Source organism: Pseudomonas fluorescens (genome assembly GCF_002837185.1).
Classification (GTDB): Bacteria; Pseudomonadota; Gammaproteobacteria; order Pseudomonadales; family Pseudomonadaceae; genus Aquipseudomonas; species Aquipseudomonas fluorescens_AM.
This window is the reverse complement of the sequence record NZ_KZ477991.1, coordinates 115,344-228,179: the sequence shown is the minus strand read 5'-3', so window position 1 is coordinate 228,179 and position 112,836 is coordinate 115,344. Positions and strand designations below refer to the sequence as shown.

107 protein-coding genes (2 of these 107 running past the window's edge) are annotated in these 112,836 nt (G+C 61.8%); 65 read left to right on the top strand and 42 right to left on the bottom strand.

Translation table 11 applies throughout. The annotated features are described in order from the left end of the window. From CIB54_RS09485 to CIB54_RS09475, 3 genes are all read left to right on the top strand, one after another. Positions 1 to 210 carry the final stretch of an LrgB family protein gene (locus tag CIB54_RS09485; RefSeq protein ID WP_065952049.1) on the top strand. The gene continues 507 nt to the left of window position 1, outside the view, so only the last 210 of its 717 coding nucleotides appear in the window; its start codon lies off the left edge, out of view; its stop codon occupies positions 208 to 210. 21 nt (positions 211 to 231) lie between these two features. Then, positions 232 to 822, top strand: a complete 591-nt coding sequence (locus CIB54_RS09480) for an LON peptidase substrate-binding domain-containing protein (RefSeq protein ID WP_065952050.1) — start codon at positions 232 to 234, stop codon at positions 820 to 822. Positions 823 to 924: 102 nt separating this feature from the next. Continuing rightward, positions 925 to 1,140, top strand: coding sequence for a hypothetical protein (locus CIB54_RS09475; RefSeq protein ID WP_065952214.1), 216 nt, complete (start codon positions 925 to 927; stop codon positions 1,138 to 1,140). Here CIB54_RS09475 and CIB54_RS09470 read toward each other — a convergent pair. Then, a complete protein-coding gene (locus CIB54_RS09470; RefSeq protein WP_101219643.1) occupies positions 1,134 to 2,450 on the bottom strand; it encodes a bifunctional DedA family/phosphatase PAP2 family protein in 1,317 nt (438 codons plus the stop codon). The two genes, CIB54_RS09475 and CIB54_RS09470, sit on opposite strands and share 7 nt — an antisense overlap. A gap of 95 nt (positions 2,451 to 2,545) precedes the next feature. Beyond that, on the bottom strand, positions 2,546 to 3,229 hold the full coding sequence (locus CIB54_RS09465) for a DNA-3-methyladenine glycosylase (RefSeq protein WP_065952052.1): 684 nt from the start codon (positions 3,227 to 3,229) through the stop codon (positions 2,546 to 2,548). Between the two features lie 175 nt (positions 3,230 to 3,404). On the opposite strand from CIB54_RS09465, the gene CIB54_RS09460 reads away from it, so the two are divergent. From CIB54_RS09460 to CIB54_RS09400, 13 genes are all read left to right on the top strand, one after another. Further along, positions 3,405 to 4,670, top strand: a complete 1,266-nt coding sequence (locus CIB54_RS09460) for a glutamate-5-semialdehyde dehydrogenase (protein ID WP_101219641.1) — start codon at positions 3,405 to 3,407, stop codon at positions 4,668 to 4,670. Then, entirely contained in the window at positions 4,670 to 5,314 is a 645-nt protein-coding gene (gene nadD / locus CIB54_RS09455; protein WP_065952054.1) for a nicotinate-nucleotide adenylyltransferase, read from the top strand. The genes CIB54_RS09460 and nadD overlap by 1 nt, the downstream gene beginning before the upstream one ends. A gap of 69 nt (positions 5,315 to 5,383) precedes the next feature. Next, on the top strand, positions 5,384 to 5,878 hold the full coding sequence (gene rsfS, locus CIB54_RS09450; RefSeq protein WP_003237041.1) for a ribosome silencing factor: 495 nt from the start codon (positions 5,384 to 5,386) through the stop codon (positions 5,876 to 5,878). Between the two features lie 9 nt (positions 5,879 to 5,887). Further along, entirely contained in the window at positions 5,888 to 6,355 is a 468-nt protein-coding gene (rlmH, locus tag CIB54_RS09445) for a 23S rRNA (pseudouridine(1915)-N(3))-methyltransferase RlmH (protein WP_003176297.1), read from the top strand. 15 nt (positions 6,356 to 6,370) lie between these two features. After that, positions 6,371 to 8,269: a penicillin-binding protein 2 gene (mrdA, locus tag CIB54_RS09440; protein WP_065952055.1), complete on the top strand. Its 1,899-nt coding sequence runs from the start codon at positions 6,371 to 6,373 to the stop codon at positions 8,267 to 8,269. Positions 8,270 to 8,300: 31 nt separating this feature from the next. Then, positions 8,301 to 9,404 (top strand): rod shape-determining protein RodA, encoded by a 1,104-nt coding sequence (gene rodA, locus CIB54_RS09435; protein WP_065952056.1) that lies wholly within the window; start codon positions 8,301 to 8,303, stop codon positions 9,402 to 9,404. 17 nt (positions 9,405 to 9,421) lie between these two features. After that, on the top strand, positions 9,422 to 10,432 hold the full coding sequence (gene mltB / locus CIB54_RS09430; protein ID WP_065952057.1) for a lytic murein transglycosylase B: 1,011 nt from the start codon (positions 9,422 to 9,424) through the stop codon (positions 10,430 to 10,432). After that, a complete protein-coding gene (locus CIB54_RS09425) occupies positions 10,432 to 11,436 on the top strand; it encodes a septal ring lytic transglycosylase RlpA family protein (protein WP_065952058.1) in 1,005 nt (334 codons plus the stop codon). Before mltB ends, CIB54_RS09425 begins: the two co-directional genes overlap by 1 nt. 184 nt (positions 11,437 to 11,620) lie before the next feature. Next, on the top strand, positions 11,621 to 12,778 hold the full coding sequence (locus CIB54_RS09420) for a D-alanyl-D-alanine carboxypeptidase family protein (protein WP_065952059.1): 1,158 nt from the start codon (positions 11,621 to 11,623) through the stop codon (positions 12,776 to 12,778). Positions 12,779 to 12,862: 84 nt separating this feature from the next. Next, entirely contained in the window at positions 12,863 to 13,138 is a 276-nt protein-coding gene (locus tag CIB54_RS09415) for a DUF493 domain-containing protein (RefSeq protein ID WP_065886843.1), read from the top strand. Beyond that, the gene (gene lipB / locus CIB54_RS09410; RefSeq protein WP_065952060.1) at positions 13,138 to 13,785 is read left to right on the top strand and encodes a lipoyl(octanoyl) transferase LipB; all 648 of its coding nucleotides are present in this window, start codon (positions 13,138 to 13,140) and stop codon (positions 13,783 to 13,785) included. The genes CIB54_RS09415 and lipB overlap by 1 nt, the downstream gene beginning before the upstream one ends. Before the next feature lie 25 nt (positions 13,786 to 13,810). Beyond that, positions 13,811 to 14,812 (top strand): lipoyl synthase, encoded by a 1,002-nt coding sequence (lipA, locus tag CIB54_RS09405; RefSeq protein WP_162276339.1) that lies wholly within the window; start codon positions 13,811 to 13,813, stop codon positions 14,810 to 14,812. A gap of 151 nt (positions 14,813 to 14,963) precedes the next feature. After that, entirely contained in the window at positions 14,964 to 15,884 is a 921-nt protein-coding gene (locus CIB54_RS09400) for a S66 peptidase family protein (RefSeq protein ID WP_101219639.1), read from the top strand. 131 nt (positions 15,885 to 16,015) lie between these two features. On the opposite strand, the gene CIB54_RS09395 is transcribed toward CIB54_RS09400, so the two are convergent. From CIB54_RS09395 to leuS, 5 genes are all read right to left on the bottom strand, one after another. Next, positions 16,016 to 17,341, bottom strand: coding sequence for a lytic murein transglycosylase (locus tag CIB54_RS09395; protein ID WP_101219637.1), 1,326 nt, complete (start codon positions 17,339 to 17,341; stop codon positions 16,016 to 16,018). Positions 17,342 to 17,403: 62 nt separating this feature from the next. Then, positions 17,404 to 17,568, bottom strand: a complete 165-nt coding sequence (arfA, locus tag CIB54_RS09390; RefSeq protein ID WP_065952063.1) for an alternative ribosome rescue factor ArfA — start codon at positions 17,566 to 17,568, stop codon at positions 17,404 to 17,406. 209 nt (positions 17,569 to 17,777) lie between these two features. Next, positions 17,778 to 18,815: a DNA polymerase III subunit delta gene (gene holA / locus CIB54_RS09385; protein WP_101219635.1), complete on the bottom strand. Its 1,038-nt coding sequence runs from the start codon at positions 18,813 to 18,815 to the stop codon at positions 17,778 to 17,780. A 39-nt stretch (positions 18,816 to 18,854) separates the two neighbouring features. After that, complete coding sequence (lptE, locus tag CIB54_RS09380; RefSeq protein WP_065952065.1) at positions 18,855 to 19,460, bottom strand: LPS-assembly lipoprotein LptE; 606 nt, start codon at positions 19,458 to 19,460, stop codon at positions 18,855 to 18,857. A gap of 89 nt (positions 19,461 to 19,549) precedes the next feature. Next, positions 19,550 to 22,156, bottom strand: a complete 2,607-nt coding sequence (gene leuS / locus CIB54_RS09375; RefSeq protein WP_065952066.1) for a leucine--tRNA ligase — start codon at positions 22,154 to 22,156, stop codon at positions 19,550 to 19,552. A 260-nt stretch (positions 22,157 to 22,416) separates the two neighbouring features. On the opposite strand from leuS, the gene CIB54_RS09370 reads away from it, so the two are divergent. Further along, complete coding sequence (locus tag CIB54_RS09370) at positions 22,417 to 22,734, top strand: hypothetical protein (protein WP_065952067.1); 318 nt, start codon at positions 22,417 to 22,419, stop codon at positions 22,732 to 22,734. A gap of 95 nt (positions 22,735 to 22,829) precedes the next feature. Next, complete coding sequence (locus CIB54_RS09365; RefSeq protein WP_065952068.1) at positions 22,830 to 23,591, top strand: YdcF family protein; 762 nt, start codon at positions 22,830 to 22,832, stop codon at positions 23,589 to 23,591. 120 nt (positions 23,592 to 23,711) lie between these two features. Here the strand turns inward: CIB54_RS09365 and lnt are convergent, their stop codons facing one another. From lnt to miaB, 5 genes are all read right to left on the bottom strand, one after another. Further along, the gene (gene lnt, locus CIB54_RS09360) at positions 23,712 to 25,235 is read right to left on the bottom strand and encodes an apolipoprotein N-acyltransferase (protein ID WP_101219633.1); all 1,524 of its coding nucleotides are present in this window, start codon (positions 25,233 to 25,235) and stop codon (positions 23,712 to 23,714) included. An 8-nt stretch (positions 25,236 to 25,243) separates the two neighbouring features. Further along, complete coding sequence (locus tag CIB54_RS09355; protein WP_065952070.1) at positions 25,244 to 26,083, bottom strand: HlyC/CorC family transporter; 840 nt, start codon at positions 26,081 to 26,083, stop codon at positions 25,244 to 25,246. Between the two features lie 42 nt (positions 26,084 to 26,125). After that, positions 26,126 to 26,584 carry an rRNA maturation RNase YbeY gene (gene ybeY, locus CIB54_RS09350; RefSeq protein ID WP_101219631.1) on the bottom strand — a complete coding sequence of 153 codons (459 nt, stop codon included), beginning with the start codon at positions 26,582 to 26,584 and terminating at the stop codon, positions 26,126 to 26,128. After that, positions 26,577 to 27,581 (bottom strand): PhoH family protein, encoded by a 1,005-nt coding sequence (locus tag CIB54_RS09345; RefSeq protein ID WP_065952072.1) that lies wholly within the window; start codon positions 27,579 to 27,581, stop codon positions 26,577 to 26,579. Before CIB54_RS09345 ends, ybeY begins: the two co-directional genes overlap by 8 nt. A gap of 225 nt (positions 27,582 to 27,806) precedes the next feature. Then, positions 27,807 to 29,135, bottom strand: coding sequence for a tRNA (N6-isopentenyl adenosine(37)-C2)-methylthiotransferase MiaB (gene miaB / locus CIB54_RS09340; protein ID WP_101219629.1), 1,329 nt, complete (start codon positions 29,133 to 29,135; stop codon positions 27,807 to 27,809). 131 nt (positions 29,136 to 29,266) lie between these two features. On the opposite strand from miaB, the gene CIB54_RS09335 reads away from it, so the two are divergent. The 6 genes from CIB54_RS09335 to CIB54_RS09310 all read left to right on the top strand — a co-directional run bounded on the left by CIB54_RS09335 (position 29,267) and on the right by CIB54_RS09310 (position 35,253). Beyond that, positions 29,267 to 29,593 (top strand): DUF1820 family protein, encoded by a 327-nt coding sequence (locus tag CIB54_RS09335; RefSeq protein WP_003194436.1) that lies wholly within the window; start codon positions 29,267 to 29,269, stop codon positions 29,591 to 29,593. Between the two features lie 235 nt (positions 29,594 to 29,828). Further along, positions 29,829 to 31,886 (top strand): oxidoreductase, encoded by a 2,058-nt coding sequence (locus tag CIB54_RS09330; protein ID WP_101219627.1) that lies wholly within the window; start codon positions 29,829 to 29,831, stop codon positions 31,884 to 31,886. Between the two features lie 35 nt (positions 31,887 to 31,921). Then, the gene (locus CIB54_RS09325) at positions 31,922 to 32,680 is read left to right on the top strand and encodes a transporter substrate-binding domain-containing protein (RefSeq protein ID WP_101219625.1); all 759 of its coding nucleotides are present in this window, start codon (positions 31,922 to 31,924) and stop codon (positions 32,678 to 32,680) included. A gap of 28 nt (positions 32,681 to 32,708) precedes the next feature. Next, the gene (locus CIB54_RS09320; RefSeq protein ID WP_101219623.1) at positions 32,709 to 33,425 is read left to right on the top strand and encodes an ABC transporter permease; all 717 of its coding nucleotides are present in this window, start codon (positions 32,709 to 32,711) and stop codon (positions 33,423 to 33,425) included. Further along, a complete protein-coding gene (gene hisM / locus CIB54_RS09315) occupies positions 33,422 to 34,132 on the top strand; it encodes a histidine ABC transporter permease HisM (protein WP_101219622.1) in 711 nt (236 codons plus the stop codon). The genes CIB54_RS09320 and hisM overlap by 4 nt, the downstream gene beginning before the upstream one ends. A gap of 8 nt (positions 34,133 to 34,140) precedes the next feature. Next, entirely contained in the window at positions 34,141 to 35,253 is a 1,113-nt protein-coding gene (locus tag CIB54_RS09310) for a succinylglutamate desuccinylase/aspartoacylase family protein (protein WP_101219620.1), read from the top strand. Here CIB54_RS09310 and CIB54_RS09305 read toward each other — a convergent pair whose 3' ends face one another. The 4 genes from CIB54_RS09305 to CIB54_RS09290 form a co-directional block, all read right to left on the bottom strand. Further along, a complete protein-coding gene (locus CIB54_RS09305; RefSeq protein ID WP_065886862.1) occupies positions 35,254 to 35,808 on the bottom strand; it encodes a tetratricopeptide repeat protein in 555 nt (184 codons plus the stop codon). 227 nt (positions 35,809 to 36,035) lie between these two features. After that, complete coding sequence (gene hemL, locus CIB54_RS09300) at positions 36,036 to 37,319, bottom strand: glutamate-1-semialdehyde 2,1-aminomutase (protein ID WP_065952074.1); 1,284 nt, start codon at positions 37,317 to 37,319, stop codon at positions 36,036 to 36,038. A 19-nt stretch (positions 37,320 to 37,338) separates the two neighbouring features. Continuing rightward, positions 37,339 to 37,962 (bottom strand): thiamine phosphate synthase, encoded by a 624-nt coding sequence (gene thiE, locus CIB54_RS09295; protein ID WP_065952075.1) that lies wholly within the window; start codon positions 37,960 to 37,962, stop codon positions 37,339 to 37,341. 18 nt (positions 37,963 to 37,980) lie between these two features. Further along, positions 37,981 to 38,778 carry a hydroxymethylpyrimidine/phosphomethylpyrimidine kinase gene (locus CIB54_RS09290; protein ID WP_065952076.1) on the bottom strand — a complete coding sequence of 266 codons (798 nt, stop codon included), beginning with the start codon at positions 38,776 to 38,778 and terminating at the stop codon, positions 37,981 to 37,983. Between the two features lie 277 nt (positions 38,779 to 39,055). On the opposite strand from CIB54_RS09290, the gene CIB54_RS09285 reads away from it, so the two are divergent. The 4 genes from CIB54_RS09285 to CIB54_RS09270 all read left to right on the top strand — a co-directional run bounded on the left by CIB54_RS09285 (position 39,056) and on the right by CIB54_RS09270 (position 45,541). Further along, on the top strand, positions 39,056 to 41,455 hold the full coding sequence (locus tag CIB54_RS09285) for a hybrid sensor histidine kinase/response regulator (RefSeq protein WP_065952077.1): 2,400 nt from the start codon (positions 39,056 to 39,058) through the stop codon (positions 41,453 to 41,455). A 67-nt stretch (positions 41,456 to 41,522) separates the two neighbouring features. Next, positions 41,523 to 43,175 carry an acyl-CoA dehydrogenase family protein gene (locus CIB54_RS09280; protein ID WP_101219618.1) on the top strand — a complete coding sequence of 551 codons (1,653 nt, stop codon included), beginning with the start codon at positions 41,523 to 41,525 and terminating at the stop codon, positions 43,173 to 43,175. Positions 43,176 to 43,361: 186 nt separating this feature from the next. After that, positions 43,362 to 44,834 carry an AMP nucleosidase gene (gene amn, locus CIB54_RS09275; RefSeq protein ID WP_162515428.1) on the top strand — a complete coding sequence of 491 codons (1,473 nt, stop codon included), beginning with the start codon at positions 43,362 to 43,364 and terminating at the stop codon, positions 44,832 to 44,834. 71 nt (positions 44,835 to 44,905) lie between these two features. After that, positions 44,906 to 45,541 carry a pseudouridine synthase gene (locus tag CIB54_RS09270; RefSeq protein ID WP_065952079.1) on the top strand — a complete coding sequence of 212 codons (636 nt, stop codon included), beginning with the start codon at positions 44,906 to 44,908 and terminating at the stop codon, positions 45,539 to 45,541. Here CIB54_RS09270 and CIB54_RS09265 read toward each other — a convergent pair. Beyond that, positions 45,536 to 45,745, bottom strand: a complete 210-nt coding sequence (locus tag CIB54_RS09265) for a DUF2788 domain-containing protein (protein WP_032884769.1) — start codon at positions 45,743 to 45,745, stop codon at positions 45,536 to 45,538. The genes CIB54_RS09270 and CIB54_RS09265 overlap by 6 nt on opposite strands. A gap of 197 nt (positions 45,746 to 45,942) precedes the next feature. Continuing rightward, positions 45,943 to 46,422: an Lrp/AsnC family transcriptional regulator gene (locus tag CIB54_RS09260; RefSeq protein WP_003194418.1), complete on the bottom strand. Its 480-nt coding sequence runs from the start codon at positions 46,420 to 46,422 to the stop codon at positions 45,943 to 45,945. A 417-nt stretch (positions 46,423 to 46,839) separates the two neighbouring features. Here CIB54_RS09260 and CIB54_RS09255 point away from each other — a divergent pair, with 417 nt between their 5' ends. Then, complete coding sequence (locus CIB54_RS09255) at positions 46,840 to 47,856, top strand: DUF6515 family protein (protein WP_065952080.1); 1,017 nt, start codon at positions 46,840 to 46,842, stop codon at positions 47,854 to 47,856. A 139-nt stretch (positions 47,857 to 47,995) separates the two neighbouring features. On the opposite strand, the gene CIB54_RS09250 is transcribed toward CIB54_RS09255, so the two are convergent. Together CIB54_RS09250 and CIB54_RS09245 are read right to left on the bottom strand one after the other, a co-directional pair. Next, positions 47,996 to 48,874 carry a cation diffusion facilitator family transporter gene (locus tag CIB54_RS09250; protein WP_101219617.1) on the bottom strand — a complete coding sequence of 293 codons (879 nt, stop codon included), beginning with the start codon at positions 48,872 to 48,874 and terminating at the stop codon, positions 47,996 to 47,998. 9 nt (positions 48,875 to 48,883) lie between these two features. Beyond that, positions 48,884 to 49,303 carry a polyribonucleotide nucleotidyltransferase gene (locus tag CIB54_RS09245; protein ID WP_065952082.1) on the bottom strand — a complete coding sequence of 140 codons (420 nt, stop codon included), beginning with the start codon at positions 49,301 to 49,303 and terminating at the stop codon, positions 48,884 to 48,886. A gap of 166 nt (positions 49,304 to 49,469) precedes the next feature. On the opposite strand from CIB54_RS09245, the gene hrpB reads away from it, so the two are divergent. Then, complete coding sequence (gene hrpB, locus CIB54_RS09240; protein WP_101219615.1) at positions 49,470 to 51,977, top strand: ATP-dependent helicase HrpB; 2,508 nt, start codon at positions 49,470 to 49,472, stop codon at positions 51,975 to 51,977. 108 nt (positions 51,978 to 52,085) lie between these two features. Here the strand turns inward: hrpB and CIB54_RS09235 are convergent, their stop codons facing one another. Then, entirely contained in the window at positions 52,086 to 53,174 is a 1,089-nt protein-coding gene (locus CIB54_RS09235) for an endonuclease/exonuclease/phosphatase family protein (protein ID WP_101219613.1), read from the bottom strand. A gap of 41 nt (positions 53,175 to 53,215) precedes the next feature. Continuing rightward, positions 53,216 to 53,875, bottom strand: coding sequence for a YciC family protein (locus CIB54_RS09230; protein WP_101219611.1), 660 nt, complete (start codon positions 53,873 to 53,875; stop codon positions 53,216 to 53,218). A gap of 179 nt (positions 53,876 to 54,054) precedes the next feature. Here CIB54_RS09230 and CIB54_RS09225 point away from each other — a divergent pair, with 179 nt between their 5' ends. From CIB54_RS09225 to CIB54_RS09215, 3 genes are all read left to right on the top strand, one after another. Further along, entirely contained in the window at positions 54,055 to 54,786 is a 732-nt protein-coding gene (locus CIB54_RS09225) for a DUF2076 domain-containing protein (RefSeq protein ID WP_101219609.1), read from the top strand. Positions 54,787 to 54,905: 119 nt separating this feature from the next. Then, positions 54,906 to 55,382: a LabA-like NYN domain-containing protein gene (locus tag CIB54_RS09220; RefSeq protein ID WP_057724933.1), complete on the top strand. Its 477-nt coding sequence runs from the start codon at positions 54,906 to 54,908 to the stop codon at positions 55,380 to 55,382. A gap of 42 nt (positions 55,383 to 55,424) precedes the next feature. Continuing rightward, the gene (locus tag CIB54_RS09215; protein WP_057724934.1) at positions 55,425 to 56,036 is read left to right on the top strand and encodes a 3'-5' exonuclease; all 612 of its coding nucleotides are present in this window, start codon (positions 55,425 to 55,427) and stop codon (positions 56,034 to 56,036) included. Between the two features lie 140 nt (positions 56,037 to 56,176). On the opposite strand, the gene CIB54_RS09210 is transcribed toward CIB54_RS09215, so the two are convergent. Further along, entirely contained in the window at positions 56,177 to 56,485 is a 309-nt protein-coding gene (locus CIB54_RS09210) for a DUF6124 family protein (protein ID WP_065952087.1), read from the bottom strand. 501 nt (positions 56,486 to 56,986) lie between these two features. Between CIB54_RS09210 and CIB54_RS09205 the strand changes: the two genes are divergently transcribed. Beyond that, positions 56,987 to 57,553 (top strand): hypothetical protein, encoded by a 567-nt coding sequence (locus CIB54_RS09205; protein ID WP_101219607.1) that lies wholly within the window; start codon positions 56,987 to 56,989, stop codon positions 57,551 to 57,553. After that, on the top strand, positions 57,543 to 57,833 hold the full coding sequence (locus CIB54_RS09200; protein ID WP_101219606.1) for an acyl carrier protein: 291 nt from the start codon (positions 57,543 to 57,545) through the stop codon (positions 57,831 to 57,833). The genes CIB54_RS09205 and CIB54_RS09200 overlap by 11 nt, the downstream gene beginning before the upstream one ends. Before the next feature lie 52 nt (positions 57,834 to 57,885). On the opposite strand, the gene CIB54_RS09195 is transcribed toward CIB54_RS09200, so the two are convergent. Continuing rightward, positions 57,886 to 58,347 (bottom strand): Lrp/AsnC family transcriptional regulator, encoded by a 462-nt coding sequence (locus tag CIB54_RS09195; RefSeq protein ID WP_065952090.1) that lies wholly within the window; start codon positions 58,345 to 58,347, stop codon positions 57,886 to 57,888. Positions 58,348 to 58,507: 160 nt separating this feature from the next. Here CIB54_RS09195 and yedA point away from each other — a divergent pair, with 160 nt between their 5' ends. Both yedA and CIB54_RS09185 read left to right on the top strand, forming a co-directional pair. Next, positions 58,508 to 59,404 carry a drug/metabolite exporter YedA gene (yedA, locus tag CIB54_RS09190; protein ID WP_065952091.1) on the top strand — a complete coding sequence of 299 codons (897 nt, stop codon included), beginning with the start codon at positions 58,508 to 58,510 and terminating at the stop codon, positions 59,402 to 59,404. Positions 59,405 to 59,453: 49 nt separating this feature from the next. Next, entirely contained in the window at positions 59,454 to 60,788 is a 1,335-nt protein-coding gene (locus CIB54_RS09185) for an RNA helicase RhlE1 (protein WP_065952092.1), read from the top strand. A 122-nt stretch (positions 60,789 to 60,910) separates the two neighbouring features. Here the strand turns inward: CIB54_RS09185 and CIB54_RS09180 are convergent, their stop codons facing one another. Both CIB54_RS09180 and CIB54_RS09175 read right to left on the bottom strand, forming a co-directional pair. After that, positions 60,911 to 62,137 (bottom strand): TIGR03862 family flavoprotein, encoded by a 1,227-nt coding sequence (locus tag CIB54_RS09180; RefSeq protein WP_101219604.1) that lies wholly within the window; start codon positions 62,135 to 62,137, stop codon positions 60,911 to 60,913. Between the two features lie 171 nt (positions 62,138 to 62,308). Beyond that, complete coding sequence (locus tag CIB54_RS09175; protein WP_101219602.1) at positions 62,309 to 63,229, bottom strand: histone deacetylase family protein; 921 nt, start codon at positions 63,227 to 63,229, stop codon at positions 62,309 to 62,311. A gap of 76 nt (positions 63,230 to 63,305) precedes the next feature. Here CIB54_RS09175 and CIB54_RS09170 point away from each other — a divergent pair, with 76 nt between their 5' ends. From CIB54_RS09170 to CIB54_RS09160, 3 genes are all read left to right on the top strand, one after another. Further along, a complete protein-coding gene (locus CIB54_RS09170; RefSeq protein WP_065952094.1) occupies positions 63,306 to 63,875 on the top strand; it encodes a GNAT family N-acetyltransferase in 570 nt (189 codons plus the stop codon). Positions 63,876 to 64,034: 159 nt separating this feature from the next. Continuing rightward, positions 64,035 to 64,904, top strand: coding sequence for an acyl-CoA thioesterase II (gene tesB / locus CIB54_RS09165; protein ID WP_065895199.1), 870 nt, complete (start codon positions 64,035 to 64,037; stop codon positions 64,902 to 64,904). Further along, positions 64,901 to 65,488, top strand: a complete 588-nt coding sequence (locus CIB54_RS09160) for an HAD family hydrolase (RefSeq protein WP_101219601.1) — start codon at positions 64,901 to 64,903, stop codon at positions 65,486 to 65,488. The genes tesB and CIB54_RS09160 overlap by 4 nt, the downstream gene beginning before the upstream one ends. Before the next feature lie 960 nt (positions 65,489 to 66,448). On the opposite strand, the gene CIB54_RS09155 is transcribed toward CIB54_RS09160, so the two are convergent. From CIB54_RS09155 to CIB54_RS09145, 3 genes are read right to left on the bottom strand one after another with little or no spacing between them, the layout of a single operon-like run. Then, on the bottom strand, positions 66,449 to 67,423 hold the full coding sequence (locus CIB54_RS09155) for a hypothetical protein (RefSeq protein WP_101219599.1): 975 nt from the start codon (positions 67,421 to 67,423) through the stop codon (positions 66,449 to 66,451). Next, positions 67,424 to 68,311 carry a KPN_02809 family neutral zinc metallopeptidase gene (locus CIB54_RS09150; RefSeq protein ID WP_101219597.1) on the bottom strand — a complete coding sequence of 296 codons (888 nt, stop codon included), beginning with the start codon at positions 68,309 to 68,311 and terminating at the stop codon, positions 67,424 to 67,426. 55 nt (positions 68,312 to 68,366) lie between these two features. Beyond that, positions 68,367 to 68,780: a lipoprotein gene (locus CIB54_RS09145; RefSeq protein ID WP_065952098.1), complete on the bottom strand. Its 414-nt coding sequence runs from the start codon at positions 68,778 to 68,780 to the stop codon at positions 68,367 to 68,369. A 185-nt stretch (positions 68,781 to 68,965) separates the two neighbouring features. On the opposite strand from CIB54_RS09145, the gene CIB54_RS09140 reads away from it, so the two are divergent. Next, the gene (locus CIB54_RS09140) at positions 68,966 to 69,844 is read left to right on the top strand and encodes a DMT family transporter (RefSeq protein ID WP_101219595.1); all 879 of its coding nucleotides are present in this window, start codon (positions 68,966 to 68,968) and stop codon (positions 69,842 to 69,844) included. 1 nt (position 69,845) lies between these two features. On the opposite strand, the gene CIB54_RS09135 is transcribed toward CIB54_RS09140, so the two are convergent. Beyond that, positions 69,846 to 71,180 carry an MFS transporter gene (locus CIB54_RS09135; RefSeq protein WP_065952100.1) on the bottom strand — a complete coding sequence of 445 codons (1,335 nt, stop codon included), beginning with the start codon at positions 71,178 to 71,180 and terminating at the stop codon, positions 69,846 to 69,848. Between the two features lie 210 nt (positions 71,181 to 71,390). Between CIB54_RS09135 and quiC the strand changes: the two genes are divergently transcribed. After that, on the top strand, positions 71,391 to 73,292 hold the full coding sequence (quiC, locus tag CIB54_RS09130; protein WP_065952101.1) for a 3-dehydroshikimate dehydratase QuiC: 1,902 nt from the start codon (positions 71,391 to 71,393) through the stop codon (positions 73,290 to 73,292). Between the two features lie 75 nt (positions 73,293 to 73,367). Next, positions 73,368 to 74,033 carry a TetR/AcrR family transcriptional regulator gene (locus CIB54_RS09125; RefSeq protein ID WP_101219593.1) on the top strand — a complete coding sequence of 222 codons (666 nt, stop codon included), beginning with the start codon at positions 73,368 to 73,370 and terminating at the stop codon, positions 74,031 to 74,033. 135 nt (positions 74,034 to 74,168) lie between these two features. On the opposite strand, the gene CIB54_RS09120 is transcribed toward CIB54_RS09125, so the two are convergent. Beyond that, the gene (locus CIB54_RS09120) at positions 74,169 to 75,023 is read right to left on the bottom strand and encodes a shikimate dehydrogenase (RefSeq protein ID WP_101219661.1); all 855 of its coding nucleotides are present in this window, start codon (positions 75,021 to 75,023) and stop codon (positions 74,169 to 74,171) included. Beyond that, a complete protein-coding gene (gene aroQ, locus CIB54_RS09115; protein ID WP_065895204.1) occupies positions 75,023 to 75,469 on the bottom strand; it encodes a type II 3-dehydroquinate dehydratase in 447 nt (148 codons plus the stop codon). The genes CIB54_RS09120 and aroQ overlap by 1 nt, the downstream gene beginning before the upstream one ends. 330 nt (positions 75,470 to 75,799) lie before the next feature. Between aroQ and CIB54_RS09110 the strand changes: the two genes are divergently transcribed. Together CIB54_RS09110 and CIB54_RS09105 are read left to right on the top strand one after the other, a co-directional pair. Then, a complete protein-coding gene (locus tag CIB54_RS09110; protein WP_065952102.1) occupies positions 75,800 to 76,228 on the top strand; it encodes a DUF4160 domain-containing protein in 429 nt (142 codons plus the stop codon). Next, on the top strand, positions 76,225 to 76,692 hold the full coding sequence (locus CIB54_RS09105) for a DUF2442 domain-containing protein (RefSeq protein WP_101219591.1): 468 nt from the start codon (positions 76,225 to 76,227) through the stop codon (positions 76,690 to 76,692). Before CIB54_RS09110 ends, CIB54_RS09105 begins: the two co-directional genes overlap by 4 nt. A gap of 34 nt (positions 76,693 to 76,726) precedes the next feature. On the opposite strand, the gene trmA is transcribed toward CIB54_RS09105, so the two are convergent. Next, positions 76,727 to 77,806 (bottom strand): tRNA (uridine(54)-C5)-methyltransferase TrmA, encoded by a 1,080-nt coding sequence (trmA, locus tag CIB54_RS09100; protein ID WP_101219589.1) that lies wholly within the window; start codon positions 77,804 to 77,806, stop codon positions 76,727 to 76,729. Continuing rightward, positions 77,803 to 79,098, bottom strand: coding sequence for an NCS2 family permease (locus CIB54_RS09095; RefSeq protein ID WP_065952105.1), 1,296 nt, complete (start codon positions 79,096 to 79,098; stop codon positions 77,803 to 77,805). Before CIB54_RS09095 ends, trmA begins: the two co-directional genes overlap by 4 nt. Before the next feature lie 188 nt (positions 79,099 to 79,286). On the opposite strand from CIB54_RS09095, the gene CIB54_RS09090 reads away from it, so the two are divergent. The 4 genes from CIB54_RS09090 to CIB54_RS09075 all read left to right on the top strand — a co-directional run bounded on the left by CIB54_RS09090 (position 79,287) and on the right by CIB54_RS09075 (position 83,520). Continuing rightward, positions 79,287 to 79,733, top strand: a complete 447-nt coding sequence (locus tag CIB54_RS09090; protein ID WP_065952217.1) for a DUF4879 domain-containing protein — start codon at positions 79,287 to 79,289, stop codon at positions 79,731 to 79,733. Positions 79,734 to 79,829: 96 nt separating this feature from the next. Then, positions 79,830 to 80,354, top strand: coding sequence for a (2Fe-2S)-binding protein (locus CIB54_RS09085; protein WP_065952106.1), 525 nt, complete (start codon positions 79,830 to 79,832; stop codon positions 80,352 to 80,354). Then, complete coding sequence (locus tag CIB54_RS09080; protein WP_101219587.1) at positions 80,351 to 81,340, top strand: FAD binding domain-containing protein; 990 nt, start codon at positions 80,351 to 80,353, stop codon at positions 81,338 to 81,340. Before CIB54_RS09085 ends, CIB54_RS09080 begins: the two co-directional genes overlap by 4 nt. Continuing rightward, positions 81,337 to 83,520: a xanthine dehydrogenase family protein molybdopterin-binding subunit gene (locus tag CIB54_RS09075; RefSeq protein ID WP_101219585.1), complete on the top strand. Its 2,184-nt coding sequence runs from the start codon at positions 81,337 to 81,339 to the stop codon at positions 83,518 to 83,520. The genes CIB54_RS09080 and CIB54_RS09075 overlap by 4 nt, the downstream gene beginning before the upstream one ends. 130 nt (positions 83,521 to 83,650) lie before the next feature. Here the strand turns inward: CIB54_RS09075 and CIB54_RS09070 are convergent, their stop codons facing one another. Beyond that, positions 83,651 to 84,901, bottom strand: coding sequence for an MFS transporter (locus CIB54_RS09070; RefSeq protein ID WP_065952109.1), 1,251 nt, complete (start codon positions 84,899 to 84,901; stop codon positions 83,651 to 83,653). 318 nt (positions 84,902 to 85,219) lie between these two features. Here CIB54_RS09070 and CIB54_RS09065 point away from each other — a divergent pair, with 318 nt between their 5' ends. From CIB54_RS09065 to CIB54_RS09055, 3 genes are read left to right on the top strand one after another with little or no spacing between them, the layout of a single operon-like run. Continuing rightward, positions 85,220 to 86,659 (top strand): cytochrome ubiquinol oxidase subunit I, encoded by a 1,440-nt coding sequence (locus CIB54_RS09065; RefSeq protein ID WP_065952110.1) that lies wholly within the window; start codon positions 85,220 to 85,222, stop codon positions 86,657 to 86,659. 1 nt (position 86,660) lies between these two features. Beyond that, complete coding sequence (gene cydB / locus CIB54_RS09060) at positions 86,661 to 87,668, top strand: cytochrome d ubiquinol oxidase subunit II (protein ID WP_065952111.1); 1,008 nt, start codon at positions 86,661 to 86,663, stop codon at positions 87,666 to 87,668. A gap of 12 nt (positions 87,669 to 87,680) precedes the next feature. Beyond that, complete coding sequence (locus CIB54_RS09055) at positions 87,681 to 87,848, top strand: DUF2474 domain-containing protein (RefSeq protein ID WP_065886906.1); 168 nt, start codon at positions 87,681 to 87,683, stop codon at positions 87,846 to 87,848. A gap of 72 nt (positions 87,849 to 87,920) precedes the next feature. Here CIB54_RS09055 and CIB54_RS09050 read toward each other — a convergent pair whose 3' ends face one another. Further along, positions 87,921 to 89,045 (bottom strand): methyltransferase, encoded by a 1,125-nt coding sequence (locus tag CIB54_RS09050; RefSeq protein WP_101219583.1) that lies wholly within the window; start codon positions 89,043 to 89,045, stop codon positions 87,921 to 87,923. 142 nt (positions 89,046 to 89,187) lie between these two features. Then, positions 89,188 to 89,898, bottom strand: a complete 711-nt coding sequence (locus tag CIB54_RS09045; RefSeq protein ID WP_101219581.1) for a helix-turn-helix transcriptional regulator — start codon at positions 89,896 to 89,898, stop codon at positions 89,188 to 89,190. A 427-nt stretch (positions 89,899 to 90,325) separates the two neighbouring features. Between CIB54_RS09045 and CIB54_RS09040 the strand changes: the two genes are divergently transcribed. Next, positions 90,326 to 91,102 carry a ferredoxin--NADP reductase gene (locus tag CIB54_RS09040; protein WP_101219579.1) on the top strand — a complete coding sequence of 259 codons (777 nt, stop codon included), beginning with the start codon at positions 90,326 to 90,328 and terminating at the stop codon, positions 91,100 to 91,102. A gap of 40 nt (positions 91,103 to 91,142) precedes the next feature. Here CIB54_RS09040 and mscL read toward each other — a convergent pair whose 3' ends face one another. Next, entirely contained in the window at positions 91,143 to 91,559 is a 417-nt protein-coding gene (gene mscL, locus CIB54_RS09035) for a large-conductance mechanosensitive channel protein MscL (RefSeq protein ID WP_065952115.1), read from the bottom strand. A 287-nt stretch (positions 91,560 to 91,846) separates the two neighbouring features. Between mscL and katB the strand changes: the two genes are divergently transcribed. The 3 genes from katB (at position 91,847) to radA (ending at position 95,477) form a co-directional block, all read left to right on the top strand. Further along, on the top strand, positions 91,847 to 93,388 hold the full coding sequence (gene katB, locus CIB54_RS09030; protein ID WP_101219577.1) for a catalase KatB: 1,542 nt from the start codon (positions 91,847 to 91,849) through the stop codon (positions 93,386 to 93,388). 137 nt (positions 93,389 to 93,525) lie between these two features. Then, a complete protein-coding gene (locus CIB54_RS09025) occupies positions 93,526 to 94,074 on the top strand; it encodes an ankyrin repeat domain-containing protein (RefSeq protein ID WP_065952117.1) in 549 nt (182 codons plus the stop codon). Positions 94,075 to 94,109: 35 nt separating this feature from the next. Continuing rightward, positions 94,110 to 95,477, top strand: a complete 1,368-nt coding sequence (radA, locus tag CIB54_RS09020; protein WP_032884669.1) for a DNA repair protein RadA — start codon at positions 94,110 to 94,112, stop codon at positions 95,475 to 95,477. A gap of 129 nt (positions 95,478 to 95,606) precedes the next feature. Here radA and CIB54_RS09015 read toward each other — a convergent pair whose 3' ends face one another. Continuing rightward, positions 95,607 to 95,975: a PilZ domain-containing protein gene (locus CIB54_RS09015; RefSeq protein WP_065952118.1), complete on the bottom strand. Its 369-nt coding sequence runs from the start codon at positions 95,973 to 95,975 to the stop codon at positions 95,607 to 95,609. Between the two features lie 174 nt (positions 95,976 to 96,149). Between CIB54_RS09015 and CIB54_RS09010 the strand changes: the two genes are divergently transcribed. The 3 genes from CIB54_RS09010 (at position 96,150) to yjiA (ending at position 99,546) form a co-directional block, all read left to right on the top strand. Next, a complete protein-coding gene (locus CIB54_RS09010) occupies positions 96,150 to 98,216 on the top strand; it encodes a carbon starvation CstA family protein (RefSeq protein WP_065952119.1) in 2,067 nt (688 codons plus the stop codon). A gap of 15 nt (positions 98,217 to 98,231) precedes the next feature. Continuing rightward, entirely contained in the window at positions 98,232 to 98,429 is a 198-nt protein-coding gene (locus tag CIB54_RS09005) for a YbdD/YjiX family protein (protein WP_003176208.1), read from the top strand. 154 nt (positions 98,430 to 98,583) lie between these two features. Next, complete coding sequence (gene yjiA / locus CIB54_RS09000) at positions 98,584 to 99,546, top strand: GTPase (protein ID WP_101219575.1); 963 nt, start codon at positions 98,584 to 98,586, stop codon at positions 99,544 to 99,546. A 177-nt stretch (positions 99,547 to 99,723) separates the two neighbouring features. On the opposite strand, the gene glyA is transcribed toward yjiA, so the two are convergent. Both glyA and CIB54_RS08990 read right to left on the bottom strand, forming a co-directional pair. Continuing rightward, positions 99,724 to 100,977, bottom strand: coding sequence for a serine hydroxymethyltransferase (gene glyA / locus CIB54_RS08995; protein WP_065952121.1), 1,254 nt, complete (start codon positions 100,975 to 100,977; stop codon positions 99,724 to 99,726). Positions 100,978 to 101,198: 221 nt separating this feature from the next. Then, positions 101,199 to 105,050: a sensor domain-containing protein gene (locus tag CIB54_RS08990; protein ID WP_065952122.1), complete on the bottom strand. Its 3,852-nt coding sequence runs from the start codon at positions 105,048 to 105,050 to the stop codon at positions 101,199 to 101,201. 286 nt (positions 105,051 to 105,336) lie between these two features. Here CIB54_RS08990 and ettA point away from each other — a divergent pair, with 286 nt between their 5' ends. Continuing rightward, positions 105,337 to 107,001: an energy-dependent translational throttle protein EttA gene (ettA, locus tag CIB54_RS08985; RefSeq protein WP_065952123.1), complete on the top strand. Its 1,665-nt coding sequence runs from the start codon at positions 105,337 to 105,339 to the stop codon at positions 106,999 to 107,001. 87 nt (positions 107,002 to 107,088) lie between these two features. Here ettA and CIB54_RS08980 read toward each other — a convergent pair whose 3' ends face one another. Beyond that, positions 107,089 to 108,009 carry a LysR family transcriptional regulator gene (locus CIB54_RS08980; RefSeq protein WP_101219573.1) on the bottom strand — a complete coding sequence of 307 codons (921 nt, stop codon included), beginning with the start codon at positions 108,007 to 108,009 and terminating at the stop codon, positions 107,089 to 107,091. A 95-nt stretch (positions 108,010 to 108,104) separates the two neighbouring features. Here CIB54_RS08980 and CIB54_RS08975 point away from each other — a divergent pair, with 95 nt between their 5' ends. The 5 genes in view from CIB54_RS08975 to CIB54_RS08955 are tightly spaced (at most 39 nt apart) and all read left to right on the top strand, a layout consistent with a single transcriptional unit that may run on beyond the window. Then, positions 108,105 to 109,298, top strand: a complete 1,194-nt coding sequence (locus CIB54_RS08975) for an MFS transporter (RefSeq protein WP_101219572.1) — start codon at positions 108,105 to 108,107, stop codon at positions 109,296 to 109,298. A gap of 35 nt (positions 109,299 to 109,333) precedes the next feature. Further along, positions 109,334 to 110,158 (top strand): hypothetical protein, encoded by an 825-nt coding sequence (locus CIB54_RS08970; RefSeq protein WP_065952126.1) that lies wholly within the window; start codon positions 109,334 to 109,336, stop codon positions 110,156 to 110,158. A gap of 33 nt (positions 110,159 to 110,191) precedes the next feature. Further along, positions 110,192 to 111,409 (top strand): MFS transporter, encoded by a 1,218-nt coding sequence (locus CIB54_RS08965; RefSeq protein ID WP_101219570.1) that lies wholly within the window; start codon positions 110,192 to 110,194, stop codon positions 111,407 to 111,409. 39 nt (positions 111,410 to 111,448) lie between these two features. Beyond that, a complete protein-coding gene (locus CIB54_RS08960; protein ID WP_101219569.1) occupies positions 111,449 to 112,678 on the top strand; it encodes an aminotransferase class I/II-fold pyridoxal phosphate-dependent enzyme in 1,230 nt (409 codons plus the stop codon). A gap of 23 nt (positions 112,679 to 112,701) precedes the next feature. Further along, positions 112,702 to 112,836, top strand: partial view of a hypothetical protein gene (locus CIB54_RS08955; RefSeq protein ID WP_101219567.1) — the start only. It continues 711 nt past the right edge of the window; the window shows 135 of its 846 coding nt (coding positions 1–135); the start codon lies at positions 112,702 to 112,704; the stop codon falls past the right edge of the window.

Below are 112,836 nucleotides of genomic sequence, written 5' to 3'. Positions count from 1 at the left end.
GCGATGATCGGCCCGGCGTTCCTGTCGCGCCTGGGTGTCTACAGCCCCGAGGCGCGCGGCATGGCCCTGGGCATGACGGCCCACGCTGTCGGCACCTCGGTGGCCCTGCAGGAAAGCGAAGAATGCGGCGCCTTTGCGGCGCTGGCCATGAGTTTGATGGGCGTGGCCACGGCAGTGTTCCTGCCGCTGGCTGTGTCGGTGATCGTTTAAACCGGGTTTAAGGAAACCTTTATGAGTCTGGCGCTGTTTCCACTCAACACCGTGCTGTTCCCTGGTTGCACCCTCGATTTGCAACTGTTCGAGGCGCGTTACCTGGACATGATCAGTCGCTGCATGAAAAAGGGCGAAAGCTTCGGTGTGGTGTGCATTCTCGATGGCAAGGAAGTCGGCCTGGCCCCGGATGGCTATGCGCTGATCGGCTGCGAAGCGCTGATCCGCGACTTTAAACAACAGGATAACGGCCTGCTGGGGATTCGCGTCGAGGGCGGGCGGCGTTTTCGCGTGCGCGATGCCCAGGTGCAGAAGGACCAGTTGCTGGTGGCCGAGGTGCAATGGCTGGAAGAGCTGCCGGACCAGCCGCTGGAAGAAGAAGATGCCGACCTGCTGGCGCTGCTGCAGGCATTGGCCGAGCACCCGATGGTCGCTGCGCTGGATATGGACGCCCATGCCGAGGGCCAGCAGGCCCTGAGTCATCAGTTGGCGTATCTGCTGCCGTTCACCGAGGCGGATAAAGTCGACCTGTTGCAACTCGACGATCCGCAGCAGCGGCTGGATGCGATCCAGATGTTGCTGGATGAATTGCAAGGTGAATTGTTCACCTGAACTTCGGACTTTCCTGGCGGGGTTTTCAGACTTTGTTTGGTCGCTTCCTGGGCCCCCGACCCGCACTATTTTCCGATCACACCCCAATGATCGGAGATGACCATGCTTCAGCTGACACCCTCGGAACAAGTCGCCTGGGACGCGTATTTTGTCAGCGTGACCACCCACCTGCTCCAGCACGATCCCACGCGGGGCGCGCAATACATCGCCGAGCACGCCGCCGACATTGCCGATGAAATGCTGCTGGAACGACGCGAGCGTTGTGTTGAACGTCGCAGCGCGTCGGTGGACTGGATTGGCCCGGCCAAAGGTCAGTAGGCGTACCTGAGCAGCGCGTGGGACGTACCGGTAAACGCGATAAAGCCGAGCACCGCCACCACCACGGGCAAGACCAGCCACCAGGCTTTTTGCGTCATCGGCGGCAACGGGCTGCGGTATTGGATAAGGGTGAGGCTCAATGCGCACACGCTCATGGCCAAGAGCGTACCGGCCAGGATATCCGTAGGCCAGTGAGCGCCCAGGTAGACCCGCGACAACGCGATGAACGCGGCAGGTATGCAGCCCAGCAGCAGCCAGGTCAGGCGCAGTCGCGTGGGTTGGCCTCGGCCGGCCAGTACCGCCAGGGCCAGGAAGAACGCAAACGCGCCGGAGGCATGGCCGCTGGGCATGCTGAAACTGGTGAGGGGGTCGGTCAGGATCTCCGGGCGCCCGCGGGCGAAGAAGAGCTTGGTGCCGGTATTGATCACGGCGGCGCCCGCCAGCGTGGCGCCGACGAATATGGCATGACGCCACTGTCGCGCCAGCAACAACAGGCCGGTAAACACCGCGCTGGCGACGAACATTTTCTTGAATTCGCCCAACTGGGTGATCCGCACCATCACCTCGTCGAGCCACGGGCTGCGATGCTCCTGCACCAATGCGCTCAGGCCCTGGTCGAAATCGTTGAGATGCGAGTAGCCGATAAACAGCGCGACCAGCAACGTCAGGCTGGCGCAGCCGGTCCACAGGGTGGCTCGACGATGGCCGCGCAAGCTGCTGTTCAAGCTCAGCCCCAGCAGTGCTGCCAGGCAGGCCGCGACAATCGCCGCTTCCGGCCAGAAACCTTCGGGCAGGGGCAGGCGGAACGCAGCACCGGCAGCCCAGCCCGGCAACAGATAAGCCACCGACCAACCCGCCGCCGCGATAACGCTCACGATCGCGAAGCGCGGGAACGGCATGTCGCACATGCCGGCGACCATTGGCAGCATGGGGCGCAACGGGCCGATGAAGCGCCCGACCAGCAGGCTGGCGATGCCGTACTTATGGAAGTAGGTTTGCGCGCCATCCATCCACTCCGGATGGTGACGCAGGCCGGGCAGACGCCGGATATTCTGATGGAAATGTCGGCCCAGGTAGTAGGAAACCCCGTCGCCCAATAAACCGCCAAGGAAGCCCAGCAGCAGGGTGTCACTCAACGACAGCGCGCCGCTGCCGGCGAGCGCGGCAATCGCAAACAGCAGCACCGTGCCCGGCACGATCAGCCCGGCGATGGCCAGGCATTCCACGCACGCGACGATAAACACCGCCGCCGCCAGCCATTGTGGGTTGAGGGTCAGCCAGCCGGTAATGCTATCGAGCCATTGGCCCATACAATCCACTCCATCAAGTGTGGGAGGGGGCGCTTGCCCCCTCCCACATTAAAATCTCTGTGCGACAGGTATCGATTCCAGCCGGTTCAGTCTGTTCAGATCAAAAAATAATCGCGGCCTTCGACCTGCCCGCGCCGCAGCGGGTTCCGTGTGCAATAAGGCGCATAGCCAGCATCGACGAAGCGGTACATCAAATGCTCATCGCGTCCACTGGGAATGCCCAGCCGTGTGGTCTGGATAATCTGCGTGGGCACCTGGCCCACGTCCTCGACATACAACTGTTCCTGATCGAAGCGCTTGGCATCCCACATCGGCACCTTCAGGCCCAGCGCCTTGCACAGCAGCGTCTGGCCCGCACAGAGTTTCTGCGAGGAGCGCGGGCTACCGTCGGGGTTGGGGTTGTTCAACAGCATTTGCGCCAGGCTCGCCGGCCCGGACACCTCATCGACCCAGGGATAGGCCGATTTGATCAGCACGGCATTGCCCGGGCCATGGGCGCTGAAGTTCAGCGAATCACCGCCACGGGCGTAGTACATGTAGATATGCCCACCATCCAGAAACAAAGCCTTACGCTTTTCTGTGTAGCCGAGTGAAGCGTGACTGCCTTTTTCGGCCACGTAATAGGCTTCGGTTTCGATAATGCGCGCGCAAAGCCAGGTTTCGCCGACACGATGGCGAATGACTTTTCCCAGCAGTTCTTGCGCGAGCAACTGGGCGTCACGGTCGAAGAAGCTGTCGGGGAGGGCGCGGGTGGGGCGTTCGGGCGTCATTGTGGGCATAACGTTCAGGGTTATTACGGCTAAATGTGACGGAATCATAACAACTCTCACCTTAATTACCGCTGAACCCCAGGTTTTTACAGTTCATTTCGACCATCCGCCCCTCACCGCTGTCAGTCAGGCGGCGTCACAGCTATAATCTGCCGCTTTCCTCTTTGCCAAGACTTCCTGACCCATGACTGAGTCCGTTCTTGACTACATGACCCGCCTGGGTCGCGCTGCCCGTCAGGCCTCGCGGTTGATCGCCCGTGCGAGCACTGCGCAGAAGAACCGTGCCCTGCTGGCCGCCGCCGATGCTCTGGATGCTGCGCGCTCCGAGTTGGCCGCCGCCAACGACCAGGACCTGGCCAACGGCCGCGCCAATGGCCTGGAACCGGCCCTGCTGGATCGTCTGGCACTGACCCCGGCGCGTATCGACGACATGATCGAAGGCTTGCGTCAGGTGGCCAAGTTGCCTGACCCCATCGGTGAAATTCGCGATATGCGTTACCTGCCGTCCGGCATTCAGGTCGGCAAGATGCGCGTCCCCCTGGGTGTGATCGGCATCATCTACGAGTCGCGTCCGAACGTGACCATCGACGCCGCGAGCCTGTGTCTGAAGTCGGGCAACGCCACCATCCTGCGCGGCGGTTCCGAGGCGATCCATTCCAACCGTGCCATCGCGGCCTGCATCCAGCAGGGCCTGGCCGTGGCCGAGTTGCCCGCCGAGGTGGTGCAAGTGGTGGAAACCACCGACCGCGCAGCGGTTGGCGCGCTGATTACCATGCCCGAGTTCGTTGACGTGATCGTGCCCCGTGGCGGCAAGAGCCTGATCGAGCGCGTCAGCCGCGACGCCAAGGTGCCGGTGATCAAGCACCTGGACGGCGTGTGCCACGTCTTTATCGACATCGCCGCCGACCTCGACAAGGCGATCCGCATCGCCGACAACGCCAAGACCCATCGCTACGCACCGTGCAACACCATGGAAACCCTGCTGGTGCACGCCGGCATTGCCGATCGCGTGCTGCCGCCGCTGGCCGCCATTTACCGCGACAAGGGCGTGGAGTTGCGCGGTTGCGAGCGTACCCGTGCGCTGCTGGGCGCGGACGTGATCGAGGCAACCGAGCAGGACTGGTACACCGAATACACGGCGCCGATCCTGTCGATCCGCATTGTCGACGACCTGGACCAGGCCATCGAACACATCAATACCTACGGCTCCAAGCACACCGACGCCATCGTCTCCGAGCATTTCAGCGATGCCCGGCGTTTCCTCAATGAAGTGGATTCCGCTTCGGTGATGATCAATGCCTCGACGCGCTTTGCCGATGGTTTCGAGTACGGCCTGGGGGCGGAAATCGGCATTTCCACCGACAAGCTCCACGCACGCGGCCCGGTCGGCCTGGAAGGCCTGACCAGCGAGAAGTACGTGGTGTTCGGCGACGGTCACGTGCGCACTTGATGGCTAAACGCATCGGGCTGCTCGGCGGTACTTTCGACCCCGTGCACATCGGCCATTTGCGCAGTGCCCTGGAAGTCGCGGATGCCCTGGCGTTGGATGAATTGCGCCTGATGCCCAATTTTCGGCCGCCCCACCGCGATACGCCGCAGGTGTCCGCGCAGCAGCGCCTGGAAATGGTGCGCGTTGCGGTGGAGGGCATAGCACCACTGGTGATGGATGATCGCGAGCTCAAGCGCGATAAACCGTCCTACACTGTCGATACCCTGGAGCTGATGCGCGCCGAGTTGGCCGCCGATGACCAGTTGTTTCTGCTTTTGGGCTGGGACGCATTTTGCGGCCTGCCCTCTTGGCACCGCTGGGAGGAACTCCTCCAGCATTGCCACATCCTGGTTCTGCAACGCCCGGATGCCGACAGCGAACCGCCGGATGCCTTGCGCAACCTGCTGGCTGCGCGGTCGGTAAGTGACCCCTTGGCCCTGACCGGGCCGAACGGGAATATTGCATTCGTCTGGCAGACCCCGCTTGCGGTGTCCGCCACCCAGATCCGTCAACTGCTGGCCAGCGGTAAGTCGGTACGTTTCCTGGTGCCTGACGCGGTCCTGGCCTACATCGATGCGCACGGGCTTTACCGTGCGTCGAACTGAAAAGGCGCGCTTGTCGCTACGTACCATCGTGCAGCGAGCGCCCGAACATACGAGCAAAACGAGTTTTATATGACGAACAAAGACGTAAGCAAAGTTAAGCGCAAAGGCACCTTCAAAAGCGCACCGCTGCCGGTAGAAGCCCACGTTGGCCCGGAACTGGCTGGCGAAGAGCTGGTAAAAGTCGCCGTGGCGGCCCTGGAAGACGTGAAAGCCCAGGACATCCAGGTGCTGGACGTACGCGACAAGCAGAGCATCACCGACTACATGATCATCGCCACCGGTACCTCCAACCGCCAGATCGGCGCGATGCTGGACAAGGTGCGCGAAGCCGTCAAAGCCCAGGGCGTGAAGCCGCTGGGTGAAGAAGGCAAGGGCGACAGCGACTGGGTGCTGCTGGACATGGACGACGTGATCGTGCACATGATGACCTCCAACGCCCGTCAGTTCTACGACCTGGAGCGTCTGTGGAAAGGCGCCGAGCAGAGCCGTGCCGCCGATGGCAAGCACCACAGCCCGGAAGTGGGCCATGCGCACTTCGACAAGCTCAACAAAGACCAGGAATAAGGAACGGCTGTGCGCCTGCGTCTGATCGCTGTCGGTTCACGCATGCCCAAGTGGGTGGAAGAGGGCTGGCACGAGTATGCCAAGCGCCTGCCTGCCGAGCTTTCGCTTGAGCTGGTGGAAATACCGCTCAATACCCGGGGCAAGAACGCCGACGTGGCGCGCTTTATCCGTCAGGAAGGCGAAGCCATGTTGGCCAAGGTCGGCCCCAACGAGCGCATCGTCACTCTTGAAGTGCACGGCAAGCCCTGGAGCACCGAGCAGTTGGCGGTGGAACTGGACCGCTGGCGCCTGGATTCGCGCACCGTCAACTTCATGGTCGGCGGTCCCGAAGGGCTGGCGCCGGAAGTCTGTGCGCGGGCCGATCAGCGCTGGTCGCTGTCGGCGCTCACGCTGCCGCACCCGTTGGTAAGGATCCTGATCGGTGAACAGCTGTATCGCGCCTGGACAGTTCTGTCCGGGCACCCTTATCACAAATAATCTGCGCCATTGTCGATGACCCAGCCAATCCGCATCAAGGACCACGAGAAGGACGCACGTCTTGTACGCGCGCGCGTGGTGTTTGGCGCGATCATGGTGGTGGCGTTGATTGGTGTGCTGATCGCCCGTCTGTATTACCTGCAGGTGATCCAGTACGAGTATCACTCCACCTTGTCGGAAAACAATCGGGTGCATGTGCAGCCGATCCCGCCGACCCGTGGGCTGATTTTCGACCGCAATGGCGTGGTGGTGGCGGATAACCGGCCCAGCTTCAGCCTGAGCATGACCCGCGAGCGTTCCGGTGACTGGCAGCAAGTGCTCGATGTGATTGTCGAAGTGCTGCAGCTGACGCCGGAAGACCGGGGGATTTTCGAGAAACGCATGAAGCAGGGGCGCCGGCCTTTCGAGCCGGTGCCGATCCTGTTCGAGCTCAACGAAGAGCAGATCGCGCGGATCGCAGTGAACCAGTTCCGCCTGCCCGGCGTGGAAGTGGTGGCGCAGTTGGTGCGGCATTACCCGCAGGGGCCGCACTTTGCCCACTCGGTCGGCTATATGGGGCGCATCAACGAGAAAGAGCTGAAAAGCCTCGATCCGGTCAATTACAGCGGCACCCATCACATCGGCAAAACCGGCATCGAGCGTTTCTACGAGCCCGAACTGCACGGCCAGGTGGGTTACGAAGAGGTCGAGACCAACGCCCGTGGCCGCGTGCTGCGCGTGCTCAAGCGCACTGACCCATTGCCGGGCAAGGACATCGTGCTGAGCCTGGACATCAAGTTGCAGGAAGCCGCCGAAATGGCGCTGGGCGGTCGTCGCGGTGCGGTGGTGGCGCTGGACCCGAAGACTGGCGAAGTCCTGGCCATGGTCAGCCAGCCGAGTTTCGACCCCAACCTGTTCGTGACCGGTATCAGCTTCAAGGCCTACGCCGAGTTGCGCGACTCCATCGACCGGCCGCTGTTCAACCGGGTGCTGCGCGGCCTGTATCCGCCGGGGTCGACCATCAAGCCGGCGGTGGCGATTGCCGGCCTGGATTCGGGGGTGGTCACCGCGTCGAGCCGGGTCTATGACCCCGGCTATTACATGCTGCCCAACTACGATCACAAATACCGTAACTGGAACCGCTCCGGTGACGGCTATGTCGACCTGGACACCGCCATCATGCGCTCCAACGACACCTACTTTTATGACCTGGCCCACAAGCTGGGGATCGATCGCCTGGCGGCCTACATGGGCAAGTTCGGCCTCGGTCAGAAGGTCTCCCTGGACATGTTCGAAGAGTCTCCCGGCCTGATGCCGTCGCGCGAATGGAAGCGCGCGACGCGCCGCCAGGCGTGGTTCCCCGGCGAAACCCTGATCCTCGGCATTGGCCAGGGCTATATGCAGGCCACCCCGCTGCAACTGGCCCAGGCAACGGCGCTGGTGGCGAACAAGGGCGTGTGGAACCGGCCGCACCTGGCCAGGACCATCGAAGGTGAGAAACCGGTGGATGAGAACCCGATCCCCGACATCGTGCTGCGCGACCCGTCCGACTGGGCCAAGGTCAATCACGGCATGCAGCAGGTGATGCATGGCGCTCGCGGCACCGCACGCAAGGCGGCGCTCGGCGCGCAATACCGCATCGCCGGCAAGAGCGGTACCGCTCAGGTGGTCGCGATCAAGCAGGGTGAAAAATATGACCGCTCCAAGGTGCAGGAGCGCCACCGCGACCACGCCTTGTTTGTCGGCTTTGCCCCTGCCGATGACCCGAAAATCGTGGTGGCGGTGATGGTGGAGAACGGCGAGTCCGGCTCCGGTGTGGCCGCGCCTGTGGTGCGCCAGATCATGGATGCCTGGCTGCTGGCCCCCGACGGCAAGCTCAAGCCCGAATATGGCGGCCCCCCTTCAAGCCCCGAGGTTACGGCCCGTGAAGAGTAATTTTGACCGCATCCTCTCCAGTGAAGATGTGATGCGTCGCCGTGCGACGTTGCTGCAACGCATGCACATTGATGGCCCGTTGCTGGTGCTGCTGCTGATACTGGCGGCTGGCAGTCTGTTCGTGCTGTATTCGGCCAGCGGCAAGAACTGGGACCTGCTGATCAAGCAAGCGTCGTCATTCGGCCTGGGCCTGTTGTCGATGGTGGTGATCGCCCAGCTCGAGCCGCGTTTCATGGCGCGCTGGGTGCCGCTGGGTTATGTCGCCGGAGTGTTGCTGCTGGTGGTGGTGGACGTGATGGGTCACAACGCCATGGGCGCGACCCGCTGGATCAACATTCCGGGGGTGATTCGCTTCCAGCCGTCGGAATTCATGAAAATCCTGATGCCGGCCACCATCGCCTGGTACCTGTCCAAGCGCACCTTGCCGCCACAGCTCAAGCATGTGGGGATCAGCCTGGTCCTGATCGGCGTGCCGTTCATTCTTATCGTGCGCCAGCCGGACCTCGGCACTTCGTTGCTGATCCTGGCGGGCGGCGCGTTCGTGCTGTTCATGGGCGGCCTGCGCTGGCGCTGGATTCTCAGCGTGCTGGCCGCTGCCGTGCCGGTGGCGGTGGCCATGTGGTTCTTCTTTATGCACGACTACCAGAAGCAGCGGATCCTGACGTTCCTCGACCCCGAAAGCGACCCGCTGGGTACGGGCTGGAACATCATCCAGTCCAAGGCCGCCATCGGCTCCGGCGGCGTGTTCGGCAAGGGCTGGCTGCTGGGTACCCAATCGCACCTGGACTTTTTGCCCGAAAGCCACACCGACTTCATTATCGCGGTGATGGGCGAAGAGTTCGGCCTGGTAGGCATTTGTGCGCTGCTGCTGATCTATTTGCTGTTGATCGGGCGCGGGCTGGTGATTACCGCACAGGCGCAGACGCTGTTCGGCAAGTTGCTGGCCGGCAGTCTGACCATGACGTTTTTTGTTTATGTTTTCGTCAACATCGGTATGGTCAGTGGCCTGCTGCCGGTGGTTGGGGTGCCGTTGCCATTCATTAGCTACGGCGGAACTTCGCTGGTGACATTGCTGTCAGCGTTTGGGGTTTTGATGTCGATTCATACGCATCGCAAATGGATCGCTCAGGTTTGAATAAGGTGAAGATGTCAATGCAAGTAATGCGCGGCTGGGCCACTCGGCATGCGTCCTGGATGGGCCTGATTGGGCTGCTGGGCGCCACGCAGGAGGCGCAGGCCGGTGACTACGATGGCTCACCTCAGGTCGCCGAATTCGTCGGTGAGATGACCCGCGACTACGGTTTCGCCGGTGAACAGCTGATGGGCGTGTTTCGCGAAGCCCGCAAGAAGCAGGCGATCCTCGACGCCATCTCGCGCCCGGCCGAGCGGGTCAAGCAGTGGAAGGAATATCGCCCGATGTTCCTCACCGACGCCCGCGTGGCCCGGGGCGTGGACTTCTGGCGCCAGCACGAGGCGGTATTGGCCCGCGCCGAGCAGGAATACGGCGTGCCGGCCCAGGTCATCGTCGCGATCATCGGCATTGAAACCTTCTACGGGCGCAACACCGGCAGTTACCGGGTGATCGACGCGTTGTCGACCCTGGGCTTCGATTACCCGCCGCGCGCCGAGTTCTTCCGCAAGGAGCTGCGCGAATTCCTGCTGCTGGCCCGCGAAGAACAGGTCGACCCGATGACCCTCAAGGGCTCGTACGCCGGGGCGATGGGCTTGCCGCAGTTCATGCCGAGCAGCTTTCGCGCCTACGCGGTGGATTTCGACGGCGACGGGCATATCAATATCTGGAGCAACCCCGACGATGCCATCGGCAGCGTGGCCAGCTACTTCAAGCGTCACGGCTGGGTGGGCGGAGAACCGGTGGTGGTCCGCGCCGATGTGACGGGCGAGCGCGCCGATGAAGGCCTGACCCAGGGTATCGACCCGGTGAAGACCGTCGGGGAGTTGCGAGCGCTGGGCTGGTCGAGTCAGAATGCGCCACGTGATGATATGCCGGTGACGGCGTTCCGCCTCGAAGGTGAAAATGGCCCGGAATACTGGATGGGCCTGAAGAATTTCTACGCAATCACGCGTTATAACCGCAGTGTGATGTACGCCATGGCCGTGCATCAGCTGTCAGACGAGCTGGTTCAAGCACGGGGCAACAAGTAATGCGGGTATCGCCGTTCAAAAAACCGCTCAAGCTGGTGGCGTTCGCCGCGTTGTCCCTGCTGGTCGCCAGTTGCTCCACGACGCCGAATCGAGCGCCAGCCAAGAAGGCCGGCGGCGCGGTGGTTCGCGCCCAGCCGGGCCTGGACATCAACCGTGCGCACAAGGACGGCGCGCCGTGGTGGGATGTGGATGTGTCCAAGATCCCGGATGCCACGCCAACCCTGCACTCCGGCCCCTACAAGGCCAACCCCTATACCGTGCTGGGCAAGAATTACTTCCCGCTGCAGGAATCCAGGACCTACGTGCAGTCGGGCACGGCGTCCTGGTACGGCACCAAGTTCCACGGCCAGAACACCGCCAACGGCGAAGTGTATGACCTGTACGGCATGAGTGCGGCGCACAAGACCCTGCCGCTGCCCAGCTACGTGCGCGTGACCAACCTGGACAACAACCGCACCGTGATCCTGCGGGTCAACGACCGTGGGCCGTTCTATTCGGACCGGATCATCGACCTCTCCTATGCCGCTGCGAAGAAACTCGGTTACGCCGAAATCGGTACCGCACGGGTGAAAGTCGAAGGCATCGACCCGGCGCAGTACTGGGCCCAGCGTGGCAAGCCGGCGCCGTTGATGCTCAACGAGCCGCAAACCCCGCAACCGCAAGTGACGGCGTCGACCGGCAAGATCGAACAATGGACACCGCCGCCGGCGCAGCATGCTCCGGACACCGTGGTCGTGCCCCATGCGGCGCCCGGTGCCTCCAAGGTGGGCGGGCAGTACCTGCAGGTGGGCGCTTTCGCCAACCCGGATGCGGCAGAACTGTTAAGGTCCAAGCTCAGCGGCATGGTCAGCGCGCCGGTGTTCATCAGCTCCATCGTGCGTAACCAGCAGACCCTGCACCGTGTGCGCATGGGGCCGATCGGCTCGCCGAGCGAGGTTGCGCAAGTGCAGAACAGCGTGCGCCTGGCTAACCTGGGGCAACCCAGCGTAGTGACCGCGGAATAAAGCAATACAGGATTGAAGGTTCAGGCGCGTGCGCGTGCCCGGGCCCTGGTTGTTGGCTCGTTGAACAATAAAAACCCAGGGGCAAGGGGTGAGCGGGCAACCGAACACGTGACAGTCTGGAAGCGGGCTGTCTGAATAGTTTTGCCCGCGAGGGCAAGTTTCCATAAGCAATTTCGAGAGACGGATGAACATCACCACCTTAGCCAAACGTACGTGCCTGCTTATCTCGCTGATCATCACCCCGGCCGCCTGGGCGGTTGAGATGGTGCCGGCTTCCCCGCAACTGGCCGCCAAGGCCTGGGTCCTCATGGATGCCGCCAGTGGCAACGTGCTGGTCGAAAACGGTGGTGACGTGCGTCTGCCGCCTGCCAGCCTGACCAAGCTGATGACCGCCTACATCGCGACCCTGGAAATCCGTCGCGGCCAGATCGGCGAGAACGATCCGGTGACCGTCAGCGAAAACGCCTGGCGTACCGGTGGTTCGCGGATGTTCATCAAGGTCGGCTCGCAGGTCACTGTCAGCGACCTGCTGCACGGCATCATCATCCAGTCCGGCAACGACGCCAGCGTAGCCCTGGCCGAACACATCGCCGGCAGCGAAGATGCGTTCGCCGACATGATGAACAAGACGGCCGGCGACCTGGGCATGACCAACAGCCACTTCATGAACCCGACCGGCCTGCCGAACCCGGAGCATTATTCGTCGGCTCACGACATGGCAATCCTGGCCCGCGCGATCATCCGTGTCGACCCGGTGCACTACGCGATCTACTCCCAGAAGGAGTTCTTCTGGAACAACATCAAGCAGCCTAACCGCAACCTGTTGCTGTGGCGCGACAAGACCGTCGACGGCCTGAAAACCGGTCACACCGACGAAGCCGGCTACTGCATGGTGTCGTCCGCCGTACGTGATGGCCAGCGCCTGATCGCCGTGGTCTTCGGCACCAACAGCGAGCAGGCCCGTGCGGCCGAGACGCAAAAACTGCTGACCTACGGCTTCCGCTTCTTCGAAACCCAGACCTTCTACCAGAAGGGCACCGAGCTTGCGACCGCACCGGTATGGAAGGGCGCGACCTCCCAGGTCAAGGCCGGCCTGGCCGATGACCTGACCCTGACCATGCCTAAAGGCCAGCTGAAAAAGCTCGCTGCCAGCATGACCCTGAACCCGCAACTGGTTGCGCCAATCGCCAAGGGTGATGTGATCGGTAAGGTTGAAGTCAAGCTGGACGACAAGGTGGTGCACAGCGCCGACCTGATCGCACTGGACGCCGTCGACGAAGGTGGTATCTTCCGCCGCGTGTGGGATAGCATCCGTCTATTCTTCTACGGCTTGTTCAACTGATTGTGTGCACCTGCAAAGCCCCGCGTTGATCCGGCGCGGGGCTTTGCCGTCGCCACGGCTTACCGCTTACGAGGCCGTTCTGCCATGACCGATAAAGAAGTAAAGGCGCCAAAGATCGAATTCCCGGTGACGGATTATCCCATCAAGGTGATCAGCGATACCGGCGTAGGTCGCAAAGACACAATTCTTGAGATTGTGCGCAAACACGCGACGATCAACGACAACCGTGTGGACGAACGTTCCAGCTCCACGGGTAAGTACACGACGATCCAGTTGCACATCGTTGCGACGGATCAGGACCAGCTCTACAACATCAACAGCGAACTGCGGGCTACCGGCTTCGTGCACATGGTGCTGTGATGTCGCACGTCCTGGGCGTTCGCGAGCTCGGCCGGATGGACTACGAGCCCGTCTGGCACGCCATGCAGCGCTTCACCAACGAGCGCGGCAGCGCGGCAGCGGATGAAATCTGGCTGGTCGAGCACCCGCCGGTGTTCACCCAGGGCCAGGCCGGCAAGGCTGAGCATCTGCTGCTGCCGGGTGATATTCCGGTGGTGCAGGTCGACCGAGGGGGTCAAGTGACTTACCATGGGCCTGGCCAACTGGTTGCCTACCTGTTGCTGGATGTGCGCAAGTTGGGGTTTGGTGTACGTGATCTGGTCAGCCGCATGGAGGCTTGCCTGATCGAGCTGCTGGCCAGTTACGGCGTGACCGCCGCGGCCAAGCCCGATGCACCAGGTGTGTATGTGGATGGCGCGAAAATCGCCTCCCTCGGATTGCGTATCCGGCACGGTTGTTCCTTTCATGGCCTGGCCCTGAATGTGGACATGGACCTGGCCCCGTTCCGACGGATCAACCCGTGCGGTTATGCGGGGCTGGCGATGACCCAGTTGAGCGACCATGCAACACCCATAGAATTTGCCGAGGTAAGTGCCCGGCTGCGCGCGCAGCTCGTCAAACACCTCGACTATGCTGAGCAGACGACCCTGACGGGCGGAATCGATTGATATGACTACTGATGTTGTGCAAACCATGATCCCGACGCTGGACATCACCGAGCGTCCAGCCCCGGCCCCGCGTGCCAAGGTGGAAGCCGGCGTCAAGCTGCGCGGCGCCGAGAAGGTTGCACGCATCCCGGTGAAGATCATTCCGACCACCGAACTGCCGAAAAAGCCTGACTGGATTCGCGTGCGTATTCCGGTCTCGCCGGAAGTCGACCGTATCAAGGCGCTGCTGCGCAAACACAAGCTGCACAGCGTGTGCGAAGAAGCGTCGTGCCCGAACCTGGGTGAATGCTTCTCCGGCGGTACTGCCACCTTCATGATCATGGGTGACATCTGCACCCGTCGTTGCCCGTTCTGCGACGTGGGCCACGGCCGGCCGAAGCCGCTGGACGTCAACGAGCCGCAAAGCCTGGCCATCGCCATCGCCGACCTGAAACTCAAATACGTGGTGATCACCTCGGTCGACCGTGACGACTTGCGTGACGGCGGCGCCCAGCACTTTGCCGACTGCATTCGCGAAATCCGCAAGCTGTCGCCCAACGTGATGCTCGAAACCCTGGTGCCCGACTACCGCGGTCGCATGGACGTGGCGCTGGAAATCACCGCCGCCGAGCCGCCGGATGTGTTCAACCACAACCTGGAAACCGTGCCGCGCCTGTACAAGGCTGCGCGTCCGGGTTCGGATTACCAGTGGTCGCTGACCCTGCTGCAGAAGTTCAAGCAGATGATGCCGCACATTCCGACCAAGTCCGGCCTGATGCTGGGCCTGGGCGAAACCGACGAAGAAGTCATCGAAGTCATGAAGCGCATGCGCGAGCATGACATTGACATGCTGACCCTGGGCCAATACCTGCAACCGTCCCGCAGCCACTTGCCGGTGCAACGTTTCGTGCACCCGGACACCTTCGCCTGGTTCGCCGAGGAAGGTTACAAGATGGGCTTCAAGAACGTCGCATCGGGCCCGCTGGTACGGTCTTCGTATCACGCCGATGAGCAGGCCAAGCTGGTCAAGGCGAGCCTGGTTTCGTAACACTGGCCTGTGCAACACCGCAGGTCCGATGTGGGAGGGGGCTTGCCCCCGATTGCGGTGTGACAGTCAATACATGAGTGACTGATACATCGCCATCGGGGGCAAGCCCCCTCCCACATTTCGTTATGCGTCATATTAGGGAGAATTGTGCATGACTGCCGCCGTACCTGCATTGCGCCTCGAAGGCACCATTGGCCTGATCGCCCCCGCCGGTCCTGCTGCGCTGGACGTCGAAAAAGCCGGGCAATGGATGCGCACCCGTGGCTATGAACTGCGAATTTTCCCCGGTGTGTATGAACGCGACGGCTACCTGGCCGGCAGCGATCAAGTGCGTCTGAACGACCTTCACGCCGCCTTCGCCGACCCCGAAATCGATGCCATCTTCTGCCTGCGCGGCGGCTACGGTTCGCCACGTTTACTTGATGCACTGGACTTCGACCTGCTGCGCGCCAACCCCAAGCCTTTCGTCGGCTACAGCGATATCACCGCCTTGCACCTGGCCATCAACCGCTATGCCGGCTTCGTCACATTCCACGGGCCGATGCTCAATGCAGACCTGCTCGGTGACAAGCAACCCCCTACCGAGTCCTCGCTGTTCAGCCTGTTGCGTGGCCAGTTGGGCGCCGGCAGTGTGCTCGCGCACCCGGTGGCCTACCCCTTGACCACGATCGAGCCAGGCATCGCCTGCGGGCGCTTGCTGGGCGGTAACTTATCGATGATTGCGGCGGTGATGGGCACCGCTTATGAAGTTGACGCTGAAGGCATCATCCTGTTTATCGAGGACGTCAACGAGCCGCTCTATCGCATCGACCGCTTGCTGACGCATCTGCGCCTGGCGGGCAAACTGGATCAGATTGCGGGAGTGTTGGTGGGGGATGTGGCCGGTGTGGATCAGGTGGCGCTTGAACGACTGTTGAAACAGACCTTCGAACCGCTGTGCGTTCCGGTGCTGGCTGGTTGGCGCAGCGGGCACTGCGACCCGAACCTGACGCTGCCGATGGGCGCGCTGGTGCGGTTGGATGCGGGGGAACAGCGGGTGGTGTTGGAGCAGGATGTGGTGTTCAACCCTTGAAATAATCGTCGACTGCTAAACCGCTATCGGGGGCAAGCCCCCTCCCACATTTGACTGCATTCCAAAGGGTGTACAGGGTCCAATTGTGGGAGGGGGCTTGCCCCCGATGACGGTAGTCGCCATACGCCAATCTATAGGCCCTGCACCGCCTCCAGCAACTTCACCGTCGGATACCCATCCGCCGGCCAGCCCAACGCTTGCTGCGCCGCCCGAATCGCCTTGCGTGTGTTGGCGCCGATGATCCCGTCGGCATTGCCCGCGTCATAGCCTTTGGCGCTGAGCGCCGTCTGCAGGTCGATACGTTGCGAGCGGCTCAGCGGCAGCTCATCCTTTGGCCAGCTCCCGCGAATCACTCCACCGCCACCAAAGCGCTCCGACAGCAGGCCAACGGCCAGCGCATAGGACGACGAATTGTTGTACTTGAGGATCGCACGGAAGTTATCCAGCACCAGGAATGCCGGGCCACGGTAGCCGGCCGGCAGCAGCAGGGCGGCGGACAGCTGCTCGACGTTGGCCGGCAGGCTCACGCCGGGCGGCAGTTGGATGCCCAGTTTGAGCCATTCGGCGACGGTCTTGCGGATGCCACCATCGGCCAGGGAATAGTCGAAGCCCGAGGGCAGTTGCTGCACCTCGACGCCCCACGGCTGGCCTTTCTGCCACCCGGAGCTTTGCAGGTAATGGGCGGTGGAGGCGAGGGCGTCACCCGGGCTGTTCCAGATATCGCGGCGACCGTCACCGTCGAAATCCACCGCGTGGGTGTTGTAGGTGGTGGGGATGAATTGGGTCTGGCCCATCGCACCGGCCCAGGAGCCTTTCATCTGGTCGGCCGGGATATCGCCGTGCTGGATGATCTGCAACGCCGCCAGCAGTTGCGCCTGTGCAAACGCCGGGCGGCGGCCTTCATAGGCCAGGGTCGCGAGGGAGCGGATCACCGAGTTATTGCCCTGGAACTGGCCGAAGTTGCTTTCCATGCCCCACACCGAGACCAGTGCCTGGCGATCAACGCCGTAACGCTCCTCGATGCGCTGCAGGATATCGGCGTATTTGACCAGCAACGCCTGGCCGTTGCGCACGCGCAGCGGCGACAGCGCGCCATCGATGTATTCCCACACCGGACGGGAAAACTCCGGCTGGCTGCGGTCGGCGCGAATCACGGCCATGTCCGGGCTGACGCCGGCGAAGGCGTTATCGAAGACTTGCGCCGTGATCCCGGCTTGCAGGGCCTGTGCACGGAACCCGGCCTGCCATTCGGCGAAGGTCTGGGTCGGTTGGATGTTCAGGTTGTCCACCGCCAGCGGCGCCACGACGGCAGGCGCGACGGCCGGTGCGGTCTTGAGCGCGGGCAGGGGTTGAGCGTCCGCGGCGGTGGGTTTTTCCGCGCAGGCGACTAGCAGAATGAGGCTGGAGGCAGCAATCAACTGGCGAAGGTGCCAGCGACGGGAAAGACTAGAGGGCATGCACAGGTCCAGGGGGTTACAAATCCAGTGCAGACCTTATCATGCCAGAGGGGCGCTTGCCTTCAGGCAGCCACAAAGTAAGAAGCCTCCCAGCTGTCAGACTGGAAGGCTTCGCGGCGGTAGCTGCCTTTGCCCTTGCCGGCGCGTTCCTGACGGCTGCGGAACAGTGGCTGGGCGATGATGGATTTGGCCTTGTTCGGGCCATGCTTGGATGGCTTTTTGCTCATGGTCGGTCTCTCGCTGGATGGATGGAGCGGGGAAAATAATCTGCCTAAGTAGCGGTGCTGTAAAGCCCGAAAATTGTAAACGCAATCAAAATGTGGGAGGGGGCTTGCCCCCGATTGCGGTGTGTCAGTCACCTGATGAATTGACTGGTCCACCGCTATCGGGGGCAAGCCCCCTCCCACATTGTTGCGCGGTGTTACTGATGGACAGGTTACTCGGCAGGCAACGCCAGGCGCTGGCCGGCCATCAGCAGCGACAAGCGGCTCAGGCTCATCCAGGGCGAACCGGCCGCCTGGCCCTTGATCTGTGCATCGATGCGCTGCGCTTCCAGCAACAGTTGCGCCCAGCGTTGCGCCGAGTGCCGTTGCAGGGCCTTGCTCATCAGGGGCTTGCGCTTGTCCCACACCGGCGGCCGGGCCTGGCTGAAGCATTTGTCCAGCGGCGTGCCCTGGCTGTATTGCAAGGCAATGTTGGCCAGTACCCGCAGTTCCCGGGCCAGGGCCCAGAGAATCACCGGCGGTTCCACACCCTCGCCACGCAGCCCCTCGAGCATGCGCAGGGCGTGAGCGGGTTCACCGTTGAGTATCGCGTCCACCAGCCCGAAAACATCAAAGCGCGCACTGTCAGCCACCGCGCCCTGCACGGTTTCGACGGTGATCTGCCCCTCTTCGGCCATCAGCTTGAGCTTTTCGATCTCCTGGGCGGCGGCAAGCAGGTTGCCTTCGACCCTGGCGGCGATCAGCTCGACGGCCTCTTGCGTGGCCGCCATCCCCGCCTGTGACAGGCGTTGGCGAATCCACTGCGGCAGCTGGCTGCTGTCCACCGGCCAGATCTGAACGAACTGGGTCTGCGGGCCTTCCACCAGCGCCTTGCCCCATTTGGTTTTCTGCGCACTGCCATCCAGCTTGGGCAGGCTGATCAGCAACACCGTATCTTCAGCAGGGCGCGAGCAATATTCGATCAACGCTGCCGCGCCTTTATCGCCCGGCTTGCCCGAGGGCAGGCGCAGTTCCAGCAGGCGTTTTTCGGCAAACAGCGACATGCTCGCGCCGGCTTGCAGCAACGTTCCCCAGTCGAAACTGGCGTCGGCACTGAACACCTGGCGTTCATCGAAACCTTGCTGGCGCGCCGCCGAGCGAATGGCGTCGGCTGCTTCCTGACACAGCAACGGGTCATCGCCGCTGACGATATAGACAGGCGCGAGGCCACCTTGCAGGTGTTTGGCGAGTTGGGCGGGGGCGAGCTTCATAGGCAGGGCGAACGGGGCGCCAGCAGCGCCCCGTTTGGCTTACTCGACAGGTACTTCAACAGGCGACTGTTTCGGCGTGTTGTCTTCATACTCTTGCGCAGCCTTCAGGGCATCGGCGTCAGCCTTGGCCTTGTTGTCGGCGATCTGCTGCAACTCCGCCAGTTTTTCCGGGGTGAGCAGTTGCAGGCGAGTCATCATGCGCTGAACCAGCTCACGACGCATTTCCTTGCGGACCTGGAGGGTCTCGGAGTCCGAACCCACCAGGTTGTTGCCGTCGTGGCTCACAACTTTCTGCACCTGGATCTTGTCGCCCATCAGCGGCAAGTTATCGCGGCCCTGTACTTCGAAGCTGACGGTGGTGGCCAACTCGATGTCGGACGCGCGGCCGGCACTGGCGTAGCTGATGTTGCGCTGGGTTTCGCGCTCATCGACCAGGTTCAGCTTGTAGGTAGCGCCGGTATAGACATGCACGCCGGCGTTTTCCAGGCTCTGGCGCAGCTGAGTCACGGTTTCGCCATAGGCGTTACGCGCGCTGACGTCGAGTTCCTTGAGCGACAATTCATTGGTGCCGGTGCCGCGCAGCTGGAAGCCGCAAGCGCTCAACAGAACGGCCAGGCCCATTACCAGCAGATTGCGTTTGATCATGTTGTTGCTCCCCTTGAAACCAGGCGGGCCTTATCGAGGCCCTGAAGGTTTAGTTCGGCGCAGGGCTCAAGCCCTGCGCCCGATCCGATTTAGCTGGCGACGATATTGACCAGTTTTCCGGGCACTACGATCACTTTGCGGATCGTCAGGCCTTCGGTAAAGCGCAGCACGTTCTCGTTGCAGCGTGCAGCCGCTTCGACTTCTTCACGGCTGGCGCTGGCCGGCATGTCGATCTGGCCGCGCAGTTTGCCATTGACCTGGATCACCAACTGCAGCGTGTCCTGTACCAGCGCGCTGTCATCCTGCACCGGCCAGCGGGCGTCGATGACGGCACCGCTGTGGCCCAGGCGGCTCCACAGTTCGTGGCTGATGTGCGGCGTGATCGGCGCCAGCAGCAGGGTAACCGTTTCCAGGCCTTCCTGGATCAATGCGCGGTCCTGTGCCGTGGCCTGCGGGGCTTTTTCCAGCACGTTCATCAGCGTCATCACTTGGGCGATGGCGGTGTTGAACTTGTGGTTCTGCCCTACGTCCTGACTGGCCTGGCGGATAGCCAGGTGGGTGCTGCGACGAATGGCTTTCTGTTCATCATTCAAGGTCGCGACGTCCAGCTTGCCCGGCAAGCCCTGGCTGACGTGGGCATGGGCCAGACGCCAGACGCGCTTGAGGAAGCGGTGCGAGCCCTCGACGCCGGAGTCGGACCATTCGGCGCTCATGTCGGGCGGCGAGGCGAACATCATGAACAGGCGGCAAGTGTCGGCGCCGAACTGATCGATCATCGATTGCGGGTCGACGCCGTTGTTTTTCGACTTGGCCATCTTTTCGGTGCCGCCGATTTCCACCGGCAGGCCGTCGGATTTGAGCTTGGCGCTGATGACCTTGGCTTTGCTGTCACGCTCGAGCTCGACGTCCGCCGGGTTGAACCAGGTGTAGGCGCCATTGGCTTCGCGGCGGTAGTAGGTCTCGGCGATCACCATGCCTTGGGTCAGCAGGTTCTTGAACGGCTCGTCGGAGCTGACCAGGCCTTCGTCACGCATCAGCTTGTGGAAGAAACGTGCGTACAGCAGGTGCAGGATGGCGTGTTCGATACCGCCGATGTACTGGTCCACCGGCAACCAGTGGTCGGCTGCGGATTTCTCGACCAGGCCACCTTCATAGTGCGGCGAGGCGTAGCGGGCGTAGTACCACGAGGACTCCACGAAGGTGTCCATGGTGTCGGTTTCACGCTTGGCAGGCTGGCCGCATTTCGGGCAGCTGCATTCGTAGAACTCGGGCATGCGCGCCAATGGCGAACCGGCGCCGTCCGGTACGACGTCTTCGGGCAGGACGACCGGCAATTGGTCTTCCGGTACTGGCACGTCGCCACAGCTTTCGCAGTGGATGATCGGGATCGGGCAGCCCCAGTAGCGTTGACGACTGATGCCCCAGTCGCGCAGGCGGAACTGGGTGCGCGAGGCACCGAGATTTTTCTTGATCAGGGCGACTTCGATGGCGTCGAAAGCGCCCTGGAAGTCCAGGCCGTCGAATTCGCCGGAGTTGATCAGCTCACCGTGCTCGCCATAGGCGTCCTGCCACGGGGCCGGGCTGGTGTCGCCCGCGCTGGTGCGTACCACCGACTTGATCGGCAGGCTGTACTTGGTGGCGAATTCGAAGTCGCGCTCGTCGTGAGCGGGGACTGCCATTACAGCGCCATCGCCGTAATGCATCAGCACGTAGTTGGCGACCCAGACCGGCAATTTCTCGCCCGTCAGCGGGTGCTCGACGAACAGCCCGGTCGGCAGGCCTTTTTTCTCCTGGGTGGCGACGTCGGCTTCGGCCACGCTGCCGCCCTTGCATTCGGCGATGAACGCCTGCAGCTCGGGGTTGTTCTGTGCGGCCTGGGTAGCCAGCGGGTGTTCGGCGGCCACGGCAACGTAGGTCGCGCCCATCAGGGTATCGGGACGGGTCGTGAAGACCTTGAGTGCGCCCGCTTCGCCGATCGAGTCGACGTTGTACGGGAACTGCACTTCCATGCCCTTGGATTTGCCGATCCAGTTGCGCTGCATGGTCTTGACCTGTTCAGGCCAGCCCGGCAAGTCGTCCAGACTCGACAAGAGTTCATCCGCGTAAGCGGTGATCTTGAAGTAGTACATCGGGATTTCGCGCTTTTCGATCAGCGCGCCGGAGCGCCAGCCGCGACCGTCGATGACCTGTTCGTTGGCCAGTACGGTCTGGTCGATCGGGTCCCAGTTCACGGTGCCGCTTTTTTTGTAGATCACGCCTTTTTCGAACAGGCGAGTGAACAGCCATTGTTCCCAGCGGTAGTAGTCCGGCTTGCAGGTGGTCACTTCGCGGGACCAGTCCACCGCCAGGCCCAGGCTGCGCAGCTGGGTCTTCATGTAGGCGATGTTTTCGTAGGTCCACTTGGCGGGCGCCACGTTGTTTTTCATCGCGGCGTTTTCCGCCGGCATGCCGAAAGCGTCCCAACCCATGGGTTGCAGAACGTTCTTGCCGAGCATGCGCTGGTAGCGGGAAATCACGTCGCCGATGGTGTAGTTACGCACGTGCCCCATGTGTAGCTTGCCGCTGGGGTAAGGGAACATCGATAGGCAATAGAACGTCTCCTTGCCTGGCTGTTCGCTGACTTCAAAGGACTTTTGCTCGTCCCAGAAGGTTTGTGCGGCATTTTCTATTTCGCGGGGCTGATATTGTTCGTGCATGGCTACTTTTGAACTGGATAAGGGTGGCCTAATCCTCTTCGGTGCAACGTTCGGGTTGATCGACACCAAAAGCGGCGCGTCCATGCCCAAACCCTGCGGGAAGTGGAGTTACAGGAAGCGCCGTAGCATACATGACCCCACTCTATCGAGGGAAACCCTGATTGCGCAGGCCAGGCCGTCTGTCGCGGCACCGGGCAGGTGCAGCCACGGGGGCTACGCTGTTTATTGGGGAGCAAGTATTTCTTCAATGAGGTGAGGGGATGGCTGAATCGCAGCGAACTTTGACGAAACCGCAGTTATATGAAGGACTGATCGACCGTTTGGGTCGGGCATTGGATGCCGCAAGAACCGCAGGCCGATTGCGTGATGAACGGCCTCTGGAACTGGAGTTGCGAGGCTTGAGCCAGGCAGAGCTTGAACTGATCAAGCGCTATCTGGAATTGCACCACCAGCGCGCCGCTCATGGGCCGGCATCCCCGCCGGCCCACGAGTCGCCTCGTTCGGCCAAGGTAGTGTGGCTGAAGGATCTGGCGGCCGGTCGCAGCCCGGAAAATGTCCGGTCGATACGGTGCAAGTGACCCCGCGTTATCCGTTGATGTTTACAAAATATGCTCGTAAGGATTGTTGCTGAACCCCGTTGCATCTAGGCTTCGGGCATCTTTGGAGATGCCCGATGCCTTTTCGTTATTTCATTAAACAATTGTTGTTGCCGCCCGGTATTTTCCTGCTGTTGCTGGCGCTTGCCTGGTGGTTTCGCCGCAGTCGCCCGCGCCTGGCCGGGTGTTGCTTTGCCTTGGGATTGGGCGGGATGTGGTTGATCAGCCTGCCGGTGATGGTGCAGTGGGGCGCACATGCCCTGGAGACAGCGCCGCCGTTGGCCCGCGAAGACTGGGCAAACCTGGCCCAGCGCGCCGATGCGATTGTGGTGCTGGGCTCCGGTCGTGAGCGCGGCGACCTTGCGTGGGGCTCTGACCAGCCCACCGGTATCGGCCTGGAGCGTGAGCGTTACGCGGCGCGTCTGGCCAAGGCATCCGGGTTGCCGGTGTTGACCACCGGCGGCCTGCACTACGGCACACCGCCCAGCGAGGCGGAGCTGATGGCGGTGTCGATGCAGGATGACTTCGGCGTGACGGTGCGCTGGAAGGAAGAGCGCAGCCGCACCACCTGGGAAAATGCGCAGATGAGCGCCGAGATTCTGTTGCCTCAAGGCATCAAGCGCGTGGTGGTGGTGACCCAGGCGTGGCACATGCCGCGTTCGGTGTGGAGCTTTGAGAAGGCCGGCTTCACCGTAGTGCCCGGGCCGGTGGGGTTTCTAGGCGTGGATCACGGTCGACCGCTTGGCGGGTGGATGCCGGAGGTCAAGTCGGTGTGGCAGAGCGGGCAGTTGATCAATGAGGCGGTGGGGCAGGTGGGGTATAGGTTGTTCTACAGATAACACCGCAGGACAAATGTGGGAGGGGGCTTGCCCCCGATAGCAGTGTGTCAGTCAGTACATTTGATACTGATACACCGCAATCGGGGCAAGCCCCCTCCCACATTGGTTATGTGTTGGCCGTCAGACGGTTTTGGCCATGCGGGCGGCCAGCAGCGCCCAGCCAAACAGCAGCAGGCACACAATGATCAACGGCCACGAGCGCCATTGCAGGTAAGGCGTCAGGTTGTGCATCGGCACCACTTCCCCATAAAGAATGCCGCGCTCGAATTGCGGGATCTGGGCGGTGATCTGCCCAAACGGGTTGATCAGGCCTGTCACGCCGTTGTTGGTGGCGCGGATCATCCAGCGTCCGGCTTCAAGTGCACGCATCTGCGCCATTTGCAGATGCTGCAGCGGGCCGATCGAGCGGCCGAACCAGGTATCGTTGCTGATCGTCAGCAGCAGGTCGCTCTGGGCCGACAGGCCGGCAGCGAACTCCGGGTACACCACTTCATAACAGATGAACGGCGCAATCTGATAACCCTTGGCCTGGAGCATGGGTTGGTCGGATGGGCCGCGGGCGAAGTCCGACATAGGCAGGTCGAAGAAGGCGATCAACCCGCGCAGCATATCCTGCAGCGGCACGTACTCACCGAAAGGCACCAGCTTCTGCTTGAGGTAGGTGCCGTCACCTTCGCCGACCACCGTGATGCCGTTGAAGTAGCGCTTCTCGTGGCGCACCTCCTCGCGAATCGGTACCCCGGTGATCAGTGCGGTATTACGCTCGGCGGCAAACTTGCCCATCATGCCCAGGTAGCCTTCGACCGACTCCTTGAGTACCGGTACGGCGGTTTCCGGCCACACCAGCAGATCGACGCGTTTGGAGCTCAAGCTCATGTCGCGGTACAGCGCCAGTTGCGCGTTGAGCTGCTCGGGGTCCCACTTCATGCTTTGTTCGACGTTGCCCTGAATGGCGGCCACGCTCAGGGGCGGGCCGGAGGGCGAGGTCCAGGCGTGATGCTTGAGCGCCAGGCCGATGGCCCACGGCGCGACGAGCAGCACCAGGCCGGCCGCGATAAAGCTGTTGCGCTGGCCCGCCAGCAGGCGCGGCAGGTTGCACAGCAGGGCGGCGGTCAACGCCAGTGCGAACGAAATCAGCCACATTCCGCCCAATGGCGCGAGGCCGGTCAGCGGGCCATCGAGTTGACTGTAGCCCGAATACAGCCACGGGAAACCGGTGAGGAACCAGCCGCGAAAGGCTTCCTGGCCGACCCACAAGGCCGCGAACGTCAGTGCATCGGCCAATGGCGCTTCATTGCGGCGCAGCCAGCGCGCCCACAACCAGGCGGGCAGGGCGAAGAACCAGGCGATGGCGGCGGTGAACAGCAGCATCAGGAACCCCGCCAGCAGCACCGAAGCGCCGCCGAAGTGGTGGATGCTGTAGTAGATCCAGCTGGTGCCGGCGCCAAACAGGCCAAAACCGAAACACCAGCCGCGGCCCAGGGCCTGCCGGGGTGTGAGCTCACGCAGGCCGATATAGAACAGACCGACCGCTACCAGCGCCAGCGGCCATATATCGAACGGCGCCAGCGCCAGGGTAGTGATGGCGCCAGCCACCACGGCCAGCAAATTACCGGGCCAGCCGGGGCGGGTCAGACGGCGCATATCAATCCTTAGCGGGAAACAGGTGTCAGGCGAATCAAGTGAATCCGGCGGCTATCGGCATTCAAAATGCGGAAGCGATAGGCGCCGATCTCAGTGGTCTCGTTACGCTTGGGCAGGTGCCCGAACGCACTCATCACCAGGCCGCCGACGGTGTCGAACTCATCGTCGGAAAATTCGCTGTCGAAGAACTCATTGAAGTTCTCGATGGGCGTCAATGCCTTGATCAGGAAGTCGCCGCTGGGCAGTGGCTTGATGTAGCTGTCTTCTTCGACGTCGTGCTCGTCTTCGATGTCGCCGACGATCTGCTCCAGTACGTCTTCGATGGTCACCAGGCCGGCCACGCCGCCGTATTCGTCGATCACAATGGCCATGTGATTGTGGTTGGCGCGAAATTCACGCAGCAGCACATTCAGGCGCTTGGATTCAGGCACGAAGGTGGCCGGGCGCAGCAGGTCCTTGATGTTGAAGTTGTCGCCGTTCTCCTTGAGGATCAGCGGCAACAGGTCCTTGGCCAACAGGACGCCCATGACGTCGTCATGGCTTTCGCCGATCACCGGGTAGCGCGAGTGCGCCGAGTCGATCACGGCCGGGAGGAATTCCCGTGGGGTCTGGGTCGCCTTGATGCTGATCATCTGCGAGCGCGGCACCATGATGTCGCGTACTTGCAGGTCAGCCACCTGGATGGCGCCTTCGACGATGGCCAGCGCTTCGCTGTCCAGCAACTTGTTCTGGTGGGCCTCGCGCAGCAGCTCCAGCAGCTCCTGGCGGTTTTTCGGCTCGTGGGCAAAAGCCTGGGTCAGTTTACCCAGCCATGACTTTTGCCCGTTGCTCGATCGGTCTTCGCTCATAGCGATTACTCTAAATCCTTTGATATGACAGTTGAGTGTTGATCAGTTTTCGTCGTCTGCGTAGGGGTCGCGATGCCCCAGTTCTGCAAGCAACGTTCGTTCCAGTGCTTCCATTTCCTCGGCTTCGTCATCGTCTATATGGTCGTAACCCAAGAGATGCAAGCAGCCGTGGATGACTAGATGGGCCCAGTGGGCCTCAAGTTCCTTGCCTTGTTCGCGCGCTTCGCGTTCCACCACGTCGACGCAGATCACCAGGTCGCCCAGCAGCGGGATATCCAGGAATTCGTCGGGTACGTCGGCGGGGAAGGACAACACGTTGGTCGCGTAGTCCTTTTGACGCCAGGTGTGGTTCAGTGCTCGACCTTCCGGCTCATCCACCAGACGGATGGTCAGTTCCGAGTCGGCAGTGCGCTGGCGCAGGGCCAGGGCGCACCATTGACGAAACTGTGCTTCGCTGGGGGCGGGCGCTTCGCTGGCCAGTTGCAGGTCAAGCTCAAGCATCGCGGCGCGTGTCCTGGGTCGGTACGTCGTCCTTGTGGTCGAAACGCTCGTAGGCTTCTACGATGCGCTGCACCAGTGGATGGCGCACCACGTCCTTGGGCATGAAATGCGTGAAGCTGATGCCCGGTACATCCTTGAGCACCTCGATCACCTGCGCCAGCCCCGACTTGGTGCCCTTGGGCAGGTCGACCTGGGTGACGTCACCGGTAATCACGGCCGTGGAGCCGAAACCGATACGGGTGAGGAACATCTTCATCTGCTCGACCGTGGTGTTCTGGCTTTCGTCGAGGATGATGAAGCTGTTGTTCAAGGTGCGACCGCGCATGTAGGCCAACGGGGCGATTTCGATCACCTGACGCTCGATCAGCTTGGCCACGTATTCAAAGCCGAGCATCTCGTACAGCGCGTCGTAGAGCGGGCGCAGGTACGGGTCGATCTTCTGGGCCAGGTCGCCGGGCAGGAAGCCGAGTTTTTCACCCGCTTCGACCGCCGGGCGCACCAGCAGGATGCGGCGAACCTGTTCGCGCTCCAGGGCATCCACCGCGCACGCCACGGCCAGGTAGGTCTTGCCGGTACCGGCCGGGCCGATGCCGAAGTTGATGTCGTTGCCGAGGATTTCCTTGACGTACTTCTGCTGATTCAAGCCGCGCGGGCGAATCATGCCTTTTTTGGTACGCAAGGCCACGCTGGCTTCGGCCACCGGGTTGTTGGCCAGGTCTTGCACGGCGGATTCCTGCAGGTACAGGTGCACCGTTTCCGGCGACAGCTCACTGCCCTTGGTTTCGCGGTAGAGGCGACGCAGCAGGTTTTCCGCAGACGTGGTGTGTTGGGGTTCACCAATAAGCTCGAACTGATTGCCGCGGTTGCGGATCTCGATGCTCAGGCGTTGTTCGATCAGGCGCAGGTGCTCGTCGAACTGTCCGCACAGGTTGGCGAAACGGCGAGCCTCAAACGGCTCGAGGAGAAAACGATGGGGTTCTACTGTAGGTGCGTTCAAGGTCGCTTTTAGCCGCCCTTTGGCTGTTGAGGTGAAACAGAGAATAACGCCAGTGGCGCGGGTACGAAAGCACTTACGTCATCGGAATGTTGCATGGATTCAATGTGGGAGGGGGCTTGCCCCCGATGGCGGAGTGTCAGCCGGCACATTTGGTACTCAGACACCCCAATCGGTGGCAAGCCCCCTCCCACACCAGTTCTGCACTTGCCTTGGCCGCCGGGGTCGTCAGTTGATCAGCGAACCGCGCAACGAGTGCGGTTGCGCCGCATCGATGTGTACATCGGCAAACTGGCCGATCAAGGTCGGGTTGTCGCAGCGGAAGTTGACGATGCGGTTGTTCTCGGTGCGACCCTGCAATTCGCCGGGGTCCTTTTTCGAGTAATCGGTCACCAGGATGCGCTGGATCGAACCGACCATTTGTCGGCTGATCTCGAAACCCTGCTGATTCAGCCGATGTTGCAGCGCATTCAAGCGTTCTTTTTTCAAGGCTTCCGGGGTGTCGTCCGGCAGGTCGGCCGCTGGGGTGCCCGGGCGCTGGCTGTAGACGAACGAGTAGGAGAAGTCGAAGCCGACGTCCTCGATCAGCTTCATGGTCTGCTCGAAGTCTTTCTCGGTTTCGCCAGGGAAACCGACGATAAAGTCCGAGCTGATGCAGATGCCTGGCACTGCGGCGCGCAATTTGCGCAGCTTGGATTTGTATTCCAGGGCCGTGTGGTTGCGTTTCATGGCCGCCAGGATGCGGTCCGAGCCCGACTGCACGGGCAGATGCAGGTGTTTGACCAGCTCCGGCACGTCGGCATGGGCCTGGATCAGGCTGTCGGAAAACTCCAGCGGGTGCGAAGTGGTGTAGCGGATGCGCTCGATGCCATCGACGGCGGCAACCACGCGGATCAACTCCGCCAGGTCAGCCAGGCGCCCATCGTCGGTCTGGCCACGGTAACCGTTGACGTTCTGGCCCAGCAGGGTGACTTCACGCACGCCGTTTTCGGCCAAATGGATGATTTCCGACAGCACATCGTCAAACGGCCGGCTGACTTCTTCGCCACGGGTGTAGGGCACTACACAGAAGGTGCAGTACTTGCTGCAGCCTTCCATCACCGACACGTAGGCACTTGGCCCGTCGATGCGCGGCTCGGGCAAATGGTCGAATTTCTCGATTTCGGGAAACGACACGTCCACTTGCGGCAGCTTGGTGAGGCGCGCGGCGTCGATCATTTCCGGCAGGCGGTGCAGGGTTTGCGGGCCGAAGACCACGTCGACATAGGGTGCGCGGTCGCGGATCGCGGCGCCTTCCTGGCTGGCCACGCAACCGCCGACGGCGATCACCATGTCCGGGTTGGCCAGCTTCAATTCGCGCCAGCGGCCCAGCTGCGAGTACACACGGTCCTGGGCCCGCTCGCGGATCGAGCAGGTATTGAGCAGGATCACGTCGGCATCTTCGGCGCGGGCGGTGACTTCCAGGGCCTGGTGTTCGCCCAGCAGATCGACCATGCGCGAGCTGTCGTACTCGTTCATCTGGCAACCGTGGGTTTCGATGTAAAGCTTCTTGGCCATGGGTATCGTCAACTGGTGGTAAAGAACCGCGCATTATAGGGGGCATGCCCATTGGTTCCTAGCGCTGTGCATCGGGTGCCATGCTATAGTTCGCGCCCTCTTTTATATCCGCGATGTGTTGCTCGCCCGCCATGACCAAACGTGAAGCTCCAATCTACAAGGTGATTTTCCTCAACCAGGGCCAGGTGTTCGAAATGTACGCCAAGCAGATCTATCAAAGTGATCTGTGGGGCTTTCTGGAGGTGGAAGAGTTCGTCTTTGGCGAGCGGACTCAATTGGTCGTCGACCCGGGCGAAGAAAAGCTCAAGGCCCAGTTCGAAGGCGTGGTGCGCAGCTTTGTGCCGATGCATTCGATCGTGCGCATCGATGAAGTCGAGCGCCTGGGCACGCCGAAGATCAGCGAGGCGCGGGGCACCAGCAATGTGATGCCGTTTCCGATGCCGATGCCGGAGAAGTGACCCTCAATTAATTTGTAGGGCGTTTCCGAAATTGCCCTCTTGCGGATAGACATTTTGTTTGAAAGATAGCAAATTTTGTTTATTCGGAGAGGGCGCCATGAATCTATTAATAATAAGAAGAACTTTAAATAAACCTCGAAGTTCCCCCGTTTCAATTCCCTTGAATCACGCCATTCATTAGCGCCAAGTTTTATCACGCCGTCATTAACGAACTTATTGGTTCGGGAGTAGCCCTGTGCGCGATCCTCGCTATGACATTCTGTTTGAACCGGTACAAATAGGCCCGGTTCGCACCCGTAATCGCTTTTATCAAGTTCCCCACTGCAATGGGATGGGCCATGTGCACCCCTCGGCCATGGCTCGCATGCGTGGAATAAAGGCCGAAGGCGGCTGGGGGGTGGTGTGCACCGAAGAGTGTGAAATCAGCTCGCTGAGCGAGTTCTCGCCTTATATCGAGGCGCGGTTATGGGATGAACGCGATATCCCGGCGCTGGCGAAAATGTGTGAGGCGGTGCATCAGCACGGTTCGTTGGCCGGCGTCGAGTTGGCGTTCAACGGTTACTCCGCGCCTAACCGCTACAGCCGCGAAATTCCCTGGGCGCCGTCCAATACGCCAGTGCGCAGTTATGACCCGGTGCAGGCTCGAGCCATGAGCCGTGCCGATATCCAGCAATTGCGGGCCTTGCACCGGGCGGCGGCTCTGCGCGCGCGGGAGGCCGGCTTTGACATCATTTATGTGTATGCCGGGCACGACCTGAGCGTACCGTTCCATTTCCTCACGCCGCGTAATAACCGGCGCACGGATGAGTACGGCGGAGTGCTGGAAAATCGCGTGCGACTGCTGCGCGAACTGATCGAGGACACCCGCGATGCAGTGGGCGATCGCTGCGCCGTGGCGGTCCGCCTGGCGGTGGATGAGCAGATGGCCGGCGGCCTCAGCCGCGAGGGCGAAGGGGCCGAGGTGTTCTCGATGCTGGCGGACCTGCCGGACCTGTGGGACGTCAATGTCGCCGACTGGTCGAACGACAGCGTGACCGCGCGCTTTGCCGGCGAAGGCTATCAGGAGGCTTTCCTGTTGGGGCTCAAGGCGCTGACCTGCAAGCCGGTGGTCGGCGTCGGGCGCTTCACTTCGCCGGACACCATGGTGTCCTTGGTACGCCGTGGCGTGCTCGACCTGATCGGCGCCGCGCGCCCTTCGATTGCCGATCCGTTCCTGCCGAAGAAGATTGAAACAGGGCGCGCCGAGGAAATTCGCGAATGTATCGGCTGCAATGTGTGCGTCAGCGGCGACCACACCAGTACGCCGTTGCGGTGCACGCAGAACCCCACCATGGGCGAGGAGTGGCGGCGGGGCTGGCATCCCGAGTCGGTCGACCGTGCGCACCGGCCCGGCAGGGCGCTGGTGGTCGGCGCCGGGCCCGCAGGGCTTGAATGCGCGCGGATACTCGGCACGCGCGGGATGGACGTGGCGCTGGTCGACAGCCTGCGCAGCCTGGGCGGACGGGTGGCGCTGGAAGCTCGGCTGCCTGGGTTGGCGAGTTGGGCGCGGGTCGTCGATTATCGGCTGGATGCCCTGAGCCGCCTGCCCTCGGTGGAGATTTATCGGGAAAGTCAGCTGCAGGCCGAGGATGTGCTGGATTTCGCCGCGGAGCATGTCTTTATCGCCACCGGCTCACATTGGCGACGGGACGGCCTGGGGCGCGCCCTACGCCAGGCATTACCGGGCCTTGAGTGCCTGCCAGTATTGACGCCGGACGAGGTGATGGCGGGTGTGCTGCCGGCTTCGCCGGTACTGCTGTTCGATGATGACCACTACTACATGGGCAGCGTGCTGGCCGAGCACTTGGTGGCGCGAGGCGTGGAGGTGATCTTCGTCACCCCGGCGGCGGATGTGGCGGCCTGGACGCATAACACCCTTGAGCAGCATCGCATTCAGCGGCGTCTGATGGAGTTGAATGTCACCCTCATCCCCTCCCATACGCTGGTCCGGGCGATGCCGGAGGGGGTGATGGCGGGGTGTGTCTACACCGAGCGCACACGGTTCATCGGCGCCGCATCCTTGCTGCTGGTGACCTCCCGAGCGCCTGAGCAGGCGTTGTATCAGGCATTGAATAACACCCCCGAACGGTTGCAGGCGGCGGGTATCGGCACGCTGGCGCTGGTCGGCGATTGCGTGGCGCCCGGCACGATTGCAGCAGCGGTGTATTCAGGGCATCGAAGCGCCCGCGAGTTCGACGCGCCGGCTGGGTCATTAGTGGTTAAGCGAGAAATTCCATTTATTGAGGTGCAGTAAGTTCAGCTGTTTCATCTATAACGAGGAATACAATAATGAAAAAAATACTCCTGCTGTTAATCACCACGTTTTTATTCAATACATCGCTTCTGGCCAAAGACTATGAAGTGATCCGTTTCGCTGCCGATCCCAACTACGCGCCCTTTGCTTATAAAGACAGTAAGGGAATGTTGACCGGCTTTGAAATTGATATCGGTCATGCTATCTGCGCGCATTTGAATGTGCGCTGCCAATGGGTCGAGAGCGACTTCGACGCAATGATCCCCAGCCTGAGCGCTGGCAAGATTGACGCAATCCTGGCTTCAATGACCATCACTGCCGCGCGGCAAAAGGTTATCGATTTTTCCTCGGAAGTCTTTTCCAGCCCTACCGCCATGGTGTTCCGTCCTGGTACCGAGCTTTCCACGGGCACGGCCGTCGGCTATCTGCAGGGCAGCACCCAGGAAGTGTATGCCCTTAAAGTGCTCGCCGGCCAAGGCATCAAGGTGGTGGCTTACGCCGATCAGGAACAGGTGTATGCCGACCTGCAGACAGGCCGTTTGCAGGCTTCGCTGCAAGATGCGCAGCAAGCACAAAGCGGGTTCTTGCATTCCCCCCAGGGCGCCGGGTTCATGCTGGGGCCGATCATCGAGAGCGAGCTGATGCCGTCCAAGAGCGGCATTGGCATCGCCAAGGGCAACCATAAACTCAAAGCGCTGCTGGATAAGGCGCTGGCGGCCCTCCACGCCGATGGCACCTACGCCCGCCTGCAAGCGCAGTATTTTCCCGGCGTGAACATGTTCAGCGGTCAATAACCGCCCTCAAGGCCAACGAGGGCAAAACATGCTACCGACCTTCTCCCAATTCGTCGCGACCCTGGGCGCCTTTGCGCCGATGTTACTGCACGGCGTGTGGATCACCCTGCAACTGGCGCTGTTGTCGTTGTTGCTGGGGCTTGTCCTCGGCCTGCTCGGTGCCGGCGCCAAGCTGTCCGGGGTGCGCACGTGGCGTTTGTGCGCGCAGCTTTACACCACGTTGATACGCGGTGTGCCGGACCTGTTGCTGATGTTGTTGATTTTCTACGGACTGCAAACCGGCTTGAGCCGTCTGACCGCCTGGCTGGGCTGGGCGTACATCGACATTGACCCTTTCAGCGCGGGCGTGCTGACGCTGGGGTTTATCTACGGCGCCTATTTCACCGAAACCTTTCGCGGCGCCTTGCTGGCTGTACCGCGCGGCCAGTTCCAGGCGGCCAAGGCCCTTGGTTTGACCTTCCGCCAGAGCTTCGTGCATGTGATTTTCCCGCAAATGATGCGGTTCGCCTTGCCGGGGTTGGGCAATAACTGGATGGTCCTGCTCAAGGCCACCGCGCTGGTGTCGATCATCGGCTTGGCGGACCTGGTAAAAGTCGCCCAGGTGGCGGGCAAAAGCAGCCAACAGTTGCTAACTTTCCTGCTGCTGGCGGCGCTCGTGTACCTGCTGCTCAGCAGTGTTTCAAACCTGGTACTGGGTTGGCTGGAGCGTCGTTACGCCGGCGGCGTGCAGGAGCAGTCACGATGATGGAGCTCATCCAGGAGTACTGGCGACCGTTGATTTATTCCGACGGTTACCAGATCACCGGCCTGGCCATGACCTTGTGGCTGACCAGCGCGTCGTTAGGCCTGGGCCTGCTGCTGGCGTTGCCGTTGTCCATCGCCAGGACATCTGCCCGGCGCTGGCTGCGGTGGCCGGTGCAAGGCTATACCTACCTGTTTCGTGGCACACCGCTGTATATCCAGTTGCTGATCTTCTACACCGGCATCTACAGCCTGGCCGCCGTGCGCGAACAGCCGTTGCTCGATGCGTTTTTCCGCGACGCACTCAACTGCACCCTGCTCGCATTCGCGCTGAATACCGCCGCCTACACCACAGAGATCCTGGCGGGCGCCATTCGCGCAATGCCTCGCGGGGAAATCGAGGCCGCGCGGTCCCTGGGTTTTGACGGTTGGAAACTGTACGTGCACCTGATCATGCCTTCGGCCCTGCGCCGATCATTGCCGTACTACAGCAATGAAGTGATTTTCATGCTGCATTCCACCACGCTGGCGTTCACGGCCACGGTGCCGGATATCCTCAAAGTGGCGCGAGATGCCAACGCCGCCACCTTTCTTACCTTCCAATCCTTCGGCCTGGCCGCCGTCCTTTACCTCAGCACTACGTTTGCCCTGGTCGGTCTGTTTCGCCTGGCTGAACGGCGTTGGCTAAGTTTTCTCGATGCGGGCCGATAGGGGGCGCCATGCACACTCAAAATCACAGGTTGTTGAGCGCTGTACCCGGCACGGCACGGCAGATCCATAGTTTTCATTACGGCCCTGCCGATGCGCCGGGCAAGGTGTATATCCAGGCGTCCCTGCATGCCGATGAACTGCCGGGGATGCTGGTGTGCTGGCATCTGAAACAGCGACTGGCGCATCTGGACGCGGCCGGGGCGCTGCGCTGGGAGGTGGTGCTGGTGCCGGTGGCCAATCCGCTGGGGCTGGAACAGGTGTTGATGGACGTGCCGCAGGGACGCTTCGATAACGACAGTCGGGAAAACTTCAATCGCTTCTTCATCGATGTCAGCCAGCAGGTCGCGGATCAGGTGCAGGACGTGCTGACCACAGATCCTGCGCATAATCTGCAACTGATCCGTTCGGCCCTGCGGCAAACCCTTGCCGACGAGGTGCCGGCGACGCAACTGCAGTCGATGCGCTTGATCCTGCAAGCATTGGCGTGTGATGCCGATGTGGTGCTGGACCTGCACTGTGATTTCGAGGCGGTCCAGCATCTGTACCTGGCGCCGCACGCCTGGCCGCAGGTGGAGCCGCTGGCGCGGTACCTCGGCGCGCAAGCCTGCTTTATGAGCGAAGACGCGGGCGGGCACTCGTTCGACGATTGCTACACCCTGTTCTGGGCGCAGATGCAGGCGCGTTTCCCGGGGCGATTGGCCGCGTCGGGATTTGCCGCCACCGTGGAGCTGCGTGGTGTGGCCGATGTGGAGGACGGGCTGGCTCGCCAGGACTGTCAGGCATTGATCAACTACCTGACGCTGCGCGGCGCCATCGATGGCCAGGCGCCACTGCCGCCGCCGTTGTTGAACCCACCGACACCGTTGGCCGGCGTTGAGCCGGTGGTGAGTCCGGTGGGAGGCTTGATTGTATTTTGCGCGCAGGTGGGCGACTACCTGAAAGCAGGACAGACGCTGGCGCACATCGTCGATCCGATCACTGATCGGGTAACGCCGGTGGCGTGTGCACGTGAAGGACTGTTGTATGTGCGCTCAGTGCGCCGAATGGCGAGCGCCGGTATGACCATCGCCCATGTGGCGGGGCCTGCGGCGTATCGGCAGGGCTATCTGTTATCGCCGTGATCAGGGCAGGGGTGAAAAGGGCGAACGCCCATCGGCGCTCTGCAATTCCTGCAGGTAATTGCGGAAGATCTGCCCCAGCACTTGAGTTGCCACTTCCAGTTCATCGCGCTGCATGTGCTCGGCCACTTCGTCGGCAGTGTCCAGCGCGTCTTCGGCGCCATTGACTGCCGCCATTTTCAACACGATGTAGGCCTGAACGTTATTGGCCGGCACACCTTCGCCACGGAAGAACATGTTGCCGAGCTGGAATTGCGCCTGGGCGTGGCCCTGCAGCGAAGCTTTTTCGAAGTAGCTCAACGCTTTGTTGAGGTCGACGGCGGGGTTTTTACTGTCGTGGAAGTACTCGCCCAACTCGTATTGCGCTTGCGCATCCCCTTCGTCAGCCTGTTTCTGGCACGCGCTCAGGGCCTCGGCCTGGGTGTCGGGCTGGGTATTAAGGGTGCAACGACCCATCGCTGGGATTAACAACGAGTTGCCGCCTGCTTGTGCATGCGCCAGCAGCGGCTGAAGGAGCAACAGGCAGCCCAGAACCAGGGTGCGGCCGGTGCGTTTCATGGGAATCGACTTACCTCTGACGGGGCGCGCGGACCCTCGGGGGAGTCCAATAAGCGCGCATTATGAAATAAGCAGGCCTCTGCTTACAAAGTCTTTACTCGTTTTTCTGCTGCTTGGGCAAGTTATCTGCCGGATTGCAGGGAAATTCTCGAAAAAACCGGGAAATCTCTGTAGGCAAAGTAGCAAATCTGACGCCGACACGGGCAGCGTCAGATGATTGCCATCCCTTATTTCAGGGCCGCGAAGGCGCGCTCGGCCGCATCCAGGGTCAGCTTCAGCTCGGCTTCGCCATGGGCGATCGACGTGAAGCCGGCTTCGAAGGCACTCGGTGCCAGGTACACGCCGCCTTCGAGCATCAGGTGGAAGAAGCGCTTGAACAGGTCGGCATCGCTGCCCATGACGTCATCAAAGGTAACGATGTCGTCGGCGCCGCTGAAGTACAGGCCGAACATGCCGCCGGCTTGCGTGGTGACGAACGGGATACCGGCGGCATCGGCGCGCACCTGCAGGCCGTCCAGCAGGCGGGTGGTGTAGTCGGTCAGCTCGGCATGGAAGCCCGGACGGCTGATCAGGCGCAGGGTGGTCAGGCCGGCCGCCATCGCCAGCGGGTTACCCGACAGCGTGCCGGCCTGGTAGACCGGGCCCAGCGGGGCGATGTGCTGCATGATCTCGCGCTTGCCGCCGAAGCAGCCCACCGGCATGCCGCCGCCGATGATCTTGCCGAAGGTGCTCAGGTCCGGCGTGACGCCGTAGTGCGCCTGGGCGCCACCGAGGGCGACGCGGAAACCGGTCATCACCTCGTCAAAAATCAGCACCACGCCGTGCTTGTCGCACTGCTCGCGCAGACCTTCGAGAAAGCCTGGGGCCGGCGGGACGCAATTCATGTTGCCGGCGACCGGCTCGACGATGATGCAGGCCACGTCCTGGCCGACGTCAGCGAGCATCTGCTCGACGGCAGCGATGTCGTTGAACGGCAGGGTCAGGGTGTGTTTGGCGAAGGCCGCCGGCACGCCGGCCGAACTCGGTACGCCCTGGGTCAGCGCGCCGGAACCGGCTTTTACCAACAGGCTGTCGGAGTGGCCGTGGTAGCAACCTTCGAACTTGATGATGCTGTCGCGACCGGTGAAGCCTCGGGCCAGGCGGATTGCGCTCATGGTGGCTTCGGTGCCGGAGCTGACCATGCGCACCATTTCCATCGACGGCACGATCGAGCAGACCAGGTCGGCCATCTCGGTTTCCATCGCGGTGGGGGCACCGTAGGACAAACCGTGCTGCAGTTGCTGGCGAACGGCGTCCAGCACGTCCGGGTGGCTGTGACCGAGGATCATCGGGCCCCAGGAGCCGACGTAGTCGACGTAGCGCTTGTCATCTTCGTCGGTGACATAGGCGCCTTCGGCATGTTTGAAGAACAACGGCGTGCCGCCCACGCTCTTGAACGCACGCACGGGGGAGTTCACACCGCCGGGGATGTGTTTCTGGGCATTGGCAAACAGGGTTTCGGAACGGGACATGGTGGAAGTCTCTCTGAAATCAAATCTTGAGAAGGGCATTGAAAGCACGGGCACGGCGCGTGACTTCCTGGGGGCTGTCGGCGCCGAACAGGCCGTGCACCACGGCGAGCAGGTCGGCCCCGTGGGCCACCAGCGGTTCGGCGTTTTCCAGGGTGACGCCGCCGATCACGCAGATGGGCAGGTGCAGGCGTTTGCGCGCCTCGGCCAGCATGTCAACGGTGGCGGCCGGGGCGCCGGGTTTGGTCGTGGAATTGAAGAAGCGACCGAAGGCGACGTAACTGGCGCCTTCCTTCGCGGCCTGTTCGGCCAGTTCGATCTGGCTATGGCAGGTGGCGCCGATGATCGCTTTGGAACCGAGCAGCGCCCGGGCCGGGGTCAGCGGGCCGTCGGTCTGCCCCAGGTGCACGCCCACGCCCAGGCGCGCGGCCAGTTCGGCGTCATCGTTGATGATCAATTGGGTCTTGTAGCGCGAGCACAGCTCCCGCAGCTTTTCCGCCTCTCGCAGGCGGCGCGCTTCGTCGCTGCTTTTGTCGCGGTACTGCAACAACGTCACGCCGCCGTCCAACGCCGCTTCGACGTAGACGAGGAATTTGCCGGCCAACAGTTGGCTGTCGGTAATGGCGTAAAGGCCACGTAGTTTCATCGGGCAGGCCTCTCGGTATTAAGAGCAGAAATCCAGCGGCAGACGGCGAGGCACGAACTGGCCCTGACCGAGTCGTTCGGCGTCACGCAGGGTGCGCCAGGTGTAGTCGAGTGCCGACTGCACGGCGCTCACCAACCCTTCACCCTGGGCGATTCGCCCGGCAAGGGTGCTGGCCAGCGTGCATCCCGAGCCGTGATAGCTGCCGGGCAAACGCTGGCACGTATAGGTATGACGGCTGCCGTCGCGGCTGTACAGGCGATTGTGCACTTCGTGCTCATCGCCGTGGCCGCCGGTGATCAGCAGGTGCTTGATGTAGGGCAGCAGCTTCTCGGCGCATTCGTCGGCGCTGCCGTCAGGCAGTTCGGCGAGCATGCGTGCCTCGGGCAGGTTGGGCGTGGCGATCAGCGCCAGGGGCAACAGCCGCTCGCGCATCGCATAGCCGACCTCATCCTTGCCCAGGCTGCCACCGCCGCCGGCACGCAGCACCGGGTCGCACACCACCGGCAGGTGCGGGTGCGCCTGCAGCAGTTCGACCACGGTGTCGACCATGGCGGTGGAACCCAGCATGCCCAGCTTGACCGCCGCGACTTCGGAGTCGCCGAGCACGGCGTTGGCCTGGGCCAGCACCCACTCGCGGTCGAGCACACGAAAGTCACTGACATTGACGGTGTTCTGCACGGTCAGCGCGGTGACGGCCGTAGCGGCGTGGCAGCCCTGGGCGAGCAGGGCTTCGATATCCGCCTGCAAGCCGGCGCCACCACTGGGATCATGGCCGGAGAGACAGAGAACAACGGGGCGAGAGCTGTAGATATTCATGGTGCGCGAGCTTACCACCAAACGCTTTTTGCGTGGCTGTCCGGCGATAGCTGAATGTTGCGCTGCGCCGAGACGTTTCGTGTGGCTGACAATTGTCATCAAATGCGCTGAAAGCCTCGTCCCAGGGCCATCCGAAAAATAGTTCCAATGGTGTCCAATGGCCTTTACCGGCTATGCTAGAGTGGATCCAGACAACTTACTGTATTGCCGGTGTACGTCTTCTCAAAAGGAATGGGGGAGCTTTTTGCCATAACCGGTCAGGCCACGCTGGGGCTCTATGCGCTATTTGCTGATTTTATTATTGTGCGGGCTGCCGCTGCTGGCGGGCGCCGTCGAGTTCAATCAGAGCACCCGAAGCCTGCCATTGGGCCGGGTCATGCAAGTGCTCGAAGACCCAACCGGCGCCCTCACCATCGCCGACGTCAGCTCTCCTGCCTACGCCGCCCAATTCAGGACCCATGACAAGCCCACCCTCAATGCCGGGTATTCGCACTCGGTGTTCTGGCTGAAGGTCAACCTTCATTACACCGCCGTTGACCCACGCTCCCCGCGTACCTGGTTTCTGGAACTGGCTTACCCGCCGCTCAATCGCCTGGATCTGTACCAGAACGACGGCACCGGCAATTACCGCCTCACCACCCGCACCGGCAGCGCGTTAGCGTTTTCCAGCCGCGAGGTGCGACAGAGCAACTACCTGTTCAAGCTCAACTTCGTGCCCGACCAGCGGCAGACGGTCTACCTGCGCTTGCAAAGCCAGGGCTCGATCCAGGCGCCATTGACCCTGTGGGCGGGCACCGCCTATATGGAAGAGCAGCCGCTGCGCTTGTATGTGCTGGGCGCGATCTACGGCGTGTTGCTGGGCATGCTGATTTACAACCTGTTCATTTATTTGAGCGTGCGCGACACCAGCTACCTCTATTACATTCTCTACATTGCCTCGTTCGGCCTGTATCAACTGTCGGTCAACGGCGTGGCCGTGGAATACTTCTGGCCGAACAATCCATGGTGGGCGAATGCGGCGGTGCCGTTTCTGATCGGCGCGGCCGCCTTGTTCGGCAGCCTGTTCGCGCGCAGTTTCCTGCACACCGCGCAGCACAGCCGCTGGCTCGACCGCATCCTGCTGGCGCTGGCGGCCTGCGGCGGGCTGGTCATGGCGCTGGCGTTGCTGACCAGCTACGCGGTGGCCCTGCGTCTGGCCACCGGCCTGGCATTGGTATTCACCGTAACCATCTTCGTGACCGCGATCAAAGCCTGGTATTGCGGCCAGCGCATGGCGCGGTATTTCATCATCGCCTGGTCGGCGTTTTTGCTCGGAGGCGTGGTCAATACGCTGATGGTGCTGGGCTACTTGCCCAACGTATTCCTCACGATGTATGCCAGCCAGATCGGCTCGGCCATTGAAGTCGCGCTGCTGTCCCTGGCCCTGGCCGACCGCATCAATGGTATGCGCGAGCAGCAGGCGCAGATCCTGTTCGACGCCAGCCAGAAGCTCGAAGTGCTCAACCAGCAACTGGCCCGCAGCAACCGGCTCAAGGATGAATTCCTCGCCACCTTGACCCATGAGTTACGCACGCCGATGAACGGCGTGATCGGCTCCCTTGAACTGATGCAAACCGAATCCCTGGGCGACGACCTGGCGCAGTACCAGCAAACCGCCGCCGGTTCGGCGCGGGACATGATGCGCATGGTCAATGGCATTCTCACCCTGACGGAATTGCAGGCCGGTCGCCTGGTTGCTCGACCCCAGGCGTTCGGCCTGCGCGGCGCGCTTGAAACCTTGCGCCAACAGTTCATTCCCAGTGCCCAGGCCAAGGGCCTGGAGTTTTCCATTGACGTTGCCGATGCCGTGCCGGACCGCGTGATCGGCGACGCCGACAAACTGATCCAGTGCCTGGATTGCCTGCTGGACAACGCCTTCAAGTTCACCCACCACGGCGCGGTGCGCTTGCGTGTGGTGGGCATCCCCCAAGCCGATGGCAGCTTGCACCTGAGCTTTATCGTGACCGATACCGGTATCGGCTTCGCCTTCCTCGACGAAGCCACGCTGTACCAACGCTTCTTCCAGCTCGACGGTTCGATGACCCGTGAATACGGCGGGCTGGGCATCGGCCTGGCGATTTGCCGACAGTTGATCGAGCTGGTGGGCGGGCGTCTCACCCATCATTCGGAACCACGCCGGGGCAGTCGCTTCCAACTGGAAGTGGACGTCAAGCCGATGCCGCCTGCGCCCAAGCCGGCCGGGCAGTCGCTGCCTGTGCAACGCGCGCCGCAGGATTGCACGGTGCTGCTGGTGGACGACAACAGTGTGGTGCAACTGGCGGTGCGGGGCATGCTGCTCAAACTGGGTTACCGGGTCAAAGCCGTGGATGGTGGTCCGGCTGCACTGACCGCTTTGCATGAGAACAGGTTTGATGCGGTGGTGCTGGATGTGCCTGAGGGCGGCTTCTCGTTGTGCTGTCAGATTCGTGCCTTGCCGGGCTGCGGTGAGTTGGCGGTGATCGGCATGAGCACTGCACCTAATGTCACAGACCGTGAGCGCTGCCATGGCATCGGCATGAGCGAGCACTTGGCCAAGCCGGTACGGTTCGAGGCGTTGCAGGCCGTATTGGAGCGTCTCGTACTGTGTCCGCCAGAGGGCGAAAGCGCCGAGAGTTCGGCACGTATGCCACTTTTTTAACCTCGCAGACGTGCTTAACTGAAAGTCAGGCCTCGATATCACGTGGTCTTTTTCCAGGAGGCCCGTCATGAACCTGCACCGGTTTGCCGAAACCCACGACGTCACCAACCAGCCACCGTCCCTGGACGGCACCAACCTGTATCGCATCGATCTGCCCCTGCAAGAGTGGGCGCGTCGCTTTGGCGCCGGCTGGGCCGAATCGCGTATCGATGCCTATGGTGCATTGGCTGGCGGGCCGCTGATGGAGGCCGGCTTCCTGGCCAATCAGAACAAGCCGGTGTTCAGCAGCCATGACCGTTATGGTCACCGGATTGACCTGGTGGAGTTTCACCCCGCCTACCACGAACTGATGCGCACCGCCGTCGAACATGGCCTGCCCTCGCTGCCGTGGGCCCATCCGCAATCCGGCGCCCACGTGGCGCGCGCGGCCATGACCTACCTGCACACCCAGGCCGAAGCCGGCAGCGGCTGCCCGCTGACCATGACCTTCGCCTGCGTCCCGGCCCTGCAGTTGCAGCCAGACCTGGCGGACATCTGGCTGCCGAAGATCCTCTCGACCCAATACGACCCGCGCAACATCGGCATTGCCCACAAAGACGGCGCCACAATCGGCATGGCCATGACCGAAAAACAGGGCGGCACCGACGTGCGCGCCAACACCACCCGCGCCTACCCGGTGGGCGCGGGCGGTCCGGGGCAGGCCTATGAACTGGTCGGCCACAAATGGTTCTGCTCGGCGCCGATGTGTGACGGGTTCCTCACCCTGGCCCAGACCGACAAGGGCCTGACCTGTTTCCTGCTGCCCCGGCATCGCCCGGATGACACGCGCAACGAGTTCTACATCCAGCGGTTGAAAAACAAACTCGGCAACTGCTCCAATGCCTCCAGTGAGGTGGAGTTTCGCGGCGCCCTGGCCTGGATGATCGGTGAAGAGGGGCGCGGTGTGCCGACCATCATCGAGATGGTCGCCATGACCCGCTTCGATTGCATGGTCGGCTCCAGCGCGCTGATGCGCCAGGCATTGACCCAGGCCAGCCATCACTGCGCCCATCGCTCGGTCGGCGGCCGCGTGCTGAGCGAACAGCCGCTGATGCAGAACGTGCTCGCCGACCTGGCCCTGGAAAGTGAGGCGGCGTTGGCCTTGAGCCTGCGCATGGGCCGCGCGCTGGATCACTTGGACGATGAACGGGAGGCCAAATTCGCCCGGCTGGTGACGGCGGTGGGCAAGTATTGGATCTGCAAACGGGCGCCGGCGATGATCAATGAAGCTGGCGAATGCATGGGCGGTGCCGGCTATGTCGAGGACAGCATCCTGCCGCGTCTGTACCGTGAGGCACCGGTGAATTCGACGTGGGAAGGTTCCGGCAACGTGCAATGCCTGGACGTGCTGCGGGCATTGTCCAAGGAACCCGGTGTGTTGGAAGCGTTGTTTGTCGAGCTGGGCGACGGCCATGGAGCCCCCCGACTGGCGCGCCATATCGAGCGGTTGAAGTCAGCGTTCATGGACACCCAGGATATCCAATACCGCGCCCGTCAGCTCACCGAAGATATCGCCCTGGCGTTGCAGGCCAAGTTGCTGCTGGAGGCCGGGAATGCGGCGGTCAGTGATGGGTTTGTGGCCAGTCGGTTGGGTGAGTCATCGGGCCGGGTCTACGGCGCCTTGCCGCGAGGGGTGGATGTGGAAGCGCTTGTAGCCCGTTCAACCCCGCCATTTCCTTGAATGAACGCGGTCAAGTGTGGGAGGGGGCTTGCCCCCGATAGCAGTGTGTCAGCCACTGCATCTGGTGGCTGATACTCAGCCATCGGGGGCAAGCCCCCTCCCACATTATCAACAGCATTCCAATCCGACTGTTTCAGTGGAGCCTGGATACAGGCAAGATAAAGGCCTGCAAGTCCAGAACACAGGATGCTTACCGTGACCGAAGCTTTTGTTGTCGTTCAAACCGCTGAAGAAGCCGTGGATCGGCTGGCGGCCCTGCATGAGCGTGCGACTGGCGCGCTCAATCAAGCCCTCAAGCAATACCTCAAGGACCGCGTCGAACCCGACGCCGAGCAACGCGCGCTGTTTCGCTACCCGGAACTGCGCCTGACCTACCACTGCCACGGCGAAGTCCCACAGACCACCCGGGCCTATGCCAAGGTGCAATTGCCGGGGACCTACAGCGTTACCGTCACCCATCCGGCGGCTTTCCGTAAGTACCTGCTGGAGCAACTGGTGCCGCTGATGCACGACTTCACTGTGACGGTGGAAGTGGGCGTCAGCCAGCAGAACATTCCGTACCCGTACGTGGTGGAGCAGGGCGACGAACTGGCCGGTTCCGGCGTGACCGCCGCGACGCTCGCCCGCGTGTTCCCCAGCACCGACTTGTCCGCCGCCACCGATGGCATCGCCGACGGTCTCTATGACTGGGAAAACACCGACCCGCTGCCCCTGGCCCTGTTCGACGCGGCGCGTGTGGACTTCTCCCTGCGCCGCCTGGTGCACTACACCGGCAGCGACTGGCGCCATGTGCAACCGTGGATTCTGTTGACCAACTACCATCGCTACGTTGACCAGTTCATCCTGCATGGCCTGGAGCAACTGCGCAGTGACCCTCGCTTTATCCGCATGGTGCTGCCGGGCAACGTAGTGATCGACAAGAGCATGGACCACGGCGAAGCCTCGGCGATTGCTGCCGGTGTGGTCTGGCACCGCTACCAGATGCCGGCCTATCACCTGCAGGCCACTGACGGCCATGGCGTGACCCTGGTGAATATCGGCGTGGGCCCGTCCAACGCCAAGAACATCACCGACCACCTGGCCGTGCTGCGCCCGCACTGCTGGCTGATGATCGGGCACTGCGGCGGGCTGCGCCAATCCCAGACCATCGGCGACTACGTACTGGCCCACGCCTATATGCGTCGCGACGGGATTCTCGACCGCGTGGTACCGCCGAACATCCCGATCCCGGCCCTGGCCGAGGTGCAACTGGCACTTCAGCAAGCGGCGGCGCACGTCACCGGCGAAAAAGGCGAAGAGCTGAAAAAACGCCTGCGCACCGGCACCGTATTGACCTACGACGATCGCAACTGGGAACTGCGCTGGGCCCAGGAACGACCGCTGATCAACCTGTCCCGCGCCGTGGCGGTGGACATGGAAAGCGGCACCATCGCCGCCCAGGGTTACCGTCTGCGTGTGCCGTACGGCACGTTGTTGTGTGTGTCGGACAAGCCGCTGCACAGCGAGATCAAGTTGCCGGGTTCGGCCAACGCGTTCTACGAGCGCGCCGTCAGCCAGCACTTGAAGATTGGCATCGAAGCCGTCGACCTGCTGCGCACCGAACTCAACTCGCTGCACTCGCGCAAACTGCGCAGCTTCGACGAGCCACCGTTCCGCTAAGCGGTTGGAATGGTCATTTAGCGGTCAGGCCACTAGCATTGTGAGTCCTGACCGTTAGATGTTCCTTTGCCATGTCCCGTCCCACCCGTCCCGATGCACGCCGCCCCGGCGTGAAACCCCCGCATGCAGGCCCGCGCCGTGTCGCCAAGGCGCCGCCGGCCGAGCCAAAGCTGATCCTGTTCAACAAGCCTTTCGATGTGCTGACCCAGTTCAGTGACGACGGCGGGCGCGCGACCCTCAAGGATTTTATCGATATCCCCGGTATCTACCCGGCCGGCCGCCTGGACCGTGACAGCGAAGGCCTGTTGCTGTTGACCAACGACGGCCAGTTGCAGGCGCGCATTGCCGACCCCAGACACAAGCTGGCGAAAACCTACTGGGTGCAAGTCGAAGGCGAACCGACCGAAGAACAACTGCAACGTCTGCGCGAGGGCGTGGAGCTTAACGACGGCATGACCTTGCCCGCTGAGGCCCGGCAGTTGGACGAGCCCGAATTATGGCCGCGCAACCCGCCCGTGCGCTTTCGCAAAAGCGTGCCCACGCATTGGTTGGAATTGGTGATACGTGAAGGGCGCAATCGCCAGGTGCGGCGCATGACTGCGGCGGTGGGCTTGCCGACGTTGCGCCTGGTGCGGGTGCGTATAGGCGACTGGTCTATCGAAGGCCTTGATCAGGGCCAGTGGAGGGCAGTACCGGCGCGTTTATAAGGCGCCGGACTCGATCAGGCCGATCACCACGCTTTTGATGATGAACGCGGCTACGCCCAGGCCCAGCACGAAAAACAGGATGAACGAGCCAAAGCGCCCGGCCTTGGATTTCTTCGCCAGGTCCCAGACGATAAAACCCATGAAAATAATCAGGACAGTGACCAGGCCGGTCATCATCCATTCTTCGAACAGGGCGGGGTCGATGTTGTTCATGGGGCTTCCTACTAAGGCAGGCGGGAAGTATACGGCAGCGTCACAGGCGCAACATTGACCTGGGTCGAAGTGCAATCAAACTGTGGGAGGGGGCTTGCCCCCGATAGCTGAGTGTCAGTCAGTATATTTATCAACTGACCCACCGCTATCGGGGGCAAGCCCCCTCCCACATTTGATTTTCATTGATCTTAAGTGCGCAGGTGGGTCAATGGCAGTTCGGTGCTGTTGAGCACCTGGTTCAGCACAAAGCTGGAACGCACGCTGGTCACGCCTTCAATCCGGGTCAGGTGCCCCAGCAGCAGCTTCTGGTAGTGATCCATGTCCGGCACCACCACCTTCAACTGATAGTCGGCGTCCATCCCGGTCACCAGGCTGCATTCCAGTACCTGGGGCAAGGTACGGATGGCCGCTTCGAAATTCTCGAAACGTTCCGGCGTATGCCGGTCCATGCCGATCAGCACATAGGCAGTCAGGCTCAGGCCGAGCATCTTGCGGTCGAGCAACGCGACCTGCCGGGCGATGTAGCCATCGTCTTCCAATTGCTTGACCCGGCGCGAGCAGGGCGAAGGCGACAGGCCGATACGCTCGGCCAGCTCCTGGTTGGAGATCCGCGCGTCACGCTGCAATTCCGCCAAAATACTCAGGTCGTATCGGTCAAGCTTGCTCATTGGGTTGGCCTTTGTCGTAACTATTGCGGTGAATTATCCATGAAGGGTTAAAAATTGCGCAAGCACTGTTTATTGACGCAATCTTCGCAATCATCCGTCGGACGTGTGCCTGTATCGTTATCAACAGAATCACCGCCTGGACAACAGTCCACTGCAGCCCGCCCAATCAGGCGCGCTGCGGCCGCCACCCCAGCAGGGTTGAGCCGGCCTCCAGGCTGCACACTGTCCACCAGACGGCGTGAGGTGAGCCAACGTCAAAAGCGTTGAGCCAGGACGAAATTCTCAAGGGGTGGCCGACGGGTCACCCCTTTTCTTTTGCGTTCAAGAAAATAGTGCTCGTGACTGATAACCTGTCTCAGAACCGGGCGAGGCTTTACCAGTCTCATGAACAAGCCCTAACCCGCAGTGAGGAAAAGCATGAAGCGCATCTGGCGTATGGCAGGTGTTGGTTTGCTGGTGGTCAGCGTCGGCACGCAGGTAATGGGCGACGAGCGCGATAACTCACCGGGCCAAGGGCCGCGGCTGCAGGGCGGTGGCCAGCATGAGCGGGGGCCTGAAGGGGGAGGTCGCCCGGAAAACAATCAGCCACGCCCGCAGGCCCCGCAGGTTGATCGCGGCGGCCACAATGGCGGCGGCCAATGGCAAGGGCGCCCGCCGGTCAATGAACCGGGGCGACCGCAGCCGCAGCCACCCAGTAACCTGCCGATCCAGGGCCGGCCCGACACCGTGCGCCAGACCCAGGAACCGCGCCAGGGTTACTACCGCGACATTCCCCGGCGTAACGACGACAACCGGCACTGGGAGGCCGGCGGTCCCGGTTCGCGCCCCGGCTACAATGGACATCCCAGTGATAACCGCTGGGATAACCGCTGGCCTGGCCGCCCCGATGGGCATGGCAACGGCTGGGGCCCGGGCCCGCAGTATCGCCCCGGCTATATCGTCGACCGTTTCCCGGAGCGCAATTACCGTGTGCCGTATCGCGGCCAGGATTACTTTTTCTCCGGCGGTTACTGGTACCGTCCACAAGGCCCGCGTTATGTGGTGGTAAGGCCACCGTATGGCATCCGGGTGCAGTATTTGCCGGACTACGCCCGTGAAGTCTGGGTGGGCGGTTCGCTATTGTTCCTCGCGGCTGGCGCCTACTACGCCTACGAACAGAACACCCAGCAATACGTGGTAGTGGAACCGCCGGCGCAGGTGCCGGCGCCTCAGCCTGCGCCACAAGGCAATGGCTATAACGTGGTGGCCTATCCTGCCAACGGGCAATCCCCGGCTCAGGTACAGCAGGACGGTTACGACTGTTATCGCTGGGCCGCGCAGCAAAGCGGCTTTGACCCGCAGACCGCTACCTACGCCCCCGACCCGGCGGTGGTGCAAACCTACCGCCAGGCCCAGGGTAACTGCTTGAGCAGTCGTGGTTATCAGGTTCAGTAGTAGGGTTTTAAGCTGCAAGCTGCAAGCTGCAAGCTACAAGCTACAAGCTACAAGCTTGAGGCTTGAGGCTTGAGGCTTGAGGCTTGAGGCTTGAGGCTTATAGCTTGCAGCTTGCAGCTTGCAGCTTGCAGCTTGATGCTTATAGCTGATCCGCAGGATCCGCATGCACCAGCACTTCGGCCTTCGGGTAGGCTCGGTGAATGGCGTCGGCGGCTTGGTCGCTGATGCCGTGGGCCACGGACAACGTCAATTCTCCCGGCAGCTCCAGGTGCAACTGCACGAACCAGTGGTTGCCCGACACCCGCGTGCGCAAGTCATGGGCACCCAGTACGCCGGGTACGCCACGGGCCAGGTCCAGCATGTGCTGGCTGATATCGGCCGGCAGCTCCTCGTCCATCAGCACGGCAAAGCTTTCCCGGGCGATCTGAATGGCGCTCCACAGGATGTAAGCGGCGATCCCCAGGCCGAACCAGGCGTCCACCTGATGCCAGCCGAAACCGGCGAGCACCAAGGCCACCAGGATGCTGCCGTTGAGCATCAGGTCGGAGCGGTAATGCAGCGAATCGGCGCGCACGGCGTTGGAGCCGGTTTCGCGGATCACCCGGTGTTGCAGCATCAACAACGCCACGGTCAGCACCAGTGAGAACACGATCACGCCAATGCTCAGCCAGGGCGCGCCGACGTGTTCAGGGTGCTGCAGGCGTTGATAGGCCTGGAGGGCGATCAACACCGCACTGGCGCCGATAAACAGCGCCTGGGCCATGCCCGACAGGGACTCCGCCTTGCCGTGACCGTAACGGTGATCATCATCGGCAGGGCGCAGGGCGTAGTGCACCGCCAGCAGGTTGAGCAGCGAGGTCACGCCATCGAGCAGCGAGTCGGTCAACCCGGCGAGCATGGCCACCGAACCACTGAACCACCAGGCGATGGCCTTGGTGACGATCAACACACAGGCCACGCCCACCGAGGCGCGGGTGGCCAGGCGCAGAAGCCTGGCGTGTTCGGGACTGCTGGTCATGAACTGTCCTTATGCGGCGGGTTGCAGGCCCAGGGACGCCAGTTGGTGCACGCTGCCCTTGAACTGGATCAGGCGCGGGTCGTCCAGCGGCAAGGTGCGGCCGGTTTCCGTCTGGATGATGCTTTGCAGCTTGGCGTTATCGACCTTGCCGTCGGCGCCGATGGCTTCGTGCAGTTTTTCCGGCGCGACCTGGGCGGTCTTGCCCGGTTCGAAGTAGATCGCCCCCGTGGCGAAGTCGACGCCGAACGCGATCAGGCCCGGGATCACGTAGAACAGCAGGCCGACTGCATCGAGCACGGCAATCGCCGGGTCGATCTTGCCGTCGATCTGGCCGCGCCGATCCGGGTAGAAAATCGAACCGCAGGCGGTGAGTTGGCTCAGCAGCGTGACGGCCAAGACGCCGCCGATGACACGGGAAGCGATACGCATGAAAAAGTCTCCTGAACATATTTAAGGGTGACTATAAGCCAGTTCTGCCAGACGCCGATGCTCCCACACTCGACTGCATTCACAGTCCAGACAGTGGGTGTTTTTGAGACCCGCGTCAGCCTCCGGCAGTTCGCCGTTATACTCGCCGCTCTGCTTTGGAGCCAGTATGAATTCGTTGCCGATTGATGATGTTTTACCCGCCCTGCGTGACGCCTTGGCGATTCGCCATGAAACCGTGCTGGAAGCGCCGCCCGGCGCCGGTAAAACCACGCGCGTGCCCCTGGCCTTGTTGAATGAGCCCTGGCTCGCCGGGCAAACCCTCCTGATGCTCGAACCCCGGCGCCTGGCCGCGCGCGCTGCTGCCGAACGCCTGGCCAGCGAGTTGGGTGAAAAGGTCGGTGAGACCGTTGGCTACCGCATCCGCCTCGACAGCAAAGTCGGCCCCAACACGCGTATCGAAGTGGTCACCGAAGGCATCCTCACCCGTCGCCTGCAGGACGACCCGGCGCTGGACGGCGTGGGCCTGCTGATCTTCGACGAATTTCATGAGCGCAGCCTCGATGCCGACCTGGCGCTGGCCCTGAGCCTCAACGGCCGCGACCTGTTTCGCGATGACCAACCGCTGAAAATCCTGCTGATGTCCGCCACCCTCGAAGGCGAGCGCCTGGCCGGCCTGCTGGATGATGCGCCGATCCTGCGCAGCGAAGGGCGCATGTACCCGGTGCAGATGCGCTGGGGGCGACCGTACCAGGCTGGGGAATTCATCGAGCCGCGGGTGGTGAACACGATCCTTGAAGCCCTGCATGACGAGTCCGGCAGCGTGCTGGTGTTCCTGCCGGGGCAGGCGGAGATTCGCCGGGTCCATCAGCAACTGTCCGACGCCTTGGGTCATCAGCCCAACGTGCTGCTGTGCCCGCTGCACGGTGAGCTCGACCTCAATGCCCAACGCGCCGCCATCGACCCTGCGCCCGCCGGTCAACGCAAAGTGGTGCTGGCTACCAACATTGCCGAGACCAGCCTGACCATCAACGGCGTGCGCGTGGTGATCGACGCCGGGCTGGCGCGGGTGCCGCGTTTCGACCCCGGCAGCGGCATGACTCGGCTCGACACCCAACGTATTTCCCGCGCCAGCGCCACCCAGCGTGCCGGCCGGGCAGGGCGCCTGGAGCCGGGGGTGTGTTATCGCTTGTGGTCCGAGGACCAGCATGACGGGCTGGCCGCCTACGGCAGTGCGGAAATTCTCGCCGCCGACCTCGCCGGCCTGGCCTTGCAATTGGCGCGCTGGGGCGTCACGCCCGCACAACTGGTGTGGCTCGATGTGCCACCGACCGCCGCTTACGCTCAGGCCCAGGATTTGCTGGTGCGCCTGGGCGCCTTGAATAAGGACAAGCTCACCGCACACGGCCAGAAAATGGCCGAATTGCCGGCCCACCCGCGTATCGCCCATTTGCTGTTGCGCGGGCAGGACCTGGGGCTTGCGGCCATGGCGTGTGACGTCGCCGCCTTGTTGGGCGAGCGCGATATCCTGCGCGGCGGCGGTGCCGACTTGCACAGTCGCCTGGCGCTGTTGTCCGGTGAAGAGCGAGCCCGTGGTACCCAGGGCGGGGTACAGCGGGCCAGGCAGTTGGCGCGGCAATATCGCGGCTATCTGAGAGGCAAGGCCACCCAGCCGGTGGCCGACCCCGACCACCCTCGCTGGCTCGGCGCCCTGCTGGCGTTGGCCTATCCGGACCGCGTCGCCCAACAGCGTCGCCCCGGTGGCGCCGAATACCGTTTGGCCAATGGGCGCGCCGCGCTGTTTGCCGAAGCCGACAGCTTGATGAAACAAGCCTGGCTGGTGATCGCCGACCTGGGCAGCCGTCAGGGCCAGCGCGAAGAACGCATCTACCTGGCGGCGGATTTCGACCCGGCGCTGTTCGACACGGTGCTTGCCGAGCAAGTGCGCAACGTCGACCAACTCGATTGGGACGAGCGCGAAGGCGTGCTGCGCGCCGAACGCCAACGCAAAGTCGGTGAGCTGGTGCTCAGCCGTGAACCACTCACCGGTCTTGACGAGGCCGCCCGCAGTCAGGCGCTGGTCAACCTGGTGCGGCGCAAAGGCCTGGAGCTGTTGCCCTGGACCCCGGAACTGCGCCAATGGCAGGCGCGCGTGCTGTTGCTGCGCCAGCTGGAGGCCGGCAAAACCAGCGAATGGCCCGACGTCAGCGACAGCGCTTTGCTTGCCGGCCTGGAACACTGGCTGATGCCCTACCTGGGCAAAGTCTCGCGCCTGAGCCATTTCGCCAACCTGGATATTTCCAGCTACCTGCATAACCTGCTGCCCTGGCCGCTGCCCCAGCGCCTGGAAGAACTGGCGCCGCAGCATGTGAAAGTGCCGTCGGGTTCATCAGTGCGCCTGGACTACAGCGAACACCCGCCGATCCTGGCGGTGCGCTTGCAGGAGTTGTTCGGGCTGGCGGATACGCCACGCATTGCCGGCGGGCGCCAAGTGGTCAAGTTGCACCTGCTGTCGCCGGCGCGGCGGCCGGTGCAGGTGACACAGGATCTGGCGAACTTCTGGCGCAGTACCTATGCCGAGGTGAAGAAGGATTTGAAGGGGCGTTACCCCAAGCATTACTGGCCGGATGACCCCCTGGTGGCCGAAGCGACCGCCAGGATCAAACCCCGAAAGTAGCCGCCCTGGAAATCCCCTGTGGGAGGGGGCTTGCCCCCGATAGCGGTGTACCAGTAACACCTGTACTGACTGACACACTGCCATCAGGGGCAAGCCCCCTCCCACATTTTATTGCGCGGCGGGCAGCAGGAACCGGGCGATCACCGGCAAATGGTTGGAGATGCGCAAGGTATCTTCCTGCCTTACCTTGGCCTCGACCCGCTTGATCCGCGCGCTGTAGAACAGGTAATCCAGTGTCCGATCCGGCCCCTCGAGGCTTGGGTCATTGGGGAAGTGTGTCAGCCATTGCTTGCGGTCGATCCCGCTGGATTCACTGTTGCTCGGGATCATCGGGTATTTGTCCCACAACAGGTGCAACTCACTGTCCGGCGAATACTGGCCGCGTTTTTGCGCATCCAGGCGCAGGAATTGGCCCAGCGGCAGCAGATTGAAATCCCCGCCGATCAACCAGGGCGTGCCACGGCCTTCCAGTTTATCCAGTAACTTCGCGGTGGCCTTCACCTGCTCCTGCACCGCGCTGCGCCCAGGCATGCCGCCGTCCAGGCGCGTGTTGAGCACCGCCAGTTGCCCACCGTCGCTCAGTGGCAGGTAAGTCAGCAACAAGGCGGGCCTGGGCTGGAACTGGCGGCTGATGAAGTTGGCATCCGCCGTGGGCAGTTGCAGGCGCTCGGCGTGCTCGATCTGGTAGCGGCTGAGGGTGGCCAGCTTGCGCCCGACGCTGCCGAAGATGGGCAGGGTGGGCACAAAGTCGGCTTTCCAGTCGAACGCCTGGGTGCTGCACGGGTAAAGGTCGACCAGCCGCTCCTGCAACAGCGCGAGCTGATCCTGGTAATGGGAGGGCTTGGCGCCTTCGTCGATTTCCTGCAACAGCAGGATGTCGGGCTGTTCGTCGCGGATCACCCGCGCCACTTCGTCGAGGCTGAAGGCCATGTCTTCAACCGTGGGCCGTTCATCCGGGCCGCTGCCGTCGGGGGTGTCGTACCAGAACACGTAGTTCTTGCCGGCCAGGTACTGCACGTTCCAGGTCATCACCTTGAGCGCCTGCCCCGGCAGCAGGGTCGGCGCACGCGGCGCCACGCAACTGACCGGCAGGATCTCCTTGTCGGCCGGGCGCCAGGTCAGGCTGTAGATCAGTGCCGCCAACAGGCCTGCAATCAGTAGCAGGCTCAACACGGTGATGCGCAATAAACGGGTCATCGGCTCGGCTTATGTGCGTTTCAGAAGAGGCACGGAGCATATCACCGCGCGTCGGCGTCGCCACCGATCAACATGAATAAACGGAACAGCACCACGCTGGTAAACAGTTGCAGGAAACTGTGGGCGCTGTCCATCAACAGCCCCAGCAGCGGCGCGGGTTCGGGATACGCCGCCACGCTGGCGCCCTTGAGCAGCCACAGCGGGGTCATCACGCACAGCAGGCACACCAGGATGCGCCAGAAATGCCCACGGGTCAGGCGCAGGCTTTCCTTCATCGCTTCAAGCGCCGACATGCCGCGCAATACCAGCAAGTATTCGGCAAACGCCAGCACCACCATCAGCCACAGGCCCGGCAGGAAGTACAGCGACAGCCCGAGCAGAATCAACAACGTGCTCATGGCGGTCAGCAAAGCGAAGCGCGGCCACATGGCCAGGGCCAGGGCCCACACATCCCGGGTGCGCGGCGATTCACCGCGGGTGCGCGCGTCGAGGAACAGGATCAGGGCGCCGGTGTACAACGGATACACCAGTAATCCCACCACCACGCTGTAACCGCTGAAGGCATCCGGGCCCAGCGTATGGTCGAGCACCTGTTGCAACAGGGCTTCGAGGATCACCAGCGGCAGGCACAGCTGGACGATGGCGCCCAGGTTGCGCAGGGTAAAGCGGAAGGAGTCGCGCAGCACGTCTAACGGATTCATCAGAGTCATCACAGGCCGAAAAGCAGGGATACACTTTAACCGATAGCCGGCCTGGGCAAGCAAACGTAAACCTTGAGTAAAGACCATTGAAACAATTGGTAACAGCCCCATAACTAGGGCGTACCTTGCCTGATGTCAGGCGGGACCCTGATTTTTACCGGCAATCTAACGAGGTCGCCATGAACAGCGAAGAACAAACCCTGATCGATGGACTGTTTTCACGGTTGCAGCAAGCCGAGACGGATTCAGCCCCCCGCGACGCCCAGGCCGAAGCGCGGATCAAGGAACACATGACTCGCCAACCGGCCGCCGGCTACTACATGACCCAGTCGCTCCTGGTGCAGGAACACGCGCTGCAAAGCCTGGATGCGCAGAACAAGCAGCAGGCCCAGCAGATCCAGCAATTGCAGGAAGAATTGCAGCGCGCCAAGTCCGCGCAACCGGCCCCGGCCAGCGGCGGTGGTGGCTTCCTGTCGAGCATCTTTGGCGGGGGTTCGCGCGAGGCGCAGCCTGCGCCGGGTAATTCGGGCGGCGGCTGGCGTGAACCGGCGCGGCCATCGTTCAACCCGCCGGCGCCGCAGCAGAATTATCAACCGCCGCAACAACCGGCCGCCGTCGCGCCTGCAGGCAGCGGGTTCCTGGGTGGCGCGATGAAAACGGCGGCCGGCGTGGCCGGTGGTGTATTGCTCGCCGAGGGCATCAGCAGCCTGTTTCATCACAACCAGCAGCCGCAAGTGGTGGAAGAGATCATCGAACAACCGGCGCCGGCCAGTGATCAAGGTGGCTGGGGCAACGATGACCAGAAGTTCGCCGGGAATGACAACTGGGGCGCCAACAACACCGATAGCTTCGCCGACAGCGATTATGCCGACGATTCCTCCGCCTTTGGCGACGACGATTCCTTCGTCTGACCCACTTGACCCGGGGCGCTGCGTCGCCCCGGTCTGATTTTTTCCCGGAAACCTCCCCATGGCTGGCATACTGGCAACCTTTCCGGGCGCTGGCGCCTGGCGGTCAGTGAGGAAGTGCGGTGAAGAAAATTGCAGTGTTCGCCGATGTGCAAAACCTCTATTACACCGTTCGCCAGGCCTATGGCTGCCACTTCAACTACGCTGCGCTGTGGGCTGATATCAGTGCCCATGGGCAGATCGTCGAGGCCTACGCCTACGCCATCGACCGTGGCGATAGCAAGCAGCAGCAGTTCCAGCAAATCCTGCGCAACCTGGGCTTTACGGTAAAACTCAAGCCTTACATCCAGCGCAGCGACGGTTCGGCCAAGGGCGACTGGGACGTGGGCATCACCCTCGACATCATGGACGCCGCCGACCACGTCGATGAAGTGGTGCTGGCTTCCGGCGACGGGGATTTCGACATGCTGCTCGAGCGCATCATCCACAAGCATGGCGTGCAAGCGGTGGCCTACGGCGTGCCGGGGCTGACGGCCAACTCACTGATACGCGCCGCCAGCCGCTACGTACCGATCGAAGGCGCGCTGCTGCTCAAATAAGCGCGGCGGCTCACTAAATTGTCACACGGAGTTGGAACAGGTTTGGAACGTATAGCGGTCATCGACTTTGAAACCACCGGCATTACCCCGAGCAGCCACTGCCGGGCCACGGAAATTGGCGTGGTCATCCTTGAGCGCGGGCACATTGTCGACCGCTACCAGAGCCTGATGAATGCCGGCGTACGCGTGCCCGGTTTCATTGAACAACTCACCGGCATCAGCAACGCCATGCTGCGCAACGCGCCACCGGCCGAGCGGGTGATGAATGAGGTCAATGAGTTCGTCGGCACCACGCCGCTGATGGCCCACAACGCCGCGTTCGACCAGAAGTTCTGGGACTTTGAACTGGGCCTGATCCGCCGCACCCGCCTGCAGAAATTCGCCTGCTCCCTGCTGCTGGCCCGCCGCCTCATGCCGGCGGCGCCCAATCACAAGCTCGGCACCCTCAACAGCTACGCCCAACTGCCCCACACCGGCCAGGCTCACCGGGCGCTGGCGGATGCCGAGATGGCCGCCAACCTGACGGCGCACCTGGCGCGGGAACTGCGCCAGACCCACGGCCTGCGCGAACTGTCCCACGACTTGCTGTGCACCTTGCAGAAAGTGCCGGCGGCGAAGATCAATGAGCACCTGAAGAAACATCGCGGGTTCTGAACCCGCCACAGTCTCAAGAACACCAAAGATCCAAATGTGGGAGGGGGCTTGCCCTCGATAGCGGTGGGGCAGCTGCAGATAAGCTGACTGACACACTGCCATCGGGGGCAAGCCCCCTCCCACATTGGGTGATGCGTCGCCTATCGAGGCTGTGTGCACTCCAACGCCTGATCCACCACCCCCTTCGCCATCTCCACCAAATGCATCACCGCCCGCTGCGGCGCCTTCATTACCTCACCCGACGCGTGGGCCGTCTCCACCGCGCAATGCAACAAATCCGCCGCATGGGCCAGGGCCTCTTCGAAGCTCAGGTTGTCATTCAGGATAAAAATGGGCGCGTCCGGGGCGGATGCCTTGAGGTAGTAGTCGATGGCACGACGGTGGAGCAGGGCGTCTTCGCTGAGGAAATCGGGTTTGGACTTGGGTGGGTCGGGGGTGACTTTGACCATGGTGAAACTCCTCTTGTTAAGCAGGAGCTGCGTCTATTCGCTTGCACGCAAATAGGGTGGCAGCGGTACGCGAGTGTGCAAGACCGGGACAAAAGGCAAACCCAGCAGATCCGAGGATCTCCCGCGCACAGCTGCCATAACAAATCAGCGCCATGTCGTAATAAATGGGCGTTGACTGTGTGAGGCATCTGAAAAGCTTTTGTTTAGTCGGACTTGCACGTCCGGTCACCGAACATTCGATGACAGGGCGAGACTAGCTACCGAATCCGACGGAAACAAGGCTGTGGGATTCTCTCGGAAACGTCCCGCAAATGAAAGGGATCGGTCTTGCTGGCCACTGAAATTCCGGCGGTTTGAGATCGCTTTCCCTTGAGCTCTGAATGGTTGGTAGGCCGAATCCGGTTGTAGCCTAGGACCTTTCTGGTTTTCTCCTGCGTTCATCTATCGCGTCTTACTGCGACCTACCATTCCGTCTGTCATTCACGCACAGGGATTACAGTCATGCAGGAAAGCGATCTTCATACGGCGATCATTCGAAGCAAGCTCGAACTCGAATCAAATGGCATTGATCTGGGTTCAAGTTCAAGCATGGCGTTTCATGTGGGCAACACAATGACAAGCTGCCCGGCAGTCATGGTGTTGCCGAGTTCGCCAGGTTGGCGTCATGGCCCTCATTACCAGTTACTCAAGCCGATTCACGCTGACCCCGCTGTGCCCGATACGACGTTTGATGAACTGTGGAAATGTACACAGCAACACTACGGCCTCACGGCAGCCACAGTTGTCACGGGCGCGGCGGGCATACCGATAAGCAAAATTGCGGTGGGTGCGTGGGTTCACGTCGGCTCCAGCAAAACCACGAACCTGGCTAGCCTGATCGGAATGCGCTTTTTTCCTCGTACATTGATCAGGCAACCCACCATGGCCAGAATGGCAAAAGCAACGTTTGGTACGGTCCGGGTATTTGGCGTCATTGGGCGAGGCATACCCTCCGTTGCTGCCGGGCTTGCAGTCTTTGATCTAGTCAGTATTGGTAAGTGTGCCTATGAAGCGAGAAATGGAAGGTAGCCTGACCCGAGCCGAAATCAGCGAAAAAGTAATTCAGCTGTTCGTGGATATCATCGGTTTCATCGACCAAAGCGATGTGACGGAGCAAACCGATTTCATCCATGACTTCGACATCATTGATGATGACTTGACCTGCTTCGTCATGCAGATCAAGTGGCAGTTCAAGCTGCAAGCGACTCAGGACGATTGGGATCGCATTACAACCATCAAGCAGGTAGTCGATTTGATCTTCAGCGCGGCCACTGACGCCATCGGGGGCAAGCCCCCTCCCACATTCTGAAGGTGTTCACACATCAAGTGTGGGAGGGGGGCTTGCCCCCGATGGCGGCGGGTCAGCCACCACTTTTCCCATTGGCCTCCAACTGCCCCAACGGCACCCGCCGCTCTATTGCGCTGGACAAAATAATCGACGTCTTGCTGAACCCGAACTTCGCCACTCGGTTAATCAGGTCTTCCAACTGCGGCATGGTGCCCACCGCCGCCTGCATGATCACGCACGGATCGCCGGTGACCCGATGGCATTCGGTCAGCTCGGGAATTTGCGCCAGGGCGTCGTAGACCTTTTGACTGCCGTGATTGGTCAGCCGTAATTCAATCACGCATTGAATCGGCAGGCCGACTTTGGACAGGTCTACCTTGGCCTGGTAACCGGTGATCACCCCGCTGGCCTCCAGCTTGGCCACGCGCTCGGCCACGGCAGGGGCGGACAGGTTCACCGTACGGGCCAGTTGTGCGTAGGAAGCGCGCCCGTCTTCGAGCAGGGCGCTGAGGAGCATGCGGTCGTATTTGTCCATGATAAGGCTCCGGTTACGCCTGGCTTTCGAAAGCATGGTTTATAGCCTTCATAACCATGCTTTGAAAAGTGTATGGGCGCTTTAAACAGGTTTTGTAACTTATGTTTATCCGCCTTCGTTTCTAGAATAAGCCTCCCAACTCCTGCCATAGAGCCGCCCAATGCCTGGCCCACGTCGTTTTCCCTTACCGTTGATCGCCGCCTTTTTTGCGTTGTATGTGATCTGGGGTTCCACTTACCTGGTGATCCGCATCGGCGTGGAGTACTGGCCACCGCTGTTGCTGGCGGGGATTCGGTTTTGCACCGCGGGCGTGTTGATGTATGGCTATCTGCGGTGGCGCGGGGTGCCGGCGCCGACGTGGCCGCAGTGGAAGGCGGCCGGGATGATCGGCATTTTGCTGCTCACCGTAGGCAACGGCGGCGTCAGCGTGGCGGAGCATATGGGCGTGTCGTCCGGCGTGGCGGCCTTGGCCGTAGCGACCGTGCCGCTGTTCACCCTGCTGTGCGGTTTTTTCTGGGGCGCGCGTAATACGCGGCTGGAATGGGCCGGGGTGATCCTGGGGATTATTGGCATCGCCATGCTCAATATGGGCAGTACCCTGCAATCGAGCCCATTGGGGGCGGTGTTGCTGTTGATGGCGGCGGCTTCCTGGGCCTTCGGCTCGGTGTGGAGCCGACACTTGCCGCTGCCCCAGGGCGCCATGGCCAGTGCCGCGGAAATGCTGGTAGCCGGCGTGGCGCTGCTGATCGTCAGCACGCTGTCCGGCGAGCACCTGCAGGCCATGCCGCCGCTGGAAGGCTGGTTGGCCCTGGCCTACCTGACGGTGTTCGGTTCGATCATCGCCTTCAACGCCTACATGTACCTGCTCAAGCACGTGCGCCCGGCGGCCGCGACCAGTTATGCCTATGTGAATCCGGCGGTGGCGGTGTTGCTGGGGATTGTGTTCGTCGGCGAGAGCATTGGCCTGGAAGAGGCCCTGGCGATGCTGGTGATCATCAGTGCGGTGTTGCTGATCAGCTTGCCGCAGTGGCGTAAGCCGAAGCCGGAAATAAGGTAAACTGCGGCGCAATTGCGACCTTGCGCTGAATTTTTCCTACGGTAACTACATGACTTTCGCCACCCTTGGCCTGATCGAACCCTTGCTGCGCGCCCTTGAGACGCTTGGCTACCAGACCCCGACGCCGGTGCAGGCGCAAGCCATTCCGGCGGTGCTGGCCGGTCGCGACCTGATGGCCGCCGCCCAGACCGGCACCGGCAAGACCGCCGGCTTTGCCTTGCCGCTGCTGCAATTGCTGACGATGGAAGGGCCGAAAGTCGCCGCCAACTCGGCGCGTGCGCTGATCCTGTGCCCCACTCGCGAGCTGGCCGAGCAGGTTCACGCCAGCGTCGCCGAATACGCCCAGCACCTGCCGCTGACCACTTACGCGGTGTACGGCGGCGTCAGCATCAACCCGCAGATGATGAAGCTGCGCAAGGGTGTCGACATCCTGGTCGCCACCCCCGGGCGCCTGATTGATCTGTTCCGCCAGAACGCGCTGAAACTCAACCAGCTGCAAACCCTGGTGCTGGATGAAGCCGACCGCATGCTCGACCTGGGCTTCTCCGAAGAGCTGGCGAACATCTACCGCATGCTGCCGAAAAAACGCCAGACCCTGCTGTTCTCAGCCACGTTTTCCGATGACATCCGCCTGCTCGCCGGGCAAATGCTCAATGACCCGCTGAGTATCGAAGTCAGCCCGCGCAACGTCGCCGCCAACACCGTGCAGCAGTGGGTGGTGCCGGTGGATAAAAAGCGCAAGCCGGAACTGTTCGTGCACCTGATGCGCAAGGGTCGCTGGAAGCAGGTGCTGGTCTTCGCCAAAACCCGCAATGGCGTGGACGCGCTGGTGGACAAGTTGCAGGGCCTGGGCATCAATGCCGACGGCATCCATGGCGACAAGCCCCAGGCGACCCGCCAACGCGCGCTGGACCGCTTCAAGGCCAGCGAAGTGCAGATCCTGGTGGCCACCGACGTGGCGGCCCGTGGCCTGGATATCGAAGACCTGCCGCTGGTGGTCAACTTCGACCTGCCGATCGTCGCCGAAGACTACATCCACCGTATCGGCCGTACCGGCCGTGCGGGCAACACCGGCGAGGCGATTTCGCTGGTGTGTGCCGATGAAGTGAACATGCTGTCGGCGATCGAGATGCTCACGCGCCAGACCCTGACCCGCAAAATGGAAGCGGATTTCGTACCCGAGCATCGCGTGCCGGATACCGATGCCAGTGGGCAGGTGGTGAAGAAGCCGAAAAAGCCGAAGAAGCCCAAGACATCGGGCGGCGGCGGTAAGCGCAATTTGGGTAAATGGGTGGACAGCGGTGACGTGGCGCCGGCGGAACCGTCGATCAAGCCGGTGCGCAAGGTGCCGGTTTTCAACACCGGACCGCGTAAGAAGAAGTGATTTTGCGGTGGGGCTGATGGCCTCATCGGGGGCAAGCCCCCTCCCACACTTTGATTTGTGAACACATTCGAAATGTGGGAGGGGGCTTGCCCCCGATGGCGGCCTTGAATCCACCCCACCTCTCAGTTGTTAAGCCATTCCAACAGCCCAAGCCCCGCCGCCCTGCCACTGGCAAAACACCCCGTCAGCAGATACCCCCCGGTCGGCGCCTCCCAATCCAGCATTTCCCCGGCACAAAACACCCCAGGCAATTGCTTGAGCATCAACCGCTCATCCAGTGCTTCAAACGGCACACCACCGGCCGTGCTGATGGCTTCGTCGATGGGCCGCGTCTTGACCAATGTCAGCGGCAACGCCTTGATATCGACTGCCAACTGCGCCGGATCGGCGAAGTGTTCAGCGGGCGTCAGCTCGCGTAACAACGCCGCTTTTACGCCATCCAACCCCAGCTGACTGTGCAAATGCTTGCTCATCGACCGCGACCCACGTGGCTTTGCCAGCGCAGCCTGCACCTTGTCCAGCGGCTTGCTCGGCAGCAGATCGATATGCACGGTGGCGGCGCCGTCACGGTTGATCGTTTCTCGAATCGGCGCCGACAGCGCATAGATCAGGCTGCCTTCGATGCCAGTGGCCGTCACGACGCATTCCCCCAGTCGAGGCTTATCGTCCCCCAGTCCAATGGCGACATTTTTCAACGGCGCCCCGGCGAATTTGCTGACCATCAGGTTGCTCCAGGCTGACACCTCAAACCCGCAGTTGCTCGGTTGCAGGCGAACGTAAGGCACGCCTTGGCCTTCCAGCAGATTCAGCCAGGCCCCATCGGAGCCCAGGCGGGACCAACTGCCGCCGCCCAGGGCCAACAGCACGGCATCGCTGTGGACAACTTTTTCGCCGTCCGGGCTGTGGATAAGCAGATCACCCTCGGCATTCCAGCCCACCCAGCGATGCCGGGTGTGGATAACCACACCTTGATCACGCAGACGCTTGAGCCAGGCACGCAGCAACGGCGCGGCCTTCATGTCCGTAGGAAATACGCGGCCGGAGGTGCCGACAAAGGTTTGAATGCCCAGGCCGTGAATCCACTCGCATAACGCCTCGGCCCCGAAGCGGCGCAGCAACGGCGCCATGTGCGGTGCGCGTTCGGCATAGCGCGCAAGGAACGCCGGGTAGGCTTCGGAGTGGGTGATATTCATGCCGCCGACGCCGGCCAGCAGGAACTTGCGTCCTACCGAAGGCATGCCGTCGTACAGCGCCACCCGTACGCCCGCCTGGCTCAAGACTTCGGCGGCCATCAGCCCGGCAGGGCCGCCGCCGATAATGGAGACAGAGGGGGGAGAAGACTGAGGCATGGGCAAGGCTACGGTGGTGTGAATAGGCCGAGCATTCTACCCGACGACGGCACGCCTGCCTGATCAAAAAATGTACACTTTCCTACACACCATACGGTTACTTGCTTGCAGGCCGTTACACTCAAGTTATCCACAGGTGATTCCACAGGCATTGTGGGTAACGCACACATATCAATGACAACCTGATGACGTCCACACACGCTGCGCACTGTGATGCAGGATGCCGTGGCGGCGGGCCAGGGCAGGGCGGTCCTTGCTGTAGCCGCCACCGATCACGCCCATCACTGGAATATCGCGGCCCAGGCAGTGACGCATCACGCTTTCATCGCGGGCGGCAACGCCGGCATCCGTCAGCTTGAGGTAACCGAGGGCGTCGTCCTTGTGTACGTCCACACCCGCGTCGTACAGCACCAGGTCCGGCTGGTAGAGCGGCAGCAGGTAATTGAGCGCGTCGTCGACCACCTTGAGGTAGTCGTCGTCGCCCATGCCCATGGGCAATGGAATGTCCCAGTCGCTCCGGGCCTTGCGCGCCGGAAAGTTCTTTTCACAGTGCAGCGATACGGTGATGGCATCCGGCGTGTCATGCAGGATGCGTGCGGTGCCGTCGCCCTGGTGCACGTCGCAATCAAAGATCAGCACCCGATTGACCCGGCCGCTGGCCAGCAGGTAATGGCTGATCACTGCCAGGTCATTGAAGATGCAAAAGCCCGCCGGGTAATCGTAATGGGCGTGATGGGTGCCGCCGGCGAGATGGCAGGCCAGGCCGTGTTCCAGCGCCTGCTCCGCCGCCAGGATCGAGCCGCCCACCGCGCGCACGGTGCGGCGCGCCAGGGCTTCGCTCCACGGCAGGCCGAGGCGCCGTTGGTCCTCGCGAGACAACTCGCCGCTCATATAGCGTTCGATATACCCGGGATCGTGGGCCAGGCCCAGAGTCTCCCCCGGGCACAGTTGCGGACGCAGCAACTGGCTGTCCTCGGTCAGGCCGCTGTCCACCAGGTGGTCGCGCAACAGGCGAAACTTGTCCATGGGGAACCGGTGGCCTGCCGGGAACTCGGGGCTGTAGTCATCGTGGTAGATCAATGGCAAGGGCATGGGATTTTCTGACGGGAATCTGCGTCGGATCTTACCAGCGCTGTACACTCACGCACATGGCAAGGGAGGGGGAACCATGGAGCCGATACTGGAATTGGAAAGTGCACGCCTGGTCATGCGCCCATGGCGTGACAGCGACCTGCCGGCCTTTGCGCAGATGTGCGCCGACCCGCAGGTGATGCGCTATTTCCCGGCCAGGTTGAGCCACCTGGAAAGCGCCGCACTGATTGGGCGGATTCGCGGCCATTTTGCCGAATATGGCTTTGGCTTTTGGGCGTTGCAGCGCAAGGACACCGGCGAATTCATCGGCCTTACCGGGCTGCAGAACGTCAGTTTTGAGGAAAGCTTCACCCCGGCGGTGGAAATCGGCTGGCGCCTGGCCCGCGAACATTGGGGCCTGGGTTATGCCAGCGAGGCAGCATGGACCGCATTGCGTTGTGGTTTTGATCGTTTGAGCCTGGATGAAATCGTCGCCTTTACCACCGAAGGCAATTTGCCTTCACAAAAAGTCATGCAGGCCATCGGTATGCATTACGATCCGCAGGCAGATTTTCAACACCCCAAAGTCGCAGCCGATGACCCGCTGCGCGCCCATGTGTTGTACCGCATCACCCGCGCCCAATGGTTGGACACGCTGCACGGATAAGCAGGCGGTCATACTTAATAGAAACCTGTAGGAGCGAGATTGCTCGCGAAGGACGCAAGCGCGCTGCGGTAAACCAAGAGCGCTGCGTCATCGTTAACGATTTTCGCGAGCAAGCTCGCTCCTACAGGTAGATACCGTTTTGCTTTGAGGAGAGTTTCAATGAGCCAAGTATTGGAAGATCTGGTGGACTTGCTGACCCTGGAGCCGATCGAGGAAAACCTCTTTCGCGGCCGCAGCCAGGACCTGGGTTTTCGCCAACTGTTCGGTGGCCAGGTGCTTGGCCAGTCGCTGTCGGCGGCCAGCCAGACGGTAGAAGAAGCGCGTCACGTACATTCCCTGCACGGTTATTTCCTGCGCCCTGGAGACGCGGCGTTGCCGGTGGTGTATTCGGTGGACCGCGTGCGCGATGGCGGCAGTTTCAGTACGCGCCGCGTCACTGCGATTCAGAAGGGCCATCCGATCTTCACCTGCACGACCTCGTTCCAGTACGACGAAGAAGGCTTCGAGCACCAGACCACCATGCCCGTGGTGGTCGGCCCGGAGAACCTGCCATCGGAGCTGGAGCTGACTCAGCAGCGCGCGCACCTGATCCCCGAGCACATGCGCGACAAGCTGCTGTGCCCCAAGCCCATCGAAGTGCGCCCGGTCACCGAAAAGGACCCGTTCAACCCGCAGCCGTCCGACCCGGTCAAGTACGTGTGGTTTCGCGCCGACGGCGCCCTGGCCGATGCGCCGGCATTGCATAAATACCTGCTGGCCTACGCCTCGGACTTCGGCCTGCTGACCACCTCGCTGCTGCCCCACGGCAAGACCGTGTGGCAGAAAGACATGCAAGTCGCCAGCCTCGACCACGCGCTGTGGTTTCACGCCGACCTGCGCGCCGATGATTGGTTGCTGTATGCCATGGACAGCCCCTGGGCCGGCAATTCGCGTGGGTTTTCCCGTGGCAGCGTGTACAACCGCGCTGGGCAACTGGTGGCCTCGGTGACCCAGGAAGGCTTGATTCGCCATCGCAAGGACTGGGCATGAGCCTAGCCGACGTCCGGCATTGGGTGTTCGACATGGACGGCACCCTCACGGTGGCGGTGCATGATTTCGCGGCCATCCGGGTGGCGCTGGAGATTCCTGCCGAAGACGACATTCTCACGCACCTTGCCGCGTTGCCGGCGGACATCGCGGCAGCCAAGCATGCCTGGCTGCTGGAGCATGAGCGCGAACTGGCACTGGGCTCGGTGGCAGCGCAAGGTGCGGTTGAACTGGTGCGCGAGCTGGCCGCACGCGGTTATCGCCTGGGAATTCTGACGCGCAATGCCCAGGAGCTGGCCCATATCACCCTGGAGGCGATTGGCCTGGCGGACTGCTTTGCCATTGAGGATGTGCTGGGGCGTGAGGACGCGCCGCCCAAGCCTGACCCGGGTGGCTTGTTGAAACTGGCGGCGGCCTGGGGCGTGTCACCCCGCGAGATGGTGATGGTGGGGGATTATCGTTTTGACCTGGACTGTGGCCGGGCAGCGGGGACCAGGACCGTGTTGGTGAACCTGCCGCAGAACCCCTGGCCGGAGTTGGCGGATTGGCATGCCGAGGACTGTTCGGCGCTGCGCCGAATGATTTAACCCAGGCAATAGAGATCAACTGTGGGAGGGGGCAAGCCCCCTCCCACATTTTTAATCCGGTTTCATCAGCGAGTGCGGGAACGTTTCTGCTGCGCAGCGTTGTACCGGATGATCCAGCCCAGGCAATAGCGATCAACTGTGGGAGGGGGCTTGCCCCCGATAGCGGTCTGTCAGCTAAACATGTGCTGACTGACACACCGCCATCGGGGGCAAGCCCCCTCCCACATTTTTAATCCGGTTTCTTCAGTGAGTGCGGGAACGTTTCTGCTGCGCAGCGTTGTGCCGGATGATCCAGCCCAGGCAATAGCTATCAACTGTGGGAGGGGGCTTGCCCCCGATAGCGGGCTGTCAGCTAAACATGTGCTGACTGACACACCGCCATCGGGGGCAAGCCCCTCCCACATTTTTAATCCGGTTTTTTCAGTGAGTGCGGGAACGTTTCTGCTGCGCAGCGTTGTACCGGATGATCCAGCCCAGGCAATGAAGATCAACTGTGGGAGGGGGCTTGCCCCCGATGGCGGTCTGTCAGCTAAACATGTGCTGACTGACACACCGCCTTCGGGGGCAAGCCTCCTCCCACATTTTTAATCCGGTTTCTTCAGTGAGTGCGGGAACGTTTCTGCTGCGCAGCGTTGTGCCGGATGATCCAGCCCAGGCAATGAAGATCAACTGTGGGAGGGGGCTTGCTCCCGATAGCGGTCTGTCAGCTAAACATGTGCTGACTAACACACCGCCATCGGGGGCAAGCCCCCTCCCACATTTTTAATCCGGTTTCTTCAGTGAGTGCGGGAACGTCTCTGCTGCGCAGCGTTGTACCAGATGATCCAGCCCAGGCAATAGCTATCAACTGTGGGAGGGGGCTTGCCCCCGATAGCGGGCTGTCAGCTAAACATGTGCTGACTGACACACCGCCATCGGGGGCAAGCCCCCTCCCACATTTTGATTGGGTTTCTTCAGTGATTATGGTGCAAACAACACCTTTTCTCCCTGCGGCGAAGTCAACATCTTATCCCCGTCATGCCCAACCCCTGGCACTTCCACCAACCTGTGACCCAGCTGCGGATGCCGCCGCTTGAGGTAGTCAAAATAGTTGTGCCCGCGAATCAGCCGATACGCGCCCTGGGTTTGGGCTTCGCAGCTTTTATCCAGCGCAGGGTGGTTGGGGTCGGTGTCCTGCTGGCCCAGCAGGTAGGTGATATCGCGTGATACGTAGGCCCGCTCCAACTGTTCGGCACCGTGGTCGCCGGCGTAGGCCGGCAGCTTTTGCATGCCGTATTTCCAGTCATTGAAACCTGGACAATCGGCTATCTCGAACGGCACCGGCCGCTGCGGGCTGAAGTAGGCATAGGACGATGGGTTGGCGACCACATAGCGCAGGCTGATGCCCTCGGTCTCCAGCATCGGGTGAGTGTGGCCGGTGACAGCGAAACGCTGCACCACCTGGCCACCGCCGGAATGCCCGGCGACCACGATTTCCTTGAGCGCCGGGAACAGTGTGCGGCTGCCCAGGTGCTTGATGATCTGGTCGAGGGCGGCAAACGAGCTGATCTGGCCCGGGCCGATTGACGGTTCGCCGGCCATCCAGTCGTTACCCTTCCAATGCAACACCTGATCGCCCAAGTGGTTACGCTTCACATCCAACTGATTGAGAAACTGCGGCGCGATCACCAGCGTGTTGCCGCCAACCCCGGCATGGTTGGCGGCGTCGATGCCGCTTTGCAGGTAGGTCTGCGCATTGCGCAGGCGGCCATGCACGATGATCAGCGCACGAGTGACCTTGGGCAGCGGCTGGCGCCAATCCTGGCTTAAGCCGAGGCTGAGGTCGCCGGCCTCCAGATGAAAACGATCGGGGCTGATCACCTTGACGCCGTGTTCGGCCGCCAGGGTGCAACCGGACACCAACACACCCAGCAGCAACCCCAATCGTTTATTCATTTAGAGACTCTTGGCATTAAAGGTATCGCACTGGGCGATCTGCCCCTGGGCGAAGCCGGTCTTGAACCAGCGCACGCGCTGGGCCGAAGTACCGTGGGTAAACGAGTCCGGCACTACGCGCCCCTGGCCCTGTTGCTGCAGGCGGTCGTCGCCGATGGCATTGGCCGCGTTCAGGGCTTCTTCGATATCACCGGGCTCCAGCCAGTTCAGGCGTTTTTGTGCGCGGTTGGCCCACACGCCGGCAAAGCAGTCGGCTTGCAGTTCCTGGCGTACCAGCAAGCCACCGTCGCCTTGCATGGGGCGACCTTGCTCGCGCGCGGCCTGGATCTTGGACGAGATGCCGAGCAGGGTTTGCACGTGATGCCCGACTTCGTGGGCGATCACATACGCCTGGGCGAAATCGCCGGCGGCCTGGAAGCGTTGCGACATTTCCCGGAAGAAATCCAGGTCCAGGTACACCTGCTGATCCGCCGGGCAATAGAACGGGCCGCTGGCCGCGGTGGCGCCCCCGCAGGCGGAGTTCACCCGGCCACGGAACAGGATCAGTTTCGGGTTCTTGTAGGCCAGGCCGTTTTCCTGGAATACCTGGCCCCAGGTGTCTTCGGTATCGCCCAGCACGGCGCGGACAAAGTCGGCCTGCTCATCGTTGGCCGGCGGCGCCTGGCGCGACTGTGGCTGCGTGCTGACCGACGGCGCCTGCTCCATCTGGCCGGTCAACTGGCCGAGGATCTGCATCGGGTCCTGGCCGGTGAGCCAGCCGATGCCGACGATCAGCACGATAGCGGTGAGGCTCAGGCCCTTGCCGCCACCGAAGCGCATACCACCGCCGCCGCTGTCATCGCGGGCATCGACCACGTTGTCGCTGCGTCGGCCTTTTTTCCATAGCATGGGGCAATCCTCTTGTTAACGGTCCGGCAAAAATATGGATGGAGTATGGTCGTAGTTAGCGGCAATAGCCTTCGCCGGCAGCCACAATCAGGCAGTCTTTTTTATCTGCCAGCCACTTCAGGCCCGTGGCGGCGCCGTCCCCGGCACGCAGCAACTGGGGGCCGTCGGGGCGAGTGAAGGCGATGCCTTCGTCGGTTGCCTGGCCCTTGAATGTGCCGGAAGCATCGGCATCCAGGCCATATTGCATGGTCAGGAGGTAATGACCGCGGCCGATGCTGTCGTCCTTGGCGATGTTCAGGTTCAAGCCTTCGACGCCGATCCACTTGCCCACCCATTTATCGGTTGGCGGGGTCTCGGGCACCAGGGTTGCTTGCACGGAAGCGGGTGCAGGCTTTGGTGCTTCCTTGGGGGTCTTGTCACAGGCAGAGAGCAGGGCGAGGGCAGACAGGGCAAACAGGATTTTTTTCATATCGGCAGGGCCTTGGTTAAAAAGTGTGCAACGCTGGGGCGTGCGTGCAGCGTTGGACTCAAATCCACTGATTTAGTGCGCTGTTCGCCCGGTGTTTGGTTATGCTCTTGGGGCAGACACAGGCCCGGCTGCTAGATTACTAGGTTGAGTGCTATCGCGTTCCGCTCGACATACAAGAGAAATCAATGACTGTCAGTACCCCGCTTTCCGGCGTCAACCATCCCTTCAAAGGCATTCTGCTGATTGTGCTGGCGACGTTTCTGTTCTCCAGCCACGACGCCTTGTCCAAATACCTGGCCGGGTTCTACCCGATCGTGATGGTGGTCTGGGCGCGTTACATGGTGCACACCTTGTTGATGGCGGGGATTTTCCTGCCGCAATCGGGCCTGCGCGTGCTGCGCAGCAAACGCCCGGGCATGCAGGTGGTGCGGGCGTTGTGCCTGTTGGGCACCAGCCTGTTCTTCACCACGGCGCTGCATTACATCCCGTTGGCGGAAGCCACGGCGGTGAACTTCCTCGCGCCGATCCTGGTGACGGCGCTCTCGGTGCCCTTGCTCGGCGAGCACGTCACACGTGGCCAATGGCTGGCGGTGATCTGCGGGTTTGTCGGCGTGGTGATCATCATTCATCCGGGCGGTGAGTTGTTCACACCGGCGGTGCTGCTGCCGCTGTGCTCGGCGTTGTTCTTCTGTTTCTACCAACTGCTCACGCGCATTCTCAGCCAATACGACAGTCCCACCACCAGCAACTTTTTCGCCGGCCTGTGCAACACCTTGGTGATGAGTGCGATGGTGCCGTTCTTCTGGCAGGTGCCCACCCTGTGGCATGGCGTGATGATGCTGGCGCTGGGCACCTGTGGGATGACCGCGCACTTGATGCTCACCCAGGCGTTCCGCTTCGCGGCGCCGGCCTTGCTGGCGCCGTTCGGCTATTGCCAGATCGCGTTTGCGGGGTTGTTGGGTTGGCTGGTGTTCAGCCATACCCCCGACACGACCACCGTGGTCGGCATCGGGGTGATCTGCATGAGTGGGTTGGCCGCTGCCTGGCAGCAGCGGCGTCGGTAAATTAAACGTCTACTGTAGGAATCTTGCGCGGCGCCATGAAGTACATCCAGGTCAGCGCAATGAAATACATCGCCGGGATCAGGGTGAACAACACGGTGTAGTTGTTGTGGGTCACGGTGAGGATATGGCCGACGATCTGGGTCATGAACATGCCGCCGATGGCCGCGCACATGCCGCCGAAACCGAACACCGTGCTCATCATGTGCTTGGGCGTGTAGTCCATCACCAGGCTCCAGATGTTGGCGGTCCAGGCCTGGTGCGCGCCGATGGCCAGGGAGATGGCGAACACCGCGACCCACAACTGGCTGGAGCCGGCCGCCATGATCACGCCGACGATGCAGCAGGCGAACAACAGCATCGACAGCAGCCGTGCCTTGATCGAGTTCATCCCGCGCCCGATCAGGAACGAGGACAGGATGCCGCCGCCCACACTGCCGAAGTCGGCGGTGAGGTAGATGATGATCAGCGGAATGCCCATCTGCGTCACGTTGATGCCCAGGTTGTATTGCTGGTTCAGGAACGGCGGCAGCCAGTACAGGTAGAACCAGAACACCGGGGCGGTCAGCGAGTAGGCCAGGGCGAAGGCCCAAGTGCCGCGCATGCGCAGGATGCGGCTGAACGGCACGCGGGGTTGTTCCGGCTCGACTTCCTGTTGCACGTAGTCCAATTCCGATTGTTTAACGCTGGGATGGTCTTCCGGGTTGTAGTACTTCAAGCCCCAAAGCACCAGCCAGATACCTCCGAGCGCGGACATGCACAGGAACGCCGCCTGCCAGCCCCACACGTGCAGGATCAACGGCAGCAGCATGGGCGTCATCATGGCGCCGACGTTGGTGCCGGCGTTGAAAATGCCTGTAGCCACTGCGCGTTCGCCAGCGGGGAACCAAAGGCGCGTGGTTTTCACACAGGCAGGGTAGTTGGCCGCTTCGGTCAGCCCGAGGATGAACCGGCAGACCATGAAACCGAGCGCCGAAGTGGCCAGGCCGTGGGCACCGGTGGCCAGGCTCCACAGCAGTACCGCGCAGAAAAACACGCGCTTGACGCCAACCCGGTCGATCAACCGGCCCTGCAGCACAAAGCCGATGGCGTAGCCGACCTGGAACCAGAAGTTGATGTTGGCGTAGTCCATCGCCGTCCAGCTCATTTCCTTGGCCAGAATCGGTTGCATCACGCCCAGGGCGGCGCGGTCGATGTAGTTGAGGGTGGTAGCGAAGAACACCAGGGCCAGCATGCCCCAGCGGGTTTTACCCACGGCCAGGGCGCCGCGGATCTTGTCGCCGATGCCGGCGTGCGGTGTGCCGGGGCGCGTGGCCAGGGCGGGATTTTGCAGAGGCATGAGGTCGTACCCGTTTTTGAAATTTTTATGGTGAGATCTGGGTCTTGATGCAAGGTTGATGGTGCGCAGTGGTTAAAAAGTCGTCAATTCGCCAAAGGGGCATAGTGTTCGATAATCGCACCAAAAACTAACCGGTTCGTACATTTTAATTGCCGCGTGTAGGCTGGGGGCGAATAATTTGCCATAAACAACAATTGCCGGGAGTGACCCATGCAACGTTCCATCGCTACCGTGTCGTTGAGCGGCACCCTGCCGGAAAAGCTCGAAGCCATTGCCGCCGCCGGGTTTGATGGCGTTGAGATTTTCGAGAACGACCTATTGTATTACGACGGCAGCCCGCGCGAAGTTAGACAGATGTGCGCCGACCTCGGTATCGCCATCACTTTGTTCCAGCCGTTCCGCGACTTTGAAGGCTGCCGCCGTGACCGCCTGGCCCGTAACCTGGAGCGCGCCGAGCGCAAGTTCGATTTGATGCAGGAGCTGGGCACCGACCTGGTGTTGGTGTGCAGTAACGCCTCGGCCGATTGCGTGGGCGATGAACGCATCCTGCTCGATGACCTCAGCCTGCTGGCCGAACACGCGGGCCGCCGTGGCTTGAGAATCGGCTACGAAGCGCTGGCCTGGGGCAAGCATGTGAACACCTGGCAACAGGTGTGGAACCTGGTGCGCCAGGTGAATCAGCCAAGCCTGGGCGTTTTGCTCGACAGTTTCCACACCTTGTCCCTCAAGGGCGATCCGAGTGCCATCGCCGAGATCCCCGGCGACAAAATCTTCTTCGTACAAATGGCCGACGCGCCGATCCTGGCCATGGATGTACTCGAGTGGAGCCGGCATTTTCGCTGCTTCCCCGGCCAGGGCGAATTCGATCTGGCAGGCTTTCTTGCGCCGATCATCCAGAGTGGCTACACCGGGCCTTTGTCCCTGGAGATTTTCAACGACGGCTTTCGCGCCGCACCGACGCGGGCCAACGCGGCGGATGGTTTGCGCTCGTTGCTGTACCTGGAAGAGAAAACCCGTCAGCGCCTGGCCGCGCAACAACCTGCCGCGCCCGTGGATATCCTGTTCGAGACGCCGGCGGCCAGCGAATACGATGGCATCGAATTCCTCGAGTTTGCCGTGGATGAAAGCCTTGGCGCCAAGCTCACGCATTGGTTGGAGCGCCTGGGCTTTGCCAAGGCCGGCCAGCATCGCTCCAAGAATGTGAGCCTGTTGCGTCAGGGCGATATCAACCTGATCCTCAATTGCGAGCCCTATTCCTTTGCCCACAATTTTTTCGAGGCCCATGGGCCGTCGTTGTGCGCCATGGCGATGCGGGTCAACGACAGTGCCAAGGCATTGGAGCGAGCGGTGGCCTACAAAGGCCAGCGCTATCGCGGCCTGGTTGGGCCCAACGAACTCGAGCTGGCCGCCGTGCGTGCGCCGGATGGCAGCCTGATCTACCTGGTGGACCGAAGCGAAGGCGGGCTCTACGACACCGATTTCAACCTGCAGCCCGCGACTGCCGCCAGCGGCGGCTTGCTGCGCATCGATCATATGGCCATGGCCCTGCCGGCCGACAGCCTCGACAGCTGGGTATTGTTCTACAAGAGCCTGCTGGATTTTGAAGCCGACGACGAAGTGGTGCTGCCCGATCCCTATGGTCTGGTCAAAAGCCGCGCATTGCGCAGCCGCTGCAGTTCGATTCGCCTGCCGCTGAATATTTCCGAGAACCGCAATACTGCCATTTCCCACGCGTTATCGAGCTACCGCGGCTCGGGCGTGCACCACATTGCCTTCGATTGCGCGGATATTTTCGCCGAAGTGCGCCGGGCCAAGGAGGCCGGCGTGCCGCTGTTGGACATCCCGCTCAATTACTATGACGACCTGGCCGCACGCTTTGATTTCGACGATGAGTTTCTCAGCGAATTGGCGTACTACAACGTGCTGTACGACCGCGACGCCCAGGGCGGTGAGCTGTTTCACGTCTACACCGAAGCCTTCGAGGGCCGGTTTTTCTTTGAGATCATCCAGCGCAAGAACGGCTATGCCGGCTATGGCGCGGCCAACGTGGCCGTGCGTCTGGCGGCAATGGCCAAGTCGCGCAGCGGTGCGGTGCGCCAGGCACGTTTATAACGGCAGTCGGGGTGCTTCCTTCGGGGAGCGCCTCGGCCCATAATCGGGCCTGCATAAAAACGCCGTGAGCGCACCATGACCCTGACTCCCGACCTCTCTGCCGTGTCAGACGCACCGCGCAAGAGTCGCAAGAACAATCCGGAAAAGACCCGCGAGAATATTCTCCAGGAAGCCGTTGTCGAGTTTGTTCAGCAAGGCCTGTCCGGCGCCCGCGTGGACGCCATTGCCGAGCGCATCCACACCTCCAAGCGCATGATCTATTACTACTTCGGCAGCAAGGAGCAGCTCTACGTCGAGGTGCTGGAGAAGCTCTACGGCGATATCCGCAACACTGAAACCCGCATGAACCTCACGGCCCTGGAACCGCGCGAAGCGATTCGCCGGCTGGTGGAGTTCACCTTCGACCACCATGACCAGAACGTGGATTTCGTGCGCATTGTCAGCATCGAAAATATCCACAACGCCGAGTATGTGAAACGCACCAGTACGATCAAGGACATGAACAGCAAAATCCTCGAGAGTCTCGGTGAGACCTTGCGTCGAGGCGCTCAGATGGGACTGTTTCGTGAAGGGTTGGAGCCCCTGGATGTCCACCTGTTGATCAACTCGTTCAGTTTTTACCGCGTATCCAACCGCCATACGTTCAGCGAGATTTTTCAGATCGAACTGTCGGATGAGGCGATCAAGCAGCGGCATCGCGCGATGATCTGCGAATCGGTGTTGCGCTACCTTCAGGCCTGAGAACACGTGATTTCAGGGCTGAGTGCAATCAATGTGGGAGGGGGCTTGCCCCCGATTGCGGTCTGTCAGATGAGCATGTGCCACTGATACACCGCTATCGGGGGCAAGCCCCCTCCCACATTTTTGGCCCGGTTTCTACAGGGAGGTATTCATGCTCTGGAAGTGCGCCAGCATCCGGTCTGCATCCGCCGCCGCGCCGCAGAACAACTCAAACGCCTTCACTGCCTGAAACACCGCCATATTGCCGCCATCCAGGGTACGGCAACCCAGGGCGCGGGCGTCATGCAGCAATTGGGTTTGCAGCGGGAAATACACGATTTCCGCCACCCACAGCCCGGCGTGCAATAACCCGGCCGGCACGGGTGTGCCGGGCAGCTTGGCCATGCCCATCGGCGTGGTATTGACCAGACCTTGCGCCTCGGTCACGGCGTTGGCCAAGTGGCCGCCGACCTGGGCGCGACCTTCGCCAAAACGCCGGGCGAGGCTATCCACAAGCTCGCGGGAACGGGCGGTGTCCACGTCGAAAATGCTCAGCTGTTCCACGCCCTCGGCCAGCAGCGCGTGCGCCACGGCCGCGCCCGCACCGCCGGCGCCCATCTGCACCACGCGCTGGCGTGGCACATCATTGAAGTTGCGCCGAAAACCTTCGGCGAAGCCCAGGCAATCGGTGTTATGGCCGATGCGCTTGCCGTCTTTGAACACCACCGTGTTAACCGCGCCAATGCCCCTGGCCTCGTCGGACAATTCATCCAGCAACGGCAGGATTGCTTGCTTGCACGGGTAAGTAATGTTCAGGCCGGTGAAGTGCATCTGTTCAGCGGCACGCAGCAGGTCGGGCAGGGCATGGCTGTCCAGGCGCTGCACCTCCAGATCGATCAGGCGATACAAATAGCGCAAGCCCTGGGCGTCACCTTCCTGTTCATGCAGGGCGGGCGTGCGCGAGGCCTGGATGCCGGCGCCGATCAGGCCGGCGAGAACGCGGGGTTTCATCAGGCGCATCCTTTCAACGAGTGGCTGAAATGCTCCAGGGCCAAGTGGTAGCCATGGCTACCAAACCCGGCCAGTACCGCCTTGGCGATGGGCGAGACAAAGGAGTGATGACGAAACGCCTCACGGGCATGCACGTTGGATAAATGCACTTCGATCACCGGCACTTCGCTGGCCACCAGCGCATCGCGAATCGCTACCGAGGTGTGGGTCCAGGCCGCTGGGTTGATCACGATCCCGGCGCAACGGGCGCGGGCCGCGTGAATCCAGTCGAGCAACTCGCCTTCATGGTTGGTTTGGCGAAACTCAATGCTCAGCCCGAGCTTTTCGGCGCTGCGGCCACACAGGGCGGCGATGTCAGCCAGGGTTTCGTGACCGTAAGTGGCGGGCTCGCGGGTGCCGAGCAGGTTCAGATTGGGGCCGTTGAGCACCAGCACGATAGGCGGCATAGAGGGGTCTCCACAGTTTTTATTGGTTGTGGAGATAAAATGTACCGAATGGTTAGTTTGGTCAATGAATGGCGGTAGATGTGTTCGATTATCGAACCGTTAATCAGCACGGCAGCTTCTGTTGAAGTATTACGCCGGATTGCAGAGTGAACACGATTTGCGAGCGCGGACGGAGTCTCCCAACCGTTGGCATGAGTGGTTACAACCCGGCGTTCGCCGGTTTGTTCGGCGTTACTAATCTTTGACGCAGCTTCGTGAGCATGAAGCCGGTGGTCGGGTGACACAGGAAAATTGTTACCTGGCGGAAAACAACCTAACGGATGGGTTACGATGAGAGTAGGCACTTACAAGGGATATGTAATTTCGGTATTTCTCAGGGATGAGCATTGCCCGCCTCATGTGCATGTCAGGGGAAGGGCATGGGATGCACGTTTTCGTTTCAGTTTCCTGGATGGGGACGTGGAGCTGTGGGATGTAAACCCTGAACGCTGCCGACCACCCACGGCGATCTTGAAGGCATTACGCGAGGCAATAATGCAGCGGCACTACTTGGCGCGGGCACGCAGGATCTGGTGGGAAAACCTGCAAACGGTTTGCCTGGAGAACCATTCCTGGGATTGGGAAACCAGTGAGTTGTTGCCGGGGTTGATCATTCAGCGGGGCGTTTATGTGATCGCACGTGCCCGGCACGATGTCGTAGGGCAAAAAACAGTTTTGAGCCTGGTCAGGGCACCGGGGTTTGTGGAGATTGAATTATGAAAAAAATCGTAACAGCCAAAGTCACACCCTATGTGCCTCTCAGCGATGCCGATGTCGACAAGGCAATAGCCCGTGGGCGCAAGCTGAAGCGTCTGTATGCCAACGCCAGCAACGTGCGCTATCAAGACGACTGCATCTCCATTGGCTTCAGCGATGGCAGCCGTGTCATGTTGCCGGTGGCCGGTCTACCGGAGTTCGCGGGGTTTTCCCCGCAGGACTTTCAGCAGTTGGAGGTCGGTTTCGGCGGCAAGGCGCTTTGCTGTGAGGCCCGGGACCTGGACGTTTCGATCACGGGCCTTATCGCCACAAGCCAGCCTCTGATGGACCTCGCTACAAGCCTGGTAGCCTCGCGAAACGGTCGCAAACGCAGCGCCGCCAAATCAGCTGCCGCCCGGGCCAATGGCAAGAAGGGCGGCCGGCCGCGCAAGGACGTTCTGGATTCGGGCGACACGCCGGATACATGAATTCCAGCTTCGGAGTTGATGATGCCTGACAGATTTATCGACGGGTCAGCAATACACCCGATTCCATATGATGCGTCCACGGAAACTGGTCAAACATTGCACACCGGGTGATCCGGTGCGTGTCATGCAGTTGCGCAATGTTCGCCGCCAGCGTCTGCGGGTTGCAGGAGATATACAGGATGTTGTCGAAACGCCGGGTCAGTTCGCAGGTGTCCGGGTCCATGCCGGCGCGGGGCGGGTCGACGAATACGCTGCCGAATTCGTAGCTCTTCAGGTCGATGCCATGCAGGCGGCGGAACGGTCGCACTTCATTCAGCGCCTCGGTGAGCTCTTCGGCGGAAAGGCGCACCAGGGTGACGTTATCCACGGCATTTTCATCGAGGTTGCTCAGTGCCGCATTGACCGACGTCTTGCTGATTTCGGTGGCCAGCACCTTACGCACGCGGGTCGCCAACGGCAGAGTGAAATTGCCGTTGCCGCAGTACAGCTCCAGCAAGTCGTCCGGGCGATCGCCCAGGGCGTCGTACGCCCAATTGAGCATCTTCTGGTTCACCGTGCCGTTGGGCTGGGTGAAGGCGCCTTCGGGCTGGCGGTAGCTGAACGTGCGGCCACCGACCTCGAGTTTCTCCACCACGTAATCGCGGCCGATCACATCGCGCTTGCCCTTGGAGCGGCCGATGATGCTCACGTCCAGCTCAGTCGCCAGTTGGTTGGCGGCGGCGTGCCAGTGCTCGTCCAGCGGGCGGTGATAGCACAGGGTGATCATCGCGTCGCCGGCCAGGGTGGTCAGGAACTCCACCTGGAACAGCTTGTGGCTCAGGGCGGCGCTGGCTTGCCAGGCGGCCTTGAGCTGCGGCATCAATTGGTTGATGCGTTGGCTGGCAATGGGAAACTCTTCAATGAGGATCGGCGTGCGCTTGTCGTCCTGGGCGAACATCGCGTAGTGGCGTTCCCCGCCTTCGCGCCACAGGCGGAACTCGGCGCGCAGGCGGAAGTTCTGCAGCGGCGAATCGAAGACCTGCGGTTCGGGCGCGTCGAAGGGTGCCAGCAGGTCACGCAAACGCGTGACCTTGTCTTGCAGTTGAACGGTGTAGTGTGCGGCGTCGAAAGTCATGCGTTGAACCAGCCCAGCTTGATCACGAACAGAATCGACAGAATCACCAGTGCCGGGTTCAGCTCACGGTAGCGGCCCGAAAGCAGCTTGATGGCGGTCCAGGCGATGAAACCGAAGGCGATGCCGTTGGCGATGGAGTAAGTGAACGGCATCGCCAGGGCGGTGATCACCACCGGCGCTGCCACGGTAATGTCATCCCAGTCGATTTCGGCCAGGCCGGACGTCATCAACACCGCCACGAACAGCAGCGCCGGCGCGGTGGCGAAGGCCGGTACGCTGGCCGCCAGGGGCGAGAAGAACAACGCCAGCAGGAACAGGAGCGCAACCACGATGGCGGTCAAGCCGGTACGGCCACCGGCGCTCACGCCGGCGGCGGATTCGATGTAGCTGGTGGTGGTCGAGGTGCCCAGCAGCGAGCCGGCCATGGCTGCTGTACTGTCGGCGATCAGCGCACGGCCCATTTTCGGCATATGGCCGTCCTTGCCCATCAGGCCGGCGCGCTTGGCGACGCCGATCAGGGTGCCGGAGTTGTCGAACAGGTCGACGAACAGGAAGGCAAAGATCACGCTGACCAGGCCGATATCCAGCGCGCCCTTGATGTCCAGCTGCAGGAAGGTCGGGGCCAGTGACGGCGGCATGGAGGTCACGCCGCCAAACGGGGTGACGCCCAGCAGGATCGAGACAATGGTCACCGCCAGGATGCCGATCAGCACGGCGCCGCGCACTGCCAGGGCTTCCAGCGCGACGATCAGCACGAAGCCCAGGGTCGCCAGGATCGGCGCCGGTTGTTTCAGGTCGCCCAGGCCCACCAGCGTGGCCGGATTGGCGACCACGATACCGGCGTTGTGCAGGGCGATCAGCGCCAGGAACAGGCCGATACCGGCGGCAATCGCCGAGCGCAGGGGCAGGGGTATGCTGTTGATGATCCACTCACGGATACGGAAGATCGACAGCAGGAAGAACAGCACCGCCGAAATGAATACCGCCCCCAGCGCAACCTGCCAGGTGTGGCCCATGTGCAGCACCACGGTATAGGTAAAGAAGGCGTTGAGGCCCATGCCCGGTGCCAGGGCGATCGGGTAGTTGGCGATCAGGCCCATCACGGTGGAACCGATGGCCGCCGCCAGGCAGGTCGCGACAAACACTGCGCCTTTGTCCATGCCGGTTTCGCCGAGGATGCTCGGGTTGACGAACAGGATGTAGGCCATGGCCAGGAATGTGGTGATACCCGCGAGAATCTCGGTGCGCACATTGGTGTTGTGGGCTTTGAGTTGAAACAGCTTTTCCAGCATGCCGGCTCCCTGTGACGCTATCTTGCGTCGTGATTTGTTGACCTCTAAGTCAAAGCACAAACTGCGCCAAGCGCCTGTGGTTTCAGAGAGGATCGGAAAAAGCGGCGCATCATACCAGCAGCCGAGGCTGTATGGCGCATGGCCTTGAGGCATACTGCGCCGACGTTCAACAGCAGGTCATCGACAGCATGAAAAAAGCCAACGTGTGGAGTCTAGCGCTGATCGCCAGTATCAGCCTGTGGCTGGGCGCAGCACCGGCGTGGGGCGCGACTGCACCGGCCTTGAGCGAGGTGCGGGTGTTCAAGGTCGAGTCGGCGAAGTGCAGCGAGGCCATCCCGGAGCGCGTGCAGACCACTCAGATGTGCGAGCACCGCGGGCCCACCAAAGTCTCAGTGATGGAAGTCGGCCTGGGCAATAGCCCGATGGGACGCTTCAACGGCGCAGAGTTGAACGGGCAACGCACGGCGGTGTGCCAGGTGGGAAACATCAGTCAGGCCTGCAACGGGGCAGGCACGCTGATGGGCTACATCTATGTGTTCGACCTTAACGTGCAGGCCCAGGGTTGGTTCGAATTCACCAATACGTCAATCAATCCCCCGCAAAACACCCTGAGAACCCAGCTCAATATCCACTGATCAATCATCTTGAACGCTCAAAACCCCGGGAAGTCGTACCCCTGAGACGGCGATTTTCCTGAACGCCGCGGATGTAGACCAACCCGTGAGGTGTTTATGAGCGCGACCCCCAATGGCGCGGCGGCCCAGCCGTACGTTGCCCACCCGATACGCTTGACCCTCAATGGCCAGGATCGCCAATTGAGTGTGCTGCCCTGGACCACCTTGCTGGACCTGCTGCGCGAACAACTGGACCTGGTCGGCAGCAAAAAGGGCTGTGACCACGGCCAGTGCGGTGCCTGCACCGTCTTGCGTGACGGCAAACGCGTAAACGCCTGCCTGACCCTGGCCGTGATGTGCGACGGCGCCGAGCTGACCACCATCGAAGGCCTGGCCGATGGCGACCAACTGCACCCGATGCAGCAAGCCTTTATCAAGCACGATGCCTTCCAGTGCGGCTACTGCACCCCCGGCCAGATCTGCTCGGCGGTCGGCCTGGCCAACGAAGGCCGCGCCCACGACAGTGCGCAGATCCAGGAACTGATGAGCGGCAACCTTTGCCGCTGCGGCGCCTACAGCAATATCCGCGACGCCATTGAAGAGGCGCTGCCGGCGTGCGGCAACCGGGGAGGTGAGCAATGAATCCGTTCCATTACAGCAAGCCGGCCGATGTGCACGAGGCGGTCCACCTGAGCAGCGCGGCGTCACGCTTCATTGCCGGCGGCACCAACCTGCTGGACTTGATGAAAGAGAACATCAGCCGCCCCGAGCACCTGATCGATATCACCGGATTGCCGCTGCGCGCCATCGAAGAAACCGCTGAGGGCGGCCTGCGTATCGGCGCGCTGGTCAGCAATGCCGACCTGGCCTGGCACCCGCTGATCGAGCAGCGTTACCCGTTGCTGTCCCAGGCCATCCTGGCCGGGGCCTCGCCGCAACTGCGCAACATGGCCAGTACCGGTGGCAACCTGCTGCAGCGTACCCGCTGCTACTATTTCTATGACGCCACGGTGCCGTGCAACAAGCGTGAGCCCGGCAGCGGCTGCCCGGCACGCACCGGCTTGAATCGCATCCACGCGATCCTTGGCGCCAGCGAGCAATGCGTCGCCACCCACCCCTCGGACATGTGCGTAGCCCTGGCAGCGCTGGAGGCGCGGGTGCATGTGCAAGGGCGCGGCGGGGCGCGGGTCATCGAGTTTGCCGACTTCCACCGTCTGCCGGGTGATGCGCCGCAACGGGACAACCAATTGGCCGATGACGAACTGATCACGGCCGTGGAATTGCCTGCCGATAACCTGGCTCGCCACAGTCACTACCTGAAGATCCGCGACCGCGCGTCCTATGCGTTTGCGCTGGTGTCGGTTGCCGCTGCCCTGGAGCTGGACGGCGACGAGATCATCGACGCCCGCCTGGCCCTGGGCGGTGTGGCCCACAAGCCCTGGCGTGACCGTGCGGTGGAGGCTTCGCTGATCGGCCGCCCAGTCAGCCGCGAAACCTTCAGTAACGCCGCCGATGCCCTGCTGCAAGATGCCGAGCCGCTGCAACACAACGGCTTCAAGATCAAGCTGGCGCGCCGCGCAATCATTCGAGCACTGAGCGACGCTGCGGTCGCGGGAGAACAGCCATGAGTGCCATCGGCAAACCCCTGGACCGTGTCGACGGTCTGCTCAAGGTCACCGGCAAAGCACGCTATGCCGGGGAATTTCCCGAGGACGGCCTGCTGCATGGCAGCGTGGTATCGAGCACCATCGCCAAAGGCCGGGTCATCCGCATCGATGCCTCCAAGGCCCTGGCGCTGCCAGGCGTGGTGGACGTCATCGATCACCTCAATCGCCCCCGGATCGCCAGCTACGACGATGCCTTCGCCGATGCGGATGCCGCCGACGGCTCGCCCTTTCGCCCGCTCTACAACGACCGCGTGCTCTACAGCGGACAGCCGCTGGCGCTGGTGATCGCCGATAACCTGGAGCTGGCGCGGCATGCCGGCTCGTTGGTGGAGATTGAGTACGCGCGCGAAGACTTCGAAACGGACCTGATCACCCAGCAGGAATCGGCCCACCCTTCGCCGCAGACCCCGCCCGGCCCGCGTGGCAACTTCCAGGCCGAATGGGCTGGCGCCGCCATCAGCCTCGATCTGCACTACAGCACGCCCATCGAACACCATAACCCGATGGAACCCCACGCCAGCACCGTGCTGTACCAACCGGACGGCACGTTGCATATCCACGACAAGACCCAGGGGCCGCAGAATTGCCAGGCCTATGTACAGAAAGTGTTCGGCCTGGATAAAAGCCAGGTGCGCATCTTTGCCGCGTTTGTCGGCGGTGCCTTTGGTTCGGGCCTGCGCCCGCAGTACCAATTGCCGCTGGCGGTGATGGCATCACTGGCACTGAAGCGTTCGGTACGCGTCACCCTGACCCGCCAGCAGATGTTCACCTTCGGCTACCGCCCTCGCACCTTGCAGCGCTTGCAGATGGGCGCCGCCGCCAACGGGCGCCTGCTGGCCCTGGGGCATACCGCAGTCGGCCAGACTTCACGCTTCGAGGATTTCAGCGAACACGTGGTGGAATGGAGCGGCATGCTCTACCACTGCGATAACGTGCAGTTGACCTACAACCTGGTGCCGCTGGATGTATTCACCCCACTGGACATGCGTGCTCCAGGCGCGGCCCTGGGCGTGATCGGCCTGGAATGCGCCATGGATGAACTGGCCTGTGCCCTGGCCATCGACCCGGTGCAACTGCGCCTGATCAACTACGCCGAGCGTAACCAGAACGAGGACAAACCCTGGTCGAGCAAAGCCCTGCGCGAATGTTACAGCGAAGGCGCCGAGCGTTTCGGCTGGAGCCAGCGCAACCCCGAACCGCGCAGCATGCGCGACGGCCGCCAGTTGATCGGCTGGGGCATGGCCGGCGGGGTGTGGGAAGCCATGCAGATGAAAGCCAGTGCCAAGGCGCGCATCGCCAGCGACGGCAAACTCACCGTCAGCAGCGCCACCACCGATATCGGTACCGGCACCTACACTGTGATGACCCAGATCGCAGCCCAGGCCAGCGGCGTGGCGATGGCCGATATCAGCTTCCTGCTGGGCGATTCGTCCTTGCCCACGGCGCCATTGCAGGGCGGCTCGTTTACCGTGTCGTCCGTCGGTACTGCCGTGCAGCAGGCCTGTGAAGCCCTCAATGCCAAACTGCTGGAAACCGCCCGGCAGGTTTACCCGGTGTTCAAGGACGCCCAGTCCGTTCGCTTCGAAGAGGGCCAGTTGCATACCGGTGACGTGAGTGTGTCGTTGGCCCAGTTGGTCAAGGACAGCGGTGAGGACGCGCTGGAGGTGCAGATAGACAGCGAGCCCGATAAGAAGCGCGAGGGCTATGCCAGCGCCACCCATTCGGCGGTATTCGTCGAAGTGCGCGTGGACGAGGACCTGGGCACCATCAAGGTCAGCCGCGTGGTCAGCGCCATTGCGGCCGGGCGTGTGGTCAATCCGAAAATGGCGCGCAGCCAGATCCTCGGCGGTGTGGTGTGGGGCATAGGCATGGCGCTGCATGAAGAGACCCAGGTCGACCATCAACTGGGGCGCTACATGAACCACAGCCTGGCCGAGTACCACATCCCGGTGAATGCCGATATCGGCGAGATTGACGTGTTGTTTGTCGAAGAACACGACGAGATCGTCAATGCGCTGGGGTCCAAGGGCGTAGGAGAGATCGGCATTGTCGGGGTGGCGGCGGCGGTGGCGAATGCCATCTATCACGCCACTGGCAAACGGGTCCGGGAGTTTCCGATCACCCTGGACAAGGTGCTCTAAAAGACAGCGCGTAACCCATGTGGGAGGGGGCTTGCCCCCGATGACGGTGTGTCAGTCGACGCTGATGCGACTGATCTACCGCTATCGGGGGCAAGCCCCCTCCCACATTTGACCTTATTGTCATCGCGGGTCAGGCGGTGGTTTTCAACACAGGCTCTTCCACCGGAACATGCATACGGTCGCGATTGGCCAGGGTCGGGAACAGCTTGATCCACACCCCGGTCACCACCAGCGTGCCAATCCCGCCCATGACCACCGCAGGCACAGTGCCGAACCAGTGCGCGGTGATGCCCGATTCGAACTCACCCAATTGATTGGATGCACCGATAAACAAGCCGTTGACCGCACTCACCCGGCCGCGCATTTCATCCGGCGTTTCCAGTTGCACGAACGAAGCCCGGATCACCATGCTGATCATGTCCGCCGCGCCGAGCACCACCAGCACCGCCAGGGAGAACCAGAACGAGGTCGACAGCCCGAACGCGATGGTCGCCACGCCGAACACGCCGACCGCGGTGAACATGACGCGACCGACCTTGCGGTCCACCGAAAAACGCGCCAGCCACAGTGACATCAGCAGCGCCCCCACCGCCGGTGCCGAGCGCAACAGGCCCAGGCCCCAGGGGCCGGTCAACAGGATGTCCTTGGCGAACACCGGCAATAGCGCGGTGGCGCCGCCCAACAGTACGGCGAACAGGTCCAAGGAGATGGCGCCGAGGATGTCCGACCGGCTGCGGATAAAGCGAATCCCGGCGAGCAGCGAGTCGAGGGTGGCCTTGCCTTTGTTCAGCGGCGTCTGGCGGGCCGGCAGGTTCAAGGTCAGCCCGCAGGCGATCAGGTACAGCACCACGGTCGGGCCGTACACCCAGACGCTGCCGAACGCATAGAGCAAGCCGCCGAGGGCCGGGGCGACGATGGTCGCCAATTGCTGGGCCGATTGCGACGAAGCCACGGCCCGAGGGAACAGCGCGCTGGGCACGATACTCGGCAGCATTGCCTGGGTGGTGGGCATTTCGAATGAACGCGCGGCGCCAAGCAGGAAGGCGAGGACGAAGATCATCTCGCGGGTCACGTTGCCGGTCAGCCCGCCGATGGCCAGGGACAGGGCAATCAGCGCCTGGACGGTCTGGCAGATGGCGGCGACTTTGCGTCGCTCATAGCGATCGGCCACATGCCCGGTGTGCAGCATGAACAGCACGCGCGGCACGAACTCCACCAGGCCGACCAATCCCAGGTCCAGCACATTGCCGGTCAGTTGATAGAGGTTCCAGCCGATGGCCACGGTCAGCATCTGGAAACCGCTGGCGGTAAAGATCCGCGCCAGCCAGAACGCGATGAAAGGACGGTGGTGACGTAACAGCAACGCGGGTTCACTAGGCATTGGGCGTACAGGTCGGTGCCGAAGGGAGCGTCGAGATTAGCATTATGTTGTAACAAAGAGTTGCAATAACCTCGGTGAGGCAAGCTGTCACGCGGCAAAACACCACACAACTGCCCATCGAAAATGGGACTACTCTTTCAACGATGCTTGATCCAGATCAACGCCCGCTCCGGGATTGCTCTGGTGGCCGAAAGGCCAGACTCCCTGCGTGACGGGTAAAAAAAGAAACGAATTGAAATTCGCCACACTCCATATCCGTGGGGGCAGTGGGTGCAGGCTCCGAGCCCGCAGCCGGTATTACCTGACAGAGGAAGACTTATGTTCGGTTTGGAGGCGCTAGATCTCGCCCGAATTCAATTTGCGTTCACCATCTCGTTTCACATCCTGTTCCCGGCGATCACCATCGGCCTGGCCAGTTACCTTGCGGTGCTGGAGGGCTTGTGGCTCAAGACCCGCAACGACACCTACCGTGACCTCTACCATTTCTGGTCGAAGATCTTTGCCGTCAACTTCGGCATGGGCGTGGTCTCCGGCCTGGTCATGGCTTACCAGTTCGGCACCAACTGGAGCCGTTTTTCGGACTTCGCCGGCGCCGTCACCGGGCCGCTGCTGACGTATGAAGTACTCACCGCGTTCTTCCTCGAAGCCGGTTTCCTGGGGGTAATGCTGTTTGGCTGGAACAAGGTGGGGCGCAACCTGCACTTCTTCTCCACCGTGATGGTGGCGATCGGTACGCTGATCTCGACGTTCTGGATTCTCTCCTCCAATAGCTGGATGCAGACGCCGCAAGGCTTTGAAATCGTCGATGGCCGTGTGATTCCGACCGATTGGTTCGCCGTGGTCTTCAACCCCTCATTCCCCTACCGCCTGGCGCACATGGCCACCGCTGCCTTCGTGGCCACCGCGTTCTTCGTCGGTTCGTCGGCGGCCTGGCATTTGCTGCGCGGCAAGGACAACCCGGCGATCCGCAAAATGCTCTCGATGGCGATGTGGATGGCCTTGATCGTTGCGCCCATTCAGGCGGTGATCGGCGACTTCCACGGCCTCAATACCTTGAAGCACCAACCGGCCAAAATCGCCGCGATTGAAGGTCACTGGGAAAACATCGGCAATGAACCCACGCCGCTGATCCTGTTCGGCTGGCCGGACATGAAGGCCGAAAAAACCAAGTATGCGGTGGAAATCCCCTACCTGGGCAGCCTGATCCTGACCCACTCGCTGGATAAACAGGTGCCGGCGCTCAAGGACTTCCCGCCTGAAGACCGTCCCAATTCGACCGTGGTGTTCTGGTCGTTCCGGGTCATGGTCGGCCTGGGTTTCCTGATGATCTTCACGGGCTTGTTCAGCCTGTGGCTGCGCCGTGGCGACAAGATGTACACGTCCAGGCCGTTCCTGTACCTGGCGTTGTGGATGGGCCCGTCCGGTCTGATCGCGATTCTCGCCGGCTGGTTCACCACCGAAATCGGCCGCCAGCCGTGGGTGGTCTACGGGCTGATGCGCACGGCGGATGCCTCTTCCGGGCATAGCCTGGCGCAGATGACCATCACCCTGGTGCTGTTCGTGGTGGTGTACTTCGCGCTGTTCGGCGCGGGCCTGGGTTACATGATGCGACTGGTGCGCAAAGGGCCTGTGGTTTACGAGGTCACCGAGCCGACCCAGGGTGGACCTGGCCAGAAACGTACCCCGGCGCGTCCGTTGTCCGCTGCCGATGATGGCACCGATAACGACCACGACGACATCCAGCACAAGGGGCATTGAGATGGGCATTGATCTTCCGCTGATCTGGGCCGTGATCATCATCTTCGGCATCATGATGTACGTGGTGATGGACGGCTTCGACCTGGGCATCGGCATCCTGTTTCCGTTCGTGAAGGGCAAGACCGACCGCGACGTCATGATGAACACCGTGGCGCCCGTGTGGGACGGTAACGAAACGTGGCTGGTATTGGGCGGCGCGGGCTTGTTCGGTGCATTCCCGCTGGCCTACTCGGTGGTGTTGTCGGCGTTGTACCTGCCGCTGATCCTGATGTTGATCGGGCTGATCTTTCGTGGCGTGGCCTTCGAGTTCCGCTTCAAGGCCAAGGACCATAAGCGTCACTTGTGGGACAAGGCGTTTATCGGCGGCTCGCTGACGGCCACGTTCTTCCAGGGCGTGGCGTTGGGGGCGTTCATCGATGGTATTCCGGTGGTCAACCGCCAGTTCGCCGGCGGCTCGCTGGACTGGCTGACCCCGTTCACGATGTTCTGTGGCGTGGCGTTGATCGTGGCGTATGCCTTGCTCGGCTGCACCTGGCTGATCATGAAGACCGAAGGCAAGTTGCAGGAACAGATGCACAACCTGGCGCGCCCGCTGGCCTTCGTGGTGTTGGCGGTAATCGGTATCGTCAGCCTGTGGACGCCGCTGACCCATTCGGACATCGCCGCGCGCTGGTTCACCCTGCCGAATCTGTTCTGGTTCCTGCCCGTGCCGCTGCTGGTGCTGGTGACGATGTACGGGTTGTTCCGCGCCGTGGCACGCCGTGCGCACTACACGCCATTCCTGCTGACGCTGGTATTGATCTTCCTGGGTTACAGCGGTCTGGGGATCAGCCTGTGGCCGAACATCATTCCACCGTCGGTGTCGATCTGGGACGCCGCCGCGCCGCCGCAAAGCCAGGGCTTCATGCTGGTGGGCACCTTGTTCATCATTCCGTTCATCCTGGGCTACACCTTCTGGAGCTACTACGTGTTCCGCGGCAAGGTCACCCATGAAGACGGTTATCACTAGGAGGGTCGCAGCATGGCGGGCAAACCTTCGTTGCACGATATCGAACAGGCCGAGAAACAGCCGCTGTGGCGGCGCCTTGGATGGCTGGCGATGATCTGGACTGGCAGTGTGCTGGCCCTGTTTATCGTCGCCAGCCTGATGCGCATGTTCATGAACGCGGCCGGCCTGACCACCCACTGACATCCCTATCCGGGCCTTGCGGCCCGGTTTTTTTGAGTCCTGCTCTTCTTACTGGAAGGGTGGGGCTTTTTTTTATTTGCGCGCCTTGAGAATGACGAACTTGGGTGTGGCCGCCACTTGTTCGACGCCGCGAAACAGGCGCGCCAATTTGCTGTGATAACCCAGGTGACGGTTACCGACGATATACAGCGCGCCACCCACCACCAGCGCCTCGCGCGCCTGCTGGAACATGCGCCAGGCGAGAAAGTCGCCCACCACCTGCTGCTGGTGGAACGGCGGATTGCACAGCACCACGTCCAACGACTGCGGGTCCTGGCCGGCCAGGCCGTCATCGGCGCGCACGATGACATCCCGTCCGCCCAGCGCGGCCTGCCAGTTTTCGGCGGCTGACTGCACCGCCATGAAGGACTCGTCCACCAGGGTGTACTGCGCGTCAGCATTTTGCAGCGCGCTGGCAATTGCCAGTACGCCGTTGCCGCAACCAAGGTCGGCCACGCGGGCGCCGCCCAGGTTGTTCGGCAGGTGCGGCAAGAAGGCGCGCGTGCCGATGTCCAGGCCTTCGCGGCAGAACACGTTGGCATGGTTGAGCAATTCGATGGCCGGGGTATCCAGCGAGTAGCGGGTAGGGTAGGGCGATATGGGCGCGGGGCGATCCGCGACGGTGGCGATCAGCAGCCGGGCCTTCTTTGCCGCAAGCGTGGCATGCATCGGCCCGATATAACGCTCCAGCAGTTCACCGGCGGCGCGTGGCAAGTGTTTGATCATCGCCCCGGCGATCACTTCGGCGCCCGGTGCCAGTTGCCCCTGCAGACGAATCAACTGTTCTTCCAGCAGCGCCAGGGTCTTCGGCACACGGAGCAACACCCGATCGAACGGCCCGACCGGCACTTGGCTGGCCGGTACGAACCTTACCGCATCAAAGGCTTTACCGTTGCGCACCAGGTTTTTTCCCAGGCCTTGGGCGGCGAGGAACGAGTCCCCGCTGGAGGTCACCTGCACCTGGCCTGCAAGGCTGGCCGCGAGGGCGCCGAAGCTGTCATTGAGTACCAGCACACGGGTTTGCGCAGGGGGTTGCTGGCCGGCGAGGTGGTTGAGCAGGTATTCGTCGGCGGCATCGAAGGCTTGCAGCGGATCATTGTGTTGCTCGGGCTGACGGATCAAATCGAGCTGGGCGAAGGGGCTGTCAAGCAGGGGCATGGCGGGGGAGGCTCTGGGTAATCGACGGAACCGTCTGAGTGAACGGCGAGGCAACCTGTGAAAGGGCAGCATCAACACTCAGAATGGGCCGCAAATGTTACTTTTTTTTCAACGCGATGACATGCGCTGTTTCTTGTGCGGGTTAAAACAGCCCTGCTTTAGAGGCGCTGAGCACAGCCTGGATCTTGTTGTGCACCCCAAGCTTCTTGAAGGTGCTGCTGATATGAAAGCCCACCGTACGCTCGGACAGGCAGAGAATAGCCGCGATCTCGGAAGCGGTCTTGCCCATGGCGGACCACTTGAGGACCTCCGTTTCCCGTGCGGTCAGCTTGCTGGGCGTGGTGATATGGGCTTTGTCGGCGTATTTTTTTGCAACGACTGCATGCATCGCATGGCACAGCCACAACACCTGCCCGGCTTTTTCGTAAAGCTCTTCGGGGCTGACCTCGCCTTTGCCACGCGTCAGCGTGAGCATGCTGTACACACCTTGGAAATCATGGACCGCCTGGGTCCAGCCCAAGTGCACCCCAAACGACTGGGCCAACTCCCACAACTGGGGGGTACTGCTGAACGTTTTCGGGTCCCAGACAATGGGCAGGACACTGTTCTTACAGTGGGATACAACAGGGTCTATATCGAAGAAATGCGCTCGTTTGTAAATATTTCTCCATTCACTCGGATGGTTATCAAGATGTATGGGGTCTGTTTGGTTGCTTGGAGCTTGAGAACTCATCGTAAATGAGCAATGTTGGAATCCTAATTCATACGTGTGATTGACGACCATTTCAAACACGCTGGTGATTTCGCTCTCGCCCTCAAGCTTGGGCAGCCGTGTATTGCGCCATTTGACCATCGATTGCTCTCCATAGGTTTTCGTGTGACTTGGGTACGTCCTGATCCCAATGCGACTTGAATGGAAAGTGTAGGATAAGTCTTACTTGTGAGGCTGAAAAAAAACTCCTTGACTGCCTTGGGTCAGGCTGTAACAGCGTGGACAAGGACTGGGCTTTAGTCGGACATATGGAAGAGAGCGCAGTTTTTCAATCATTTACGAATGATGTCAAAGTGACGCTATCGGTACGTTCGCCTTCGTGTTGTTGCTTATTGCGGGCGTATTGATAGCGAAATGTTTAGTTCGGTGTTGGGACGCTTTTTGTCACCGATTGTTACCCGCCTGACAGGGCCGTCGACTCGGTTGACTGTAATGCCATTACCAATCAACGGTGTTTGCGCGGCGCGCTTTGAGAGACACTACGGCCCTGTGCAAAACGGAGCCCCCCATGACGGCCAGTGCTGAGAAATTTACCCGCCAGACCTTGCTCGATGTGCAATCGCTGACCCCCAGCCTTTTTACCCTGCGCACCACGCGTGATGCCGGTTTTCGCTTTACCGCCGGCCAGTTCGTGCGTCTGGGCGTCACCAAGGCGGATGGCAGTACCGTGTGGCGCGCCTATTCCATCGTGTCGTCGCCGTTTGACGAATACCTCGATTTCTTTTCCATTGTGGTTCCAGGCGGCGAGTTCACCAGTGAGTTGAGCCGCCTGAAAGTCGGCGATACCTTGCTGGTGGAGCGCCAGGCCACGGGCTTTCTGACGCTGAACCGCTTTGTAGACGGGCGTGATCTGTGGCTGCTGGGCACCGGCACCGGGGTGGCACCGTTCCTGTCGATCCTGCAGGATTTCGAGGTGTGGGAGAAATTTGAACGTATCGTTCTGGTGTACAGCGCACGCGAGGCCAGGGAACTGGCATACCAGACGCTGATCAAGGACCTGGGCGAGCGCGAATACCTGGCCGAATACGCCCACAAGCTGATCTACATCCCTATCGTCACCCGCGAGCGGCATCCGGGCGCATTGAACGGGCGTATCACCACCTTGATCGAGAACGGGGAGCTGGAGCGCGCGGCCGGCATCGCGTTGACGGCGCAACACTCCCGCGTGCTGATTTGCGGCAACCCGCAGATGGTCGATGACACGCGCCAGTTGCTCAAGCAGCGCGACATGCAACTGAGCCTGAGCCGACGCCCGGGCCAGGTGGCGGTGGAAAACTACTGGTAAAAAAAAGGCGCCTCACGCGGCGCCTTTTTGCATCTGCGGGTCAGAGCGGTTTGTCGTTCTGTGCCTTGAGCAGGTCGCGGATCTCGCCCAGCAGCACCTCTTGCTTGGTCGGCGTCGGTGGAAGCGTCGGGGCTACGGCCTCTTCGCGCTTGAGGCGGTTGATCGCCTTGACACCCATGAAGATGGCGAAGGCGACGATCAAGAAGTCGACCACGCTCTGGATGAACTTGCCGTATGCCAGCACCACGGCGGGTGCATCGCCTTGCGCGGCTTTAAGCGTGATTGCCAGGTCGCCGAAGTCCACGCCACCGATCAACAGGCCGAGCGGCGGCATCACCACGTCCCCTACAAACGAGGAAACAATTTTGCCGAACGCGGCGCCGATGATGATACCGACGGCCATGTCGACCACGTTACCTTTGACCGCGAAGGCCTTGAACTCACTGATCACGCCCATAAGTTATTCCTTGTTACAGATGAAAAGGGTGGAAGTCAGTGTAAGTCAGTCGTAGCGGGCTTGCGCGACACAACCTTTAACACTGTTGGTTTTAATCGACACATTAAAACGCAATTAGTTTGCAAAGTGCCACCAATCGCGCGCGAAATACGGCGAATTTCAGCGGGTTACCAGATTTTTTTCTCAATCGGGCCTGTGGTGTTTTTCTATTTATCTTCTGACCCGCAGGTCACTAGCCTCTGGCAAGCACAACTGAATGTGCACTAAAAAAACCAGAGGAAACCTTGATGAACCCTTCAATCAATCGCAGGCCCGTGTCGGCACGCCAAGCCTTGGCGTTGGTGACCGCCAGCCTGCTGACCCTCTCCGTGCAAGCCGCCAACCTGACCCGTGACAACGGCGCCGCCGTTGGCGATAACCAGAACTCGCAGACGGCCGGCGCCAATGGCCCCGTGCTGCTGCAGGACGTTCAATTGATTCAGAAGCTGCAGCGCTTCGACCGCGAACGTATCCCCGAGCGTGTGGTGCATGCCCGTGGTACGGGCGCCCATGGCACCTTCACCGTGACCGACAACCTCAGCGACCTGACCAAGGCCAAGGTATTTGCCGCCGGTGAAGCCACGCCGGTGTTCGTGCGTTTCTCGGCCGTGGTCCACGGCAACCATTCCCCGGAAACCCTGCGCGACCCACGGGGCTTCGCCACCAAGTTCTACACCGCCGAAGGTAACTGGGATCTGGTCGGTAATAACTTCCCGACGTTCTTCATTCGCGATGCCATCAAGTTCCCGGACATGGTCCACGCCTTCAAACCGGACCCGCGCACTAACCTGGACGATGACTCGCGTCGTTTCGACTTCTTCTCCCATGTTCCAGAGTCCACTCGTACACTGACCGAGTTGTACTCGGACTCCGGCACACCGGCCAGTTATCGGGAGATGGACGGCAACGGCGTACATGCCTACAAGTTGATCAACGCCAAGGGTGAAGTGCACTACGTCAAGTTCCACTGGAAGAGCCTGCAAGGCATCAAGAACCTCGACCCCAAGCAAGTCACCGACGTGCAAGGGCGTGACTACAGCCATATGACCAATGACCTGGTCACCCATATCAACAAGGGCGACTTCCCCAAGTGGGACCTGTATGTGCAGGTGTTGAAACCTGAAGACCTGGCCAAGTTCGATTTCGACCCGCTGGACGCCACCAAGATCTGGCCGAATGTGCCGGAGCGCAAAGTCGGGCAAATGGTGCTCAACCGCAACCCGGCCAATGTTTTCCAGGAAACCGAACAAGTGGCGATGGCCCCGGCCAACCTGGTGCCGGGTATCGAGCCGTCGGAAGACCGCCTGCTGCAAGGTCGGGTGTTCTCCTATGCCGACACACAAATGTACCGATTGGGCGCCAATGCCCTGCAACTGCCGATCAACGCTCCACGGGTCACCGTCAACAACGGCAACCAGGACGGCGCGTTGAACGTCGGCAAGACCACCACTGGCGTGAACTACCAGCCAAGCCGCCTGTTGCCACGTGAAGAGCCGCAAACTGCGCGCTACAGCCAATCGCCGCTGTCGGGCAGCACCCAGCAGGCGAAGATCCAGCGTGAGCAGAACTTCAAGCAGGCCGGCGACTTGTATCGCTCCTACAGCAAAAAAGAGCGTCAGGACCTGATCGACAACTTCGGTGGCTCGTTGGCGAGCACCGATGATGAGAGCAAGCACATCATCCTGTCGTTCCTCTACAAAGCCGATCCGGAATACGGCACTGGTGTGGCCAAGGTGGCCAAGGGTGACTTGGCGCGTGTGAAAGCACTGGCTGACAAACTGAGCGACTAACCGCGCCCTCCTGTAGGCGCGAGCTTGCTCGCGAAGAACTCAAAGGCAACGCATTTATCCAGGATGCACGCGTTATCGTTGACGGCTTTTGCGAGCAGGCTCGCTCCTAAAGGGGGTCTTTCTCAAGGATTTTGATCATGCGTACGTTCATATGGGCACTGCTGGCCTGCTGTTCGTTCAGTGTGCTGGCCGAACAACCCCCATCCAATGACCCTGGTGCGCTCAAGGCGCAGCTTCAGGACTATTATTTCGACGCCGCCCGTCGTGGCGACCTCGACATGCTCAACACGTTCATCGAGTCGGGCTACGCCCTGAATACTCAGGACGACAAGGGCTACACCGCCTTGATCCTCGCCGCCTATCACGGCCAAAGCGCCTACGTTGAGCGCCTGTTGGCCGCCGGCGCCGACGCCTGCGTGCAGGACAAGCGCGGCAACACCGCGCTGATGGGCGCGATTTTCAAAGGCGAACTGAAAATCGCCCAGCGTTTGCTGGCCACCGACTGCAACCCCGACCAACGCAACGGCGCGGGGCAGACCGCCGCCATGTACGCCGGGCTGTTCAAACGCGTCGAACTGCTGGGCGAACTGAAGGCCAAAGGCGCCGATCTCAACGCCGAAGACCCTATCGGCAACACGGCCTCGCGCTTGGCCAACGGCGAAATCCGGACCCCGGCGCCGCGCTGAGCTATCATCGCGGTTTTTCGGTTGGAGGTTCTTCAATGGCAAAGGCCAAGCGCATGTACGGCTGCACGGAGTGCGGCGCGACCTTTCCCAAATGGGCGGGCCAGTGCGGCGAGTGCGGTGCGTGGAACACCCTGACTGAAACCATGATTGAAAGCGGTGGCGCCGCAGCCCCCACCGGCCGCGCCGGCTGGACCGGGCAACAAGCGCAGATCAAGACCCTGGCCGAAGTCAGCGTCGAAGAGATCCCGCGCTTCTCCACCGCCTCCGGTGAGTTGGACCGGGTATTGGGCGGTGGCCTGGTGGACGGCTCGGTCGTGCTGATCGGCGGCGACCCGGGCATCGGTAAATCCACGATCCTGCTGCAAACCCTGTGCAGCATCGCCAGCCGCATGCCGGCGCTGTACGTCACCGGGGAAGAGTCCCAGCAACAAGTGGCCATGCGCGCCCGTCGCCTGGGCCTGCCCCAGGACCAACTGCGGGTCATGACCGAAACCTGCATCGAAAGCATCATCGCCACGGCGCGCATCGAAAAACCCAAGGTCATGGTGATCGACTCGATCCAGACGATTTTCACCGAGCAACTGCAGTCAGCGCCTGGCGGCGTATCCCAGGTGCGTGAAAGCGCGGCGCTGTTGGTGCGCTATGCCAAGCAGAGCGGCACGGCGATCTTCCTGGTCGGCCACGTGACCAAGGAAGGCGCGCTGGCCGGGCCGCGAGTGCTGGAACACATGGTGGATACCGTGCTGTATTTCGAGGGTGAATCCGATGGCCGCCTGCGGTTGCTGCGGGCGGTGAAAAACCGCTTTGGCGCGGTGAACGAGTTGGGTGTGTTTGCCATGACTGACCGGGGGCTGAAAGAAGTCTCCAATCCGTCGGCGATCTTTCTCACCCGCGCCCAGGAAGAAGTCCCAGGCAGCGTGGTGATGGCGACGTGGGAAGGCACCCGACCGATGCTGGTGGAAGTCCAGGCGCTGGTTGATGACAGCCATCTGGCCAACCCGCGACGGGTCACCCTCGGCCTGGACCAGAACCGCCTGGCCATGCTGTTGGCGGTGTTGCACCGCCATGGCGGTATTCCGACGCACGATCAGGACGTCTTCCTCAACGTGGTGGGCGGGGTCAAGGTATTGGAGACCGCTTCCGACCTGGCGTTGATGGCGGCGGTGATGTCCAGCCTGCGCAACCGGCCACTGCCCCATGACTTGCTGGTGTTTGGCGAGGTAGGGTTGTCGGGCGAAGTGCGCCCGGTGCCCAGTGGCCAGGAACGCTTGAAAGAGGCGGCCAAGCATGGCTTCAAGCGGGCGATCGTGCCCAAGGGCAATGCGCCGAAGGAAATGCCGCCAGGATTGCAGGTGATCGGGGTCACGCGCCTGGAACAGGCGCTGGATGCGTTGTTCGAGTAATCACCAACACCGCAAAACCAATGTGGGAGGGGGCTTGCCCCCTATGGCGGCAGGTCAGTCAATCTATCAGCGCCTGACACACTGCTATCAGGGGCAAACCCCCACCCACATTTTGCCCTGTGTTGGCATCTAGGTTTCCAGCAATGCCGCCAACTCGCGCTCCAGTTCCTCTTGATCGCCCAGGTTCAATTCGATCAAACGTCGCAAATGGCTGATCGAGTCCAGGTCGATGTATTGGCATACGAAACCCAATTGACCCTGGTCTTCGTGGGTAAGACGAACCTGCATCTTTATATGGGCCTTTGGGTCCAGGCGTATGTCCACGTCGAACGGCAGCGCTTTATTGCCCTTCCAGTCTTGCGGTCGCTGTACCAGCAGCCCCTTTAACGACAAATCCACCAATTGCACTGGCCATTCGCGTTCGTTTTGCCGAAGTTCGGTCTTGGCGTCAAAGGCAATCCGGCGAAAACGGCGGCGGTCGGACGCGTGCTCGGTCATGGTGAAGTCCTCCGTGAATAGAAGCATTGTAGCCCTGCGCCATCATTCAGCCTTTATTTCTGCTTTTTTTGCATCGGCAAGGCTCTAGACCAACGTAGGGGGGTGGCCTTTAAGGCCAACAGCGCTAAACTCGGGCTGGCTGTCCTTTCTGTCCACCCTGGCTGGAATATAAAAATGAAAAATAATAATAGCCTGCTACGCCATCTACCCTGGCTGGTGCTGGCAATCGTAGGAGCGTGCGCCCTCGGCGTAGTGGCCTTGCGCCGCGGCGAGGCGATCAACGCCTTGTGGATTGTGGTCGCTGCGGTGGCCATCTACCTGGTCGCGTACCGGTACTACAGCCTGTTCATCGCCAATAACGTGATGCAACTGGACCCACGGCGGGCCACCCCCGCAGTGATCAACAACGACGGTCTGGACTACGTGCCGACCAACAAACATATCCTTTTCGGTCACCACTTTGCGGCGATTGCCGGTGCGGGCCCTCTGGTCGGCCCGGTGTTGGCGGCGCAAATGGGTTACCTGCCCGGCACGCTTTGGCTGATTGCCGGTGTGGTGCTGGCCGGTGCGGTGCAGGATTTCATGATCCTGTTCCTGTCCACCCGGCGTAACGGCCGCTCCCTGGGCGACATGGTCCGCGAAGAGATGGGCCGTATTCCCGGGACTATCGCGCTGTTCGGCTGCTTCCTGATCATGATCATCATCCTCGCGGTGCTGGCGCTGATCGTGGTCAAGGCCCTGGCCGAGAGCCCGTGGGGCATTTTCACGGTGATGGCGACCATCCCGATCGCGATGTTCATGGGCATTTACATGCGCTACATCCGTCCGGGCCGCATTGGCGAAATTTCGATCATCGGCGTGCTGTTGCTGCTGGGTTCGATCTGGCTGGGCGGGCAGATCGCCGCTGACCCGGTGTGGGCCAAGGCCTTCACCTTCACCGGGATCCAGATCACCTGGATGCTGATCGGCTACGGTTTCGTTGCCGCAGTACTGCCGGTATGGCTGATCCTGGCGCCGCGTGACTACCTGTCGACCTTCCTGAAAATCGGTACCATCATCGCGCTGGCGATTGGCATCCTGGTCACCATGCCTGACCTGAAAATGCCGGCGCTTACCCAGTTCATCGACGGCACCGGCCCGGTGTGGAAGGGCGGCCTGTTCCCGTTCCTGTTCATCACCATTGCCTGTGGCGCGGTCTCCGGCTTCCATGCGCTGATCTCCTCGGGCACCACGCCCAAGCTGCTGGCCAATGAAAGCCATGCGCGTTACATCGGTTACGGCGGCATGCTGATGGAGTCGTTCGTGGCCATCATGGCAATGGTTGCCGCGTCGGTGATCGAGCCTGGCGTGTACTTCGCCATGAACAGCCCGGCGGCGATTGTCGGCACCGACGTGGTGACCGTGGCGCAGACCGTCAGCAGCTGGGGCTTTGCAATCACCCCCGAAGCGCTGTCGGCCGTGGCCCATGACATCGGTGAAACCACCATCCTGGCACGTGCCGGCGGTGCACCGACCCTGGCGGTCGGTATCGCGCAGATCCTGCACAGTGTGCTGCCGGGTGAAAACACAATGGCGTTCTGGTACCACTTTGCGATCCTGTTCGAAGCGCTGTTCATCCTGACGGCGGTCGACGCCGGTACCCGTGCCGGCCGTTTCATGCTGCAAGACCTGCTCGGCTCCTTCGTGCCGTCGCTCAAGCGCACTGAATCCTGGACCGCCAACCTGATTGCCACCGCCGGTTGTGTGGCGATGTGGGGTTACCTGCTGTACCAAGGCGTGATCGACCCACTGGGCGGCATCAACACCTTGTGGCCGCTGTTCGGCATCTCCAACCAGATGCTGGCCGGGATCGCGCTGATGCTCGCCACGGTTGTGCTGATCAAAATGAAGCGTCAGCGCTACATTTGGGTGACCTTGCTGCCGGCAGTCTGGCTGTTGATCTGCACCACCACTGCGGGCTTTATCAAGCTGTTCGACGCCAACCCGGCGATCGGCTTCCTGTCGCTGGCGAAGAAATACAGCGATGCCCTTGCCAATGGCCAGATCCTCGCCCCGGCCAAGAGCATCGACCAGATGCAACACGTGATCTACAACGCCTACACCAACGCAACGCTGACGGCGCTGTTCCTGTTCGTGGTGTTCAGCATCCTGTTCTATGCGCTCAAGGTCGGCATTGCCGCCTGGGGCAACAAAGAGCGTACGGATAAAGAAGCGCCGTTCCAGGCTGTACCGGACGCATAACCGAGGATTGCACGCATGTTCAATGACATCAGTCGCCTCGGTAAATACCTCGGTCAGGCCGCGCGCCTGATGGTCGGCATGCCCGACTACGACACCTACGTCGAGCATATGCAAACCAAGCACCCGGACAAACCGATGATGGACTACAAGGCGTTCTTCCGGGAACGCCAGGAGGCCCGTTACGGCGGCAAGGGTGGGCCCAAGTGCTGCTGATCCGGCACTCGGGCTTGCGGTAATTCCATGTGGGAGGGGGCTTGCCCCCGATAGCGGTGTATCAGCGGCACATCAGTGCCTGACACACTGCCATCGGGGGCAAGCCCCCTCCCACAGTTGTTTTGTGTTCCTTCAGATATAAGGAGAACTATCTTTGTCCTCTCCCATTCCGGTCACCGTGCTCAGCGGCTTCCTCGGCGCCGGCAAGACCACCTTGCTGCGCCATCTGCTCAAGGCCGAGCACGGCTTGAAGATCGCCGTGATCGAAAACGAATTCAGTGATGCCGGCATCGATACGCAATTGTTGGGCGCAGAGCCGGTACAGGTCATGACCCTCTCCAACGGTTGCGTGTGCTGCACCATCCACACCGACCTGACCAAGGCGCTGTACTTGCTGCTCGAGCGGCTGGACAGCGGTGAAATCGCCTTCGACCGCCTGGTGATCGAGTGCACCGGCCTGGCCGATCCTGCGCCTGTGGCCCAGACCTTTTTCATTGATGAGGAACTGCGCGAGCGCTATATCCTCGACGGCATCATCACCCTGGTGGACGCGGCCCACGCCGAGCATCACTTGACCCAGACCATCGCCCAGGCCCAGATCGGCTTTGCCGACCGCCTGCTGGTGAGCAAGCGCGACCTGGTGGACGATGCCACTTTCACCGCCCTCAGCGAACGCCTGACCCGCATCAACCGCCGCGCACCGATCCGGGTGGTGGAGCATGGCAGGATTGACCTGGCCGAACTGCTCGACGTGCGCGGCTTCAACCTCAACGCCGGCATGAGTCTGCGCCCTGTCAGCGCTGCGCCATCGGTCGACCGTATTTCCAGCCTGGTGCTGCGCACCGACCAGCCGCTGGATATCGACCGCCTCAGTGAGTTCATGAACGCGCTGCTGGAAGACCATGGCAAGCAACTGCTGCGCTACAAGGGCGTGCTGAACATCGCCGGAGAGGATCGGCGCATGGTATTCCAGGGCGTGCTGAAGCTCTACGGCTTCGACTGGGACACCGAATGGGCCGAAGGCGAGGCGCGGGAGAGTGTGATTGTGTTTATTGCCGATGAATTGCCGGAAGACAAGATTCGCGAAGGCTTTGCCAGGGTCTACCAACCTACCTGACTTGAAATGCAACCAAATGTGGGAGGGGGCTTGCCACCGATAGCTGAGTGTCAGTCACCACAAGCAGCGACTGATAGATTGCCATCGGGGGCAAGCCCCTCCCACACTTGACCGCATTTCAAATTGGCATAAAAAAGCCCGGCTCAAGAGCCGGGCTTTTCATTCAAGCAACTGCAATCAAGCGCCGTACACCGGCAGCTGCTTGCAGATGGCCTTGACCTTCTCACGTACCGCGTCGATCACGGCTTCGTTGTTCAGGTCCGCCAGGATGTCGCAGATCCAGCCGGCCAGTTCCTTGCACTCGGCTTCCTTGAAGCCACGGGTGGTCACAGCCGGGGTGCCGAAGCGCAGGCCGGAGGTGACGAACGGCGAACGTGGGTCGTTCGGCACGGAGTTTTTGTTCACGGTGATGAAGGCTTTGCCCAGGGCAGCGTCAGCATCTTTACCGGAAATGTCCTGCTTGATCAGCGACAGCAGGAACAGGTGGTTCTCGGTACCGCCGGACACCACGTCGAAGCCGCGCTCGATGAACACGCCGGCCATGGCCTTGGCGTTCTTGACCACTTGTTGCTGGTAGGTCTTGAACTCAGGCTGCAGTGCTTCCTTGAAGCAGATCGCCTTGGCCGCGATCACGTGTTCCAGCGGGCCACCCTGGGCGCCCGGGAATACGGCGGAGTTCAGCTTCTTCTCGATCTCGGCATTGGCGCGCGCCAGGATCAGGCCGCCACGTGGACCGCGCAGGGTCTTGTGGGTGGTGGTGGTGACCACATCGGCGTAAGGCACCGGGTTCGGGTAGACGCCAGCGGCGACCAGGCCTGCCACGTGAGCCATGTCCACAAAGAGATAGGCGCCGACCTTGTCAGCGATTTCACGGAAGCGCGGGAAGTCGAGGATCTGCGAGTAGGCAGAGAAACCGGCCACGATCATTTTGGGCTTGTGCTCGACCGCCAGGCGCTCGACTTCGTCGTAGTCGATCAGGCCGTTGGCATCGATACCGTATTGAACGGCGTTGTACAGCTTGCCGGAGGAGGACACGCTGGCGCCGTGGGTCAGGTGGCCGCCGTGGGCCAGGCTCATGCCCAGGATGGTGTCGCCACCTTGCAGCAGGGCCAGGTACACCGCGCTGTTGGCCTGGGAACCGGCGTGCGGCTGGACGTTGGCGTAATCGGCGCCGAACAGCTCTTTGGCACGGTCGATGGCCAACTGCTCAACCACGTCGACGTACTCGCAACCACCGTAGTAGCGCTTGCCCGGGTAGCCTTCGGCGTACTTGTTGGTCAGCACCGAGCCTTGAGCCTCCATCACCGCAGGGCTGGTGTAGTTTTCCGAAGCGATCAGCTCGATGTGCTCTTCCTGGCGCACGGCTTCTTGCTCCATGGCGGCGAAGAGATCGGCGTCGTACTTGGCAATAGTCAAATCACGGCTGAACATGGCGGTCCTCAAGGATCGGGGCAGAAAAGGAGGGCATTCTAACCCAAGCGCTTATTGGAAGGGATATGAAACGTAGTCATGGGGATGAAGTGCCGGCTTCAAGTTGCAAGCTGCAAGCTACAAGTAAAAGCAGATCCGCTTCTTCTTGCAGCTTGCAGCTTGCAGCTTGCAGCTTGCAGCTGCTCTGTTCATGTTCGATTGAGTGGAGCAATTGGCTCCACTCAATCGAACATGAACAGCGCATCATTGCTGAACTGCGCCTCGAACCGGTTCGCCGGCATCGGCCGTCCGAACAGGTAGCCCTGCACTTCATCGCAGCCATGCTCGCGCAGGAAGTCCAACTGCTCGTGGGTTTCCACGCCCTCGGCGATCACTGCCAGGTTCAGGCTGTGGGCCATGGCGATGATGGCGCGGGCGATCTGCGCATCCTGCTCGCCGGAGGGCAGGCCGTCGACGAAGGTGCGGTCGATCTTCAGGACGTCGATGGGGAATTGCTTGAGGTAATTGAGCGATGAATAACCGGTGCCGAAGTCGTCGACCGCAATGCTCAGCCCCAGGTTTTTCAGGCTGGCGAGGATCTGCAGGGCTTCGTTGACTTCGCGCATCAGGATGCTTTCGGTCAGTTCCAGCTCCAGGCACGCCGGTGGCAGGCCGGTGTCCTTGAGGATGGTGGCGATGCGCGTGCCCAGTTGCCCGTCGGAGAACTGTCGCGCCGAGATGTTGACCGAGACTTTCGGCACCCGCACTTTGTTCTGGTGCCAGGTCTTGAGCTGGCGACAGGCTTCGCTGATCACCCAGTCGCCCACATCCACCACCAGCCCCAGCTCTTCCAGCACCGGAATGAAATCCCCCGGCGGCACCAGGCCGCGGCGTGGGTGGCGCCAGCGCAGCAGGGCTTCGGCGCCGGTCAGGCGTTTGCCGTCGCCGCTGAACTGCGGCTGGTAATAGAGCACGAATTCGTCCTGTTCCAGGGCGTGGCGCAGGTCGCTTTCCAGTTCCAGGCGTTCCAGGGCGCTGGCGTTCATGTCGGCCTGGTAGAACTGGAAGTTGTTCTTGCCGCGCTCCTTGGCGTGGTACATCGCCGTGTCGGCGTTTTTCATCAACTGGCTCAGCTCATTACCGTCCTGGGGACTCAAGGCGATGCCGATGCTGGCGGTCACGAAGAATTCGCGGCCTTCGAGCACGAACGGCTTCACCAGGCTCGCCAGAATCTGCTCGGCCACCGTGATCGCGCGGTTCAGCGCCATTTCGCGGTTGACACGCGGTTGCAACAGCAAGGTGAACTCGTCGCCGCCCATCCGCGCCACGGTGTCGTCTTCGGCCACGCAACCGAGCAGGCGCGTGGCCATTTCCTTGAGCATACGGTCGCCGGCGGCGTGGCCCAGGGAGTCATTGATCGGCTTGAAACGGTCGAGGTCGAGGAACATCAAGACCACCCACGACTTCTGTCGCTCGGCCGACTGCAATGCGGTGTGCAGGCGATCCTGGAACAGGGTGCGGTTGGGCAGGTGAGTCAGGGCGTCGTAATAGGCCAGGCGGTGGATGCGCTGTTCGCTGGCCTTGCGCTCGCTGATATCGCTGAAGAAACACACGTAGCTGGCCAGGTCGCCTTCATCATCGAACACCGCCGTGATACCGACCCAGGCCGGGTAGTGCTCGCCATTGCGGCGCTTGAGCCACACTTCGCCTTCCCAGGTGCTGTGCTGGTGCAATTGCTTGAGCACGTAGCGCAGGTGGGCTTCCTGCTGTTCGTCGACGGTGAGCATGTTCGGCAGTTGGTCGAGTACATCGCTGACGGCGTAACCGCTGACCCGGCTGAAGGCCTCGTTGGCCTGCACGATATAGCCGGCCGGGTCGGTGATCAGGATCGCCGAGGTGGAATGCTCGAACACCGTGGCCGCCATGCGCAGGTCTTTTTCGGCCCGGCGTTGCTGGCTGATGTCACGGCCCACGCCGAGGACGCCTTCAAACGCGCCATGTTCGTCCCACACCAGCACCACGCGCAGCTCGATCGGCACTTTGCGCCCATCGGCGCGCAGGCAGTCGAACAGGAACAGTTGGGTCTGCACCTCATCGCGCAGGCTGTTCAGCGCCTCGGGATTACCGACGGCACGGCTGACCTGCTCCATCAGGCCATACATGCCCGTGAGCTGTTGCGGGTTGGCAATGATCGACTGCCAGCCGTTCTTGAACACCCAATCCACGTCGTACCCCAGCACGGCGTTGACCGATGGGCTGACGTAGTTGAGGGCCAGTTGGCTGTCGGTGGAGCAGATCACGTCACTGATGCTTTCGGCCAGCATGCGGTAGCGTTGTTCGCTGTCGCGCAGGGATTCGCTGGCCTCGATCTGGTCGGTGATGTCTTTGGCCACGCCGATGATCCGTGTGACCACCGCCGAGGTGTCCCTGGCCAGGGCCTGTTCGCGAATGTCGAAGCGTCGCCACTGGTTGTTGCGGTGACGAAAGCGCAGCTGGCAGTGCAGTTGGGTCGTATAACCCACCTGGCGTTGCTGTTGACGCGCGTCGTGGTAATGCTCGGCGTCTTCGGGGTGCAGCAGGATTTCCCAGAAGTACTCACCCATTTTCTGCAGCTCGGCCTTGTTGTAGCCGAGGGTATGGCCCAGGTGATGGTTGCTGAAGATCATGCGCTGGCTGATCACGTCCTGCACATACAGGTGGTCGGGCACGGTGCGTACCACATCCGACCAGAAACTCTCGCGCTCGACCAGCGACAGCTCGATCAGCTTGCGGCTGGTGATATCGCTGATGCTGAGGATGACCGCCCTGATGTCATCCTGCTGTTCCGGCAAACGCATGACCAGCCACAGGTATTGTTCATTGCCCGTCACATCGTTGAGCTGGATTTCCAGCTCCAGTTGTTTTTGCCGGGTCAGTACGGCTTCCAGCACCTGGTGGCCGATAGCGGTGGCATTGTGCGGGGCATCGTCAATCAGACGCTCCCAGGCTTGCTCGCAGGAGCTCACGTTCAACAGCCGCACCGCCATCTGGTTGACCTCGGTGACGCGCAGCTCCTTGAGCAGTTTGCGCCGCTCGGCGGGGTTGGCCTGCAGCCAGGCGCGCAATTGTTCGCCGTCCTGCACCGCAGTCTTGTCGCAGAACGCCTTCAACCCCGACAGGTCGAGTACGCACAAGGCCACGCCGGTGCCTTCGAAAATATCCTGATAACGTCGCCGGCCTTCATGCACCTGGCGCTGGCGCCGGCGCATGTTCAGCAGCACGATCACCGGGACCAGCGAAAAAGCCAGGCCCAGCAGGCATTTGCCGATAAAGGCCGGCAGCAGCTGTTCGAGCACCGCGCTGCGGTCGAACAGCCCGCGCAGTTGCCAGTCACTTTTGCTCAACGGTGTGACCAGCACGCTTTTATTCAACTCGTCCGGGGTCAACGCACTGGCCCACTGTGCGGGCATGCCGCTGTCACGGCTGACCACACGGTGATTCAAGCGGTTCTCGATCGCCCACATCGGGCGCTGGCCCTGGGCATCCTGGCGGGTCAGGTTGGCCAGGTAAGTGGGCGCCAGGCGCAGCGCCCAGTACAGTTTCGACCCACCGCTGGGCTGGTGCAGCAACAGATAGATGACGGTGCCGTCGCTGTCGTTGCTCAGGTAATAGGCTTGGGCGTGGCTGCGCTTGACCAGTTCTTCGAGCAGGGCGCTGTCCTGGCTGTCGCTGGCGGTGTCGCTGATCAATGCGCCGCTGGGGGCGAGCAGGGCGAAGCTGCGCAATTCGGGAAATGAGCGCTGCAACGTGTGCATCAGGGCCAGTTGTTGTTCGGCGTTGCGCGGCGGCTCGACGATCGGCAGCAGATTCAAGGCGATCTGTGCGCTCAGGGCCATATTCTGGCTGATCTGTTCGGCCAGGTCGGCGCTGTAATCGATGGTGTATTGCTGCTGGTTTTTCTGGTTTTGCTGCAATTGGTCCAGCAGTTGCCAGAACAATAACGCGAGCAACACCAGCACAAGCGTCGCCAACGCGCCTTTAAAAGTGCCGTGCAGGGGCGCTCCCGGCGCTAGATGAGCGGCGCGCAAGGGCGTGGGCGGCGTGACTTTGGACAAGCTGTGATCCTGCGGTTTGGCTGGACTGGCGCGCGACGTGCACTATAAGCCGGACGCCCGGAGGGCGGCTAGCATGCCTTGAGTTGTGGCAAAGTGCCAGTCCCGCCTGGCTGGACTGCCCCAGCGCATTCAGGTAGCTTTGCCGGTTACGCGGGGGCGTTCCAGCCCCAGACATTCAGGCTTTTTTTCGCTCGCCGGCATTGATGATAGTCAACGGCCCGCGCGGCGCATGGCCTGGCACGGGCTTCGTCCGCTTAATTCATCAGTCACTGACGCTAGGTTCACCATGGCTCAATACGTCTTCACCATGCATCGGCTGGGAAAAGTTGTTCCGCCGAAGCGGGAAATCCTGAAAAACATTTCTCTGTCTTTCTTCCCTGGCGCCAAGATCGGCGTGCTCGGCCTCAACGGTTCGGGTAAATCCACGCTGCTGAAAATCATGGCCGGCGTCGACACCGAGTTCGAAGGCGAAGCCCGCCCGATGCCGGACCTGAACATCGGCTACCTGCCCCAGGAGCCGATCCTGGACCCGACCAAGACCGTGCGTGAAGTGGTCGAAGAGGCCGTCAGCGTGATCAAGGACGCCCAGGCGCGCCTGGACGAGGTCTACGCCGCCTACGCCGAGCCGGATGCCGACTTCGACAAGCTGGCCGCCGAACAGGCCAAGCTTGAAGCCATCCTGCAGGCCGGCGACGGGCATAACCTGGAGCGCCAGCTGGAAGTCGCCGCTGACGCCCTGCGCCTGCCGGCCTGGGATGCCAAGGTCGAACACTTGTCCGGTGGCGAGAAGCGCCGTGTGGCGCTGTGCCGCCTGCTGCTGTCGGCTCCCGACATGTTGCTGCTCGACGAACCGACCAACCACCTGGACGCCGATTCCGTCGCCTGGCTGGAGCACTTCCTGCACGACTTCCCGGGCACCGTGGTGGCGATCACGCACGACCGTTACTTCCTGGACAACGTCGCCGGCTGGATCCTCGAGCTCGACCGTGGCGCCGGTATCCCTTACGAGGGCAACTACTCCGGTTGGCTGGAAGCCAAGTCCGACCGTCTGGCCGCCGAATCCAAGCAGCAATCGGCCCATGAAAAAGCCATGAAGGAAGAACTGGAGTGGGTGCGCAAAGGCGCCAAGGCCCGTCAGTCCAAATCCAAGGCCCGTCTGCAACGCTTTGAAGAAATGCAGTCGCAGGAATTCCAGAAGCGCAGCGAGACCAACGAGATCTACATCCCGGCCGGTCCGCGCCTGGGTGACAAGGTCATCGAGTTCAAGAACGTCAGCAAAGGCTATGGCGACCGCGTGCTGATCGACAACCTGTCGTTCTCCATGCCAAAAGGCGCGATTGTCGGCGTTATCGGCGGTAACGGTGCGGGTAAATCCACGCTGTTCCGCATGCTGATGGGCAAGGAAACCCCGGATTCGGGCAGCATCGAGATCGGCGAAACCGTGCAACTGGCCTGTGTGGACCAGAGCCGTGAAGACCTCGATGGCAGCAAGACGGTGTTCCAGCAGATTTCCGACGGCTCCGACCAGATCCGTATCGGCAACTATGAAATCCCGGCGCGGACCTATGTGGGCCGTTTCAACTTCAAGGGCGGCGACCAGCAGAAGTTCGTCAAGGACCTGTCCGGTGGTGAGCGTGGCCGCTTGCACCTGGCCCTGACCTTGAAGGAAGGCGGCAACGTGTTGCTGCTCGACGAACCGTCCAACGACCTCGACGTTGAAACCCTGCGCTCCCTGGAAGAGGCCCTGCTGGACTTCCCGGGCGCCGCCATTGTGATCTCTCACGATCGGTGGTTCCTTGACCGCGTTGCGACCCACATCCTGGCTTACGAGGATGATTCGCAAGCGGTGTTCTTCGAAGGCAACTACACCGAGTACGAAGCGGACCGTAAAAAGCGCTTGGGCGAAGCCGCTGCCCAGCCGCACCGGGTACGCCACAAGAAACTGGCCTGATTGGGCAACGGGCGCCGCCCTGGCAGCGCCTGTACGCAGCAGCCTGTAGAAAAATACCCCTCGCGCAGGGGTATTTTTTTGCCCGGATTATGCCAGCGGCGCCAGCGCCGGCCGGCCTTGCAGCAATTCACCGACCACGCCCATGAACGCCTCGACCAACAGCGAGCGTGACTGTGAGCGCGTGAGGATCAGCAGGTGCACCCAGGCTTCGGGGTCTGCCAATGGTCGGTAGACCACGCCTTGCCTGGCCAGGGTGCGGGTGCACTGGGGCACCAGCGAGACACCCTGGCCTGCCGCCACCAGGGCGATGATCGAAGTGATCTGGCGCCCCGCGGGGCCCGGGCGCAGCGTCAGGCCGTGGCGTTGATACAGCTGCTCGATGGAACCGTTGAGGCCTGAACCGTAATCGCTGGGAAACAGAATCAACGGAAACTCACTGAGCTGGGTGAGGGTGACTTCGTCCTGGCCCGCTAATGGGTTGTCGCTGCAAAGCGCTGCGACCAGCGGTTCCTGCCCCAACGACAACACCTCGACGTCGGTTTGCCCGGGCTCCGGCAGCAGGCGGCTCATGCCGATGTCGATGCGACCGTCCAGCACGTGCGCATGCAGGCTGCCGGAAGCACTCTCCACCAGGGTCAGTTGCACCTCGGGAAAACGCTGGGCGAAGGCTTGCAGGGTTTGGCTGAACAGCTCCGACAGCGCGATGGAGCTGGCATAGCCGACGACCAGTTGGCCGGTGGCGCCGGCGGCCAGCTTGGCGGCAATGTCCTGCGCGAGCCGGGCGTGTTCCAGCGCGGCACGGGCATAGGGTAGAAAGTGCCGGCCCTGGGCGGTCAGGGTGACCGTGCGGCTGGTGCGGTCGAACAGACGAAAGCCGAGTTCGGTTTCCAGGGCCGAGATCTGCCGCGTCAGGGGCGGCTGGGCGAGGTGCAGGCGCTGCGCCGCGCGACCGAAGTGCAACTCTTCGGCGACCGTCAGGAAGTAACGTAACTTGCGTAAATCAAGCATTCTGTTTCCTGGGTATTGATCGGTCCGAATTCGGTATTGGTGTTCGCCACGCTGGGCATTCTATAAAGATCCTCGACAATAAGACGAGAGGTCCCATGAACCCGCGCTTGCATCACGCCCGCCTTGCCGTGTTTCTGTGTGGCTGTGCGGCGTTCCTGAATCTCTACGCGACCCAGAGCATCCTGCCTGTGTTTGCCGCAAGCTTCCAGGTGAGCGCCCGGCAGGCCGGGTGGAGCATTACCGTAACCACCCTGGCGGTGGCGCTGACTGCGCCGTTTGTCGGGCGCCTGACCGGACGTTTCGAGCAACGCACAGTGATTGTCGCGGCCGCCTTGCTGCTGGCGCTGCCGACGCTGCTGACGGCCTATGTGGACAGCTTTGCCGAGCTGCTGGTGTGGCGGTTTATCGAGGGTATGTTGATCCCGGTGGTGTTCGCCACCAGCGTGGCCTATATCGGCGACCGCTGGCGCGCAGCGACCGTCACCGAAATCACCAGCCTGTACGTCGCAGGTACGGTACTCGGCGGGTTTGCCGGGCGCTTTGTCTCCGGGGTCATGACCCAATATGTCGGTTGGCGCGAAGCCTTCGAGCTGTTGGCGCTGATCAGCCTGGCGGTCGGGATGCTGATCCTGTTGCTGCTGCCGGCCAATCCAGTGACACGTTCCAGCGTCGCGGCCGTGGGCACGCACGGGGTGCGCCGGCTTCTGCGTAAACCCTTGCTGGCGGCCTATGGCGTCGGTTTCTGCGTGCTGTTCTCACAAGTCGCCACCTTTACCTATGCCGGCCTGTATCTCAGCCAGGCACCGTTCAACCTGGGCGCCGCCGCCCTGGGGACACTGTATGCCGTGTTCCTGCTGGCGCTGGTGGTGATTCCCATTGCCGGGCGCTTGAGCAAATCGCGACCGCAATCGCAGTTACTGAGCGCCGCCGTGGCGCTCGGCCTCTGCGGTTCGGCCCTGACCTTGTTGCCGTCCCTGGGGCTGATCGTGCTGGGCCTGGCCCTGAGCTCGACCGGCGTATTCCTCGCCCAGGCCTGCGCCAATGCCTACATCGCCACCACGGCCGGGCAGGACAAGTCCGGCGCCGTGGGCCTGTACCTGACCGGCTATTACCTGGGCGGCAGCGCCGGCGCCGTGGCCCCGGCGCTGCTCTGGGAGCAGTGGGGCTGGCCGGGCTGCGTGGCGTTGATCGCAGGTTTTCAGCTGTTGTCGCTGGTAATCGCCCTGCTGGGCTGGAAACCGGTAAACAGCCAGGCACCGATCTCTGGCCGACGCGGCAAACCGGCCTGATTTTTTCATCCAATAAAGGACTATGAGAGGTGAATATGACTGACACCCTGATCAAGCGCAGCCAGCTGTTGAAAATCGTCGAACCGGTATTGAATGACATGCCGGCCAGTACCTTGCGGCATGCCCTGTTCGAAGCCGTTTGGGCTCAGGAAGAGGCGCTGATGGATATCGAAGAGGCTTTTGCGCGACTCACCTCGCGTCGGCATTCGCCGGCGGTACTGCGCAAGTTCTTCGCCAGTTGGTCGAAAACCAATAACTCGGCGGCCAGTGTGTCCGGCCTGGCCAACCGGATTACCTTGCTGGCGCGTTCCGACGCAGGCTCTGCTGCCGCCGCGCAGCTGTACCGTGCGTGCGGCAGCCTGCAGCGCATTACCGATGAAGACTTGGGCGCGTTGGGCAACACCGTGCACGCGGACCTGTTCTACACCATGGCGACCGCGCTGTGCGGCGATGACCAGTGGATGTTGAAGGACAATTGCCTGCCTTCGGCGCAGGCCTTCAAGGATTGGACCGACAGCCGTCGCCTGCGTGATCGCGACCTGTTGCAGGGCTTGCTGACCACGTTGATCCACGAGGTGTACACCCACGGCGAAGTGGAGTTCATCCATCCGTTGTACTCGCAGTGGTTCGTGCGGGACATGGGCGTACCGCCGGAGAAATCCCGTGCGACGGTGGCCTGGGTCACCGTGCACACCGGCGGCACCGAGAGCAACCATTTCGCCCATGCGGTGGCGGCGGTGAACGAGTTCACCAGCGCCCTGCAGATTGAAGTGGACCCCGCCACGGCGCGCGACATTTTTGCCGAATACCTGCAGCGTAAAGCCAGCGTGATGAACGACTGTGCACAGTTGCTGGGTTGAACCGGCGGTTTAGCCTGAGAGCCTCTGACCCAGATGAACACCCTGAAGCAAACCGCAGCCCCGTCGTTGTCGCCGCCTGACTCGGCAAGCGTGCGTCGCCGTTCCCTGGTGGCCGGTTGCGGCGCGCATGCCGTGCACGACGGCCTGACCGATGTCATCTACGTGCTGTTGCCGATCTGGCAAGCGCAATTCGGCCTCAGCTACGCCCAGGTCGGCCTGTTGCGCGGTGCCTATGCGGGCATGATGGCCGGTTTCCAGCTACTGGCCAGCCGCGCTGCGGCGCGCTGGGGACGCGAACGTCTGCTGGTGGGCGGCACTGCGCTCGCGGGCCTGGCCTACCTGCTGGCCGGCCAGGCCGGTGGGCTGGCGGTGCTGCTGGTGGCGCTGCTGCTGGGCGGTCTGGGTGCAAGTACGCAGCACCCCCTGGCTTCGTCGCTGATCACCGATACCCACGAGGCGGGCGGGGGCGTCAAACAAGCGCTGTCGCAATACAACTTCAGCGGGGATATCGGCAAGACCCTGATCCCGGGGTTGATCGGCCTGTTGCTGGCGGTTATCAGTTGGCGCGCCAGTGTCACCCTGCTGGGTGTACTCGGGCTGCTGGCGGCCGGCCTGTTGTGGTGGCTGATCCCGGCACGCACCGAGGGTTCGGCGGCGCCGGTGAAAGCCACCCGCGCGGGCGGCGGCGGCGGTTCCGCGAGCGGGCTGCGCGCACTGATCGTGACCGGCACGCTGGACAGCGCAGTGCGCATGGGTTTTCTCACGTTCCTGCCGTTTTTGCTCAAGGCCAAGGGGGCCGGGCCTGCGGGCATTGGCCTGGCGCTGACGATGCTGTTCGTGGGGGGCGCCTTCGGCAAATTGTTGTGCGGTTACCTCGGTGCGCGCATCGGCATGATGAAGACGGTGTGGGCCACGGAGTTCACCACGGCGGTGCTGATCGTCATGGCGGTGTACCTGCCCTACGCCGGCTTGATGGTGATGTTGCCGCTGCTGGGGCTGGCGCTCAATGGCACGTCGTCGGTGCTGTACGGCGCGGTGCCGGACCTGGCGGGGCCGGGCCGGCGCGACCAGGCGTTTGCAGTGTTCTACACCGGCACCATCGGTGGCGGCGCATTGGCGCCGGTGCTGTTCGGCAGCCTCGGAGATACCACCGGCGTGCCCGTGGCCGTCTTATTGCTGGCCGCCACCTTGTTGCTCACCTTGCCGCTGTCCTGGCGGGTTCAGCGAGGGCTGGAGGCCCAGGCCCGGTAGGGCGAACGAATTTTTCAGCGTGTTCTGGCAGGTATAACAATGAATAACAGTGAACCGTCTGCCGTGTCATTGCCGTTGTCCCGGCGTGCGCAACGCCTCAGCGCACCGGGCACGTCCAGCATGCGCAGCAAAGCCAATGCCTTGAAAGAAGCCGGCGTCAACGTGATCAATTTTGCCGCCGGTGAATTGACCTTCGATGCCTGCCCGGCCATGAAAGCTGCTGCAAGCGATGCGCTGGCCAATGCGCGCAACCGCTATACGCCGCCCATCGGCTTGCCCCAGTTGCGCCAGGCGCTGGCGCAGCGGGTCACTCAGCGCTGCGGCGTGAACTACACCGCCGATGAAGTCGCCGTAACCGCCGGTGCCAAGCAGGCGCTGTATAACGCCGCAATGGTACTGCTCGATCCGGGGGATGAGGTCATCGTTGCGGTGCCGTACTGGGAAACCTTTCCCACCCAGATCCAGCTGGCCGGTGGCGTTCCGGTCTATGTCGACACGGCAGCCGATGACTATCGCCTCACCTGCGCGGCAGTCGAAAACGCCCTGACCTCACGCACCCGCATGATTGTGATCAACACCCCGAACAATCCGACGGGCACGGTTTATCAGCGCGAACAACTGTTGGGGATCGCTCGGCTCGCGTTCGAACACCGGCTGTGGGTGGTGTTCGACGAGTGCTACCGCAAGCTGGTGCGCGCGCCCCATGAACATCACAACATCGTCTCGCTGTTTGCGCCGCTCAAACACCAGACGGTGCTGGTCGATTCGTTTTCCAAGAGCCACGCGGTCACTGGCTGGCGGGTAGGGTATGCGTGCGCGCCCGCGGCGGTCATCGCCGCCATGCACAACCTGCAGGGGCACACGACATCCAACCCCAGCAGCCTCTCCCAATACGCCGCGCTCGGCACCCTGATGGCGGACGCGCCGCACTTTACCCGCCAGGTCAACGCCTTCCTCGACCAGCAACTGCTCGCGGCCTGCACTTGCCTGGGGCATATCGATGACATCACCTGCGCCCCGCCGGAAGGGGCGTTCTATCTGTTTGTCGATGTGTCGCGCAAATTGGGTGGCCGCTACCTGGGCACCGTTATCCGTGATGTCGACCACCTGGCCGATCTGTTATTGACCGAGGCCCATATCGCGGTGGTGCCCGGCTCCGGCTGCGGCGACCGCAACAGTATCCGCATCTCCTACGCCGTTGAGCGTGAAGCGTTGATCGAAGGCCTCACGCGCTTCGCGCGCTTCATGGCAGAAATCGTTGCGCACTAACCCCACCCAAAAGGATATGAGCCGTGGAAAATCTGAGCCGCCAATTTATCGGGTACGTGAACCAGGCGCTGGTGGATGTCGAGGACCGACATCTGGCCCAGGCCCTGCTCAGCGGTTTCAACCGCCAGCCTGCCGAGCTGGACAGGTACTGCGAGACC

Excerpts from the sequence above, each read along its gene's own strand:
- CIB54_RS09480 (WP_065952050.1), top strand. The coding sequence starts at position 232 with ATGAGTCTGGCGCTGTTTCCACTCAACACCGTGCTGTTCCCTGGTTGC.
- CIB54_RS09475 (WP_065952214.1), top strand. The coding sequence starts at position 925 with ATGCTTCAGCTGACACCCTCGGAACAAGTCGCCTGGGACGCGTATTTT.
- CIB54_RS09470 (WP_101219643.1), bottom strand. The coding sequence starts at position 2,450 with ATGGGCCAATGGCTCGATAGCATTACCGGCTGGCTGACCCTCAACCCA.
- CIB54_RS09465 (WP_065952052.1), bottom strand. The coding sequence starts at position 3,229 with ATGCCCACAATGACGCCCGAACGCCCCACCCGCGCCCTCCCCGACAGC.
- CIB54_RS09460 (WP_101219641.1), top strand. The coding sequence starts at position 3,405 with ATGACTGAGTCCGTTCTTGACTACATGACCCGCCTGGGTCGCGCTGCC.
- nadD (WP_065952054.1), top strand. The coding sequence starts at position 4,670 with ATGGCTAAACGCATCGGGCTGCTCGGCGGTACTTTCGACCCCGTGCAC.
- rsfS (WP_003237041.1), top strand. The coding sequence starts at position 5,384 with ATGACGAACAAAGACGTAAGCAAAGTTAAGCGCAAAGGCACCTTCAAA.
- mrdA (WP_065952055.1), top strand. The coding sequence starts at position 6,371 with ATGACCCAGCCAATCCGCATCAAGGACCACGAGAAGGACGCACGTCTT.
- rodA (WP_065952056.1), top strand. The coding sequence starts at position 8,301 with ATGCGTCGCCGTGCGACGTTGCTGCAACGCATGCACATTGATGGCCCG.
- mltB (WP_065952057.1), top strand. The coding sequence starts at position 9,422 with ATGCAAGTAATGCGCGGCTGGGCCACTCGGCATGCGTCCTGGATGGGC.
- CIB54_RS09425 (WP_065952058.1), top strand. The coding sequence starts at position 10,432 with ATGCGGGTATCGCCGTTCAAAAAACCGCTCAAGCTGGTGGCGTTCGCC.
- CIB54_RS09420 (WP_065952059.1), top strand. The coding sequence starts at position 11,621 with ATGAACATCACCACCTTAGCCAAACGTACGTGCCTGCTTATCTCGCTG.
- CIB54_RS09415 (WP_065886843.1), top strand. The coding sequence starts at position 12,863 with ATGACCGATAAAGAAGTAAAGGCGCCAAAGATCGAATTCCCGGTGACG.
- lipB (WP_065952060.1), top strand. The coding sequence starts at position 13,138 with ATGTCGCACGTCCTGGGCGTTCGCGAGCTCGGCCGGATGGACTACGAG.
- lipA (WP_162276339.1), top strand. The coding sequence starts at position 13,811 with ATGATCCCGACGCTGGACATCACCGAGCGTCCAGCCCCGGCCCCGCGT.
- CIB54_RS09400 (WP_101219639.1), top strand. The coding sequence starts at position 14,964 with ATGACTGCCGCCGTACCTGCATTGCGCCTCGAAGGCACCATTGGCCTG.
- CIB54_RS09395 (WP_101219637.1), bottom strand. The coding sequence starts at position 17,341 with ATGCCCTCTAGTCTTTCCCGTCGCTGGCACCTTCGCCAGTTGATTGCT.
- arfA (WP_065952063.1), bottom strand. The coding sequence starts at position 17,568 with ATGAGCAAAAAGCCATCCAAGCATGGCCCGAACAAGGCCAAATCCATC.
- holA (WP_101219635.1), bottom strand. The coding sequence starts at position 18,815 with ATGAAGCTCGCCCCCGCCCAACTCGCCAAACACCTGCAAGGTGGCCTC.
- lptE (WP_065952065.1), bottom strand. The coding sequence starts at position 19,460 with ATGATCAAACGCAATCTGCTGGTAATGGGCCTGGCCGTTCTGTTGAGC.
- leuS (WP_065952066.1), bottom strand. The coding sequence starts at position 22,156 with ATGCACGAACAATATCAGCCCCGCGAAATAGAAAATGCCGCACAAACC.
- CIB54_RS09370 (WP_065952067.1), top strand. The coding sequence starts at position 22,417 with ATGGCTGAATCGCAGCGAACTTTGACGAAACCGCAGTTATATGAAGGA.
- CIB54_RS09365 (WP_065952068.1), top strand. The coding sequence starts at position 22,830 with ATGCCTTTTCGTTATTTCATTAAACAATTGTTGTTGCCGCCCGGTATT.
- lnt (WP_101219633.1), bottom strand. The coding sequence starts at position 25,235 with ATGCGCCGTCTGACCCGCCCCGGCTGGCCCGGTAATTTGCTGGCCGTG.
- CIB54_RS09355 (WP_065952070.1), bottom strand. The coding sequence starts at position 26,083 with ATGAGCGAAGACCGATCGAGCAACGGGCAAAAGTCATGGCTGGGTAAA.
- ybeY (WP_101219631.1), bottom strand. The coding sequence starts at position 26,584 with ATGCTTGAGCTTGACCTGCAACTGGCCAGCGAAGCGCCCGCCCCCAGC.
- miaB (WP_101219629.1), bottom strand. The coding sequence starts at position 29,135 with ATGGCCAAGAAGCTTTACATCGAAACCCACGGTTGCCAGATGAACGAG.
- CIB54_RS09335 (WP_003194436.1), top strand. The coding sequence starts at position 29,267 with ATGACCAAACGTGAAGCTCCAATCTACAAGGTGATTTTCCTCAACCAG.
- CIB54_RS09325 (WP_101219625.1), top strand. The coding sequence starts at position 31,922 with ATGAAAAAAATACTCCTGCTGTTAATCACCACGTTTTTATTCAATACA.
- CIB54_RS09320 (WP_101219623.1), top strand. The coding sequence starts at position 32,709 with ATGCTACCGACCTTCTCCCAATTCGTCGCGACCCTGGGCGCCTTTGCG.
- hisM (WP_101219622.1), top strand. The coding sequence starts at position 33,422 with ATGATGGAGCTCATCCAGGAGTACTGGCGACCGTTGATTTATTCCGAC.
- CIB54_RS09310 (WP_101219620.1), top strand. The coding sequence starts at position 34,141 with ATGCACACTCAAAATCACAGGTTGTTGAGCGCTGTACCCGGCACGGCA.
- CIB54_RS09305 (WP_065886862.1), bottom strand. The coding sequence starts at position 35,808 with ATGAAACGCACCGGCCGCACCCTGGTTCTGGGCTGCCTGTTGCTCCTT.
- hemL (WP_065952074.1), bottom strand. The coding sequence starts at position 37,319 with ATGTCCCGTTCCGAAACCCTGTTTGCCAATGCCCAGAAACACATCCCC.
- thiE (WP_065952075.1), bottom strand. The coding sequence starts at position 37,962 with ATGAAACTACGTGGCCTTTACGCCATTACCGACAGCCAACTGTTGGCC.
- CIB54_RS09290 (WP_065952076.1), bottom strand. The coding sequence starts at position 38,778 with ATGAATATCTACAGCTCTCGCCCCGTTGTTCTCTGTCTCTCCGGCCAT.
- CIB54_RS09285 (WP_065952077.1), top strand. The coding sequence starts at position 39,056 with ATGCGCTATTTGCTGATTTTATTATTGTGCGGGCTGCCGCTGCTGGCG.
- CIB54_RS09280 (WP_101219618.1), top strand. The coding sequence starts at position 41,523 with ATGAACCTGCACCGGTTTGCCGAAACCCACGACGTCACCAACCAGCCA.
- amn (WP_162515428.1), top strand. The coding sequence starts at position 43,362 with ATGCTTACCGTGACCGAAGCTTTTGTTGTCGTTCAAACCGCTGAAGAA.
- CIB54_RS09270 (WP_065952079.1), top strand. The coding sequence starts at position 44,906 with ATGTCCCGTCCCACCCGTCCCGATGCACGCCGCCCCGGCGTGAAACCC.
- CIB54_RS09260 (WP_003194418.1), bottom strand. The coding sequence starts at position 46,422 with ATGAGCAAGCTTGACCGATACGACCTGAGTATTTTGGCGGAATTGCAG.
- CIB54_RS09255 (WP_065952080.1), top strand. The coding sequence starts at position 46,840 with ATGAAGCGCATCTGGCGTATGGCAGGTGTTGGTTTGCTGGTGGTCAGC.
- CIB54_RS09250 (WP_101219617.1), bottom strand. The coding sequence starts at position 48,874 with ATGACCAGCAGTCCCGAACACGCCAGGCTTCTGCGCCTGGCCACCCGC.
- CIB54_RS09245 (WP_065952082.1), bottom strand. The coding sequence starts at position 49,303 with ATGCGTATCGCTTCCCGTGTCATCGGCGGCGTCTTGGCCGTCACGCTG.
- hrpB (WP_101219615.1), top strand. The coding sequence starts at position 49,470 with ATGAATTCGTTGCCGATTGATGATGTTTTACCCGCCCTGCGTGACGCC.
- CIB54_RS09235 (WP_101219613.1), bottom strand. The coding sequence starts at position 53,174 with ATGACCCGTTTATTGCGCATCACCGTGTTGAGCCTGCTACTGATTGCA.
- CIB54_RS09230 (WP_101219611.1), bottom strand. The coding sequence starts at position 53,875 with ATGAATCCGTTAGACGTGCTGCGCGACTCCTTCCGCTTTACCCTGCGC.
- CIB54_RS09225 (WP_101219609.1), top strand. The coding sequence starts at position 54,055 with ATGAACAGCGAAGAACAAACCCTGATCGATGGACTGTTTTCACGGTTG.
- CIB54_RS09210 (WP_065952087.1), bottom strand. The coding sequence starts at position 56,485 with ATGGTCAAAGTCACCCCCGACCCACCCAAGTCCAAACCCGATTTCCTC.
- CIB54_RS09205 (WP_101219607.1), top strand. The coding sequence starts at position 56,987 with ATGCAGGAAAGCGATCTTCATACGGCGATCATTCGAAGCAAGCTCGAA.
- CIB54_RS09200 (WP_101219606.1), top strand. The coding sequence starts at position 57,543 with ATGGAAGGTAGCCTGACCCGAGCCGAAATCAGCGAAAAAGTAATTCAG.
- CIB54_RS09195 (WP_065952090.1), bottom strand. The coding sequence starts at position 58,347 with ATGGACAAATACGACCGCATGCTCCTCAGCGCCCTGCTCGAAGACGGG.
- yedA (WP_065952091.1), top strand. The coding sequence starts at position 58,508 with ATGCCTGGCCCACGTCGTTTTCCCTTACCGTTGATCGCCGCCTTTTTT.
- CIB54_RS09185 (WP_065952092.1), top strand. The coding sequence starts at position 59,454 with ATGACTTTCGCCACCCTTGGCCTGATCGAACCCTTGCTGCGCGCCCTT.
- CIB54_RS09180 (WP_101219604.1), bottom strand. The coding sequence starts at position 62,137 with ATGCCTCAGTCTTCTCCCCCCTCTGTCTCCATTATCGGCGGCGGCCCT.
- CIB54_RS09175 (WP_101219602.1), bottom strand. The coding sequence starts at position 63,229 with ATGCCCTTGCCATTGATCTACCACGATGACTACAGCCCCGAGTTCCCG.
- CIB54_RS09170 (WP_065952094.1), top strand. The coding sequence starts at position 63,306 with ATGGAGCCGATACTGGAATTGGAAAGTGCACGCCTGGTCATGCGCCCA.
- tesB (WP_065895199.1), top strand. The coding sequence starts at position 64,035 with ATGAGCCAAGTATTGGAAGATCTGGTGGACTTGCTGACCCTGGAGCCG.
- CIB54_RS09160 (WP_101219601.1), top strand. The coding sequence starts at position 64,901 with ATGAGCCTAGCCGACGTCCGGCATTGGGTGTTCGACATGGACGGCACC.
- CIB54_RS09155 (WP_101219599.1), bottom strand. The coding sequence starts at position 67,423 with ATGAATAAACGATTGGGGTTGCTGCTGGGTGTGTTGGTGTCCGGTTGC.
- CIB54_RS09150 (WP_101219597.1), bottom strand. The coding sequence starts at position 68,311 with ATGCTATGGAAAAAAGGCCGACGCAGCGACAACGTGGTCGATGCCCGC.
- CIB54_RS09145 (WP_065952098.1), bottom strand. The coding sequence starts at position 68,780 with ATGAAAAAAATCCTGTTTGCCCTGTCTGCCCTCGCCCTGCTCTCTGCC.
- CIB54_RS09140 (WP_101219595.1), top strand. The coding sequence starts at position 68,966 with ATGACTGTCAGTACCCCGCTTTCCGGCGTCAACCATCCCTTCAAAGGC.
- CIB54_RS09135 (WP_065952100.1), bottom strand. The coding sequence starts at position 71,180 with ATGCCTCTGCAAAATCCCGCCCTGGCCACGCGCCCCGGCACACCGCAC.
- quiC (WP_065952101.1), top strand. The coding sequence starts at position 71,391 with ATGCAACGTTCCATCGCTACCGTGTCGTTGAGCGGCACCCTGCCGGAA.
- CIB54_RS09125 (WP_101219593.1), top strand. The coding sequence starts at position 73,368 with ATGACCCTGACTCCCGACCTCTCTGCCGTGTCAGACGCACCGCGCAAG.
- CIB54_RS09120 (WP_101219661.1), bottom strand. The coding sequence starts at position 75,023 with ATGAAACCCCGCGTTCTCGCCGGCCTGATCGGCGCCGGCATCCAGGCC.
- aroQ (WP_065895204.1), bottom strand. The coding sequence starts at position 75,469 with ATGCCGCCTATCGTGCTGGTGCTCAACGGCCCCAATCTGAACCTGCTC.
- CIB54_RS09110 (WP_065952102.1), top strand. The coding sequence starts at position 75,800 with ATGAGAGTAGGCACTTACAAGGGATATGTAATTTCGGTATTTCTCAGG.
- CIB54_RS09105 (WP_101219591.1), top strand. The coding sequence starts at position 76,225 with ATGAAAAAAATCGTAACAGCCAAAGTCACACCCTATGTGCCTCTCAGC.
- trmA (WP_101219589.1), bottom strand. The coding sequence starts at position 77,806 with ATGACTTTCGACGCCGCACACTACACCGTTCAACTGCAAGACAAGGTC.
- CIB54_RS09095 (WP_065952105.1), bottom strand. The coding sequence starts at position 79,098 with ATGCTGGAAAAGCTGTTTCAACTCAAAGCCCACAACACCAATGTGCGC.
- CIB54_RS09090 (WP_065952217.1), top strand. The coding sequence starts at position 79,287 with ATGAAAAAAGCCAACGTGTGGAGTCTAGCGCTGATCGCCAGTATCAGC.
- CIB54_RS09085 (WP_065952106.1), top strand. The coding sequence starts at position 79,830 with ATGAGCGCGACCCCCAATGGCGCGGCGGCCCAGCCGTACGTTGCCCAC.
- CIB54_RS09080 (WP_101219587.1), top strand. The coding sequence starts at position 80,351 with ATGAATCCGTTCCATTACAGCAAGCCGGCCGATGTGCACGAGGCGGTC.
- CIB54_RS09075 (WP_101219585.1), top strand. The coding sequence starts at position 81,337 with ATGAGTGCCATCGGCAAACCCCTGGACCGTGTCGACGGTCTGCTCAAG.
- CIB54_RS09070 (WP_065952109.1), bottom strand. The coding sequence starts at position 84,901 with ATGCCTAGTGAACCCGCGTTGCTGTTACGTCACCACCGTCCTTTCATC.
- CIB54_RS09065 (WP_065952110.1), top strand. The coding sequence starts at position 85,220 with ATGTTCGGTTTGGAGGCGCTAGATCTCGCCCGAATTCAATTTGCGTTC.
- cydB (WP_065952111.1), top strand. The coding sequence starts at position 86,661 with ATGGGCATTGATCTTCCGCTGATCTGGGCCGTGATCATCATCTTCGGC.
- CIB54_RS09055 (WP_065886906.1), top strand. The coding sequence starts at position 87,681 with ATGGCGGGCAAACCTTCGTTGCACGATATCGAACAGGCCGAGAAACAG.
- CIB54_RS09050 (WP_101219583.1), bottom strand. The coding sequence starts at position 89,045 with ATGCCCCTGCTTGACAGCCCCTTCGCCCAGCTCGATTTGATCCGTCAG.
- CIB54_RS09045 (WP_101219581.1), bottom strand. The coding sequence starts at position 89,898 with ATGGTCAAATGGCGCAATACACGGCTGCCCAAGCTTGAGGGCGAGAGC.
- CIB54_RS09040 (WP_101219579.1), top strand. The coding sequence starts at position 90,326 with ATGACGGCCAGTGCTGAGAAATTTACCCGCCAGACCTTGCTCGATGTG.
- mscL (WP_065952115.1), bottom strand. The coding sequence starts at position 91,559 with ATGGGCGTGATCAGTGAGTTCAAGGCCTTCGCGGTCAAAGGTAACGTG.
- katB (WP_101219577.1), top strand. The coding sequence starts at position 91,847 with ATGAACCCTTCAATCAATCGCAGGCCCGTGTCGGCACGCCAAGCCTTG.
- CIB54_RS09025 (WP_065952117.1), top strand. The coding sequence starts at position 93,526 with ATGCGTACGTTCATATGGGCACTGCTGGCCTGCTGTTCGTTCAGTGTG.
- radA (WP_032884669.1), top strand. The coding sequence starts at position 94,110 with ATGGCAAAGGCCAAGCGCATGTACGGCTGCACGGAGTGCGGCGCGACC.
- CIB54_RS09015 (WP_065952118.1), bottom strand. The coding sequence starts at position 95,975 with ATGACCGAGCACGCGTCCGACCGCCGCCGTTTTCGCCGGATTGCCTTT.
- CIB54_RS09010 (WP_065952119.1), top strand. The coding sequence starts at position 96,150 with ATGAAAAATAATAATAGCCTGCTACGCCATCTACCCTGGCTGGTGCTG.
- CIB54_RS09005 (WP_003176208.1), top strand. The coding sequence starts at position 98,232 with ATGTTCAATGACATCAGTCGCCTCGGTAAATACCTCGGTCAGGCCGCG.
- glyA (WP_065952121.1), bottom strand. The coding sequence starts at position 100,977 with ATGTTCAGCCGTGATTTGACTATTGCCAAGTACGACGCCGATCTCTTC.
- ettA (WP_065952123.1), top strand. The coding sequence starts at position 105,337 with ATGGCTCAATACGTCTTCACCATGCATCGGCTGGGAAAAGTTGTTCCG.
- CIB54_RS08980 (WP_101219573.1), bottom strand. The coding sequence starts at position 108,009 with ATGCTTGATTTACGCAAGTTACGTTACTTCCTGACGGTCGCCGAAGAG.
- CIB54_RS08975 (WP_101219572.1), top strand. The coding sequence starts at position 108,105 with ATGAACCCGCGCTTGCATCACGCCCGCCTTGCCGTGTTTCTGTGTGGC.
- CIB54_RS08970 (WP_065952126.1), top strand. The coding sequence starts at position 109,334 with ATGACTGACACCCTGATCAAGCGCAGCCAGCTGTTGAAAATCGTCGAA.
- CIB54_RS08965 (WP_101219570.1), top strand. The coding sequence starts at position 110,192 with ATGAACACCCTGAAGCAAACCGCAGCCCCGTCGTTGTCGCCGCCTGAC.
- CIB54_RS08960 (WP_101219569.1), top strand. The coding sequence starts at position 111,449 with ATGAATAACAGTGAACCGTCTGCCGTGTCATTGCCGTTGTCCCGGCGT.